At 67.6% G+C, this 113,920-nt stretch carries 96 protein-coding genes, 1 tRNA gene and 1 pseudogene (2 of these 98 only partly in view); 65 read left to right on the top strand and 33 right to left on the bottom strand.

Features of this window, described 5'->3' with window-relative positions:
* The 3 genes from ACEOAB_RS17040 to ACEOAB_RS17030 form a co-directional block, all read right to left on the bottom strand.
* Positions 1–777, bottom strand: the 5' portion of a protein-coding gene (locus ACEOAB_RS17040) for a DUF2272 domain-containing protein (RefSeq protein WP_413749531.1). It extends 243 nt beyond the left edge of the window; only the first 777 of its 1,020 coding nucleotides appear in the window; its start codon is at positions 775–777; its stop codon lies beyond the left edge, outside the window.
* Positions 778–833: 56 nt separating this feature from the next.
* Positions 834–3,854 (bottom strand): PAS domain-containing protein, encoded by a 3,021-nt coding sequence (locus ACEOAB_RS17035; protein ID WP_413749530.1) that lies wholly within the window; start codon positions 3,852–3,854, stop codon positions 834–836.
* Between the two features lie 61 nt (positions 3,855–3,915).
* Positions 3,916–4,812: a LysR family transcriptional regulator gene (locus ACEOAB_RS17030; protein WP_495652995.1), complete on the bottom strand. Its 897-nt coding sequence runs from the start codon at positions 4,810–4,812 to the stop codon at positions 3,916–3,918.
* Between the two features lie 69 nt (positions 4,813–4,881).
* On the opposite strand from ACEOAB_RS17030, the gene ACEOAB_RS17025 reads away from it, so the two are divergent.
* The 4 genes from ACEOAB_RS17025 (at position 4,882) to bla (ending at position 9,864) form a co-directional block, all read left to right on the top strand.
* Positions 4,882–6,333 carry an amidase gene (locus ACEOAB_RS17025; protein ID WP_495652994.1) on the top strand — a complete coding sequence of 484 codons (1,452 nt, stop codon included), beginning with the start codon at positions 4,882–4,884 and terminating at the stop codon, positions 6,331–6,333.
* A gap of 57 nt (positions 6,334–6,390) precedes the next feature.
* A complete protein-coding gene (locus ACEOAB_RS17020) occupies positions 6,391–7,362 on the top strand; it encodes a tripartite tricarboxylate transporter substrate-binding protein (protein ID WP_413749527.1) in 972 nt (323 codons plus the stop codon).
* 4 nt (positions 7,363–7,366) lie between these two features.
* Positions 7,367–8,848, top strand: coding sequence for an MFS transporter (locus ACEOAB_RS17015; RefSeq protein WP_413749526.1), 1,482 nt, complete (start codon positions 7,367–7,369; stop codon positions 8,846–8,848).
* A 128-nt stretch (positions 8,849–8,976) separates the two neighbouring features.
* A complete protein-coding gene (bla, locus tag ACEOAB_RS17010; RefSeq protein WP_413749525.1) occupies positions 8,977–9,864 on the top strand; it encodes a class A beta-lactamase in 888 nt (295 codons plus the stop codon).
* A gap of 7 nt (positions 9,865–9,871) precedes the next feature.
* Here bla and gntR read toward each other — a convergent pair whose 3' ends face one another.
* A complete protein-coding gene (gntR, locus tag ACEOAB_RS17005) occupies positions 9,872–10,903 on the bottom strand; it encodes an HTH-type transcriptional regulator GntR (protein ID WP_413749524.1) in 1,032 nt (343 codons plus the stop codon).
* 184 nt (positions 10,904–11,087) lie between these two features.
* Here gntR and ACEOAB_RS17000 point away from each other — a divergent pair, with 184 nt between their 5' ends.
* Genes ACEOAB_RS17000 through ACEOAB_RS16990 form a run of 3 tightly spaced genes read left to right on the top strand, consistent with a single transcriptional unit; the run spans position 11,088 to position 14,961 of the window.
* A complete protein-coding gene (locus ACEOAB_RS17000; RefSeq protein WP_413749523.1) occupies positions 11,088–12,440 on the top strand; it encodes a GntP family permease in 1,353 nt (450 codons plus the stop codon).
* A gap of 10 nt (positions 12,441–12,450) precedes the next feature.
* Positions 12,451–14,001 carry a gluconokinase gene (gene gntK / locus ACEOAB_RS16995; RefSeq protein ID WP_495652993.1) on the top strand — a complete coding sequence of 517 codons (1,551 nt, stop codon included), beginning with the start codon at positions 12,451–12,453 and terminating at the stop codon, positions 13,999–14,001.
* Between the two features lie 36 nt (positions 14,002–14,037).
* Positions 14,038–14,961, top strand: coding sequence for an AraC family transcriptional regulator (locus tag ACEOAB_RS16990; RefSeq protein ID WP_413749521.1), 924 nt, complete (start codon positions 14,038–14,040; stop codon positions 14,959–14,961).
* Between the two features lie 3 nt (positions 14,962–14,964).
* Here the strand turns inward: ACEOAB_RS16990 and trhA are convergent, their stop codons facing one another.
* Positions 14,965–15,588 carry a PAQR family membrane homeostasis protein TrhA gene (gene trhA / locus ACEOAB_RS16985; RefSeq protein ID WP_056591933.1) on the bottom strand — a complete coding sequence of 208 codons (624 nt, stop codon included), beginning with the start codon at positions 15,586–15,588 and terminating at the stop codon, positions 14,965–14,967.
* A 17-nt stretch (positions 15,589–15,605) separates the two neighbouring features.
* Positions 15,606–17,048 (bottom strand): glycerophosphodiester phosphodiesterase family protein, encoded by a 1,443-nt coding sequence (locus tag ACEOAB_RS16980; RefSeq protein WP_495652992.1) that lies wholly within the window; start codon positions 17,046–17,048, stop codon positions 15,606–15,608.
* Positions 17,049–17,255: 207 nt separating this feature from the next.
* On the opposite strand from ACEOAB_RS16980, the gene ACEOAB_RS16975 reads away from it, so the two are divergent.
* The 3 genes from ACEOAB_RS16975 to ACEOAB_RS16965 are packed head-to-tail and all read left to right on the top strand — an operon-like array spanning position 17,256 to position 18,962.
* Positions 17,256–17,981, top strand: coding sequence for an RNA polymerase sigma factor (locus ACEOAB_RS16975; RefSeq protein ID WP_413750891.1), 726 nt, complete (start codon positions 17,256–17,258; stop codon positions 17,979–17,981).
* A 25-nt stretch (positions 17,982–18,006) separates the two neighbouring features.
* On the top strand, positions 18,007–18,576 hold the full coding sequence (locus tag ACEOAB_RS16970; protein ID WP_413750892.1) for a ferritin-like domain-containing protein: 570 nt from the start codon (positions 18,007–18,009) through the stop codon (positions 18,574–18,576).
* A gap of 41 nt (positions 18,577–18,617) precedes the next feature.
* Positions 18,618–18,962: a c-type cytochrome gene (locus ACEOAB_RS16965; protein ID WP_007834613.1), complete on the top strand. Its 345-nt coding sequence runs from the start codon at positions 18,618–18,620 to the stop codon at positions 18,960–18,962.
* A 73-nt stretch (positions 18,963–19,035) separates the two neighbouring features.
* Here the strand turns inward: ACEOAB_RS16965 and ACEOAB_RS16960 are convergent, their stop codons facing one another.
* Positions 19,036–20,802, bottom strand: coding sequence for an IlvD/Edd family dehydratase (locus ACEOAB_RS16960; protein WP_413750893.1), 1,767 nt, complete (start codon positions 20,800–20,802; stop codon positions 19,036–19,038).
* A gap of 170 nt (positions 20,803–20,972) precedes the next feature.
* Between ACEOAB_RS16960 and ACEOAB_RS16955 the strand changes: the two genes are divergently transcribed.
* Entirely contained in the window at positions 20,973–21,962 is a 990-nt protein-coding gene (locus tag ACEOAB_RS16955) for a sialic acid TRAP transporter substrate-binding protein SiaP (protein WP_413750894.1), read from the top strand.
* A gap of 10 nt (positions 21,963–21,972) precedes the next feature.
* On the opposite strand, the gene ACEOAB_RS16950 is transcribed toward ACEOAB_RS16955, so the two are convergent.
* The 4 genes from ACEOAB_RS16950 to ACEOAB_RS16935 form a co-directional block, all read right to left on the bottom strand.
* Positions 21,973–23,388 (bottom strand): GTPase/DUF3482 domain-containing protein, encoded by a 1,416-nt coding sequence (locus ACEOAB_RS16950; RefSeq protein WP_495652991.1) that lies wholly within the window; start codon positions 23,386–23,388, stop codon positions 21,973–21,975.
* Positions 23,385–24,791: a DUF2868 domain-containing protein gene (locus ACEOAB_RS16945; RefSeq protein WP_495652990.1), complete on the bottom strand. Its 1,407-nt coding sequence runs from the start codon at positions 24,789–24,791 to the stop codon at positions 23,385–23,387. The genes ACEOAB_RS16950 and ACEOAB_RS16945 overlap by 4 nt, the downstream gene beginning before the upstream one ends.
* Positions 24,792–25,193: 402 nt before the next feature.
* Positions 25,194–27,050, bottom strand: a complete 1,857-nt coding sequence (locus ACEOAB_RS16940; RefSeq protein WP_413750285.1) for an ABC transporter ATP-binding protein — start codon at positions 27,048–27,050, stop codon at positions 25,194–25,196.
* Between the two features lie 21 nt (positions 27,051–27,071).
* Positions 27,072–28,016, bottom strand: a complete 945-nt coding sequence (locus ACEOAB_RS16935) for a LysR family transcriptional regulator (RefSeq protein WP_413750284.1) — start codon at positions 28,014–28,016, stop codon at positions 27,072–27,074.
* Positions 28,017–28,117: 101 nt separating this feature from the next.
* On the opposite strand from ACEOAB_RS16935, the gene ACEOAB_RS16930 reads away from it, so the two are divergent.
* The gene (locus ACEOAB_RS16930) at positions 28,118–28,945 is read left to right on the top strand and encodes a DODA-type extradiol aromatic ring-opening family dioxygenase (protein WP_413750283.1); all 828 of its coding nucleotides are present in this window, start codon (positions 28,118–28,120) and stop codon (positions 28,943–28,945) included.
* A gap of 7 nt (positions 28,946–28,952) precedes the next feature.
* Here ACEOAB_RS16930 and ACEOAB_RS16925 read toward each other — a convergent pair whose 3' ends face one another.
* Entirely contained in the window at positions 28,953–29,750 is a 798-nt protein-coding gene (locus tag ACEOAB_RS16925) for a GntR family transcriptional regulator (protein ID WP_413750282.1), read from the bottom strand.
* A 207-nt stretch (positions 29,751–29,957) separates the two neighbouring features.
* Between ACEOAB_RS16925 and ACEOAB_RS16920 the strand changes: the two genes are divergently transcribed.
* The 8 genes from ACEOAB_RS16920 to ACEOAB_RS16885 are packed head-to-tail and all read left to right on the top strand — an operon-like array spanning position 29,958 to position 38,308.
* Complete coding sequence (locus ACEOAB_RS16920; RefSeq protein WP_413750281.1) at positions 29,958–31,214, top strand: ABC transporter substrate-binding protein; 1,257 nt, start codon at positions 29,958–29,960, stop codon at positions 31,212–31,214.
* Positions 31,215–31,232: 18 nt separating this feature from the next.
* Positions 31,233–32,141 (top strand): carbohydrate ABC transporter permease, encoded by a 909-nt coding sequence (locus ACEOAB_RS16915; RefSeq protein ID WP_056591970.1) that lies wholly within the window; start codon positions 31,233–31,235, stop codon positions 32,139–32,141.
* Complete coding sequence (locus ACEOAB_RS16910; RefSeq protein ID WP_056591973.1) at positions 32,141–32,983, top strand: carbohydrate ABC transporter permease; 843 nt, start codon at positions 32,141–32,143, stop codon at positions 32,981–32,983. The genes ACEOAB_RS16915 and ACEOAB_RS16910 overlap by 1 nt, the downstream gene beginning before the upstream one ends.
* 20 nt (positions 32,984–33,003) lie before the next feature.
* On the top strand, positions 33,004–34,227 hold the full coding sequence (locus ACEOAB_RS16905) for an ABC transporter ATP-binding protein (RefSeq protein WP_495652989.1): 1,224 nt from the start codon (positions 33,004–33,006) through the stop codon (positions 34,225–34,227).
* 12 nt (positions 34,228–34,239) lie between these two features.
* The gene (locus ACEOAB_RS16900; RefSeq protein WP_413750651.1) at positions 34,240–35,487 is read left to right on the top strand and encodes an enolase C-terminal domain-like protein; all 1,248 of its coding nucleotides are present in this window, start codon (positions 34,240–34,242) and stop codon (positions 35,485–35,487) included.
* Between the two features lie 11 nt (positions 35,488–35,498).
* A complete protein-coding gene (locus ACEOAB_RS16895; RefSeq protein ID WP_413750652.1) occupies positions 35,499–36,266 on the top strand; it encodes an SDR family oxidoreductase in 768 nt (255 codons plus the stop codon).
* A 26-nt stretch (positions 36,267–36,292) separates the two neighbouring features.
* A complete protein-coding gene (locus tag ACEOAB_RS16890; protein ID WP_413750653.1) occupies positions 36,293–37,261 on the top strand; it encodes a tripartite tricarboxylate transporter substrate binding protein in 969 nt (322 codons plus the stop codon).
* A gap of 12 nt (positions 37,262–37,273) precedes the next feature.
* Positions 37,274–38,308: an L-idonate 5-dehydrogenase gene (locus tag ACEOAB_RS16885; RefSeq protein ID WP_413750654.1), complete on the top strand. Its 1,035-nt coding sequence runs from the start codon at positions 37,274–37,276 to the stop codon at positions 38,306–38,308.
* 4 nt (positions 38,309–38,312) lie between these two features.
* On the opposite strand, the gene ACEOAB_RS16880 is transcribed toward ACEOAB_RS16885, so the two are convergent.
* Positions 38,313–39,770 carry a glycosyltransferase family 2 protein gene (locus tag ACEOAB_RS16880; protein WP_413750655.1) on the bottom strand — a complete coding sequence of 486 codons (1,458 nt, stop codon included), beginning with the start codon at positions 39,768–39,770 and terminating at the stop codon, positions 38,313–38,315.
* A 137-nt stretch (positions 39,771–39,907) separates the two neighbouring features.
* On the opposite strand from ACEOAB_RS16880, the gene ACEOAB_RS16875 reads away from it, so the two are divergent.
* Positions 39,908–40,468: a cytochrome b gene (locus ACEOAB_RS16875; RefSeq protein WP_413750656.1), complete on the top strand. Its 561-nt coding sequence runs from the start codon at positions 39,908–39,910 to the stop codon at positions 40,466–40,468.
* Complete coding sequence (locus ACEOAB_RS16870) at positions 40,465–41,322, top strand: alpha/beta fold hydrolase (RefSeq protein ID WP_495652988.1); 858 nt, start codon at positions 40,465–40,467, stop codon at positions 41,320–41,322. The genes ACEOAB_RS16875 and ACEOAB_RS16870 overlap by 4 nt, the downstream gene beginning before the upstream one ends.
* A 58-nt stretch (positions 41,323–41,380) precedes the next feature.
* Here the strand turns inward: ACEOAB_RS16870 and ACEOAB_RS16865 are convergent, their stop codons facing one another.
* The 3 genes from ACEOAB_RS16865 to ACEOAB_RS16855 all read right to left on the bottom strand — a co-directional run bounded on the left by ACEOAB_RS16865 (position 41,381) and on the right by ACEOAB_RS16855 (position 44,189).
* Positions 41,381–42,070 (bottom strand): glutathione S-transferase family protein, encoded by a 690-nt coding sequence (locus ACEOAB_RS16865; protein WP_413751112.1) that lies wholly within the window; start codon positions 42,068–42,070, stop codon positions 41,381–41,383.
* A 125-nt stretch (positions 42,071–42,195) separates the two neighbouring features.
* Positions 42,196–43,197, bottom strand: coding sequence for a Bug family tripartite tricarboxylate transporter substrate binding protein (locus ACEOAB_RS16860; RefSeq protein WP_413751113.1), 1,002 nt, complete (start codon positions 43,195–43,197; stop codon positions 42,196–42,198).
* Positions 43,194–44,189, bottom strand: a complete 996-nt coding sequence (locus tag ACEOAB_RS16855) for a Bug family tripartite tricarboxylate transporter substrate binding protein (RefSeq protein WP_413751114.1) — start codon at positions 44,187–44,189, stop codon at positions 43,194–43,196. Before ACEOAB_RS16855 ends, ACEOAB_RS16860 begins: the two co-directional genes overlap by 4 nt.
* Positions 44,190–44,344: 155 nt before the next feature.
* Between ACEOAB_RS16855 and ACEOAB_RS16850 the strand changes: the two genes are divergently transcribed.
* The 7 genes from ACEOAB_RS16850 to ACEOAB_RS16820 all read left to right on the top strand — a co-directional run bounded on the left by ACEOAB_RS16850 (position 44,345) and on the right by ACEOAB_RS16820 (position 52,569).
* Positions 44,345–45,796, top strand: a complete 1,452-nt coding sequence (locus tag ACEOAB_RS16850; protein ID WP_495652987.1) for an FAD-dependent oxidoreductase — start codon at positions 44,345–44,347, stop codon at positions 45,794–45,796.
* A 78-nt stretch (positions 45,797–45,874) separates the two neighbouring features.
* Positions 45,875–46,717, top strand: coding sequence for an IclR family transcriptional regulator (locus tag ACEOAB_RS16845; RefSeq protein ID WP_495652986.1), 843 nt, complete (start codon positions 45,875–45,877; stop codon positions 46,715–46,717).
* Positions 46,718–46,770: 53 nt separating this feature from the next.
* On the top strand, positions 46,771–48,066 hold the full coding sequence (locus ACEOAB_RS16840; RefSeq protein ID WP_413750898.1) for an aconitase X: 1,296 nt from the start codon (positions 46,771–46,773) through the stop codon (positions 48,064–48,066).
* Positions 48,067–48,193: 127 nt separating this feature from the next.
* Positions 48,194–48,643, top strand: coding sequence for an aconitase X swivel domain-containing protein (locus tag ACEOAB_RS16835; protein ID WP_413750897.1), 450 nt, complete (start codon positions 48,194–48,196; stop codon positions 48,641–48,643).
* On the top strand, positions 48,640–50,340 hold the full coding sequence (gene ilvD, locus ACEOAB_RS16830; RefSeq protein WP_495652985.1) for a dihydroxy-acid dehydratase: 1,701 nt from the start codon (positions 48,640–48,642) through the stop codon (positions 50,338–50,340). The genes ACEOAB_RS16835 and ilvD overlap by 4 nt, the downstream gene beginning before the upstream one ends.
* Before the next feature lie 118 nt (positions 50,341–50,458).
* Positions 50,459–51,586 carry a porin gene (locus ACEOAB_RS16825; protein WP_413751237.1) on the top strand — a complete coding sequence of 376 codons (1,128 nt, stop codon included), beginning with the start codon at positions 50,459–50,461 and terminating at the stop codon, positions 51,584–51,586.
* 17 nt (positions 51,587–51,603) lie between these two features.
* The gene (locus ACEOAB_RS16820) at positions 51,604–52,569 is read left to right on the top strand and encodes a Bug family tripartite tricarboxylate transporter substrate binding protein (RefSeq protein WP_495652984.1); all 966 of its coding nucleotides are present in this window, start codon (positions 51,604–51,606) and stop codon (positions 52,567–52,569) included.
* Here the strand turns inward: ACEOAB_RS16820 and ACEOAB_RS16815 are convergent.
* A complete protein-coding gene (locus ACEOAB_RS16815; protein ID WP_495652983.1) occupies positions 52,556–53,383 on the bottom strand; it encodes an aldo/keto reductase in 828 nt (275 codons plus the stop codon). The two genes, ACEOAB_RS16820 and ACEOAB_RS16815, sit on opposite strands and share 14 nt — an antisense overlap.
* 194 nt (positions 53,384–53,577) lie before the next feature.
* Positions 53,578–54,708 (bottom strand): ABC transporter substrate-binding protein, encoded by a 1,131-nt coding sequence (locus ACEOAB_RS16810; RefSeq protein ID WP_413751346.1) that lies wholly within the window; start codon positions 54,706–54,708, stop codon positions 53,578–53,580.
* 116 nt (positions 54,709–54,824) lie between these two features.
* On the opposite strand from ACEOAB_RS16810, the gene imuA reads away from it, so the two are divergent.
* The 4 genes and pseudogenes from imuA (at position 54,825) to ACEOAB_RS16790 (ending at position 61,306) form a co-directional block, all read left to right on the top strand.
* Positions 54,825–55,637, top strand: coding sequence for a translesion DNA synthesis-associated protein ImuA (gene imuA / locus ACEOAB_RS16805; protein WP_495652982.1), 813 nt, complete (start codon positions 54,825–54,827; stop codon positions 55,635–55,637).
* On the top strand, positions 55,606–56,952 hold the full coding sequence (locus tag ACEOAB_RS16800; protein ID WP_495652981.1) for a Y-family DNA polymerase: 1,347 nt from the start codon (positions 55,606–55,608) through the stop codon (positions 56,950–56,952). Before imuA ends, ACEOAB_RS16800 begins: the two co-directional genes overlap by 32 nt.
* A pseudogene (locus ACEOAB_RS16795) lies at positions 56,945–60,312 on the top strand (error-prone DNA polymerase). Before ACEOAB_RS16800 ends, ACEOAB_RS16795 begins: the two are co-directional and overlap by 8 nt.
* Positions 60,313–60,385: 73 nt before the next feature.
* The gene (locus ACEOAB_RS16790; RefSeq protein WP_413750624.1) at positions 60,386–61,306 is read left to right on the top strand and encodes a hypothetical protein; all 921 of its coding nucleotides are present in this window, start codon (positions 60,386–60,388) and stop codon (positions 61,304–61,306) included.
* Positions 61,307–61,324: 18 nt separating this feature from the next.
* Here the strand turns inward: ACEOAB_RS16790 and thpR are convergent, their stop codons facing one another.
* The 3 genes from thpR to ACEOAB_RS16775 form a co-directional block, all read right to left on the bottom strand.
* The gene (gene thpR, locus ACEOAB_RS16785; RefSeq protein WP_413750625.1) at positions 61,325–61,840 is read right to left on the bottom strand and encodes an RNA 2',3'-cyclic phosphodiesterase; all 516 of its coding nucleotides are present in this window, start codon (positions 61,838–61,840) and stop codon (positions 61,325–61,327) included.
* A gap of 12 nt (positions 61,841–61,852) precedes the next feature.
* On the bottom strand, positions 61,853–62,056 hold the full coding sequence (locus tag ACEOAB_RS16780; protein WP_056592037.1) for a hypothetical protein: 204 nt from the start codon (positions 62,054–62,056) through the stop codon (positions 61,853–61,855).
* A 104-nt stretch (positions 62,057–62,160) separates the two neighbouring features.
* The gene (locus ACEOAB_RS16775; protein ID WP_495652980.1) at positions 62,161–63,438 is read right to left on the bottom strand and encodes an SGNH/GDSL hydrolase family protein; all 1,278 of its coding nucleotides are present in this window, start codon (positions 63,436–63,438) and stop codon (positions 62,161–62,163) included.
* Positions 63,439–63,545: 107 nt separating this feature from the next.
* Here ACEOAB_RS16775 and ACEOAB_RS16770 point away from each other — a divergent pair, with 107 nt between their 5' ends.
* Entirely contained in the window at positions 63,546–64,538 is a 993-nt protein-coding gene (locus ACEOAB_RS16770; RefSeq protein ID WP_495652979.1) for a LysR family transcriptional regulator, read from the top strand.
* Here ACEOAB_RS16770 and ACEOAB_RS16765 read toward each other — a convergent pair.
* Genes ACEOAB_RS16765 through ACEOAB_RS16755 form a run of 3 tightly spaced genes read right to left on the bottom strand, consistent with a single transcriptional unit; the run spans position 64,514 to position 67,361 of the window.
* Positions 64,514–64,798, bottom strand: a complete 285-nt coding sequence (locus ACEOAB_RS16765) for a hypothetical protein (RefSeq protein ID WP_007834682.1) — start codon at positions 64,796–64,798, stop codon at positions 64,514–64,516. The genes ACEOAB_RS16770 and ACEOAB_RS16765 overlap by 25 nt on opposite strands.
* Positions 64,799–64,842: 44 nt before the next feature.
* A complete protein-coding gene (locus tag ACEOAB_RS16760; RefSeq protein WP_413748652.1) occupies positions 64,843–66,369 on the bottom strand; it encodes an amidase in 1,527 nt (508 codons plus the stop codon).
* An 8-nt stretch (positions 66,370–66,377) separates the two neighbouring features.
* The gene (locus ACEOAB_RS16755; protein ID WP_413748650.1) at positions 66,378–67,361 is read right to left on the bottom strand and encodes a Bug family tripartite tricarboxylate transporter substrate binding protein; all 984 of its coding nucleotides are present in this window, start codon (positions 67,359–67,361) and stop codon (positions 66,378–66,380) included.
* 139 nt (positions 67,362–67,500) lie between these two features.
* Here ACEOAB_RS16755 and ACEOAB_RS16750 point away from each other — a divergent pair, with 139 nt between their 5' ends.
* Both ACEOAB_RS16750 and ACEOAB_RS16745 read left to right on the top strand, forming a co-directional pair.
* A complete protein-coding gene (locus ACEOAB_RS16750; protein ID WP_413748649.1) occupies positions 67,501–68,412 on the top strand; it encodes a LysR family transcriptional regulator in 912 nt (303 codons plus the stop codon).
* A gap of 158 nt (positions 68,413–68,570) precedes the next feature.
* Positions 68,571–68,834 (top strand): RNA-binding protein, encoded by a 264-nt coding sequence (locus ACEOAB_RS16745; RefSeq protein ID WP_413748648.1) that lies wholly within the window; start codon positions 68,571–68,573, stop codon positions 68,832–68,834.
* Here the strand turns inward: ACEOAB_RS16745 and ACEOAB_RS16740 are convergent.
* Positions 68,799–69,587 (bottom strand): response regulator, encoded by a 789-nt coding sequence (locus ACEOAB_RS16740; RefSeq protein ID WP_056592051.1) that lies wholly within the window; start codon positions 69,585–69,587, stop codon positions 68,799–68,801. The genes ACEOAB_RS16745 and ACEOAB_RS16740 overlap by 36 nt on opposite strands.
* 407 nt (positions 69,588–69,994) lie before the next feature.
* Here ACEOAB_RS16740 and ACEOAB_RS16735 point away from each other — a divergent pair, with 407 nt between their 5' ends.
* Together ACEOAB_RS16735 and ACEOAB_RS16730 are read left to right on the top strand one after the other, a co-directional pair.
* The gene (locus tag ACEOAB_RS16735) at positions 69,995–73,438 is read left to right on the top strand and encodes an autotransporter outer membrane beta-barrel domain-containing protein (RefSeq protein WP_413748647.1); all 3,444 of its coding nucleotides are present in this window, start codon (positions 69,995–69,997) and stop codon (positions 73,436–73,438) included.
* 107 nt (positions 73,439–73,545) lie between these two features.
* Entirely contained in the window at positions 73,546–73,857 is a 312-nt protein-coding gene (locus ACEOAB_RS16730) for a hypothetical protein (protein WP_413748646.1), read from the top strand.
* 26 nt (positions 73,858–73,883) lie between these two features.
* Here the strand turns inward: ACEOAB_RS16730 and ACEOAB_RS16725 are convergent, their stop codons facing one another.
* Entirely contained in the window at positions 73,884–75,008 is a 1,125-nt protein-coding gene (locus ACEOAB_RS16725) for a pyridoxal phosphate-dependent aminotransferase (protein WP_495652978.1), read from the bottom strand.
* 103 nt (positions 75,009–75,111) lie between these two features.
* Between ACEOAB_RS16725 and ACEOAB_RS16720 the strand changes: the two genes are divergently transcribed.
* On the top strand, positions 75,112–76,575 hold the full coding sequence (locus tag ACEOAB_RS16720; RefSeq protein ID WP_413748644.1) for an aminotransferase-like domain-containing protein: 1,464 nt from the start codon (positions 75,112–75,114) through the stop codon (positions 76,573–76,575).
* Between the two features lie 30 nt (positions 76,576–76,605).
* Here the strand turns inward: ACEOAB_RS16720 and ACEOAB_RS16715 are convergent, their stop codons facing one another.
* The 4 genes from ACEOAB_RS16715 to ACEOAB_RS16700 all read right to left on the bottom strand — a co-directional run bounded on the left by ACEOAB_RS16715 (position 76,606) and on the right by ACEOAB_RS16700 (position 83,259).
* Entirely contained in the window at positions 76,606–77,100 is a 495-nt protein-coding gene (locus tag ACEOAB_RS16715; protein ID WP_235507945.1) for a MarR family winged helix-turn-helix transcriptional regulator, read from the bottom strand.
* 86 nt (positions 77,101–77,186) lie between these two features.
* Positions 77,187–78,950, bottom strand: a complete 1,764-nt coding sequence (locus ACEOAB_RS16710) for a tannase/feruloyl esterase family alpha/beta hydrolase (RefSeq protein ID WP_495652977.1) — start codon at positions 78,948–78,950, stop codon at positions 77,187–77,189.
* 305 nt (positions 78,951–79,255) lie between these two features.
* The gene (locus ACEOAB_RS16705) at positions 79,256–82,777 is read right to left on the bottom strand and encodes an autotransporter family protein (protein WP_495653843.1); all 3,522 of its coding nucleotides are present in this window, start codon (positions 82,775–82,777) and stop codon (positions 79,256–79,258) included.
* Positions 82,777–83,259 (bottom strand): ESPR domain-containing protein, encoded by a 483-nt coding sequence (locus tag ACEOAB_RS16700; protein ID WP_495652976.1) that lies wholly within the window; start codon positions 83,257–83,259, stop codon positions 82,777–82,779. The genes ACEOAB_RS16705 and ACEOAB_RS16700 overlap by 1 nt, the downstream gene beginning before the upstream one ends.
* Positions 83,260–83,507: 248 nt before the next feature.
* Between ACEOAB_RS16700 and ACEOAB_RS16695 the strand changes: the two genes are divergently transcribed.
* The 4 genes from ACEOAB_RS16695 (at position 83,508) to ACEOAB_RS16680 (ending at position 85,824) form a co-directional block, all read left to right on the top strand.
* Positions 83,508–83,581: transfer RNA gene (locus ACEOAB_RS16695), tRNA-Gly, on the top strand.
* Positions 83,582–83,945: 364 nt separating this feature from the next.
* The gene (locus ACEOAB_RS16690; protein ID WP_413748641.1) at positions 83,946–84,830 is read left to right on the top strand and encodes a JmjC domain-containing protein; all 885 of its coding nucleotides are present in this window, start codon (positions 83,946–83,948) and stop codon (positions 84,828–84,830) included.
* A gap of 97 nt (positions 84,831–84,927) precedes the next feature.
* Positions 84,928–85,365, top strand: coding sequence for a hypothetical protein (locus ACEOAB_RS16685; protein ID WP_413748640.1), 438 nt, complete (start codon positions 84,928–84,930; stop codon positions 85,363–85,365).
* A gap of 168 nt (positions 85,366–85,533) precedes the next feature.
* Positions 85,534–85,824 (top strand): hypothetical protein, encoded by a 291-nt coding sequence (locus ACEOAB_RS16680; RefSeq protein WP_413748639.1) that lies wholly within the window; start codon positions 85,534–85,536, stop codon positions 85,822–85,824.
* 243 nt (positions 85,825–86,067) lie between these two features.
* On the opposite strand, the gene ACEOAB_RS16675 is transcribed toward ACEOAB_RS16680, so the two are convergent.
* Positions 86,068–86,892: a ferritin-like domain-containing protein gene (locus ACEOAB_RS16675; protein ID WP_413748638.1), complete on the bottom strand. Its 825-nt coding sequence runs from the start codon at positions 86,890–86,892 to the stop codon at positions 86,068–86,070.
* Between the two features lie 248 nt (positions 86,893–87,140).
* On the opposite strand from ACEOAB_RS16675, the gene alaS reads away from it, so the two are divergent.
* From alaS to ACEOAB_RS16565, 22 genes are all read left to right on the top strand, one after another.
* Positions 87,141–89,765: an alanine--tRNA ligase gene (alaS, locus tag ACEOAB_RS16670; RefSeq protein ID WP_413748637.1), complete on the top strand. Its 2,625-nt coding sequence runs from the start codon at positions 87,141–87,143 to the stop codon at positions 89,763–89,765.
* 33 nt (positions 89,766–89,798) lie between these two features.
* Complete coding sequence (locus tag ACEOAB_RS16665) at positions 89,799–90,815, top strand: 2-dehydropantoate 2-reductase (RefSeq protein ID WP_413748636.1); 1,017 nt, start codon at positions 89,799–89,801, stop codon at positions 90,813–90,815.
* Between the two features lie 53 nt (positions 90,816–90,868).
* Positions 90,869–92,128 (top strand): D-amino acid dehydrogenase, encoded by a 1,260-nt coding sequence (locus ACEOAB_RS16660; RefSeq protein WP_495652975.1) that lies wholly within the window; start codon positions 90,869–90,871, stop codon positions 92,126–92,128.
* Positions 92,129–92,308: 180 nt separating this feature from the next.
* Positions 92,309–93,292, top strand: a complete 984-nt coding sequence (locus ACEOAB_RS16655) for a Bug family tripartite tricarboxylate transporter substrate binding protein (RefSeq protein ID WP_056592094.1) — start codon at positions 92,309–92,311, stop codon at positions 93,290–93,292.
* A gap of 12 nt (positions 93,293–93,304) precedes the next feature.
* Positions 93,305–94,120, top strand: a complete 816-nt coding sequence (locus ACEOAB_RS16650) for an SDR family oxidoreductase (RefSeq protein WP_413748634.1) — start codon at positions 93,305–93,307, stop codon at positions 94,118–94,120.
* Between the two features lie 30 nt (positions 94,121–94,150).
* Positions 94,151–94,696: a cupin domain-containing protein gene (locus ACEOAB_RS16645; protein WP_413748633.1), complete on the top strand. Its 546-nt coding sequence runs from the start codon at positions 94,151–94,153 to the stop codon at positions 94,694–94,696.
* 11 nt (positions 94,697–94,707) lie between these two features.
* Positions 94,708–95,568: an alpha/beta fold hydrolase gene (locus tag ACEOAB_RS16640; RefSeq protein WP_413748632.1), complete on the top strand. Its 861-nt coding sequence runs from the start codon at positions 94,708–94,710 to the stop codon at positions 95,566–95,568.
* A gap of 41 nt (positions 95,569–95,609) precedes the next feature.
* Positions 95,610–96,446 carry an IclR family transcriptional regulator gene (locus ACEOAB_RS16635; protein ID WP_413748631.1) on the top strand — a complete coding sequence of 279 codons (837 nt, stop codon included), beginning with the start codon at positions 95,610–95,612 and terminating at the stop codon, positions 96,444–96,446.
* A gap of 5 nt (positions 96,447–96,451) precedes the next feature.
* On the top strand, positions 96,452–97,285 hold the full coding sequence (locus ACEOAB_RS16630) for an SDR family oxidoreductase (protein WP_413748630.1): 834 nt from the start codon (positions 96,452–96,454) through the stop codon (positions 97,283–97,285).
* Positions 97,278–98,975: a thiamine pyrophosphate-binding protein gene (locus tag ACEOAB_RS16625; RefSeq protein WP_495652974.1), complete on the top strand. Its 1,698-nt coding sequence runs from the start codon at positions 97,278–97,280 to the stop codon at positions 98,973–98,975. The genes ACEOAB_RS16630 and ACEOAB_RS16625 overlap by 8 nt, the downstream gene beginning before the upstream one ends.
* Positions 98,976–98,989: 14 nt before the next feature.
* Positions 98,990–99,787 carry an aspartate dehydrogenase gene (locus ACEOAB_RS16620; protein ID WP_495652973.1) on the top strand — a complete coding sequence of 266 codons (798 nt, stop codon included), beginning with the start codon at positions 98,990–98,992 and terminating at the stop codon, positions 99,785–99,787.
* A gap of 8 nt (positions 99,788–99,795) precedes the next feature.
* Positions 99,796–101,274, top strand: coding sequence for an aldehyde dehydrogenase (locus ACEOAB_RS16615; protein WP_056592114.1), 1,479 nt, complete (start codon positions 99,796–99,798; stop codon positions 101,272–101,274).
* Entirely contained in the window at positions 101,271–102,242 is a 972-nt protein-coding gene (locus tag ACEOAB_RS16610; RefSeq protein ID WP_413748910.1) for a VOC family protein, read from the top strand. Before ACEOAB_RS16615 ends, ACEOAB_RS16610 begins: the two co-directional genes overlap by 4 nt.
* On the top strand, positions 102,239–103,249 hold the full coding sequence (locus tag ACEOAB_RS16605; RefSeq protein WP_413748911.1) for a Bug family tripartite tricarboxylate transporter substrate binding protein: 1,011 nt from the start codon (positions 102,239–102,241) through the stop codon (positions 103,247–103,249). The genes ACEOAB_RS16610 and ACEOAB_RS16605 overlap by 4 nt, the downstream gene beginning before the upstream one ends.
* A 31-nt stretch (positions 103,250–103,280) precedes the next feature.
* The gene (locus ACEOAB_RS16600) at positions 103,281–104,444 is read left to right on the top strand and encodes an FAD-dependent monooxygenase (protein ID WP_056592119.1); all 1,164 of its coding nucleotides are present in this window, start codon (positions 103,281–103,283) and stop codon (positions 104,442–104,444) included.
* Positions 104,445–104,475: 31 nt separating this feature from the next.
* Positions 104,476–104,697: a recombinase-like helix-turn-helix domain-containing protein gene (locus tag ACEOAB_RS16595; RefSeq protein WP_007834985.1), complete on the top strand. Its 222-nt coding sequence runs from the start codon at positions 104,476–104,478 to the stop codon at positions 104,695–104,697.
* Positions 104,698–104,723: 26 nt separating this feature from the next.
* The gene (locus tag ACEOAB_RS16590; RefSeq protein ID WP_413748912.1) at positions 104,724–105,767 is read left to right on the top strand and encodes a Rieske 2Fe-2S domain-containing protein; all 1,044 of its coding nucleotides are present in this window, start codon (positions 104,724–104,726) and stop codon (positions 105,765–105,767) included.
* Positions 105,768–105,786: 19 nt separating this feature from the next.
* On the top strand, positions 105,787–106,755 hold the full coding sequence (locus ACEOAB_RS16585; protein ID WP_056521924.1) for a PDR/VanB family oxidoreductase: 969 nt from the start codon (positions 105,787–105,789) through the stop codon (positions 106,753–106,755).
* 49 nt (positions 106,756–106,804) lie between these two features.
* Complete coding sequence (locus ACEOAB_RS16580) at positions 106,805–107,911, top strand: porin (RefSeq protein ID WP_413748913.1); 1,107 nt, start codon at positions 106,805–106,807, stop codon at positions 107,909–107,911.
* Positions 107,912–107,953: 42 nt separating this feature from the next.
* Complete coding sequence (locus tag ACEOAB_RS16575; RefSeq protein ID WP_413748914.1) at positions 107,954–109,270, top strand: MFS transporter; 1,317 nt, start codon at positions 107,954–107,956, stop codon at positions 109,268–109,270.
* A gap of 639 nt (positions 109,271–109,909) precedes the next feature.
* Positions 109,910–112,132 carry a M1 family metallopeptidase gene (locus tag ACEOAB_RS16570; protein ID WP_413748915.1) on the top strand — a complete coding sequence of 741 codons (2,223 nt, stop codon included), beginning with the start codon at positions 109,910–109,912 and terminating at the stop codon, positions 112,130–112,132.
* A 76-nt stretch (positions 112,133–112,208) separates the two neighbouring features.
* Positions 112,209–112,619 (top strand): hypothetical protein, encoded by a 411-nt coding sequence (locus tag ACEOAB_RS16565; protein WP_056592136.1) that lies wholly within the window; start codon positions 112,209–112,211, stop codon positions 112,617–112,619.
* A gap of 269 nt (positions 112,620–112,888) precedes the next feature.
* Here the strand turns inward: ACEOAB_RS16565 and ACEOAB_RS16560 are convergent, their stop codons facing one another.
* Positions 112,889–113,623, bottom strand: coding sequence for a transporter substrate-binding domain-containing protein (locus ACEOAB_RS16560; RefSeq protein WP_413748916.1), 735 nt, complete (start codon positions 113,621–113,623; stop codon positions 112,889–112,891).
* Positions 113,620–113,920, bottom strand: partial view of a substrate-binding domain-containing protein gene (locus tag ACEOAB_RS16555; protein WP_495652972.1) — the 3' portion only. Its footprint extends 590 nt past the window's final position; the window shows 301 of its 891 coding nt (coding positions 591–891); the start codon falls outside the window, past its right edge — the gene reads right to left on this strand; it ends in the stop codon at positions 113,620–113,622. The genes ACEOAB_RS16560 and ACEOAB_RS16555 overlap by 4 nt, the downstream gene beginning before the upstream one ends.

The following is a 113,920-nucleotide window of genomic DNA, read 5'->3' as shown; positions in this document are numbered from 1 at the left end:
GCGCGTGGCCAGCACTCCACCGATCTTGTCGAAGGTGTCGAGTTCGGCGCCCGTGCCGCGCGCCTGGCAGACGATGTCGCCGATGCGCGGCGGCGTGTGCCTCAGGTCGCAGGCTCGAAGGGCGTAGCGCGTGGGCCGGCCCGCGGCCTCGACGATGCCGGCTTGCCAGGCGGCGCCCGCATAGTCGACATGCGCTTCGGAGAAAACGAACTCGTCATCCGCCAGCCCGGCCTGTCGCGCCAGCCAGCTGATGAAGGCCGCGGACCAGGGCGTGTCGATCACCGCGACGCGGGCGAGGGCGACCTGCACCGCGCGCAGCTCTCCAGAATCAAGCCCCTCGTCGGGGCCTACGCCCATGCCTTGAAGCCGCCCGGCCGTCGCCTCGTTCAACGCCTGCATCAGCAGGTGCCGGTCGGCGGGGCGCAGCGCGCCGAAGCGCACGAGCGACGGCAGCCGCGGGTCGACCGCCTGCCAATAGCCGAGCACCCGCTGCCATGGCGCCAGGCCCGGCAGGGTGGGGCGCGTGTCTTCGGCCTCGGAGCTACCGGCTTCGGTCATGCGGCCTTCGGCGTCCATGGCTTGGCCGCCGAAGGCTTCGTGCTCCTGCAGCGCGAAGGTGGCCATGGCGAGTGCACGCGACGGCGAGGGGGCTTGCGTGGCGGTGTCGAGGCAGCCTTGCGCGGCCGACGCGGGACTTGCGAAGGCCAGCCACAGGACGCAGGCGAGCACGGCCAACGAGCGGCGAGGCGTGCGATGAATCGTGACGGGTGGCGGCATGTGGAGCGAGCATAGCTGCGGGCACGATGCTCTGGATGCGCAGGTCTATCGCCGCGTCAAATCCGCTTTCCTTCGATGGGCCGTGGCGCCACCTGGAAGTTATTGCGGCCCGCCCCCTTGGCCTGGTAGAGCATCTCGTCGGCCTGCCTGACGAGCGCGGCAGCCGTTGCGGTGCCGCCTTGGTAGAACGCCACGCCGATGCTCGTGCTGATGGAGATCGTCCGCTGTTCGGTGGTGAACGGCACCTGCATGGCCTTGATCAACTTCGAGGCGGCGGAAACCGCTGCGTCCCCGTTGGGCAGGCCCTCCATGATCACCGTAAACTCGTCGCCGCCCAGGCGCGCGCGGACATCGCTGGAGCGCAGCGCCTGCGACAACCTGCCCGCGAAGCCCCGCAGCAGCTCGTCTCCCGTCTGATGCCCGAACCGATCGTTGATCTGCTTGAATCCATCGATGTCCAGGTACATCAGGGCCATCAATGCACCGGCGCCGCGCGCACGCTCCATCGCCTCCGCCAGGCGCACCTCGAACCCCGCGCGGTTGGCAAGACCGGTGAGAGGATCGATCTGCGCCAGGTTCACCAGGCGCTTCTCCTCGAGCTTTTGCCGCGTGATGTCGGTGATCACGGCATGGAAGCCGACGATGGCCTCGTCGTTCACCGCAGGCTGCGGGATGTACTGGGCCTCGTAGCAGTAGTAGGCGTCGCTCTTGTCGACCTCGCTCTGGAAAGTGACGACCTCGCCGGCCAGGGCCGCGCGTATGTGCGGTTGCACGGCCTCGTAGGCGGGCTCGCCCAGGAGCTCCTTCACGGTGTGCCCCTCGATCTGGTCGCGGGAGAGCCCGAACCCGCGCTCGTAGGCCAGGTTGTTGAATCGATAGCGCTCCTCCGCATCGATGTAGGCGACGCGCATCGGCAGTGCGTCGGCCACCGTGCGCAGGCGCGCCTCGCTTTCCTGGAGGGCTTCCTCCGCCTCGTGGTGCGCGGTGATGTCGCTGTCCAGCGTATAGAGGCCGATCACTTCGCCGCGTTCGTCGCGCTCGGGAACCAGCGTGGCCTGGATATCGCGGCGCCCGCCAGGCGTCGCCAGCCTGCGCTCGTAAGTGACCTGGCGCCCGGCCAGTGCCGCGCGCATGTGCGGCTCCATCTGTGCCCACGCTTCATTGCCGTAGAAGTCGCGAAGGCTCAGGCCGAGCAGTTGTTCGGGCTGGACGTCGAACCAGTCCTGATAGGCCTTGTTGACGAAGCGCAACCGCAGGTCGCGGTCCAGGTAGGAGACCAGCGCCGGCAGGTGGTCCGTCACCATGCGCAGGCGATGTTCGCTGTCGCGCAGCGCCCGCTCCGCGGCCTTGGCCGCCGAAATGTCGCGCATCAACCCCGAGAAATACTCCACCTTGCCGTGCTTGTCGCGATGCGCGATCACCATGTGGCTGGCCGGAAACTCGTTGTGCTCGGCGTCCCACACCATCGATTCGCCGACCCAGACGCCGGTCTTGACCGCGGTGGGCACCACCTCCGAGCGGAACCTTTCCATCGTCTCCGGCGGATTGAAGTCGGCCGCGCTGAACTGTTCGATGGGGGCGTCGAGGGCCAGCCCCGTGCGGCGGCGTGCGGCCGGATTCATGTAGATGAGCCGCCCCGCCGCGTCGAGCTGGACGATGTAGTCGGTCGTCATGTCGAAGATGGCCGTCAACGTGCGAAGTGCCCGTTCGGCGCGCGTGCGCTCGGTGATGTCGGTCACCGTTCCCACGTGGCCGAGCACGCGGCCTTCGGCGAGCACGGGCCGGCTTCTCAATGCCACCAGCACCTGGGTTCCATCCCTGCGATGGAGCCGGCGTGTGGCGCTCAACGGCGCGGCCGTGCTGACGACGCGAACCCAGTCCTGGCGAACCGTCTCTCGAATCTCCTCGCGCACGAGCGTGAGCCAGCCTTCTTCCGCGTCCTTCCGCTCGAGCCCGTGGATCGCCAGGTACTCGTCGTTCACGTAGGTCATGCGCCCGTCGCTGTCGCAACGGAACAATCCCACGGGTGATGCATCGGTGACCGCCGCCATCTCGAGCCGCTGCTCGCGCAGGTCGGCCATCAGTGCGTCGAACTCGCGTGCCAGGTCCCCGCGCTCGTCGTTGGCGACGACATCGAGCCTTACCTCGCTGTCCGGCGAACGGCGCAGGGTACGGATCGCGCCGCTCAGCGCCTCCAGGGGACGCATGACCCACGCAGTGCCCAGCCAGACCAGGAGCGCGCAGCCCAGGCCCAGCCCGATCAATTGCAGCAGCAGGTTGCGCCTTGCCTGCTCCAGCGGCGCGTAGGCGATGTGCGCAGGCACGATCAGGCGCAGTTCCCAGTCGGCACTGGGCACGGCGGCGCGCGTTGCCATGTCGCTCTCGGTACCGCCGTTGAAGGCGACGGCGATTGCGGCTGCAGGCTTGAGCAGCAGGTTCGCATCAGGGTGCATGACGACCTGCGGAGACTGGCCGCGCGTGACGATCATGTAGTGGCCGCCCCGGCCGATGGTGGCGCGGCTGAGATCACCAAGCACGTTGGCGCGCTGCAGGTTCAGCGCCGCGCCGAGCACACCGGCGAGGCGGCCGTCGGGGCTCTTGACGGGGACCGCCATGACGACCGCAGGCTGTTGGGTGCTCTTCGTGAGCAGGGGCGCCGAGATCGCGGGCTGGCCCATGTCGCGCACGCGCCTGAAGTAGTCGCGGTCGCCGACGTTCGAAGGCCGGCTGGTGGGCGGGTCGATGGCGACGATGGCGCCGTCCAGTGTCGCCAGCGCGGCGTTGTCGAACATCGTGCGCAGGTCCTGGTCGGCAAGGAAACGCTGTTGCGCCGCGGGGTCTGAAAAGCCGTGCAGGCTGAGTTCCCGGGCCGCACGCGCCAAGGCGGCCAGATGGATTTCGAGCTTGTAGTCGAGATCTGCCGCTGCGCTGTCGGTCAGTGCCTGCTGCTGCTCGCGCATCAGGTTGAGGTACTCGCTGGACAGGCTTCGGTATTGCCACCAGCCAGCCACACCGACCAGCGTGAGTACGAGCGATGTGACCAGCAGTGCTGTCTTCGTTCTTAGCTTGAGCCGCACTTGGTTTCCTCCGCCACCACGGTGCCGGTGGCCGCATTGTTCGATGATAGCAACGGCTTTTTCACGGCCGCCGCAACGCCGCGCGCGCACACGCCAGAAACGGCTTGATGAGCGGACTGTCCCAATCGCTGCGCCAACACGCGGCGATGTCCATCGTCGCGTCGACGCCGCGAAAGGGGCGGAACACCACGCCCGGGGGGCGGCCGATCTGGGCGCAGGCAGGCAGGATGGCCACGCCCTTGCCCGCCAGGACAAGCGCCAATGCGGACACCATGGTCTCGACCCGCAGCGCGATCGGCATGTTGACCTCGTGCCTGCGCAGCATCGACGTGACGACGGATTTGTCGACGTCGCCTTCCGGAACGGGAAGGCCGATCAGGGGCATGCCGGAGAGGCGCGCCAGCGGAATGCTGGACATCCGTGCCAACGGCGAATCCGATCGCACGGCAAGCAGCAGCGGCTGGCTGCCGATGCGTTCGACCGCAATGCCTGGCTTGGCAATCGGTGGGATGCAGATCGCGACCGAAACGTCCGAGTCGGTGATGGCCTTTACGTTGTTGACGGCATTCAGCTCCACGTACTGGATCTCTACGTCCGGAAGCCTGAGCCGAAGCTCGTTTTCCAGCCGTGGCAGCACCAGGTAGGACAGCACGACCATGGTTCCGACCGCGAGTCGCCCTCTGCTGCCCGAGCCCACGGCGCGCGCGGCGTCGAATCCTTCGTTGGCGAGCAGCAACGCCTCCTTGGCGCGCTGGAAGAGGGCGTTTCCCGCGTCGGTGATTTCCATGCCGCGCGCCGCCCTGCGGAACAAGGGCGCGCCGATGGCCGCTTCCAGGTTCTTGATGTGAACCGACAGCGGCGGCTGGGCCATGTTGAGCCGCCGCGCCGCCTTGCCGACGCTGCGCTCCTCTGCAACGGCAACGAAGTAGCGAAGTGATCTGAGGTCGGGTGTAGCCATACGCTGTGCATATGCCTTTTCTAGAAAACAGTATTGGACGCAATGTTGCCGCGTATCAATCATCTACGCATGAAGAATTTTCCGCGCCTTCCAAGGTCCGAGATCTGCGAGATGTCCGCGTCGGCGATGCGCACGCTGGTCGCGCAGCGCGAACTCTCCCCGGTTGAGATCGTCGACGAGGTGCTGCGCCGCGCCGATGCGCTCCAGCCGCACCTGAACTGCTTCATCACTCTTTGCCACGAAGAGGCGACCGAACAAGCCCGGCAGGCCGAGCAGGCGATCATGAGAGGCGACACCGTGGGGGCGCTGCACGGCTTGCCGTTCACCGTGAAGGACATCGTCGACACCGCGAACGTCAGGACCACCTACGGATCGTTGCTGCATCGCGATCACGTGCCCGCGCACGACGCCGTGGCCGTGGCGCGCCTGCGCGAGGCGGGCGGCATCCTCATCGGCAAGACGACCTCGTCGGAGTTCGGTGCCAAGTGCATGACCGACGCGCCGCTCTTCGGCAGCACGCGCAATGCATGGGATCCGACGCGCACCAGCGGCGGCTCCAGCGGCGGAGCCGCCGTTTCCATGGCAGCGGGCATCGCGCCGCTGGCCATCGCGACCGACGGGGGCGGCTCCACCCGTATTCCCGCGGCGTGCAACGGCGTGGTCGGGCTGAAGCAGAGCCTGGGCGTGGTTCCGCACAGCCAGGTGCAGGACGCGTTCGGCAACTACACCTACGTGACGCCCACCACGCGCAACGTCGGCGACACGGCGCTCATGCTGCAGGCGATGACCGACGCCCACGGTTCGGACCCCTGGTCGCTGGGCGTGCCGGCCCGGCGCTACTTCGACGACCTGCAGCCCGGCGGCGACCTGCGAGGCAAGCGCGTCCTTTTCAGTGCCACCCCGGCGGGGCGGCCGATTGCCGCCGACGTCGCCGCCGCTTTCGAGGCCGCCCTCGCAACCCTGCGGTCGATGGGCGCGGACCTGGAGGAGATGACGGGCGAGGGCTATGACGTCGAGCCGGTGTGGCGCGTGATCAACCACACGAGCTGGCGCGGCCGGTTCGCTCCGCTGGCCGAGGCGCACGCCGACCAGTTGAGTCCGTCGCTGCTGCAGCAGCTGGCGCTGGCGGAGCACGTCGACGGGGTCGCCTTCCAGCAGGCCATGTTCGCGAGGACCGCGCTCTTTCGCAAAGTCCAGGCGCAACTGGAGACGCACGACTTCATCTTCACGCCGACTCTTTCGCGCACGGCGCTGCCGATCGACCAGGACCTCTTCGGAAGCATCGAGATCGACGGCAGGGAATTTGCAGAGCTGCGGCCCAACTGGTTCCCCTGGACGATGCCGTTCAACCTTACCGGGCACCCCGCCATCAGCCTGCCGTGCGGCGCGGGCCGCGACGGCCTGCCCATCGGCATGCAGCTCGTCGGCGGCTTCCGCGAAGACCTGCAGTTGCTGCAGGCCGCTGCGGCTTTCGAGGCCAGCCACCGGCCGGCCAATCCGCTGCCGGTCCTGGCCTTCTGAGCACGCCATCCATTTCTCTTCCTGTTCTTCGCCAATCAACCTTGCGGGTATCTCACCATGACCTCGTTTCCAAAGACACTCGTGCTCAGTGCGTTGGTCGCCCTGGGCGGAAGCTTCGCGCATGCGGACAACAACGCGCCCATCAGGCTGATCGTGGGATTTCCACCGGGTGGCGCGCTCGACAACCTGGCACGCTCGGTGGCCGAGGACTTGCGCACCGCGCTCAAGGAACCGGTGCTGGTGGAGAACCGGCCTGGCGCGTCGACCCGCATTTCCATCGAAGCGGTCAAGACGTCGCGGCCTGACGGGCGCACGATCCTGATCGGCGCGACGCCGCCATTCGTGTTCTTTCCGATGACTTATGCGCGGCTGAACTACGACGTCGACAAGGACTTCATTCCCGTTGCCCACCTCGCCAACGTGCCCAGCGTCGTCTCCACCGGCGCGGGCCAGCCGTACAGGACGGTTCCCGAATACGTGGCGTGGATCAGGAAGAACCCCGGCCAGGCCAGCGTGGGCATGACCAACCTCGGGGGCGGGCTTCACTTCAGCGTGCTGCAGCTGTCCAAGGCCATCGGCGTGCCTCTGACGGCGGTCACCTACAGGGGCGGGGCGCCGCTGGCGACCGACATCATCGGCGACCACGTGCCGGTCGGCACCGACGCGCTGGCCAGCCAGCTCGAGCTGCACCGTTCCGGAAAGCTGCGCATCCTGGGCGTCGCAGGAACGAAGCGGCTGAGCTGGCTGCCCGAGGTTCCGACGATCAAGGAAGCGGGCTACGACGCGTTCGACCGGGCCAATGCCGCCTATGCCGCGTTCGTGCCGGCGGGCACGCCGAAGGACGTTGTGGCAAAGCTCGAAAGCGCGTTCCTGGCCGCGATTCGCAACCCGCGGGTGCGCGGGCAACTCGATCACATGGGCCTCGAGCCGACGGGGCTTCCCGGCGCGGAAGTGACCCGGGTGATGAACGAAGACCGCGAGTACTGGCGCCCCATCGTCAAGGCCTCGGGATTCAAGAGCGAAGACTGAACCGGTGGCGGCCGCATTCATCGCAGGCTCTTCGCGCGCAGAGGCGGCTGCCGACGACGAGGACAGGGCCGGATGGGCCGTGCTCGCCGCGGCATGCCTCGGCGCGCTGCTGTGCTTCCTGAACTTCAGCGCGCTCAACGTGGTGCTGCCCGCAGTGGGGCGCAGCCTGCAGGCCTCGCCCGCCCAGGCGAGCTGGATCCTGCTGTCCTACATGCTCGTGAGCACCGTGTGCATCCTCAGCTTCGGGAGGCTCGCCGACCTGTGGGGGCGGCGGCACCTGTTCCTGGCGGGGCTGGGCCTCTTCGTGATCGCCTGTGCAGCCTGTGCCGTCGCGACGAGCGCGGAAACGATGCTTGTCTTTCGCATCTGCCAGGCCGTGGGCGCCGCGGGTGTCATGGCCAACACCAGTGCGCTGGTGGGCGATGCGTTCGGCCGACGCAGGATGGGGCTCGCCCTGGGTGTGCTCGCGATGGTGGCCGCGCTGGCCCAGGTCGCCGGCCCGCTGGCGGGCGGCTTCATCGTGTCGTGGTGGGGATGGCGGGTTCTCTTCATGCTCAATGTCCCGGTCGGCCTGTGCGTCCTGGCATGGTCGTGGCGGATCCTCCCGAAGACGGCGGCGGTCCGTGCCGAGCGCTTCGACGTGGCCGGCGCCGCGTTGTCCCTGGCCGGGATCGGATGCGTCACCTATGCGCTCTCGCTGGCCGGGAGCCATGGCTGGGCCAGCATGCCGGTGTGGGGCTTCCTGCTCGCGGGCGGCGCGGGAATCCTGTCGTTCGCCCGGCTTCAGCGGCGCGTGGCCAGTCCGCTGGTCGACCCCGAACTCTTCGGCGACCTGCGACGCCGCACCGCCTACATCTGCATCCTGCTGCTGTCGATGACACAGGCGGCGCCTCTTTTGCTGATTGCGCTGTATCTGCAGGCATGCACGGCCCTGTCTGCCTCGGATGTCGGGCTGCGCGTGGCGCCTGTCGCCCTCGGGATGCTGCTGGCCGCGCCCGTTGCCGGCGGCCTGCTGCAGCGCTTCAGGCCCGAATCGATCTGCATGGCTGCGATGCTGCTCGCCGCAGGCGCGCTGGCGCTGCTGGCCGCGCTGCTGCAGCCGTCGATCGGTGCCGGGCAGCTTGCCGTGTGCCTGTTGATGCTCGGCTGCGGCATAGGGAGTTTCGTGACGCCCAACAACGCGTCGATCCTGCAGAGCGTGCGTCCCCAGCGGCGGGGCATCGCCAACGGCGTGCGCTCGACGCTCCAGAACGCGGGAATCATGGTGGGCACAGCGTTGACGCTGGGCGTGGCGATGGCGCAACTGCCCGAGGACTCGCAGCGAATGATCCTGGGACACGGCGGCACAGGCCTTTCGGCTTTCGATGCTGCGCTGCTCACCCGGGGCGCGAGGTACGCGCTGCTCATGCTCGCGTTGTGCTGCGTGTCGGGAGCAGTGCTGATCGCGAAGACATGCCTTCGGCCCGCGCCGCCGCCACCGGCCTGAAGCCGCTCGGCGCCGTTACAGCAGATACACCCGGGACGCGGAACGTCGCCGGGCGGCTGGATCGCCGGGAGGGGCGCTCCTAGGATTCGCTTCGTCCCATCCACTCGCCGAATGAAAGAGAAGACGAAATGAATCCTCCCGTCCAGCGCCGCAGCCTGTTGCTCGCCGCCTCCGTCCTGCCGCTCGCCGGCGCATGCACCGCGTGGTCCCGAACGGGATCGCCGTTTTCGGCCGAGGCACAGCTCGCCGAGCTCGAACGCGCTTCGGGCGGCCGCCTGGGCGTGGCCGGCTTCCACACCGGCAGCGGCGCGCGCATCCAGCACCGGGCGCACGAGCGCTTTCCGCTGTGCAGCACTTTCAAGCTGATGCTGGCGGCGGCCGTGCTCGAACGCAGCGCGAAAGACGTCAGCCTGCTCGCGCGGCACATCGGCTACGGCAAGGCCGACCTCGTCTCCTGGTCGCCCATCACCGAGAAGCACGTGGCCGACGGCATGACGGTCGCCGAACTCTGCGCCGCCACCGTGCAGTACAGCGACAACGGCGCCGCCAACCTGCTGCTGAAGATGCTGGGCGGCCCGGCCACGGTCACTGCCTTTGCGCGCGGCATCGGCGATCAGGCCTTCAGGCTCGACCGCACGGAGCCCGAGCTCAACACCGCAATTCCCGGCGACCTGCGCGACACCACCACGCCTGCGGCGATGTCCGACAGCGTGCAGCGGCTGGCGCTGGGCGATGCGCTGGGCACGGCGCAGCGCGACCAGTTGAAGGACTGGCTGCTCGGCAACACCACGAGCACCGAGCGTTTCCTGGCGGGCGTGCCGGCCGGCTGGAAGGTGGGCGACAAGACCGGCTCGGGCTCCTACGGCAGCACCAACGACGTCGGCGTGCTGTGGCCGCCGACCGGTGCCCCGGTGGTGCTGTCGGTGTACCTGACCTTTCCGCAGAAGGACGCGAAGGGACGCAGCGACGTCATTGCATCGGCAACGCGCATCGTGGTGGCTGCGCTGGCGGGCTGAGGCGCCGTCAGCTGCTTTGCCGCACCATCAGTTCGAACCCCATGTCCACCATCGGTTCGTTCACCGGCTCGCCGCGCATCAGTGCCAGCAGCATCGAGGCGGCGCGCATGCCGATTTCCTTGCGCGGCGTGCGCACGCTGGTCAGGGGCGGCAGCATCTGGTCGCTGCCGTCGAGGTCGTTGAAGCCTGCGATCGCCACGCGCTGCGGTACCGCGACGCCGGTGCGCAGCGCGGCGAGCAGGCCTCCCTGCGCAAGGTCGTCGTTGCAATAGAAGATCGCGTCGATGTCCGGGTGGCGGGCGAGCAGGTCTTCGAACTGCCGTCCGCCGAGCGCCATGGACGTCGGACCCGGCGTGAGCAGTTCGAGCTGCGGGTCGTGGCAGCCCGCCGCACGCAGCGACTGCCGATAACCTTCGAGCCGCTGCATCACGCGCGGATCGAGCTGGCCCGCCGCATAGGCGATGCGCCGGCGGCCGCGCTGCAGCAGGTGCTCGGTGAGCGCACGGGCCGCGTCCTGCTGGGAGAGCCCCACGCTGTAGGTGCCCGGCGCCGGCGAGGTTTCCATGAGGTGCACGCAGGGCACGTCGCTTTCTTCCAGCATGCGCGAGGCCGCCGCGCTGCGGTCGAGGCCGGTCAGCAGCAGCCCGGCGGGGCGCTGCGAGAGATAGCTGCGCAGCAGCGCTTCTTCCTGCGCGAGGTCGTAGTGCGTCACGCCGATCAGCGACTGGAAACCCGAAGGTGCCAGCGTGTCCTGCACCGCCTCGAGCAAATCGACGAACAGGGCGTTCGTCAGCGACGGGATCAGCACCGCGACATGGGAGCTGCGGGCCGAAGCCAGCGCACGCGCGGCAACGTTGGGCACGTAGCCGAGCTCGTCCACCGCGGCCTGCACGCGGGCCTGCAGGTCCGGCGCCACGTTGCGTGCTCCGCGCAGCGCGCGGGACACGGTGATCGGGCTGACGCCGGACACCCGGGCCACGTCGTCGAGCGTGACGCGGCTGGAAGAACGGGAGCGGGGGCGTTCGGAGGTGTCGGTCATTTTTATTGGGGTTAATACCAGTATTTAATTGGACAGCGCAGTCCTAGGATAGCGCTATCCCAGCCCTTGGCCATCGGCACAAACCCGGTTCGATCGCCCTGCGGCTGATTTTTTCGATCTTTGAGGATAGCGCTATCCCAAAAATGCCTGGCGGCCCTCGTGCAGCCAGGATCCTGGAGACAACATGTTCGGTTTAAGCAAAGAGGTGTTCCTGCTGGTCGATGCCCTGGCAGCGATCCTCGGGCTCATCCTTCTGATCACGCGCTGGCGCGTGCATCCCTTCATCGCGTTGACGCTGGCCGCGGGCTTCCTGGGCCTGACCTCGGGCATGCCCGTGGCGCTGGTGATGAAGTCCTTCCAGGACGGCTTCGGCGGCGTGCTGGGCTTCGTGGGCATCGTTCTGGGCCTGGGCACCATGCTCGGCAAGATGATGGCCGAGTCGGGCGGCGCCGACCGTATCGCGCGCACGCTGGTTGGCGCCTTCGGCCGCGAGCGGGTGCACTGGGCGATGATGTTCGCAGCCTTCCTGGTCGGCATTCCGCTGTTCTTCGAGATCGGCTTCGTGCTGCTGATCCCGCTGGTCTTCATCGTGGCGCGGCGCACCGGCGTATCGCTGATCCGCATCGGCATCCCGCTGCTGGCCGGGCTCTCGGTGGTGCACGGCCTCGTGCCGCCGCACCCGGGGCCGCTGCTGGCCATTGGCGTGTTCAACGCCGACATCGGCAAGACCATCTTCTACGGCCTGCTCGTCGGCCTGCCCACGGCGATGATCGCGGGCCCGATCTTCGGCAAGTTCATCTCGAAGTACGTGCCGGGCGAGGCTTCGCCCGAGCTGATGGCGCAACTGGCGCACGAGCCCGAGGCGCGCGAGCTGCCGGGCTTCGGCATCACGCTGCTCACCGTGCTGCTGCCGGTGGCGCTGATGCTGCTCAAGACCTTCGCCGACGTGGCGTTCGACGAGAAGAACGTCGTGCGGCAGTGGCTGGATTTCATCGGCCATCCGATCACGGCCCTGCTCGCCGCGCTGCTGCTGTCGCTCTACACCTTCGGCACCGCGCGCGGCTTCACGTCGAAGCAGATCATGAAGTTCGTCGACGACAGCCTGGCGCCCACGGCAGCCATCGTGCTCATCATCGGCGCGGGCGGCGGCTTCAAGCAGATGCTGGTGGCCAGCGGCGTGGGCAACGCGATCGGGCAGATGGCGCTGCATGCGCAGATATCGCCGATCCTGCTGGCATGGCTCGTGGCGGGCCTGATCCGCATCGCGACCGGCTCGGCCACGGTGGCGACCATCACGGGCGCGGGCATCGTTGCGCCGCTCGCCACCATGGTGCCGGGCGTGAACCGCGAGCTGCTGGTGCTTGCCACGGGCGCGGGCTCGCTGATTCTTTCGCACGTGAACGACGCGGGCTTCTGGCTGGTGAAGCAATACTTCAACATGAGCGTGGCCGAGACTTTCAAGACCTGGACCGTGATGGAGACGCTGATCTCGGTTGTCGCGATCATCTTCATCATGCTGCTCAGCATGGTTGTCTAGGAGAAGGCATATGAACCGCATCGCCATCGGGGTCGACATCGGAACCACCAGCACCAAGGCGGTCGCCTTTTCCACGGCGGGGCGCGTGCTGGCGAACGATGCGGTGGAGTACCCCCTGCTGCAGCCCGAACCCGCGGCCGCGGAGCAGGACCCGGAGCAGATCTACCGGGCCGTGCTGTCGACCATTGCCTCCTGCGTGCGGCAGTGCAAGGCGGCGCCGGGCGATGTGCTGTGCGTGTCGTTCAGCGCGGCCATGCACAGCTTGATCCTGGTGGACGAGCACGGCGCGCCGCTGACGCGCAGCATCACCTGGGCCGACCACCGCAGCGCGGCCTGGGCCGGGCGCATTCGCGCGGAGTGGGAGGGCGACGCGATCTACCACCGCACGGGCACGCCGATCCATCCCATGTCGCCGCTGGCCAAGCTGGTGTGGCTGCGCCACGAGCGCCCGGAGCTTTTCGCGCAGGCCCGGCGCTTCGTCGGCATCAAGGAGTACGTGTTCTTCCGGCTGTTCGGCCGCTGGCTGGTGGATCATTCGATCGCCTCGGCCACCGGGCTCTTCAACATCGGGCAGCTCGACTGGGATGCCGGGGCGCTCGCGCTCGCGGGTGTGCGCGCCGAGCAGCTTTCGGATCTCGTGCCCACGACCTGGCACGTGGAGGGATTGGCGGGCGAGACGGCGGCGCAGCTCGGCCTGTCGAGCGACACGCCCTTCGTCGTCGGGGCCAACGACGGCGTGCTTTCCAACCTGGGCGTGAACGCGGTGGCGCCGGGCGAAGTAGCCGTGACCATCGGGACCAGCGGCGCGATGCGCACGGTGATCGACCGCCCGATGACCGACGCCGAAGGCCGCACCTTCTGCTATGCGCTGGCCGACCGGCGCTGGGTGGTCGGCGGGCCGGTGAACAACGGCGGCATTATCCTGCGCTGGGTGCGCGACGAGTTCGCCTCTGCCGAGGCAGAGACCGCCAAGCGACTGGGCATCGACACCTATGAGGTGCTCACGCGCATTGCCGAACGCGTCTCGGCCGGCTCCGAAGGGCTGGTGTTCCATCCCTTCCTGACCGGCGAACGTGCGCCGTACTGGAATGCGGATCTGCGCGGCTCCTTCTTCGGCCTGGGCATCCATCACCGCAAGGAGCACATGATCCGCGCCGTGCTCGAGGGCGTCATCTTCAATCTCTACAGCATCCTGCCCGCGGTCGAATCGATTGCGGGCACGAGCACCAGCATCAAGGCCACGGGCGGTTTTGCACGCTCGGGGCTGTGGCGCCAGATGATGGCCGACGTGTTCGACCGCGAAGTGGTGGTGCCGGAGAGCTTCGAGAGCTCCTGCCTCGGCGCGGCCGTCCTCGGGCTCTATGCGCTGGGGCACGTCGATTCCCTGGACGTGGTGTCGGGCATGGTGGGCGCCACGCACCGCCACACGCCCAATGCGAAGAACGCGGCGCTCTATCGGCAATTGCTGCCTGTGTACCTCTCACTGCCGCGCAAGCTCGGCGACGAATACCGCACCCTTGCGAAGTTCCAGCAGCAGGCGGTGCAGCGCACCGGTGACTGAGGCGATTCCTTTCTCTTTCCAGTTGGAGATCCGGTCTTGTTGAACACGATCCCGCCAGCCATCGCCGTCCGACCGCACATGCCCGACACCCTGTGCCGCGCGATGCTCCAACGGCCCGGTGCCGACGTGTTCGACAAGAAAAACTCGATCCACTGCGCCGAGTACGCAGCCCGCGACCGGCAGGCCGGCCTGCACGACTACGAACTGCATCTCACGGGGGCCTTGCCAGGGCGCATCCGCGTGAGCGACGGCGCGGACAGGGAGGTGCCGCCGGAAGCGGTCGTTCTTCTGGGCCCCAGGCTGCCGCACAGGCTGGCCATCGAATACCGCGCAACCGGGGCAGCCGAACAGCCGCGTGGCCTGGTGCTGCGCTTCGGCGACGAACCGCTGCGCCGGGGCATGGAGCTGTTTCCCGAACTCAATGACGCAGGCCCGCTGCTGGCCCGCGCACGGCATGGCGTGCAATTTCTCGGCCTCGGCGAGGGCACGATTGGGCGCTTCAGGCGCATCCACGCGCTGCAGGGGCTCGCACGCTTCTCGGAATTCACCGCGCTGCTGAGCGAACTCGCGCAGTGGAACGACTACCGTCTTCTTTGCACGCCGTCGCTGCAGGAAGACGCGCATGACGAGAACGGCCGCGCGACGCGTATCCACACGGCGCTCGACCACATCCGGGAAAACTACGCGGAAGAACTCTCGCTCGCCGAAGTCAGCGCCATGGTCGGCATGCGCGAGCACACCTTCTCGCGCTGCTTTCGCCGTGCCACGGGGCAAACCTTCACCGACGTGGTGATCGGCCTGCGCGTGGACAAGGCCTGCCGACTGCTGCTGTCCACGCGCCAGCACGTCAGCAGCATCTGCTACGAGGTGGGGTTCAACAACATCTCGAATTTCAACCGGCACTTCCGCAGGCTCAAGGGCATGGCGCCGGGTGAATTCCGTGCCATTGCGCGGGAGTAGGGCTTACAGCACGAACCACCCCACCGCCACATAGTGGCTCGCCGTCCCCGCCAGCACGAACAGGTGCCAGGCCCCGTGCGCATGCCGGAAGCCCTGGCGGTTGCGGTAAAACACCGTTCCCGCCGTATAGAGCACGCAGCCGATCAGCAGCCATGCCAGCCCCGCGCCTTCGAGCCGCGCGGCCAGCGGCACGGCGGCCAGCACGCCGAGCCAGCCCATGCCGATGTACAGCGCCAGTGATGGCTTTTCCAACGCCTTGCCTCCGGCCGGCATCAGCTCGCGCCAGATGCCGAAAAGCGCCGCGCCCCAGACCGTCGCCAGCAGCAGCCAGCCCCATGGGCCTTGCAGCGTGACCAGCGCGAAGGGCGTGTAGGTGCCCGCGATCAGCAGGTAGATCGCGCAATGGTCGGCGCGCTCCCACATGCGCTTGAGCCGGCCGCGCGTGCTGTGGAAGAGGGTGGAGGCCGCATACAGGGCCACGGCCGAGAGCGAGAACACCAGCGCTCCCGCGATGCGCGCGGGGTCGCCGGTGGGCAGGGTCTTGGCGAGCAGCAGGGCTGTCGCGAGCAATGCGAGCAGCAGGCCCAGCAGGTGGCTGTATCCGTTGAACCGTTCGCCGGGGTACATGCAGCTCGCTGCCGGCCTCAGCGGCCCGTTTCCTTCAGGTAGCTCGCGCGCGCCGCGAACGCCGTGTTCGCGAAATCGGAGAACACGCCGTCGATGCCCGCGCGGAAGTACGCGAGGTATTCAGCCGTCGGGTCGCCCTTGTAGATGCCTGCCAGGTACTTGGCCTCGTTGCGGAAGGTGTAGCTGTGCACGAACAGGCCGGCCTTGTGCGCATCGGCGATCAGGCTGGTGGGCTTGATGGTGTTCACATCGGCCAGGCCCTTGCCTGCGACGAAGGGCACGATGGTGTGGGCCATGACCTGTGGCTTCCACGGGCCGATGCCGTCGGCATAGGTCTTCACGTCGGCCAGGCCCGCGGGCGTGAGCATCTCTCCGAACCACTTCGGGTTGCCGGCCAGCGTCCAGCTGTAGGGGCGGCCGTCGACGAAGGTGTAGACGTCCTTGGTGACGTAGATCATCTCGCCGGTCTGGTAGTTGACGTCGTTGCCGTCCACCAGTTGCACCGCGCGGGCCTTCATGCCGGCCGAGCGCAGGTACTTCAGGCTCTCGGGCTCGAAGCTCTGCACGAAGATCGGCGCGTCCTTGCGGTTCAGGTCGTTGAAATTCATGATCTTCAGCAGCGCGTCTTCCAGCGGATGGCTGCCGGCCGGCCCGCAGCCGTTGGCGATGGCCTGGGCGTTGTTCCAGATCGGGTTCTTGGTCTCCGGGTACACGGTGAGCGTGCGGCCGGTGGCTGCGCTCTTGGCCTTGGCGATGTCGATGATTTCCTGGAAGCTCAGGATCGGCAGCTTGCCGTTGAGGTCGGTCGGACGCTGGTCCCTGGCGTCGTAGGTGGTGCCGCGGATCCACTGGCGCAGCTCGTCCATCGTGAAGTCGGTGATGGACCAGTCGTTGGTGTGGTCCTCGCCATCGACGACGAGCGACTTGAGCACCGACTTCGGATCGCTCGGGTCGGTCAGGTCGCTCAGGTACTGGGCCGGGCCGTTGGCCTCGACGGGCGGGTACGTCACGTTCACCAGCACGCCCGGCACGGTGCGCTTGCGGCCCGCGACGGTGGTGTTGGTCTTGGCCACGTCTGCGATGTTGGTGTTGTCGCTGAGCCAGGGGTTGTGCCGCGCGACGAGCACGCAGTCCTTGGTGAGGTGCAGGTCGGTCTCGAGCGAATCGGCGCCGGCGTCGGCCGCGGCTTCGTAGGCGACCTTGGTTTCCTCGGGGTACAGGCCCGGCAGGCCGCGGTGGCCGATGACCAGCGGGACCGAGCCGTCGAGCGTGCCCAGGGGCGCGGGAGCCGGGGCAGGGGCCGGCGGTGCGGGGGCAGGTGCCGGCGCCGGCGGGAGAACCGGGAACGCGATGCCACCGCCGCTGCCGCCTCCGCAGGCTGCAATCAAGAGGCTGCCGCCGATGGCTGCGAGGGCGGCGCGAACCGGGCGTGGCGCGGGAGCGGGAACGTTCTTTTTCATGTGAAATTTTCGAGTGTTTGTCGAAAGAGAAACGAAAGCCGCCGGATGCTAGGTCGGGTGCATGACGCAGCAGTGACCGAGGCCGAAGGCCCAGGCCTCGGGACAGCGGGCGCGGGGCGAACGAATGGCAGACGATGTTCCGAGCGCATCAGAAATAACTGAAACGCAGCGCGAGCCCGCACCATCTAATGGGAAAAGCAGCACACCATGCCCCACACCGCCTCCACACCCGACGCCGCCCTCGCAACCGAGGGTGCATCCGACCGCGAGCTTGCGGCACGCTCCGCACAGGGCGACACGCGTGCTTTCGAGGCCATCATGCGGCGCCACAACCAGCTGCTGTTCCGCACGGCGCGCAGCGTGCTCAAGAGCGACTCCGAGACGGAGGACGCCGTGCAGGAGGCTTATTTGCGCGCGTGGCGGGCCATCGGCACCTTCCGGGACGACGCGCAGCTTTCGACCTGGCTGGTGCGCATCGTCATCAACGAGGCCCTGGGGCGCCTGCGGCGCCGAGGGGCGCAGGTGATTCAGCTCGACGGGGCGCACGTTGCCGACGTGGACCCGGACCCGGACCCGGCGTCGGCGGTGGCCGACGATCCCGACCTGCAACCCGAACGTCTGGCCATGCGTGAAGAACTCCGCCTTCTGATGGAGCGCCGCATCGACCGGCTGCCCGATGCCTATCGCACCGTGTTCATGCTGCGGGCGGTCGAGGAAATGAGCGTGGCGCAGACGGCGATTGCGCTCGCGCTGCCCGAAGCGACCGTGCGCACGCGCTTCTTTCGCGCACGCAGCCTGCTGCGCGAGGGCCTGTCTTGCGACATGGACGTCGCTTTGGGCGACGCCTTCTCATTCGATGGCGCACGTTGCGATCGCATCGTGGCGGGTGTGCTGTCGAGCCTTGTCGACGCGCGGGAATCGCCCCGCTCGTGACGTTCACCCCTGCGAGGAAAACAAAATGTCCTTCTTTCAGATGACTTCCCCCATTGCCGCCCGGCGCATGTTCCTGGGCCGTTCGGGCCTGGTGCTGTCCGGCGCCGCGGTTGCGCTGCTGGCCGGCAAGGACGTGCTGGCCGCGAAGGCCGGCGGCGCGACCGGGAACGATGTGCAGATCCTCAATACCGCGCTGGGCGCGGAGCTGGAAGCCATTGCGGCGTACCAGCTCGGTGCCGAAAGCAAGCTGCTCGAGAAGCCGGTGCTCGACCTGGCGGTGACCTTCCAGGGGCACCACAAGGCGCATGCGGAGGTGCTGGCCCAGACGATCGCCAAGCTTGGCGGCAAGGCCGTTGCGGCAAAGCCGAAGTACGACTTTCCGGCGGACCAGCTGAAGTCGCAGGCGGACGTGCTGCGGTTCGCGGCCAAGCTCGAACAGGGCGCGGTGAGTGCCTACCTGGGGGCCGTGCCGCTGTTTGCGAACCGCGACCTGTCGAAGGCGGCGGCGAGCATCCTCGGCGACGAAGCCATGCATTGGGCCGTGCTGCGCCACGCGCTTGGCGAGGCACCGGTTCCTTCGGCCTTCGTGTCGTGACGCCCCTGCAGCTTCTGGCGGTTGCCGCGCTGTTCTCAAGCATGGCCGCATGGGGCGCCGCGCCCGATGCGGTGCGCGGCGAGCAGATCTACGCGCGCTGCCTGGCGTGCCATGCGCTGGCGACCGACCGGGTCGGGCCCAGGCACTGCGGCCTGTTCGGACGGCTGGCTGGCAGCGTGCCCGGTTTCAGCTATTCGCAGGCCATGAAGAATTCGAAGATCGTGTGGAACGACAAGACGCTCGACCGCTTCCTGGCGAAGCCGCTGGCCATGGTGCCCGGAAGCGCCATGACCTATGACGGCGTGCCGGACCCCATGGAGCGGGCGGACCTGATTGCGTACCTGCGGCAGGCGAACGGCAAGCCTCCGTGCACGAACAGCCATTGAAGAAAAGCATCACGCGCGTGTACCCACAAGCACCGGCCGAAAGAACGCGCCGCCGATGCGCCCTAATCGGCGCTCATGCCCGCGGCACCTTCCCCACCGTGTTCGGCGCGCGGAGAAAGTCGAAGTCCACGCCCTTGTCTGCCTGCATCACGGTTTGCAGGAACAGCTTCTTGTAGCCGCGCTCGGCGGTGGGTTCGACCACCGTCGTTTCCTTCGCTCGGCGCGCCAATTCTTCGTCCGCAACCAGCAGCGAAATCTCGCGCTTCGCCACGCTGAGCCGAATGCGGTCGCCGCTGCGCACATAGGCCAGAGGCCCGCCGATGGCCGACTCGGGCGTCACGTGCAGCACGATGGTGCCGAAGGCGGTGCCGCTCATGCGGCCGTCGGAGATGCGCACGATGTCTTTCACGCCGGCGCGCGCGAGCTTGCGCGGGATGGGGATGTAGCCCGCCTCGGGCATGCCCGGCGCGCCCTTGGGGCCGATGTTCTTGAGCACCAGCACGTCTTGCGGCGTGACGTCTAGGTCGTCGCTGTCGATGCGGGTCACCAGGTCTTCGGCGTTCTCGAACACCACCGCGCGGCCTTCGTGCTCCATCAGCGCGGGGTCGGCGGCCGATTGCTTGATGATCGCGCCGCCCGGCGCCAGGTTGCCCCACAGCACCGCGATGCCGCCCTGCGGATAGATCGGCCGGGCAGCCGGCCGCACCACGTCCTGCCGAAAGCCGGGGCCCGCGCGCTCGAGCTCCTCGCCCAGCGTGCGGCCCGTGACCGTGAGCGCGTCGAGATGCAACAGCGGCCTGAGTTCGCGCAGCAGCGTGGCCATGCCGCCCGCGGCGTGGAAGTCTTCCATGTAGTGCTGGCCCGAGGGCTTCAGGTCGAGCAGCACCGGCGTCTCGCGGCCCATGCGGTCGAGCGCGTGCAGGTCGATGTCCAGGCCCATGCGCCCGGCAATGGCCGCGAGGTGCACGATGCCGTTGGTCGAGCCGCCGATGGTCAGCAGCACGCGCATCGCGTTCTCGAAGGCGGCGGGGGTCAGCACCTTGTCGATGGTGAGGCGATCGCGCGCCATCTGCACGGCCTGCGCGCCGGTCTGCTCGGCGATGCGGATGCGGTCGGCCGTCACAGCGGGCGGCGAGGCGCCGCCGGGCACCGTCATGCCCAGTGCCTCGGCGATGCAGGCCATGGTGCTGGCCGTGCCCATGACCGAGCAGGTACCCACGCTGGCGACCAGCTGGTTGTTGACGTCGGCGGTTTCCTCGGCGTCGATCTCGCCCGCGCGGTACTTGCCCCAGTAGCGCCGGCAGTCGGTGCAGGCGCCCACGCGCTCGCCGCGGTGGCTGCCGGTGAGCATCGAACCGGTGATGAGCTGGATCGACGGCAGGCCCGCCGAGGCCGCGCCCATGAGCTGCGCGGGCACGGTCTTGTCGCAGCCGCCGATCAGCACCACGGCGTCCATGGGCTGCGCGCGCACCATCTCCTCGGTGTCCATCGACATCAGGTTGCGCAGGTACATGCTGGTGGGCGCGGCGAAGCTCTCGTGCACCGAGATGGTCGGAAAGTCCATCGGCAGGCCGCCCGCGAGCATCACGCCGCGCTTGACGGCCTCGACGAGCTGCGGCGCATTGCCGTGGCAGGGGTTGTAGGCGCTGCCGGTGTTGGCGATGCCGACCACGGGGCGATCAAGTGCGGCATCGGTATAGCCCGCGCCCTTGATGAAGGCCTTGCGCAGGAACAGCGAGAAGCCGCGGTCGCCGTAGCTGGCCAGGCCCTTGCGCATGCCTGCACCGTCCGGGTCCGTGCTGTTGTTGTCGTCGTCGGGTTCGAGGGGCAGGGGGGACATGGAAGAGCCTCTGTGTTGCTTGCGTGATCGTATGCCCGTGCTCGGGCAAACCCGATTACCACTTTTGTTTCAAATCCTTACGATTGAGCCAGGGGGGTGTTTTCTTGGCATTCCCTTGCGCTGGCGCGCAATTTGCACTGGTTTTGCCTTTTCTCATCGAGGGAGAGTTCATGAAAAGCTTCTTGCCGTGGCACCGCGCGGGCGTCCTGCTGATGGCATTGGGTGGCGTCATCGCTGTCCACGCCCAGGCCCAGGTGCTGCAATTCAAGTGGGGCCATGTCTACGAGCCCACGAGCATCTTCCACCAGCAGGCGGAGCTGGCGGCGCGCAAGATCGCCGAGCAGTCAGACGGCAAGATCAAGATCGAAGTCATTCCTTCCTCCAAGCTGGGGCAGGAAGGCGACTTTCCGTTGATGCTGGCGAACGATTCGGTGCAGATCGCCTACGTCGGGCAGGCTACGCTGGCCGAGGGCTATCCGCCGCTGAGCCTGGGAACCTACCCCTTCGCCTTCAAGGACCTCGACCACATGCGCAAGTACCTGGCGAGCCCGCTGCTGGCCGAGCTGATGAAGGGCTACAACGAGAAGAGCGGCAACCGCATGGTGGCCTCGGTGTACTACGGCGCGCGGCAGGTCACGTCGGCAAGGCCGCTGTCCAGGCCCGAGGACTTCCGCGACCTGCGTCTGTACGTGCCCGCCGCCGCGGCCTACCAGCTGTTCGCCACCGCACTCGACGCCAAGCCGGTGACGCTGCCTTTCATGAGCCTCTACGGCTCGCTCAAGAAGAACGAGGTGGAGGCGCAGGAAAACCCGCTCGACATCGTCAAGTCGAAGAAGCTCTACGAAGTCCAGAAATACGTGCTGCTGACGGGGCACGTCTACGACACGCTGGGCATCGTCGTCGGCAAGGCCGCCTGGGCAAAGCTCGCGCCACCCCAGCAGGCGATGGTCGAGAAGGTGCTCACGGAAACTGCGAAGTGGACCAACGTGGGCGTGATCGCCGGCGAGCTCGAGGACGAGAAGTTCCTGCGCGACAAGGGCATGACGGTGTCCCCGGCCAACCGGCAACTGTTCCTGGAGCGGATCGCGAAGCGTTCGACGCCCGAGCAGATGGGCGCGCGGCCCGGCGACTACGCCCGCCTGCAGGCGCTGATGAACTGACGCGGCGGTTTCAGGCGGCTTCGAAGGCACGCAGCAGCGCGTGCGAGAGGTCGGCCACGAGTGCTTCGCGCTGGGGAGAAGGGCGCCAGAACGCGCGGGTGGCCACGCCCGTGGCTTCCCATTCGGGATGGTTGCGCGCCGGCTGCACGCCACGCACCGCGGCCGCGGCGGCACGCGTGGGGGCGTCGCCGTTTTCGGGCGCATCGCCACCGATGCGCTGCGTGGCTGCATGGCCGCGCTGTTCCAGGGCCTGCGTGAGCTTGAGCTGCCATGCGGCCAGCGTGAACAGCACGCCGTCTTCCACCGTGAGTTCGTGCACGTCGCGCAGCTTGTTGGCCAGCTTGCGGCCGAGCGGCCCCCAGCCCTGCGACACCGCACCGCCGATCGCGCCGCCCAGCGCCGCGCCCGCGCCGAGCGAGATGCCGGCCACCGCCAGGTCGGCCACCACGCCCACGGCCGCGCCGATGACCGCGCCCTTGCCGAGCCGCAGGCCCGCGTCCTTCATGGCTTCGGGGCTGAAGAAGTCGAGCGTCCAGCGGCCTTCGATCATCGGCAGCGGGGCCTCGTCGGCGTCGCCCTGGCGGAAGCCGTAGAGCGCGAGCAGGTCGTCGGTGCAGCGCTGGGCCTTGTCGAACACGGCCTTCTGCAGCGTCGTGACGAGCGCCTGGCGGCGTGCCGCGTCGGCGAACTCGGTGGACGACACCGTGCGGCGCACCGCGGCCGCATCGACGAGCAGGCCGGCGATGCGCGTGCAGGCGGACTGGCGGCGCCGGGCCGCCTCGGCGTCCAGTGCGTCGACTACGGCGCGCAGCAGGTCGCGGCGCTCGCGCAGCAGCGTGGCGAGGTCGTTGTACAGGTCTTGTTCGGCGCCGACGAAGGGGGCCGCCGCGTCGAAGCGCACCTGCACGTGCAGGCCATAGGCCGAGAGCAGCTCTTTCCACGCTGGTTCACGGCTGGCGGCGTCGCGCACGAAATTCAGCACCGGCAGCACGGGGCGCGCACAGGAGTTGAGCAGTTCGATCTCGTCGCGGAACTTGGGCAGCACCGGTTCGCGCACGTCGATGACCAGGAAGGCCGCGTCGATGTCTAGCATGGTGCGCAGCACCTTGGCCTCCTGCTCGAACACGCCATGGGCTTCGGGGCCCTGCAGGAACCGGCGGATGCGCTCGGGGGGCGTGGCCTGCTGGTCGAATCCGGCCAGGTGCTCGCGCAGCGCGACCGCGTCTTCCAGGCCCGGCGTGTCGAAGAAGCGCACGGCGGCTGCGCCGTCCACGTCGAGATCGACCGATTCGACGTGGCGCGTGGTGCCGGGGCGCTGCGACACCTCGCCGAAGCCGACTCGGCGCGTGAGCGTGCGCAGCAGCGAGGTCTTGCCCGCGTTGGTGTGGCCAACAACGGCGATGCGGATGGGTGGCTGCGGCGTCATGGTGCGGCGACCCTGTCCTGCAAGGAGGCGTCGAGGCGGTCGCTGGCGGTTACGCGCTCCAGCCCGGTGTCGCGCAGCCAGTCGAGCCAGCGCTGCGTGGCGCCGGCATGGGGCGCATCGGCCAGCCAGATGCGGCACTCGCCGCAATGCGCGAGCAACTCGCGCAGGAAGCGCTCGGTGCCGCGGTCGGGGCTCGATGCGGCGTGGCAGACCAGCAGCACGGTACGCGGATGGACGTGGGCCAACTGGTCGAGCAGGGCGCGGCGCGCAGGGGCGCTGCCGTCGATGCGCTGCACCTGCGTCGCGATGCCGGCGGGCAGGGCGGTTGGGGGCCAGGGCATGTCGGGCGGCAGTTCGAAGCCGACGACGAAGAGCGCGTCATGCAGTTCCGAGGCCGGCAGGCCCGTGGGCAGCGCACCGCGCGTGCGGCCCGGGTCGGCATCGACGATGGCCGCCGGGGCCATCGCGGCGAAGCGGGCCAGCAGCTTGCGGTAGTAGGGCTCGCTCCAGTCGGGCTGCAACGCCTTGCGGCGGCTGCGCCACACGGCCGCGCTCCACAGCACGAGCGCCACGCGCGGCAGCAGGCCGTAGACCACGATGCAGCCGGTAAGCCACAGCGCCCAGGCGCGCTGGCCGCCAGCGTTTGCGGCACCGGGTGCCGCGGCCAGCACGGCGGCGGCATCGGGCACGGGAAAGCCGAGCTGCGCCGGCGCCCAGCCCAGCGCCTGCACGGCCCGCACGAAGAAGGCCGGCTCGAGGATCGTCGTCTCCCAGCTCAGCGTGTAGCTGCGAAACGCAAGCGCGAACAGCATCGCGGCCAGCACCACGGCGAACGACAGCGACCAGATGCAGTGGCTCACGAGCCCGAAGGCCCACGGCAGCAGCTTGGCGCGGGACAGCAACCCGGTGGCGGCGCGCACCAGCAGCGGCGCCTGGCCGCGCCTGCCGCCGGCCACGCGGGCTGTGAGCGACAGCCAGATCCAGCCGAGCGATGCAGTATTGAAGGAAACGAAGGGCACCCACAGGCCCACGAGCCAGAGCAGCAGCGTGAGCGCATGCAGGCCCAGCAGGCTCGCGAGCGCGACGATCACGTTGATGTGGCGCTCGCCGCCGCCGACCACGTTGCCCGCCAGCCCGAGGCCGGCCATGACGATCAGCGCCACCAGCGCGAGCAGCACCCAGGGTGCCCAATGACGGGTGCGTGCGAGTTCAGCCTGAAGGCCGATGCGTTCGCCGAGCCGGAGTGCGCGTTCGACGATCTGCTCGTGGGCATCGGCTGTGTGCGAGGCTGCGGTGCGCAGGGCTTGCGCATCGTCGAGCGGACCGGTCTGCTCGGTCCATCGGATGGCCTCGGTGATCACCGCGTCCGGAAAAGCAGTTTCGCGCAGCGCGGTGTTGGTCAACAGGGTCCCTTCGCAGCCAATCGGTCATCGCCCCGCTGGGTGCGGGGGCGCGCGAATTATGCCCGGCGCATCAGGGACGGCCACGAAGGAAACGGGGCCGCAAGCGGCCCCGTTCTGCATCTCGCGGGAGGCAATGGCGCGTGCCCGGTCTCAGCGAAGGCCGAAGAACGAAAGCACGGCTACGACCACCACGATCAGACCAACGATGTAAATGATGGAATTCACGCGAGGACTCCTCTGTGTTGAGACGAGTCCAGCATTGCGCCGCCCGCGTGGCACCACTGTCGGCAGGGGGCGGCGTGTGCTGTAGGCGCGGGGGAAGCGCCGCCCGGAGATTTCCCCGGGGGCTCGTGGCGGCTCGCCTCATTTGTGACGATTGTTTGCAGGCGCAACCGGTGCCGGTCAGGCGCGCATCGCCTCGTCTTCCTCGAGGTTGTCGCCCAGGAAGCCACCGCTCTGGTGCGCCCACAGCCGTGCATACAGCCCGCCCTGCGCCATCAGCGTGCGGTGGTCGCCTTCTTCCACCACGCGGCCTTCGTCGAGCACGATCAGGCGGTCCATGGCCGCGATGGTCGACAGCCGGTGCGCGATCGCGATCACGGTCTTGCCTTCCATCAGCGCGTAGAGGCTTTGCTGGATGGCGGCCTCGACCTCGGAGTCGAGCGCGCTGGTGGCTTCGTCGAGCAGCAGGATCGGCGCGTCCTTCAGCATCACGCGCGCAATGGCCACGCGCTGGCGCTGGCCGCCCGAGAGCTTCACGCCGCGCTCGCCGACGTGCGCCTCGTAGCCGCGCCGTCCGGTTGCGTCGCCGAGCGTCTGGATGAATTCGTGCGCCTCGGCCCGCTTCGCCGCCGCCTCGATCTGTCTGTGCGTGGCGTCGGGCCGCCCGTAGGCGATGTTGTCGGCCACCGAGCGGTGCATCAGCGAGGTGTCCTGCGTGACCATGCCGATGTGGCTGCGCAGCGAGTCCTGCGTGACGTGCGCGACATCCTGCCCGTCGATCAGGATGCGGCCGCTCTCCAGGTCGTGGAAGCGCAGCAGCAGGTTCACCAGCGTCGACTTGCCGGCGCCCGAACGGCCCACCAGGCCGATCTTCTCGCCAGGCTTCACCACGAGGTTCAGGTCGTCGATCACGCGGCGGCCTGCATCGGCATAGCGGAAGCTCGCGTGCTCGAAGCGCACCTCGCCGCGCGGCACCTCCAGCGTGCCGGCGTCAGCTGCGTCGAGCACGGTGCGCGGTCGCGACAGCGTCTTCATGCCGTCCTGCACCGTGCCGATGTTCTCGAACAGGCTGGTCATCTCCCACATGATCCAGTGCGACATGCCCTGCAGCCGCAGCGCCATCGCCGTGGCCGCAGCCACCGCACCCACGCCGACCGCGCCGTGCGACCACAGCCACAGCGCCATGCCCGCCATGCCGGCCGTGAGACCCATGCTCAGCGTGTGGTTGACGATCTCGAAGGCGCTCACGAGGCGCATCTGGCCGTAGCCCGTGTGCATGAATTCGCGCATCGCGTCGCGCGCGAAGCCGGCCTCGCGCTGCGTGTGCGAGAACAGCTTGACGGTCGCGATGTTGGTGTAGGCGTCGGTCACGCGGCCTGTCATGAGCGCGCGGGCGTCGGCTTGCGCCTTGCCGATCTTGCCCAGGCGCGGCACGAAGTAGGCCAGCGAGGCGATGTACAGCGCCAGCCAGATCAGGAAGGGCCATGCCAGTTGCGCGTCGAGCACGCCCACCAGCAGGATCATGGTGGCCACGTACACGCCCATGGCCACCAGTACGTCGGCCAGTACGAAGATGGTGTCGCGCACAGCCAGTGCGGTCTGCATCACCTTGGCCGTGATGCGGCCGGCGAACTCGTCCTGGTAGAAGGCCATGCTCTGGCCCAGCATCAGGCGGTGGAAGTTCCAGCGCAGGCGCATCGGCAGGTTCACCGCGAGCGTCTGGTGCTTCACGATGGTCTGCAGCGCGACCACGCCGATGCTGATCACCAGGAACGCGGCAAGCCACATGAGCGTGGTGCCGCGTTCTACCCAGAGGCGCGAAGGCTCGAGCCCGCCGAGCCAGTCGACGATGCGCCCGAGGATTGCGAACAGCGCCGCCTCGAAGATCGACATGGCGGCAGTGAGCGCGGCCATCGCAGCGATCTTGCCGCGCACGCCGTGCGTGCAGGCCCAGAGAAAGGCCACGAAGCCCTGCGGCGGCAACGCAGGTTCGGCGGCGGGGTAGGGGTGAAGGAGTTTTTCGAAGAGGCGGAACAAGGAAACAGTCTCCCGGAGAACTCAGGACTTTAGCCGCGCATGCATGACCTTGCCCCGCAAAGGTGCGCTCCGCGGCGCGTCCCTGCCGAGCCGCTCGCCCAGGAAGTCGATGAAAGTACGCAGCTTGGGCGACATGTACTGCCGGCTCGTGTACACCGCGAACAGCGTGACGGGCTCGGCTTCGAACTCCGGCAGCAGCCGCACCAGCCGGCCCTGCGCGATGTCCTCGTCGATTAGCCACAGCGGCATGAAGGCGATGCCCATGTCCGCGCGCACCGCGTGCAGCGTGAGCGTGGTGTCGTCGGAGCGCAGGGCCGGCGTGAGCCGCAGCGCAAACATCCGCCCGCCCGGTCCCTTGAGCGCGAGGTTCTCCAGGTTGACGTAGCTCGGCACGATGGCGCCGAGCTTCGCCAGATCGGCCGGCAAGGCGGGAGCGCCGCCCATGCGCTCCAGACAGGCCGGCGTGCCCGCGAGGTAGAAAGGCACGCGGCACAGCGGCCGGGCGATCAGCGCGGGCGAGGGCTCCTGCGTGGCGCGCAAGGCCAGGTCGTAGCCGTCGGCGGCGAGATCGACCTTGCGGTTCTCCAGATGCATGTCGACCAGCACCTCGGGGTATTTCTCGCGATAGTCGGCCAGCACCCGTGCGAAGCGCGGCGTGGCGCACCACACGGGCGCGCTCACCTTGAGCTGGCCGCGCGGCGCGTCGTGGGCCTGGCCGATGGCGGCTTGGGCCGCATCGAGCAGGTCGAGGGCGCGTCGGCTCTGCTCGTACCAGGCGGTGCCGGCCTCGGTCAGGCTCAGGTGGCGGCTGGAGCGATGCAGCAGCCGCGCGCCGAGCGACTTCTCGAGCTGTGCCACGTGCTTGCTGGCCATCGGCGGCGACAGGCCCAGCCGCTCGGCCGCGGCCACGAAGCTGCCGGCCTCGACGACTTCGCGGAACACACGCAGGCTGGTCATCCGGTCCATGGCAATCTTTCCTGTGGAGAACTGATTCGATGCATCGCAGCCTGTCGATTTCCTCGCAGGAAATGTCTACAGTCGATGCAACGCCTTCAAGGAGCATCGACTTGACCCACGACAACGCCAGCGCTTCATCGCGCCTGCCCACCTACTTCATCTCGCACGGCGGCGGCCCCTGGCCCTGGATGAAGAAGGAAATGGGCCCGACCTACGACCAGCTCGCCGCCTCGCTGGCCGACATGCCGCGCCAGATCGGCCGCACGCCCAGCGCCATCCTCATGGTGTCGGCACACTGGGAAGCGCCCGTCTTCACGGTGCAGGGCAACCCGAAGCCGCCGATGATCTACGACTACGGCGGCTTTCCGGCGCACACCTACGAAGTGCACTACGACTCGCCCGGTTCGCCCGAACTCGCGCAGCGCGTGCAGTCGCTGATCGCCGCGGCGGGCCTGCCGGCGCAGATCGACCCCGAGCGCGGCTACGACCACGGCATGTTCTCGCCGATGGCCGCGATGTACCCGAAGGCCGACGTACCGGTGGTGCAGCTGTCGCTGCGCCGCGGGCTCGATCCGGCCGAGCACCTGGCGCTGGGCCGCGCGCTCGCACCGCTGCGCGACGAGAACGTGCTCATCGTCGGCAGCGGCCTGAGTTATCACAACCTGCGCAACTTCGGGCCGCAGGCGCACGGCGTGTCGAAGGCTTTCGACGACTGGCTCGACGAAGCGGTGGTGCAGGGCGCGCCGGCCGGGCGCAGCGCCCAACTGATCGACTGGGCTTCAGCTCCGGCGGCGCGCATGGCGCATCCGCGTGAAGAGCACCTGATTCCGCTGATGGTGGCCGTCGGTGCGGCAGAGGGCGAGGCCGGCGAGCGCGTGTACCACGAGGATGCCTTCATGGGCGGCCTGGTGGTGTCGAGCTTCCGTTTCGGCGCTTGATCGGGACTCAGCCGACCGGGCTGGAGGCGCCCAGCGCCAGATAGCTGTCGTCGCCATTGAGGCTGCAGTCGAGCGTGTTCGGCGCCACGTCGCGCTCGAGCACTTCGAACATGCTGTCGACGAAATCCATCAGGCCATCCGACGCGGCAATGGCGGCATCGACGTCGCCGTTGGCCACGGCCTCGATCACCGCAATGTGCCCATCGATGGTGCCCTGCAGATCGACCTTCTCCGGTGCATGCATGTGATAGATCCAGCCGATGCGGCGAAAGATCGTGTGCAGCGGCCGCAGCGTGCCTTCCACGAAAGGCTCCTGCGCAGCTGCCAGGAAGAGCTGGTCGATCAGGCGGTCGGCCACGTTGAACTGCTCGATCGTCATGTTCGCGCCGTGCTCGACGAGTTGCCGCTTGATGTGCTGCATGCGGTTGCGCTCCGACGCGCCTGAGCGCTCGGTGGCGAGCCGGATGACAAAGCGCTCCATGTCCCGGCGCAGCCGCAGCAGCAGGCGGTCGCGCGTGAGGTCGATGGGGGCGATGCGGATGCCGTGCCGCGGCGTGATCTGCACCAGCGTGTCGGCTGCCAGGCGATTGAGCGCCTGGTGCACCGGCGTGCGGCCGTAGCCGACCATGGCTTGCAACTCGTGCGTGGCCAGGAAGCGGCCGGGCGCCAGCTTGCAGCAGATCAGCAGTTCTTCGATGCGCTCGTAGGCCTGATCCGACTGGTTGGCGGGGCTCTTGTGCAAGGTGCCCGGCGCTGCGGTGTCGACGGAAACCAGCTTGGGCCTGGCAGGGGAACGGGTTGCCATGGAAATTCCTTGTTTCGAGGCCTCAGCATATCTGATATGCAAGCGAAATCACAGGGCTGAACGCCCAATCTCCAATGAAGACGGTGCATCCTCCTCCTCTGAGGGAAGGCAGGGTAATCACGAATAAATATCGTGAAATATCACGATATTCTTGCGCACCTTTCACCGAAGAACTCGCGGCCACTGAGCTGCCTCCTGGAGACCTGCATGAAGAAACTCTCGAGCCTTCCTCGCCTTTCCGCCAGCGCTGTCGCTCTGGCGGCCGCAGCCGTGTTCGCGTTCGCATTGCCCGGCGCCGCCCGCGCACAAGCCAAGGAAACACTGAGCTTCGCCGGGGCGACCTTTGCGGAATCGGGGCGTGGCGACAAGCTCAAGCAGTGGGTCGACAAGTTCAACAAGAGCCAGACCGCCATTGAAGTGCAGCCGCTCGCGCTGCCTTTTTCCACGCTCGCCAAGACCGTGTTCACACAGATGGGCGGCGGCGCCGGGCCCGATCTCATCCGCTTCGACCTGATCGACTACTACGCCGCCGCGCAGGCGCAGCGCATCGTGGCCATCGACGGCGACATCAAGCCGGGCGACTACCGGCTGACCGACCCCAACAAATACCTGGTGATCGGCGGCAAGCGCTACGGCGTGCCGTTCGAGATCAGCAACTACCAGCTGATCTATAACCCGCAACTGCTCAAGGGCGGCAAGCCGCCGGCCACGTTCGACGAGTTCCTGGGCGCCGCCAAGGCCGCCACCGGCGACAACGTGTTCGGCTTCGCCTACCGCGCCACCATGGCCGAGAGCAATGGCTTCTGGCAGGACCTGTGCAATTTCGTCTACGGCTTCGGCGGGCGCTGGAGCGACGACAAGGGCAACCTCACCATCAACAGCGCCAAGGTGGTGGAGGGTGTGGTCGCCTACAAGAAGATGTACGACCTGGGCGCCACGCCCAAGGGCGCTGACGCAGCCACCTATCGCCGCATGTTCTGGGAAAAGAAGCTGGCGATGGAGATCGACAACGGCGGCGTGGCCGGCATCTTCAACCAGCAGGCCCCCGACCTGCCGCTGGGTGCCGCGCCGTCGCCGTTCCCGACCCGCGCGCAGGGCCTGATCCTCGCGCCGCTGGCCATCAACGCCAACACGAAGCACAAGGCTGCTGCCGTCACCTTCATGAAGTGGATGATGCAGCCCGAGAACCAGAAGGAACTGCAGGCCATCCTCGGTGCGGCCAGCGTCGCCACGGTGGTCGAGCGTACGCCCGAAGAGCTCAAGGCCAAGCCATGGCTCAAGGTGTACGACGACCAGGCGCCGCACAGCGTGCCGCAGCTGGTGCAGGGCTTCGAGGCGCGCACGCCCGAGATCCAGCAGGTGATCCTGGAGCAGGTGCTGCGCGTGCTGCAGGGCGGTGCCGATCCGCAGAAGGCCATGGACGACGCCCAGCGCCTCGTCAGCGCCCGCGTGCTGCGCAAGTAAGCGGCCCGGAACTGCCGAATGGCCATCAACAAGCAAGCCGCCTCGGGCGGGGTGGGGTGGGCGCCCTACCTGTTCTGCGCGCCCGTCATGCTGTACTTGCTGGTCTTTCAGGCCTATCCACTGGTGCAGGAGCTGTACCTGAGCTTCACGCAGACTTCGCTGCTGTCGCCAAGCCAGCACGGCTGGGTGGGGTTGCGCAACTACACGGACCTGTTCGGCCAGCCCGAGTTCGCCCAGGTGCTGGTGATTACCGGGGTCTACACGGTGGCCTGCGTGGTGTTCGCGATCGGCATCGGCCTGGGGACGGCGCTGCTGCTCAACATGCCGTTTCGCGGGCGCGGCATCGCGCGTTCGCTCATCACCATTCCGTGGGCGGCGCCGCCGGTCGCGGTCGCGTTGATCTTCATCTGGATGTTCAACGGGCAGTACGGCGTGCTGCAGCACGTCTTCCAGTTCCTCGGCCTGTCGTCGGGCATGGAAGGCTGGCTCGACAACCCCTCGCGAGCATTGCCCGCGGTGCTGCTCACCACCGTGTGGCAGATCTTTCCCTTCACCTCGGTGGTGATCCTCTCGGCGCTGCAGGGCGTGTCGAGCGACCTGCGCGAGGCGGCGATCATCGACGGCGCCGACCGCCTGAGCGTGTTCGGCGCGGTCGTGTGGCCCGCCATCCGGCCTACCGTGATGCTGCTGACGCTGTTCATCACGATCTGGTCGCTGCGCCGCTTCGACCTGATCTGGCTCATGACGCAGGGCGGCCCCATCGGCTCCACCAACACGCTCGTCATCGAGCTGTACCGGCGGGCCTTCACCTACCGCGAACTGGGCGAGGCCGCCGCGGTCGGCATGGTCGGCCTGTCGCTGGCGCTCGTCGTCACGGTGGTCTATTTCCGGCTGACGGTGCGCGCCGAGCGCGCGGCGGGGCACTGATGAAAACAACGACCACAACCCTCGCCTGGCGCCAGGCGCTGCTGATGATCGTGATCCTCGGCATGCTGGGCGTCACGGCCTTTCCGATCTACTGGATGCTGGTCACCTCGACCACGTCGTCGGCCGATCTGTTCTCGACCTCGCCGCACCTGCTGCCGGGCCTGGCGCAGTGGCATGTGTTCCGCGACGTGTTCACAAGCACCGACGTCGGCACCTGGCTGCTCAACAGCGCCATCGTGGCGGTCGGCACCACGGTGCTGAGCCTGGCGCTCGCGGTGTTGCCGGCGTATGCGCTGTCGCGCTTCAAGTTCGCCGGCATTGCCATCGTGGGGCTCGCGCTCTTCGTCACGCAGATGCTGCCCGAGGCGATGCTGGTGGTGCCGCTGTACGCGATCTTCGGGCAGCTCTCGCTGCTGAACACGCTCACCGGCCTGATCCTGGTGAACACCGCCTTCACGGTGCCGGTGATCACCTGGATATTGAAAGGCGCCATCGACGGCGTGCCGATCGACATCGAGGAGGCCGCCAGCATCGACGGCTGCTCGCGGCTGGGCACGGTGTTCATCGTCGTGATTCCGCTCATTGCGCCGACGCTCGCGGCCACCGCGGTGATCGCCTTTTTCCACGGCTGGAACGAGTACGTGTTCGCGCAGACGCTGGTCAGCGCGCCCGAGCTGCACACCGCGTCGGTAGGGCTGGCCGGCTTCGTCGGCGAACTCAGCACGCCGCTGCATTCGGTGATGGCCATCGGGCTGATGTACACGCTGCCCGCCGTCTTCTTCTATCTCCTCGTGCAGCGCTATGTCGTTGCCGGCATGACCGCCGGCAGCGTCAAGGGCTGACGGAACGCAAGGATCGCATCGTGTCATCCATCTCCCTGAAAAACGTCACCAAGACCTTCGGCGCAAAGACGGTGCTGGGCAACATCCACGTCGATGTGCCCGCCGGCGAATTCCTGGTGCTGCTGGGCCCCTCGGGCTGCGGCAAGTCGACGCTGCTGCGCATGCTGGCGGGTCTTGAAACCGTCAGCGGCGGCGAGATCCATCTCGGCCAGCGGCGCGTCGACACGCTGCCGCCCAGCGCGCGCGACATGGCCTTCGTGTTCCAGTCGTATGCGCTCTATCCGCACATGACGGTGCGGCGCAACATCACCTTCCCGCTGATCATGCGCAAGTTCCGGTGGTGGTTTCACATACCGGTTCTGGGGCATTTGGCCAAGCGCCGGATCGAAAGCTCGCCCGAAGTCCGGGAACTGGTCGATCGCACCGCGAAGATCCTGTCGCTCACCGAGATGATGGACCGCCACCCGCGCACGCTCTCGGGCGGGCAGCGCCAGCGCGTGGCGCTGGGCCGCGCCATGGTGCGCCAGCCCGAGGTGTTCCTGATGGACGAGCCGCTGTCGAACCTCGACGCCAAGCTGCGCTCGTCGATGCGCGCCGAGATCATCAAACTGCACCGCGACCTGGGCGGCACCTTCGTCTACGTCACACACGACCAGATCGAAGCCATGACCATGGGCACGCGCATCGTGCTGATGCATGCCGGCGAGGCGCAGCAGATCGGCACTCCGCGCGAGATCTACACCAACCCCGCCAACACCTTCGTGGCGCGCTTCATCGGCACGCCGGCCATGAACCTGGTGCACGCGCGCATCGACGGCGGCCGGCTGGCCATCGGCGAGCTGCGGATGCCGCTGCCGGCGCACCTGGGCGTTCGCGGCGCCAGCAGCGGCGCGGAAGTGCTGGTGGGCGTGCGGCCCAACGCGCTCGCCATCGGCACCGATCCGGCGCAACCCGGCATGGCCGGCACCGTGGCGCTGGTCGAGCACGTGGGGGCCGAATCGATCGTGACCGTTCGCCTCGACACGGCCCGCACCGCGCACGACCGTGACGACGGCGTGGGTGACGAGATCATGGTCACGCAGGCGGGCTACAGCACGCTGCAGGCCGGCGACGAGGTGCGTGTCTCGCTCGACCTGACGCAGGCCGTGCTGTTCTCGGCCGAGTCGGGCCGGCGCATCTCGAACGACATCCCTCTGCCCACCGAGGCGCCGCATGCGGCCCCGGGCTTTTCCACCCAGCACTGACGAACCCGAAACATGGCAACACTCATCTCCGACGTGAAGGTCATCCTCACGGCGCCCGAGGGCATCAACCTCGTGGTCGTGAAGGTCGAGACCAACCAGCCCGGCCTGTACGGCCTCGGATGCGCGACCTTCGCCTACCGTCACCTCGTCGTTCAATGCCTGGTCGAGCAGTATCTCAAGCCGCTGCTGGTCGGGCGCGACGTGAGCGCGATCGAAGAACTCTGGCAGCTCATGCACCAGAACGCCTACTGGCGCAACGGGCCGGCCGAGAACAACGCGATCTCGGGCGTCGACATGGCGCTGTGGGACATCAAGGGAAAGATGGCCGGCATGCCGGTCTACCAGTTGTTCGGCGGCAAGGTGCGCGAAGGCGTGCCGATCTACCGGCATGCCGATGGCCGCGACCTGGCCGAACTCTGCGACAACATCCAGGGCTACATGGCGCAGGGCATCACCCACATCCGCTGCCAGAGCGGCGGCTACGGCGGTGGCGGCTTCGGCGCCGCGCCCGCAAGCGCGCCGCGCGGTGCGCCCGATGGCGTCTACCTCGACAGCCGAAGCTACATGCGCGACACGCTCAAGCTCTTCGAGGGCATCCGCGACAAGGTGGGTTTCGACGTGGCGCTCTGCCACGACGTGCACGAGCGCCTGAGCCCGATCGAGGCGATCAGGTTTGCCTGCGAGATGGAACGCTTCGAGCTGTTCTTCCTGGAAGACGCTATTCCGCTGGAAGAGGGCAAGTGGCTGCGCCAGTTGCGCGAGAAGACGCGGATTCCGCTGGCACAGGGCGAGCTCTTCAACAACCCTTATGAGTGGAAGACGCTCATCACCGAGCGGCTCATCGACTTCATCCGCGTCCACCTGAGCCAGATCGGCGGCATCACACCCGGGCGCAAGCTGCAGCTCTTTGCCGAGCAGTTCGGCGTGAAGACGGCCTGGCACGGGCCCGGCGACATGTCGCCGGTCGCGCATGCGGCCAACATCCACATCGACCTGGCCGCGCGCAATTTCGGTGTGCAGGAATGGTCGGGCGTGCAGCCGCCCAACTTCGTGATCCAGGACCTGAAGGGCCCGCCCGGCGCGCTGCTGGACGTGTTCCCCGGGTTGCCCGAATTCAAGGCGGGCTACGTCTACGCCAACGACAAGCCGGGCCTCGGCGTCGATATCGACGAGGCCGAGGCGCGCAAGTACCCCTGCGAGAACGTCGTGACCACCTGGACGCAGACGCGCCTGGTCGACGGCACATTGCAAACCCCCTGAGGAAATCCATCATGTCCACCCAACTCTTCAGCCTCGCGGGCAAGACCGCACTCGTCACCGGCTCCTCGCGCGGGCTCGGCCTTGCCATTGCGGATGGCCTTGCGGCCGCGGGCGCGCGCCTGGTGCTCAACGGCGTCGACGCCGCCCGGCTCGAGGCCTCGGCCGCCGCCTTGCGTGACAAGGGCTACACCGTCGATGCCCATGCATTCGACGTGTGCGATGAAGCCGCGGTCGTCGCGGCCTTCGCCAAGCTCGATGCGGCCGGCATTGCCGTCGACATCCTGGTCAACAACGCCGGCGTGCAGTACCGCAAGCCGATGGTCGAGCTGGCCACCGAAGACTGGCGCCGCGTGATCGAGACCAACCTCACCAGCGCCTTCGTCGTCGGGCGCGAGGCGGCCAGGCGGATGATTCCGCGCGGCCGGGGCAAGGTGATCAACATCGGCTCGCTCACCAGCGAACTGGCGCGCGCCACGGTGGCGCCCTACACGGTCGCCAAGGGCGGCATCAAGATGCTGACCCGCGCCATGACCGCCGAGTGGGCGGCCCACAACATCCAGGCCAACGCCATCGGACCGGGCTACATGCTGACCGACATGAACCAGGCGCTCATCGACAACCCGAGCTTCGACGCCTGGGTCAAGGGGCGCACCCCGGCCGGGCGCTGGGGCAAGCCCGAGGAACTAATCGGCACCGCCATCTTCCTCGCGTCAGACGCATCCAACTACGTGAGCGGGCAGATCATCTATGTCGATGGCGGCATGGTGTCCGTGCTCTGACGATTACCCAAAAAAAGGAGACATCCATGAAGCGCTTTCGTCTTGCCTGCGCAGCCGCCGCGACTTTCGCGGGCATGCTGCTGACCTTGCCTGTTGTGCATGCAGCGGACTACCCCACGCGGCCGATCGAGGTGATCGTGCCTTCCTCGGCCGGCGGCGGCACCGACGTGATGGCCCGGCTCTTCGCCGATGCGGTGAAGAAAAGCGTGCCGCAGCCTCTGATCGTCGTCAACAAGCCCGGCGCGGGCGGCGGCATCGGCATGACCGAGGCGCAGCGCGCGCCGGCCGACGGCTACAAGATTGGCGTGCTCATTTCGGAGCTGGCGATCATTCCCCACCTCAACATGACGAAGGTGACGACCGCCGACTTCATTCCGATCGCGCGGCTCAACGGCGACCCGGGCGTGATCGCCGTGCGTGCCGAGTCGCCGTACAAGTCCATCGACGACCTGCTGGCCGCCGCGCGCAAGCAGGAGGGCGCGGTGTCGATGGGCAATGCGGGTACCGGCACCATCTGGCACCTGGCGGCGGCTGCCGTCGAGCAGAAGACACGGGTGCGCTTCAACCACGTTCCGTTCCAGGGTGCGGCACCGAGCGTGGGTGCGCTGGTCGGAGGGCACGTGGATGCAATCATGGTGAGCCCGGCCGAGATCGGCTCGCACGTCGCAGCGGGCAAGGTGCGCGTACTGGCCGCGTTGGCAGAGCGCCAACTGCCGGCACCCTACGAAAAGGTTCCGACGTTCAAGGAGAAGGGCGTTGATCTTGTCATCGGCACCTGGCGCGGTCTGGGCGTGCCGTTGAAGACGCCACCCGATGTCGTGAAGTACCTGCGGGATGTCACCCGCAAGGCGGCTGAAGACTCGGCATTCCGCGATGCGCTGCTCAGGGCCAACCTGCAGCCGGCCTATATGGAGGGTGAGCAGTTCCAGGCCTTCATGAACAGCCAGTCCGTCTACTTCAAGTCGCTGCTCGACAGCGTAGATCTCAAGAAATAAAGGGCCATCACCATGGAAGCTCTCGTCATTCATGCCCCGGGCGATCTGCGCGTCGAGGAGTTCGAAACCGCCGAGTTGGGTGCCGGCCAACTGCAGGTGCGCGTGCGCTGCGGCGGCATCTGCGGGTCGGACCTGCACTACTACCAGCACGGCGGCTTCGGTGCCATCCGCATCAAGGAGCCGATGGTGCTCGGTCACGAGGTGGCGGGCGTGATCGAGGCGGTCGGCGCCGGGGTCACGGACTTCAAGCCGGGCGAACGCATCGCGATCAGCCCGAGCCGTCCGTGCGGCCTCTGCACGTACTGCCAGCAGGGCCTGCAGAACCACTGCCTGGACATGCGCTACTACGGCAGCGCGATGCGCACGCCGCATGTGCAGGGTGCCTTTCGCCAGCAGATCGTGGTCGACACGCACCAGGCGCACCGGCTGGCCGATTCGCTCAGCGATGCCGAGGGTTCGATGGCCGAGCCTTTCGCGGTGGCGCTGCACGCAGTGAGGCGCGCCGGGTCGCTGCTCGGCAAGCGCGTGCTGGTCACGGGCTGCGGGCCGATCGGTGCGCTGGCGATCATCGCGGCGCGACGTGCGGGGGCGGGCCACATCGTCGCGACCGACGTCGGCGCGCACACGCTGGGCAAGGCGCTCAAGGTCGGCGCGGATGAAGTCGTCAACGTGGCCGAGACTCCGGACGGTCTGGCGCGCTTCACAGCGAACAAGGGCAGTTTCGATGTGCTGTTCGAAGCGAGCGGCAATGCCCGCGCGCTGGTCGGCGCCTTCGACGCGCTGCGGCCGCGCGGCATCATCGTGCAACTGGGTTTGGGAGGCGACATGACACTGCCGATCAACACCATCGTGGCCAAGGAGTTCGACCTGCGCGGGGCGTTCCGTTTCCACGAAGAGTTCGCGGTGGCGGTCGAGCTGCTCAACAAGGGCCTGGTCGACGTGAAGCCGCTGATCTCCGCGACCTTGTCCTACCGCGATTCGGCGCGGGCCTTCGCGTTGGCGGCCGACCGGTCGCAGTCCATGAAGGTGATCCTGAACTTCGATTGAGGCTTCAGCCCCGCCGCACACCCTCGGCGTCCACCAGCCCGACGCGCGTCTGCCGGCCCCAGGTGCCGCGCCCGGTCAGGAACATCCACCAGCCCCAGGCCGCCCCCGTGTGGCGCAGGATCTGGAAGGTGAAGGGCTCGACCAGTGCGGCCAGGAAAGCCTGCACCATGTTGGCTTCGCTGCCGTGGCCGATCCAGCGCCGGTACAGGAACACCGACCACAGGTGGAAGACGAGGTCGAGCACGATCTTCGCGCCGATCACGCCGGCCACCGGCGCGAGCACGCCGAAGTTGCCGCGCACCAGGTACACCAGCAGCAGCCCGAAGGCCGCAAGGCCGTAGAGCGGCTGCAAGGTGTCGATGGCCTTCACCGGCAGCATCGCGACGCCGAGCCAGCCATAGCGCCGGTCGCCGACCATGGCGCGGTACCAGAACTGCGTCTGCAGGAAGCCGCCGAACCAGCGGCGGCGCTGGCGCAGGAAGGCGCCCGTGCTGCTGGGCGCATCGGTGTGGGCCTGCGCGTCGCCCAGCACGCGCACCGTCCACGGCAGGCCGTGGGCCTGGGCGTGGCGATGAAGGCGGTGGATGAGTTCGTAGTCTTCCACCAGGCAGTCGGTGTCGAAGCCGCCCACGGCGCGCACCGCGTCGGTGCGAAAGCCGGCGAAGGCGCCCGAGATCAGCAGCAGGCCGTTGACGCGCATCCACGCATAGCGCGAGAGGAAGTTGCGGATGTACTCGTAGGTCTGGAACCACTGGAAGCAGCGGCCGGCCAGTGTGCGGCTGCACACCGGGATGATGACGCCGGTGGCAGCCACGAGGTTGGGCTCTTCGGAGAACGCCCGGCGCACGGCGCCGATGGCCTGCGTGTCGAGCAGCGTGTCGCCATCGACCGTGAGCACGGTGTCGGTGTCGATACACAGGATGGCCGCGTTCAGCGCGACCGCCTTGCCGCCGTGCGGCAGGCGCAGCCAGTAGAGAGAAGGATGCGTGGCGCTGGGCGCGCTCAGTTCGCCCGGGGCCGGCGCGACGAGCCCGTAGTGCGTGGTCAGCAGCTCGGCCGTGCCGTCGGTCGAGCCGTCGTCGGCGATCACGATGCGGTCGGGCACGTCGGTCTGGCCGAGCAGGGCGGCCAGCGTCACAGGCAGCACGGCCGCCTCGTTGTGCGAGGCGACGATCACGCCCAGCGTGTTGCGCCGGGTCGCGGATGTGACAGCGGGCAGGGGACGCGGCCGCAGGATCGGCAGCGTCATCCACGCCACGAACAGCAGCAGCACCGTGTCGTACAGCACATAGGCCACGCCCACAGACCATGAGGCGACGTTGCCGAACTTGAAGGCCATGGCGAAGAGCAGCGCCCACAGCACGAGCACGCCGCCATGGATGAGCCAGCTTCGCAGCGGAGTATTGGGGGGCGACAGGCGCGGCGATGCGGCCGCGAAGGCGCGTTGGAGAGAATCGTTCAAGTGAAGGTGCCCCGGGGCGACAGTCGGTCGTTCGTCGATACGCAAAAACTCGGCCTGCGGTTTCGAAAATCCCGGGCAAAGCCGGGACAATCGCACGCGCCTTCGACTGAGTCGCCTCACGCCCGAAAATTCCCCGCATGCTCGCACAAACCCGCTACACCCGAACCGCCATCGTGCTGCACTGGCTGGTCGCGGTGCTCATGATCGCCAACATCGTCCTGATCCTGCTGGTCGACCACTACCCCGACGACTGGGTGCGCCCGGCCGTCGACACCCACAAGTCGATCGGCATCACCGTGCTGGGCCTTGTGATCCTGCGGCTCCTCTGGCGCGCCACGCACAAGCCGCCACCCATGCCGGGCTCGTACGGTGCGCTCGAACGGTTCGCGGCGCATGCGGCCCATGGCGCGCTGTACCTGCTGATGATTTTGCTGCCGCTGTCGGGCTGGATGCACGACTCGGCCTGGAAGGACGCGGCCACCCACCCGATGCAGCTCTTCGGCCTGTTCGAATGGCCGCGCATCGGCTGGATCATGGCCATCGAGCCTGCCGTGAAGGAAACCTGGCACACCGTGCTGGGCGGTGTGCACGCCTGGGCGGGCTATGTGCTGTACGTGCTCTTCGGGCTGCACGTGCTGGGTGCGCTCAAGCACCAGTTCCTCGATGGCGAGGCCGAACTCCAACGGATGCTGCCATGACGACACCACGGACCGGGGCACGCGACCTCATCGCGCGCGTCGACGCGCTCTCCACCCTCCACGACCCGGTGCACGAGGGCGTGCGCGTGCGCTGGCGCCGCTTCGGCACCGACACGACGAAGCCCCCGCTGGTGCTGCTGCACGGCGGCCACGGCAGCTGGATGCACTGGCTGCGCAACGCCGAGGCGCTCTCGGCCGGCCGCACGCTGTGGCTGCCCGACATGCCGGGCTTCAACGAATCCGACGCGCTGCCCCGCGTGGCGCCCGGCGAAGACCCGCTGCAGCCGCTGCTCGCTGCGCTTGGCGGCACGCTCGACCAGCTCGTCGGCGCGGGCAGCGTCATCGACCTCGGCGGCTTCTCCTTCGGCGGGCTGACGGCCGCGCGCTTCGGGGCCGGGCGCGGGGCAGTGCGCCGCTTCGCGCTGATCGGCAGCGGCGGCCACGGCACGCTGCGGCGCATGACGGCGCAGATGATCAACTGGCGCGCCGCCCCCGACCGCGAAGCCGAACGCGCCGCGCTGCTACACAACCTGGGCGCGCTGATGCTGCACGAGAAGTCCGCCATCGATGCGCTGGCCTTCGAGATCCACGACATCTCCTGCCACGGCACGCGCTTTCGTAGCAAGGAGGTGTCGCAGTCGGGCGGGCTGCAGCAGGCGCTGGGCACTTTGGGCGTGCCGACGCTGCTGCTGTGGGGCGAGTTCGACGTCACCGCCGATCCGCGCCCGCTGGTGGCGCAGCTTGCCGTCGAAGGACCGGCGCGCGAAGGCGTGGTGATCGACGGCGCCGGCCACTGGGCGCAGTACGAGCGCGCCGACGAGGTCAACGCACGGTTGCTGGCGTTCTTCGGCTGACCCAGAGGTTCTGGAAAAGCGACACGAAGTGCACGAAGCCTGGGGCGAGTTTCATCCCCTAGATGGTTTCCGGGTCAAAGAATCGACGAGACAAGCCGTTGCGCCCCGGGTAGAACTTGAAATAGGGCCGCGCTTCGTCAATGGTGCGCGCTACCGATGGATGTTCCATCAAGCGATCGAAGTAGGAGGCCAGGCGTCCCTGTTGCGGCGCTATGGGCACATAGGTCACGGCATAGAACAAGGCCGGTGCGGCGGCACAATCGGCCATGGTGAATGCATCGTCGGCCACCCAGGTTCGCCCTTCAAGGTGGTTGTCGATCAACGCATAGGCCGACGACAGGCCTTCTCGCGTCCGAGCCACGCCGAGCGCATCGCGCTCACCTTCCGGTCGCAGCAGGTTGGCGGTGAAAGCCTGCATGGGTGTCATCACGTACAGGTCGAAGAGGCGGTCCCACAGGCGCACCTGTAGCGCCGCGTCCGGATCATGCGGGATGAGCGCCCGGCCGGGGTTGGCGTGGTGGCGCTGCAAGTGCTCGATGATGATGCTCGTCTCGGGAATGGGCCGCCCCTGATCGATCAGCAGGGGCATCTTGCCCGTGGGCCACAAGGCCAGGAACGCCGAGCGCTCTGCCGGATCGCCCAGATTCAACAGGCGCTTTTCTGCCTCGATACCCAGCTCGTCGAGCGCGATGAGTACCTTGTGGCAGTAGGACGAAAGCGGATGGTAGTGAAGAGTAAGAGCAGTCATGTGGCACACACTGTTGTTTCCCGTGTCGGAAAATGTCGGTGTGGCAGCCCGACCGGTCAAGAGGCTGCCAGATCTTGGCGATCAGCCCGAAGATCTCTTTCATTTCGCTCGACTGACCGCGGGCGCTATTGCTTCGTGAGGCCCAGCTTGCGGATGGTCTCGGCCCATTGGTCGTAGGTTGTGCGCGTCAGGTCGGCCAGCTGCTGCGGGGTCGACGATTCCGCCTCGTAGGCGCCTTGTCGGAAGAAGTCGCGCGTGGCCGGCATGGCCAGCACCTGCGCCAGTGCGGCGTTGAGCTTCTCCACCACCGGCGCCGGCATGCGTGCCGGGCCGTAGAAGCCGAGCCAGCTCGCCATGTCGACGCCGCTTACGCCTTGCTCGGTCATCGTCGGCACGTCCGGCAGCATCGGGCTGCGGCGCGGCGCCGCCACGGCCAGCATGCGGACCTTGCCGGTGGCCGTGTTCTGGATCGCGTTGGGCGCCGCGTCGAAGTAGTACTGCACGCGGCCCGCGAGGAAGTCCTTGGCGGCGTCGGCGCCGCCCTTGTACGGCACGTGCACCACGTCCAGCCCGGCCTGCCGCGCGAAGGCCTCGCCGTAGATGTGCGAGGAGGTGCCGGTGCCGAAGGAGGCGTAGCTCATCTTCCCCGGGTTGGCCTTGATGTACGCCACCAGCTCCTGCACCGTGCGCGCCGGCACGCTCGCGTGCACGGTCAGCACCAGCGGGCCGCGCGCGCCGAGCGAGATGGGCGTCAGGTCCTTGAACGGGTCGTAGCGCACCTGCGCCAGCGTCTGCGGGTTCTGCGCCACCACGGAGGAGGGCGCGTACATGAAGGTGTAGCCGTCGGGCGCGGCGCGGATCACTTCCTCCGTCGCGAGGATGAAGCTCGCACCCGGCCGGTTTTCCACGATCACCGGCGTCTGCAGCACCTCGGCGAGCTTGTTGGCGACGAAGCGCGCCTGCGCGTCCGAGGCGCCGCCGGCCGCCAGGCCCAGCACGATGCGGATGGTACGGCCCTTCTCCGGAAAGGGCGCGGCGGCATGCGCAAGCAGCGGAGGCACGGCCGCGCCGAGCGCGAGCCAGGCGGCAACGCGGCGGCGGCGAAGAGAGGTGGGCCTGTCGTTCATTGCTTGACAAACCCCACCTGCTGCACCATCGCGCCCCAGCTGTCGTAGGTCGAGCGCGTGATGCTGGCGAACTCCGCCGGCGTGGTGGAGCCGGCCTCGTAGCCGCCGCTGCGGTAGAACTCGCGCACCTGCGGCATCGCCAGCACCTTCGCCAGCGCGGTGTTGAGCTTCTCGACCACCGGCGCCGGCATGCGCGCCGGCCCGTAGAAGCCCAGCCAGCTCGGCAGGTCGAGCCCGGCATAGCCCTGCTCGGCGAAGGTGGGCACGTCGGGCAGCGCGGCAATGCGCGCATTGGCCGCCACCGCGAGGATCTTCACCTTGCCGGAGGAGGCGGTGATGATGGCCGAGGAGGCCGAGTCGAACATGTACTGCACGCGCCCGCCGATCAGGTCCTTCGCCGCGTCGGAGCCGCCCTTGTACGGGATGTGCACCGCGTCGATGCCGGTCTTCTTCACGAAGGCCTCGCCGTAGATGTGCGAGGAGGTGCCCGCGCCGAAGGAGGCGTAGCTCACCTTGCCCGGGTGCGCCTTCACGTAGGCCACCAGTTCCTTCACGTTGTTCACCGGCACGGTGGTGCTCAGCGACAGCACCAGCGGCCCGCGCCCGCCCATCGAGATGGCGGTGAAGTCCTTGAACGGGTCGTAGGGCACCTGCGCGAAGGTGTGCGGGTTCTGCGCCATGGTGGACGAGGGCGCGTACAGCAGCGTGTAGCCGTCGGGCTGGGCGCGCGACACCTCGTTGGCCGCCAGCATGGTGCTGGCGCCGGGCTTGTTGTCCACGATCACGCTGGTGTCGAGCACCTCGCCGAGCTTCTGCGCAACGATGCGCGCCTGCGCGTCGGTGCCGCCGCCGGCCGTGAAGCCCACGACGATGCGGATGGGCTTGCCCCGCACCGGAAAGTCCTGCGCCAGCGCCAATGGCGCGAGGCCCAGCAGGGCCGCGGCGCTGAGGGCCGAGCCGAAGGCACGGCGGGTGCCGTGAAGTTTTCTCATCGTTGTCTCCGTTGGATTGCTTTTTCAATATTGATCTTGAAATCCATAAAAATCCATATTTGTTAGGGAATACCCCAAATATCGACTCTTTGAGTTTGACAAAATGGAAAGTGAAATCAAAATACGACGAAACAAGCCAAGCCGAGAACGCATTCATGAAAACTGTCGTCCGTACCGACGAGCGCATCCTGTCCTCCGACATCTTCGACCGCGACAGCCGCGTCAAGCGGCCTGACCACGGCAGCTGGGCCGAGCCCGGCAAGAGCATCCCGGTCTATCACCGCTGCGGCGTGCTGGTGGTGGGCGGCGGCCCCTCGGGCACCGCGGCGGCGGCCGCCGCCGCTCGTGCGGGCGCCGACGTGGCGCTGCTGGAGCGCTACAACCACCTGGGCGGCCTTTCCACCGGTGGCCTTGTCATCTGGATCGACCGCATGACCGACTGGGAAGGCAAGCTGGTGATCCGCGGCTTCGCCGAAGAGCTGTTCGACCGCCTGCCGGCCGACGCCATCGCCGGCCCCGTGCGCGAGGACTGGGGCTCGCAGGACGCCGCCAAGGCCGCGCACTGGTCGCAGCGCACCGCCGCCTACCACGGCGTCGTCACCTGGTCGCCCACCATCGACCCCGAGCGGCTGAAGCTGCTCTCGCAGGAAATCGTGCTGGAGCGCAAGGTCAAGCTCATCTACCACTCGTGGGCCGCCATTCCCATCGTGCAGGACGGCGCGGTGAAGGGCGTGGTGTTCGAGAGCAAGGAAGGCCGCATGGCCATCATGGCCGACGTGGTGGTCGACGCCACCGGCGACGGCGACCTGTTCGCCCGCGCCGGCGCCGAGTACGTGAACGACATCGAGGAGGCCGACGTGCATCACTGCATGAACACCTCCTGGCTCTTCGGCGGCGTGGACATGAACCGCTGGATCGAGTTCAAGGCCGGCAAGCCCGAGGCCTTCACCGCCTTCATGGCCGGCGGGCGCGAGCAGTGCGGCCTGTTCGAGCGGCCCTTCGTCTCCTGGCGCAACGACGTGGCGCTTTTCATGGGGCCGCGCCAGTCGGGCTATTCGGCGCTCGACGTGGACGACCTCACCGCCGTGGAAGTGCGCTCGCACCGCGCCATGGCCGCGCACCTCGACTACTTTCGCGCCCATGCGCCGGGCTTCGAGAACGCCTACCTGATGCTGAGCGCGCCGCAGATCGGCGTGCGCCATGCGCGGCGCCTGAGCGGCGTGGGCTCGGTGCTGCGCAGCCAGTGGCCTGACGGCGTGCCGCTGGCCGACGAGATCGGCGTGTCGCCCGCCGTATCGCCGAAGTTCCCGAACATCTCCATTCCCTACGGCGCGCTGGTGCCGAAGCAGCTCGACGGCCTGCTGGCCTGCGGGCGCCACATCTCGTGCGACCGCAACTCGCACGGCTTCATGCGCGAGATTCCGCAGTGCTGGATCACCGGCCAGGCCGCTGGCGTGGCGGCAGCGCTGGCCTCGCGCGGCGGCATCGCGCCGCGCTTCATCGACGTGGGCGCGCTGCAGTCCGGCCTGCTGGAGCAGGGCGTGTACCTGCGTGCCGAGGCGGGGCAGGACGCTGCGCCGCTGGCCACGGCCGAGGCCGGCGCCTGACGCACATGCAAGGCCATGAACCCGGCAGCTCTGCATTCGCGAGCCTCTACATTGGAGAGTCTTGCGAAGGATTCCTCCATGTCCACTGAAAAAAACGACAGTTCCCTGTCCGCCGCCGAGCCGGCCGACGCGCGCGGCGAGCGCTCCGACACCGTGAGCGCGCTGGAGCGCGGCATCTCCGTGCTGCGCTGCTTCAGCGAAGACCGCCCGGTGCTCGGCCATGCCGACCTGGCGCGCATGACCGGCATTCCTCGCGCCACCGTCAACCGGCTGGTCGCCACGCTGCTCTCGCTGGGCATGCTCAAGCCGGCGCAGGCGCCCGACCGCTTCATGCTCGGGCCGGGCGTGGTGTCGCTGTCGCGCGTGTTCCTCGGCAGCCTCGACGTGCGCGCCGCCGCGCGGCCCAGCATGCAGGCGATGGCGGAAGAAGTCGGCGCATCGGTCTACCTGGCCATTCGCGACGGCATGGAGATGGTGCTGATCGAAGCCTGCCGCCCGCGCTCGTCCATGCTCTCGGCGCGGCTCGACGTGGGCTCGCGCGCGCCGCTGGCCAACTCCGCGCTCGGCCGCTCCTACCTTTCGGCGCTGCCCGAGGCGCAGCGCAATCAGCTTATCGATTCGATGCGCCTTCTGCGCGGCCCCGAGTGGGACAGCATCGCGCCCGGCATGAACCGCGCCATCGGCGAATCGAAGCGGCTGGGCTACTGCCTCTCGCTCGGCGAGTTCCACCGCGAGATCAACTCGGTGTCGGTGCCGCTCATCGGGCCCGACGGCGAGGTGATGGCGCTCAACGGCGGCGGCGCCGGCTTCGTCTTCAGCGTGGTGCGGCTGCGGATCGAACTCGCGCCGCGCCTGCACGACATCGCGCTGAGCATCGCGCGCGACATCGGCGGCCACGTACCCACACCCTCGCCGGGCTAGCAGGCCCGGCCGGGGTTCATTCCCCACGACACAGAAGAACGGAGACACAGGTCATGCACCTGAGCGATGAAGAAAAAGCCATGTACGACGGGCGCGACGGCCAGGCCGTGCAGAAGGCGATGGACCTGCTGGTGCGCTACGGCGAAGCCCTCGGCGCCGAGCGACTGGTCGAGACGCGCAACGTCTGCGCCACCATCACCTCGACCACGCCCTTCCAGCGCGACTTCGCGCTCGCCAAGGGCGGCGGCATGGACGCGGTGTTCTCCGAATTCAGCCTCGACAGCCAGGAAACCGTCGAGATACCGAAGTTCAAGGTCTTCACCAGCCACCTTCAGCTGGGCTTCGACCCCGGCCAACCCGAACGCATGGGCGTGAGCGAGGAGATCGTGCGCTTCTACGAGAAGAGCGAACGCCACGCCGCCGGCCTCGGCGCGCAGATCATGAACACCTGCACGCCCTACCAGGTGGGCAACATTCCGACGCGCGGCGAGCACTGCGCGTGGATGGAATCGTCGGCGGTGGTCTATTGCAATTCGGTGCTGGGCGCGCGCACCAACACCGAAGGCCGTGAGAGCACCGGCGCGGCCATGCTGACCGGGCGCATTCCGTACTGGGGCTACCACCTCGACGAGAACCGCCATGCCACGCACGTGGTCGAGCTCGACATCGAGGTCGAGTCGGTGCAGGACTGGGGCCTGCTCGGCTACTACATCGGCGAACACGTGCAGGAGCGCGTGCCGGTGGTGCACAGCCGGCGCGGCATATCGCGGGTGCCGAACCTGCCGAGGCTCAAGCACTTCGGCGCGGCGGCATCGTCTTCGGGCGGCGTGGAGATGTATCACATCGCGGGTGTCACGCCCGAGGCGCTCACGCTTGAGCAGGCACTCGGCGGACGCGCGCCGGCGCAGGTGCTGCGCTACGGCGAGGCCGAGCGCCGCGCCACCTACGAGAAGATCAACATCACGGGCAAGGACGCCGAGGTGCAGTACGTGATGCTTGGTTGCCCGCACTACACCATCGAGCAGATCTGGGAGGCCGCGCAACTCATCGAGGGCCGCAAGGTTCACGCCGACTGCGAACTGTGGATCTTCACGCCGCGCGCCATCAAGTCGCTGGCCGACCGCAACGGCTACACGAAGATCATCGAGGACGCGGGCGGCATCATCATGGGCGACAGCTGCTCCGCCATGAGCCGCGCCGTGCCCAAGGGCACGAAGACCGTGGCGCTCGACTCGGCCAAGCAGGCCCATTACCTGCCCGCCATCCTCGGCGTGCAGGCCTGGTTCGGCAGCACCGCCGAATGCATCGACGCAGCCTGCACGGGGCGATGGAATGGAGGCATGCAATGAGGCTCGCTCTCCGGACCTTCTCCCTCCCCTCATGGGGGAGGGCTGGGGTGGGGGCATGCGGCGCACCCATCGAGCGCTCTGCCAGCCCCCATCCCAACCTTCCCCCAGAGGGGGAAGGAGCAAAACCATGAGCGCGATCGCACACAACATGGTTCCTCTGGTCATTCGCGGCCGCAAGGTGGTGGGCGGCATCGCGGAAGGCGAGGCGCTGGTCACGCGCGACCGCATCTCGGGCTGGGGCGGCATCGACCCGCGCACCGGCACCGTCATCGAGACGCGGCACGAGCTGCGCGGCCGGAGCTTCGCGGGCAAGGTGCTGGTGTTCCCCGGCGCCAAGGGCTCCTCGGGCTGGTCGGCCATGTTCCACATGACGCGGCTCATGAACTCGGCGCCCGCTGCGTTCCTCTTCAACGAGATGACGACCAAGATGGCGCTGGGCGCGGTGGTCACGCATGCGCCTTCGATGACCGACTTCGAGCGCGATCCGCTCGCATGCATCGAGACCGGAGACTGGGTGCGCGTGGACGCCGACCGCGGCGTGATCGAGATCACCAAGAAGAGGGGAGCCCAGCCATGACCCGCCCCCTGCGCAGCAACTTCCCGCGCGGCTCCTACCTCTGGTCGGTGCGCAACGCGCACTGGCGCGCGCTCGGCATTCCGGAGGAGGACTGCGAGAAGCCCAAGATCGCCATCGTCAACAGCTCCTCCGAGCTGGCCGCCTGCTTCAGCCACCTCGACCGCGTCGCGGCCGAGATCAAGGACGCCATCCGCGCGGCCGGCGCCGTGCCCTTCGAGATCCGCACGGCCGCACCCAGCGACTTCATCACCGGCGCGGGCGCGCGCGGCGCCTACATGCTGGCGGCGCGCGACCTCGTCACCAACGACATCGAAGTGGCCGTCGAAGGCGCGCAGCTCGACGGCATGGTGTGCCTCACCTCGTGCGACAAGACCGTGCCGGGCCAGCTCATGGCGGCCGCGCGGCTGAACATACCGACGCTGCTCGTGCCCTGCGGCTACCAGCCCAGCGGCGAGTACAAGGGTCACCACATGGACATCGAGGAGGTGTTCATCGGCGCGATGCATGCCGTCACTGGCAACCTGCCGGTGGAAGAACTCGTGGGCATGAGCCGCGAGGCCATTCGCGGCCCCGGCGTTTGCTCGGGCCTGGGCACGGCGAACTCGATGCACATCGTCTGCGAGGCGCTCGGCATGGCGCTGCCCGGCAGCGCCCCCGTGGCGGCGCTGAGCCCGAAGATGATGGCCGACGTGCGCGCGGCCGGCACGCGCATCGTGCAGATGGTGTGGGACGACCTGAAGCCGCGCGACATCCTCACGCGGGGTGCCTTCGCCAACGCGGTGCGCGCGGTGCTTTCCATCGGCGGCTCGCTCAACACCGCCAAGCACCTGCAGGCGGTGGCGACCGAGGGCGAGACCGGCGTCGACGTGTACGGCATGTTCGAGCGCCTGGGCCCCGCGACGCCGGTGCTGGCCGGCGTGCGGCCCATCGGTGCCGATTCCATCGAAGCCTTCGAGGCGGCGGGCGGCTGCCGCGCGCTGATGAAGCAGCTCGAGCCGCTGCTCGACACAGGCGCGCTCACCGTCACCGGCGGCACGGTCGCCGACAACCTGCGCGATGCCGAAGTGGCCGACGCCGAGGTGATCCGCCCCATCGGTCGCCCGGTGGCACCGCTGCCGGCCATCGTGCTGCTGCGCGGCAACCTCGCGCCCGAGTCGGGCCTCATCAAGACCGGCATCGCCGAGCGCAAGGTGCGGCGCTTCACCGGCCCGGCCGTGTGCTTCTGGACTTCGGACGCCGCCATCGCTGCGCTGAAGAAGGGCGAGATCGTGCCCGGGCAGGTCGTCGTGATGCGCGGCGCCGGTGCCTGCGGCGGCCCGGCCATGGGCGGCGGCGCGTCGCGCGTAGTCTTCGCCGTCGATGGCGCGGGGCTGGGCGACCAGGTGGCGCTGCTGACCGACGGCCATCTCTCGGGCCTGGTCTGCAAGGGGCTGGTGGTGGCCGAGGTGTCGCCCGAGGCCGCGCTCGGCGGACCGCTGGGGCTGGTGCGCGACGGCGACACCATCACCATCGATCTCGATGCACGCCGCCTCGACATCGAACTGACAGACGCCGAACTGCAGGCGCGCCGCGACGACTGGCAGGCACCGCCGCCGGCGCATGACACCGGCTGGCTGCAGCAGTACCGGCGCAACGTGGGGCCGCTCTCGAAGGGCGCCGTGCTCGTGCGCACCGAGCGGCCCGAGCCCTCGAGCTAGACCTTTTTCACCCCTGGCCTTCGCCAACCGGTGCGCACACCCGAGCGCACCCGGTGGCGCAGCCCTGCGCGTATTCCGAGTTTTTCAACCGAAGAGAAGAAGCAGGAGACAAGAAACCATGAAGAGAATCTTGATGTGGTCGGCGCTGGGACTGGCCGGCACCGGCGTGGCGCACGCGCAGTCGAGCGTCACGGTGTTCGGCGTGATGGACCTCGGCATCCAGTACACGAACGGCGTCGGTGGCGGCTCGGTGAAGGCGCTGTCGAACGGCGGGCTCTCCACCAGCCGGCTGGGCTTTCGCGGCACCGAAGACCTGGGCGGCGGCCTGCGCGCGGGCTTCTGGCTCGAAGGCAGCCTGAACCCCGACACCGGCACCGGCCGCCCGAGCAACAGCAACAACCGGACGAGCGGCGCGGGCACGGCGGGGCCGATCACCTTCGACCGCATGTCCTTCGTGAGCCTCTCGTCGGACACGCTGGGCGAAGTGCGGCTGGGCCACGACTTCATTCCCACGCACTACAACAGCATCTACTTCGACCCCTTCAACGCCAACGGCGTGGCGCGCGCGGGCAACCTCACCTTTGCCGGCGTGGGCACCGGGCCGCTGCCCACGGCCATCACCGGCAGCAACACCGTGAGCTACTGGCTGCCGCCCAACCTCGGCGGTTTCTACGGCATGGCGATGGCCGGCACCGGCGAGAACGATTCCACCGTGGCGAACCGCCACGATGGCAACTTCGCCGGCGCGCGCTTCGGCTTCGCCTCGGGCGCGTTCGACATCGCGGCGGCAGTCACGCGCTCCCATTTCGACGCCACCGCCGCCATCGGCAACTACACGCACGCCAACATCGGCGGCTCGTGGGATGCGGGCTTTGCCAAGTTCTTCGCTCTCTACAACAAGGTGACGGTGAAGCTGGCGGCCGGCACGGTGCGCAAGAACACGGCCGAGATCGGCGCGCACATTCCAGCCTTCGAGGTGGGGCGCATCCGCATCAGCTACGCCTACCTCGACGACCGCAGCGACGAGAGCCTGCGCAACGCCAACGGCATACCGCGCAACCGCGACGACGCGCGGCAGTTCGGCATCGGCTACGTGCACAACCTCTCCAAGCGCACCGCGCTCTACGGCACCTACGCGCGGCTCATGAACAGCGGGCAGGCGCGCTACGTGGTCAGCGGCGGCGTGGCGCCGGGGGCCGGGCAGCGCTCGACCGGATGGGAATTCGGCGTGCGCCATCTCTTTTGAAGCGGAGGGCCTTCAACATGCGACGCAGGACATTCACGCTGGCGGCCCTTGCCGCCGGCACGGCATTGCCGGGAACGGCGGCATGGAGCGCCGATGCGTTTCCCAACAAGCCGCTGAAACTGATCGTGGGCTTCGCGGCCGGCGGCGGCGCCGACGTGCTCACGCGCATCATTGCGGAGGGGCTGGCCAAGCAGCTCGGCCAGCAGGTGATCGTGGAGAACCGGCCCGGCGCCGACGGCGTGCTGGCCGCGCAGGCCCCCTCGTCGGCCACACCCGACGGCTACACGCTGCTGATGGGCACCAATACCGCGATGGTGGCCGCACCCACGCTACGGCCGACGCCGCCCTACGACCCCTTCAAGGCCTTCACGCCGATCAGCTCGGCCGGTCAGTTCTCGATGTTCCTGGTGGTGCCAACAAGCCTGCCGGTGAAGAGCGTGAACGAGCTGCTCGCGCTGGTGGCCTCGAAGCCCGGCGCGCTCAACTCGGCGTCGAGCAACAGCGCCTCGGAGCTCGCGATGCTGCAGCTGCTGGGCGACCGCAAGGTGGTCAACGCGCGCTACAAGGGCGACATGCAGGCCATGACCGACCTGCTGGGCGGGCAGATCCAGATGATGTTCACCACCGGCACGCTGGCGCCGGGCTTCGTGAAGGAAGGGCGCATCCGCGCGCTGGTGACGCTGCTGCCGCAGCGCAGCGCACTGTTGCCCGACGTGCCTACGGGCGGCGAGCTGGGGCTGGGCAAGCTCACCATCACGCCATGGGCCGGCTTCTTCGGGCCGCCCGGGCTGCCGCAGGCGATCACCGACAGGCTCTCGCAGGAGCTGCAGAACACGTTGAAGCGCCCCGAGGTGCATGCGCAGCTGGTGCAGCAGGGCTTCGAGGGCTACGGCATGAGCCCCGCGAAGTTCGCCGAGTTCTTCCGCGCACAGTACGACGCCTTCGGCGCCACCGTGCGCGAGCACAACGTCAAGTTCGAATAGAGGCGGCTTCTCGCTGCCAGAAGGCCGCGTCGGGAAAGCTGCCCGCGCCGGCCGCCGCGTTGTCCGCCATGTGCTCGCGGCGGCTGGTGCCCGGTATGGCGCAGGTCACGGCCGGATGGCTCAGCACGAACTTCAGCAGCACCTGCGCCCAGCTCGTGCAGCCGATCTCGCCGGCCCAGGCGGGCAGCGGCCTGTCGCGCAGCCGGCGCAGCAGCCCGCCGCCGCCGAAGGGCATGTTGACGATCACCGCCACGCCGCGCTCGGCCGCCAGCGGCAGCAGGCGCTGCTCGGCCTCGCGCGCGTCGAGCGAGTAGTTGATCTGCAGGAAGTCGAGCTTCTCGGCCTTCAGCACCGCTTCCACCTCACCGTAGGCCGAGGCCGTGTAGTGCGTGATGCCGATGTAGCGCACGCGGCCTTGCTCCTTCCAGCCGCGCAGCGTGGCGAGGTGCGTGCGCCAGTCGACGAGGTTGTGCACCTGCATCAGGTCCATGCGCTGCGTGCGCAGCCGCGCGAAGGACTGCTCCATCTGCGCGATGCCGGCCTCGCGGCCCGAGGTCCAGACCTTGGTGGCGAGAAAGGCCTTGCCCTGCTGCTTCGAGGCGGCCAGCAGTTCGCCGGTGCTTTCCTCGGAGCGGCCGTACATCGGCGAGCTGTCGATTACCGTTCCGCCGGCCGCGAACAGCGCGTCGAGCACGCCGGGCAGGCGCGCGTATTCCTCGCTGCCGGGGCGCTGGTCGAAGCCGATCCAGGTGCCGCAGCCGATCACGGGCAGGGCCTCCTGGGTGGAGGGGATGGGGCGGGTGTTCATCTTCATCGCAGGCCTGCCTTGTTGCTGGGCGAAGGAGGGGAGCGCGGCGCCGGCGCAAAGTGCGATGCTCGCACGCAGCAGCCGGGCGCGCGTGAGAGCGGGGATGTGGGGCTCGTTCGTGAAAGGCGTCGTCACGGACGAAATTCTGCGCCGACAGGTTTCGGCTTGGAACCTGTCGGGGCCAGCAGCAGGCAAGGTCCTCAGCGCAGGTAGCGCCCGTCGGCCTTCAGCATCGACAGTTCGGAGAAGGTGAGGCCGCGGTGCTCGCCGGGCCGGTACGACACCGCAATGCCGCCGATGTCGAGCGTCTTGAACGACTCCAAACCCTTCTGCAGCGATTCCGGCGTCGGGTTCGCCCCGGCGCGCTTCAGGCCTTCGACCATGACCTTCGCAGCGACGTAGCCCTCGAGGCTGGCATAGCCGAACTCGGTCGCGCCGATCTTCTTCATGGCCGCCTGGTACTCGGCGATCACCGGCATCGCGTTGTTCCAGGGATAGGGAACGACCTGCGAGATGACCACGCCGGCAGCGTCCTTCTTGATGTCCTGGAACAGCTTCTGCCCGTTCAGGAAGGAGAACGAATAGAAGGCCGTCTCGTTGCCCGTCGCGCGGTAGGCCGTGATGAACTTCGCCGCCACTTCGTTGGTGGCCGCCAGCACCACCGCCTTGGGCTTGAGCTTGGCCAGCTCCGCGGCGCGCTCGGCGGCGTCGGAGCCGTCGTTCTTGATCGCCACGCTGCCGGCCATCTTCTCGCCGCGCTCGGCAATGAACTTCTGCGTGCTTTCCAGCGCCGACCGTGCGCCCGGGTTGTCGTTGTGGGCGAAGGCGATGCGCGAGAGGCCGATCGTGAAGAGATGGTTCACGATGCGGCTGTACTCCTCGTCGAAGCTGATGCGCACCGGGAAGCCGTATTCGGTGGGCTTCACCACCGGGCCAGAACCCGTGTAGGGCCCGACGATGGGGACCTTGAGTTCGTTGGCCGCCTTGATCGCGCCGATCGACGACGAAGTGCCGATGGGCATCAGCACGCCGATGGCGCCGTCCTTCACGAAGGTCTTGACGTTCTCGGCGCCCTTGGCGGGGTCGTAGGCGTCGTCGAGCTGGCGCAGCTCGACCGGCCGGCCGTTGATGCCGCCGTTCGCGTTCACCGCGGCGAACATGGCACGGATGCCGAGCAGGGGCTCGGGCGACAGGGACGCCAGCGGCCCCGTCTGCACGTAGGTCTGGCCGATCAGGAGCGGCTTGGTCTGCGCCTGCACCGCAGACGGAAGCCCCAGGACAGTGGAGAGAGCGACGAAGGCCGAAGCCAGCAGATGAATCTTTTTGTGCATGTTGGTAACTTAGTGTTAGCGATGCCATCTTAAGGCGATGGCCCTGCCAGGTAAATCGGGTCTTTGGTTGCGGTCTGGAAAGTACTGTATAAAAATACAGTTAACAGTCTTCACCCATGGGCCTCCCTTTCCTCGACTCCTTTTCCGCTGCCGCGGGCCGCGGCGTCTGGCATGCCGACGAACTCGGCTTGGCCGACGCGCAGGTCGCCGCCACCGGCCACGCCGCGCTCGATGCGCAGCTGCCGGGCGGCGGCTGGCCGGTCGGTGCGATGACGGAACTGCTGCAAACCGCACCCGAGGCCCATGTCTGGCGGCTGCTGCTGCCCGCGCTGGCGCAGGCGGTGCAGGCGCGCGGCGGGCCGGTGGTGCTGGTCGGTGCGCCTTACGAGCCCTGCGGGCCGTCGCTCGCGGCGCAGGGGCTGCCGGTGGAAGCCCTGATGTGGGTCAGGAGCGAGGCTCCGGCTGCGCGGCTGTGGGCCTGCGAGCAGGCGCTGCGCTGCGCGGACATCGCCGCCGTCGTGGCGTGGCTGCCACAGGCGCGGGTGGGCGAATTGCGGCGGTTGCAACTGGCGGCCGCGCAGCACGAGGTGCTGCTGTTCGTGTGCCGGCCCGAATCGGCCGCGCTGTCGGCCTCGCCGGCGCGGCTGCGCATCCGCGCCGGACGCTGCGAATCGGATGCGTCGCAGATCGAGTTGCACATCCTCAAGCGCCGCGGCCCGCCGCTGGCTGCGCCGGTGATGCTGCCGGCGCGCAACGAACGCATGGCCGCGCTGCTGGCCGCCGCCCGGCTGCGGCGCAAGCTGCGGTTGCAACAGTCGGGCACGGTGCCGGCCGGCGAGACGGCAGCGCCTTCGGCGACCGTGGTGCGCATCGACGCGTGGAAAGGAGGAGGCCCGGATGCACTGGATCGCCTTGCAGTGGTCGCTTGACGCCGACATGCCCGACGCTCCCGCGCTGCCCACGCCCGAATCGCTGGGCTGGTGGGCGCTGCAGTACACCCCGCACGTCGCCTGGCAGGACGAAGCGCTGATGCTCGAAGTCTCCGCCTGCGAGCGCCTGTGGGGCGGGCGGCTGCAGCTGATGCGCCAGTTGCTGGCCGCCAACCCTGCGCCCGATGTGCGCATGCTGGGCGCGCAGGGCGCCACGAGCCTGATCGCGCTGGCGCGGCTGCGCCTGTTCGAGCGCGACGAGAACAGGCCCCAGGACATTCCGGCTGGCCTGCCGCTCGACACCCTGAGCGCCGCGCGCGACCACCTCGACCTGCTCGCGCGCCTGGGCTGCCGCACCTGGGGCGATGTGGCGGCACTGCCGCGCGGCGGCCTCACGCGGCGCTTCGGCACCGGCTTGCGCGAGGCGCTCGACGCCGCCTGGGGCCTGCGCCCCGAAAGCCATGCCTGGCTCACGCTGCCCGACGTGTTCGAGCAGAAGCTCGAACTGCCCGCGCTGGCCGAGACCGCGCCCGAACTCATGTGGTCGGCCAACCGGCTGCTGTCGGCCCTGCAGATCTGGCTGCGCGCCCGTCAGCGCGGTGCGTGCGCGCTCGAGCTGCAATGGACGCTCGACCTCAAGCGCTTCAACGGCGTGAACCTGCCGCCGCACCAGCAGGTCACCGTGCGCACGGCCGAGCCCACGCAGGACATGGCGCACCTGCGCCGCCTGCTGTCGGAAAAGCTCGCCCTCACCACGCTCGCGGCGCCCGCGAGCTGGCTCAGGCTGCGCACGCTCGAAACCGATGCGTGGGCCGGCGCCAGCACCAGCTTCCTGCCCGAGGACAACCGCAAGGGCGACAGGCTGCACGAGATGGTCGAGCGGCTCAGCGTGCGGCTCGGAGCGCAGCAGGTGGTGGTGCCGTCGGCGCAGGCCGACCACCGGCCCGAGCGCAAGCAGGCGTGGCGGCCCGCGCTGCAAAAGGAGAACGCGCCCGCCAAGGCCCGCAAGGACGAAAAAACCGCAGCCTCGCAGCCCGATGCCATCTATCCGCCGTGGCTGTTGCCCGAGCCGCTGCTGCTCGAGATGGACGGCGAGCGCCCGTGCTACCGCGGCCCGCTGAGCAGGCTGATCGGGCCGCAGCGTGTCGAGGCCGGCTGGTGGGGCGACAAGGAAGACGGCGGCCAGCCCGCCATGCGCGACTACTACGTCGCCGAAAGCCCCGAAGCCGGCCTGGTGTGGATCTTCCGCGAGCGGCCCTCCGCTCGTTTTTCGTCCGGCGAGGTGCGCTGGTACCTGCAGGGGTTCTATGCCTGACCTGAGCGGCAAGCAACTGCGTGGACGCAACTCGGTGAAGGTGCATGCGCTGCCTTTGCCGCTGCGCGGGAAGCCCACGTTCACGCTGCCCGACTACGCCGAGCTGCATTGCCTCACCCACTTCAGCTTCCAGCGTGGCGCCTCGACGCCGGAGGAAATGGTGGAGCGGGCCTACCAGCTCGGCTACACGGCGCTGGCGATCACCGACGAGTGCTCGGTGGCGGGCATCGTGCGCGCGCATGTGGCCCTGCGCGACCTGCCTGCGAAGCTGGACGAGTACGAGCGCGAACATCCCGATGAGCCGCCGATTCCGCGCAATCCCGGTTTCCGCCTGCTGTTCGGCAGCGAGTTCCAGTTCGAGCGCTTCAGGCTCGTGGTGATCGCGAACGGCACCGAAGGCTGGGGCAATCTCTGCGAGTTCATCACCGCCGCGCGCAACACCGAACTGCCCAAGGGCGAGTACCGCGTGAGCTGGGAAGACAGCGACGTGGCCTCGCTGCGGGACTGCCAGGTTCTTTTCGTGCCGCAGCGCAACCCCGGCGGCGCGATGGACATGGCGACGCTGCACGAAGACCTGATGGCTGCCAAGGCGCTGTACGACGACAACCTCTGGCTGGCCGTGGAGCTGTTCAACGAGCTCGACGACGACCTCTGGTTCGTCACGCTGATGCAGGCGGGCGAAGAGGCCGGCGTGCCGCTGGTGGCGGCCGGCGACGTACACATGCATGCGCGTTCGTGCAAGCCGCTGCACGACGTGCTGACGGCCGTGCGAGAGGGGAAGACCGTGGCCGAGTGCGGCTTCGCGTTGCAGTCGAATGCCGAGCGGCACTTGCGTCAGCGCGTGCGGCTGGCGGAGCTCTATCTGCCGCAGATGCTGACGAACACGCTGGTGGTGGCAGGGCGGTGCAGCTTCGATCCGAATGTGATCCGGGAGAACTACAAGTACCCGCTGGAAAACCTGGGCAGCGACGAGACGCCGGCGCAGGCGCTGGCGCGCAAGACGTGGGAAGGGGCGCGGAATCGCTATCCCGACGGCATTCCCGACAAGGTGCGGGCGCAGGTCCAGAAAGAGCTCGACATCATCATCGGCCTTGAGTACGAGATGTTCTTCCTCACCGTGGAGGACATCGTGCGCTTCGCCCGCTCGAAGGACATTCTTTGCCAGGGGCGCGGGTCGTCGGCCAATTCGGCGGTCTGCTTCTGCCTGGGCATCACCGCCATCGATCCGGAGAAAGGCACGCTGCTGTTCGAGCGCTTCCTGAGCCGCCACCGCCGCGAGCCGCCCGACATCGACGTCGACTTCGAGCACCAGCGGCGCGAAGAGGTCATCCAGTACATCTACGACAAATACGGCCGCGAGCGCGCCGCCATCGCGGCCGTCGTCATCTGCTACCGCTCGCGCAGCGCGTTGCGCGACGTGGGCAAGGCCATCGGCATCGACGAGCGGCTGATCGACGAGTTTGCGAAAGACCACTACTGGTTCGACGACACCGTGCTCGGAGAACAGTTGTTCAAGGCGGCCGCGCGCGTGGGCGTGGAGGAGGACGAACTCAAGCTGGTGCAATGGATCGAGATGACGCAGCGGCTCAAGGGCTTTCCGCGCCACCTGAGCCAGCATGTGGGCGGCTTCGTGCTCACGCATACGAAGCTCACGCGGCTGGTGCCGGTCGAGAAGGCCTCGATGAAAGACCGCTCCGTCATCCAGTGGGAGAAGGACGACCTCGAAGCCATGGGCATGCTCAAGGTCGACGTGCTCGCGCTCGGCATGCTCAGCGCGATCCGCCGGGGACTCGATCACATGAACCGCTGGCGCAACTCGGCGATCGAGATGCATCACATCCCCAACGACGACCAGAAGGTGTTCGACATGATCTGCGATGCCGACACCATCGGCGTGTTCCAGATCGAGAGCCGGGCGCAGATGTCGATGCTGCCGCGCCTGAAGCCCCGGACTTATGAGGACCTCGTGATCGAGGTTGCCATCGTGCGGCCGGGGCCGATACAGGGCGGCATGGTGCATCCGTATCTCAAGCAGCGCGAGCGGGTGCGCAACAATCTGCCGATCCATTACGAGAAAGAAGAATTGCGCGAGGCGCTGGGGCGCACGCTGGGCATCCCGATCTTCCAGGAGCAGGTGATGCAGATCGCGATGATCGCGGCCAAGTTCACTGCCGACGAGGCCGATCAATTGCGCCGCGCCATGGCCGCGTGGAAGCGCAAGGGCGGCCTGGGCAAGTTCCACGACAAGCTCGTGCGGGGCATGGTCGATAACGGCTACAAGGCCAGCTTCGCCGAAGCCATCTTCAAGCAGGTCATGGGCTTCGGCGACTACGGCTTTCCCGAGAGCCACGCCGCCAGCTTCGCCCTGCTGGTCACGATCAGCAGCTGGCTCAAGAACTACGAGCCGGCCTGCTTCCTCGCGGCATTGCTCGATTCGCAGCCGATGGGCTTCTACAGCCCCTCGCAGCTCGTGCAGGACGCGCGGCGCCATGGCGTGGAAGTGCGTCCGGTCGACGTCACGAAGAGCGAGATGGACACCACGCTCGAAGCCCGCGCGCTCGATGCGCCGCGCATGCCGCCGGGCACCGATGCGCGCTACGCCGATCGCCTGGGCAACGAGAACCAGCCCGCGGTGCGGCTCGGCCTGAAACGGATATCGAGCCTCAGCAAGCAGGGCGCCGAGCGCCTCCTCGAAGCGCGTGCGCAGGCGCCTTTCACCAGCACCGAAGACCTTGCCCTGCGCGCCGAACTCGACGGCAAGGACATGGCCGCGCTGGCCGCAGCCGATGCACTGATGTCGCTCTCGGGCCATCGGCGCCAGCAGGTGTGGGACGCCACTGCCACCCGCGGCATGGGGGCCGAGCACCGGCCCTGCTCAAGGGCGTACCGATCCACGAACAGGCGCTGCTGCTGCCGGCCGCGCCGGAGGGCGAGGAGATCGTCGGCGACTACGCCGCGCTCGGCCTCACGCTGCGCCGCCATCCGCTCGCGCTGCTGCGCCCGCGCCTCGCGCGCATGAAGCTCTTGAGCGCGGAGCAACTGCGTGCGCAGCCCAGCGGCCAGACCGTGCGCGCCTGCGGTATCGTCAAGGGCCGCCAGCGGCCCGGAACTGCCAACGGCACCATCTTCGTCACGCTGGAGGACGAGACCGGCAACGTCAACGTGATCGTCTGGAGCCATGTCATCGAGGCCTGGCGCGAGCCGCTGCTGAAGTCGCACCTGCTCGCGGTGCAGGGCACGTGGCAGCGCGACGACGACAGCGGCGGCAAGGTGCAGCACCTGATCGCCACCGGTTTCAAGGACCTGACGCCGCTCATGGGCCGGCTCGCGCAGAGCAACACCAGCCGCGATTTCCATTGACGGGCAAGGGCGAATGCAACCGATCGTTCCATGCCTCGCGCACCCTTCGACTTTTCGCTAACCTGTTTCTCCCATGTCCGCACTCGCTCTTGACTCCGCTGTCGACACGCCGATCGGCCCGCCGCCGCCCGCGCCCGACGTGCCCATACCTGTGCCGCCCCCACCGCCGCCCGGACTTCCGCCCGAGGGAGATCCGCCACCCGTGGAGCCGCCGTTCACCGATCCCGGTTTTCCGCCGCCCGTGGTGGAGCCTCCACCACCCATACAGAGAACCGGCGAGGTGCCGTTCGGAAAACTGCATGCGCGGCGGCTGCGCGAGATCTACCGATCCGCGGGGTGGCCCTGCTGCGACGCCATCGAGGTCGAACTGCTCGCCGGCGGCTACCTGGAGCGCGTGCGCGCCGTGCATGGCCACGAGACGCTGCGCGTGACCGACGCCGGCATTGCGCGCATCGCCACCACGCTCACCATCAACCGCGCGGCGCTGTCGCCGCACGAAGCATTGGTCGAGCGCGTGGCGCGCGAGATGACGCGCGGCGGCCGCATCGCATGGCGCGGCCTCGGCCTGCGGGCCCGCCTGCCGCCGCTGGAAGAGAACGGCAAGCCGCGCTGGTGCGTTGCGCGGCCCGATGTGTTCTCGATCCGCAATACCAGTGTCGAGGCCTATGCGCACCCCATCGTGCACGAGGTGAAGGTGAGCCGCGCCGACCTGCTGGGCGACCTGCGCAAGCCCGACAAGCGCGCGGCCTACCTCGACCTGGGCGGCGAGTGCTGGTACGTGCTGGGCAACGACGCAAAAGGCCGCTGCATCGCCACGCCCGAGGAGGTGCCGGCCGAGTGCGGCGTGATGGTGCTCGAGGGCGAGCGTCTCGTGGTGGCACGCGCGGCCGTGCATCGCGCGTTCGATCGCATTCCGTTTGCGGTGTGGCTTGCGCTGGCCAAGGCGCAGCCGGTCGAGGGCTTCGAGGACGACGCGCAGGACATGCTGATCTGAGCCGTTTCCTTGCGCAGTTCAGTGCAGGGGATAGGAGCCCAGCAGCTCGTGGCGGAACGGGGACGTGAAATGCGAGCGCACCAGGCGGAACTCGGTCGCCGTCCAGCGGATGGGGGTTCGCAATGTGGGCCCTGCGGCATGCTCCGAGTGCCGTGCGATCGTGATGTGCGGCGTCCACACGTGAACCAGAAGGGGAAAGCCGGCCCGCAGCAACACGTGGGTGATGTCGCGCTGAAGGCGTCGCAATCCTTCGTGCTCGGACAGCTGCATCACCGAGACATTGTTCGGCCAGGTGCATGAGCGATCGAGCGTGAGTTCCAGCGGCTGCGTCGACACCTCGGCGAGCGCGGCACGCAGCCGTTGCTCGGCGTCTTCCTGTTGGTCGTCAAGGTACTGAAGCGTCAGGTGCAGGCGCTCCGGGGGCGGAAAGGAGCAGCCGCGGGGCCACAACCAGTCCTTGCGGTGAGTCTCGATGTCGGCCTGGACTTCCCTGGTAGGAAAAAGCCCGATGAGAAGCTGTCTGCGAGCAGCCATTGCGCACCTCCATCAGGATTCGGATGGCCACCAATTCTCGGCCGTCGTGCGGATCACGCGCGCCGCCTGGACGCGAATGTCGTCCCTGTCGCGGGCTACCTTGAAGGGCCAGGTCGAAATCCGGCCCGTGCGAGAGCGGGAGCGGGCCTGCAACGGGTGCAGCCGGGAGAAAAAAAGAACCTGCGCAGAGGGCGCAGGCGGATTGGCGGTGGTCATGGGCGTCGCCTTGAAGTTGTTCTTGGAGACGACGAATTCTAGGCAAATACTGTGTTTGTGTACAGTATGTTTCCGGGCTCGAGAACCCTGAGGAAGGCGGCTCTCTAGGGCTGGACGGGTACGCCGAGCAGGGCGTCCAGGTCGATGGCCGCCGCCATCGCCTTGTAGCCGGCATCGCCCGGATGCAGGTGGTCGCCCGAGTCCATTGCCGCCTTCAACCGCGAGGGGCGGGCCGGGTCGCGCAGCAGCGCATCGAAGTCGACCACCGCGTCGAACGCCTTGCTCTCGCGAATCCAGCGGTTCACGGTCTGGCGCACCTTGTCCTTGTCGGACGAATAGTGGCCTTCGAGCGGCGTGCCCTCCAGCGCGCGCTCGGTCGGCGCGATGGTGCCGGCCATGATGCGCACGTTGTGGGCATGGGCCATCTCGGCCAGTTGCCGCAGGCCCTGGATGACGGCTTGCGCGCTCACCGCGGGCTCGTTCGGTGCGAAGGGGCCGCCGGGCCAGCCGATGTCGTTGGTGCCCAGCAGCACGACCATGGCGCGCACGCCGGGCTGGCTGAACACGTCGCGGCCCGCGCGCTCCAGGCCGGCGCGGCCCATGCCGTCCTTCAGCAGGCGGCCACCGGAGATGCCGGCGTTCAGCACCGCGACGTTGCGGCCCGCCAGCCGTTCGGCCAGCGCGTCGGGCCAGCGGGTGTTGGCGCCGGGCGTGGAGCCGTTGCCGTCGGTCAGCGAATCGCCGAGGGTGACGACGGTGATGGGTGGCCGCGGCGTCTCGACCATGAGGCCGCTCACGTAGACGCGGGTGCTCCACGCGGTGGCCGTGGCAGGCAAGTGCTGCGCCGCGCTCAGGTCGCCGTCGGCCACGTAGGCCGTCTGGCGTGCGTCGAAATGAAAGCCCGCGGGCTGGCTGGGCTGCGGCAGGTAGAGCGACACGGCCACCTCGGCGAGGGCAGGCAGGGCAATGTCCACCGGGTCGCTGACCAGCCGCGCGCCGGGCGGGATGGTGGCTTCGGCCTGCCCGCCGAAGCGCAGCGGCCGGTCGCTGCCTTCGACGACCGCCGAGCCCTCGGCATGCCGCGCCACGCGCGCCGCACCGATGTGCAGCGGCGTGGCGCCGCCTTCGTTGCTGATCGCCACGCGCAGCCGCGAGCCGCCGATGCTCAGCCGCGCGACCTGCCGCACGGTCTGCCGGTTGAACTGGAACGGCAGGCCGGTGGGCAGCACGAAGTCGCCGTTCCAGATCGGCTGCGTGCTGGACATCCAGCTGGGGCTCCAGTGCGCGGCGGCCGGTTCGGCCACCGAGCCGGCCGCCATGCCGGCCAGGGTGAGTGCGAGGGCGCCGTGGCGCAGGATCGATGCGAATTTCGGGGTTGTCATGGGAGTCCTTCGATGAGCGGTGAAGCCAGGACTCGACTTTCTTTCATGCGTATCCGGATGGGTAGACGGCAGAATGGCATGCAGACCATTCCATATTCGAATACATCATGGACACCCTGCGCGCCCTCGAAGCCTTCGTGCACAGCGTGGATATGGGCAGCCTGTCGGGCGCGGCCCGCGCGCTCGGCACCACGCAGCCGACCGTCAGCAAGCTGGTCGCGGGACTGGAACGCTCGCTCGGGGTGCGCCTGCTGCGGCGCACGGCGGCCGGCCTGAGCCTGACGGAGGAGGGGCAGCGCTTTCATGAGCGCGCACGGCGCATGCTGGAGGACTACGGCGACGCGGTGTCCGATGCACGCGAAGGCATCCAGCAGCCGCGCGGTCTGCTGCGCGTGAGCGCGCCGGTGACGATGGGCCAGCGGCATCTCAATGCGATGGCGCTGGAGTTTCTGGGCCTGTATCCGGACATCGAACTGGAGCTGGTGCTCGACGACCGCTTCGTCGATCCGCTGGAGGAGCGCATCGACGTGTCGCTGCGCGTCGGCGGCGCCTTGCCGCCCGACCTCGTTGCGCGCCACCTGGGCACGTGGCCGCGCGTGCTGGTCGCCTCGCCCGAGTACATCGCGGCGCGCGGCAAGCCGCGCAAGCCGCGGGACCTGCTGGCGCACGACTACCTGCGCTACGCGTCAGGCGACGACGGCGTGCTGCTGCAAGGCCCTGAAGGCTCCGTCACGGTGCCGGTGCGCAGCCGCTACCGCGTGAACAACGCGGTGGCTTTGCTCGACAGCGTGCTCGGCGGCGCAGGCATTTCGCTGCAGCCCACCTGGATGGTGGCCGATCTGCTCGCGCAAGGCCGGCTGGTGCGCGTGCTGGGCCGCCACACCGGCCCGCCGCAGGAGGCGCACCTGCTGTATGCCCCGCGCCGCCAACTGCCGCTTCGAGTGCGCGTGCTGGTGGACTTTCTGTCGGAGCGGGTGGCGAAGCTGCCGGGCGCCTCCCGCGCGGCTGTTTCATCTGCCGGGTCCATCGGCAGTCGCGGGCCGGCTCCCGAGTCGTTGCGAAAGAAGACGGCAGGTCAGTCGAGGCGGATCTCGAAGTAGGCCTCGTCGGCTTCGCCCAGTGCGCGGAAGCCCGCGGTCTTCGCGGCTTCGTAGGCCTTGGCCCAGGTGGCGGCCAGTGCGAGTTCGTCCTTGGTGAGTTCGTCGGCGCTGGACTCGCTGGCGTTCTCGAAAGCCTTCAGCGCGGGTTCGACGCCGTCGCCCAGCAGCTTGTCGAGTTCACGGCGGAAGCGCGACTCCGCGGTGGCGATGACGTCGGCCGGGGCGTCGGGAAAGTCGACCAGTTTCACTGTGTAGCTCATGGGCGGATGCTACGTGATGCAGGTGCCGGGAGCGGCACCTTCGCTCAGACGACCGACACAGCGGCGGACCCTGCGGCGCGGTTGTCGAAAATCGGCGGCGTCTTGACGATCGACGTGAGCGCGGGCTCGGCCGCGCGCAGCGAGGCCAGGTCGGGACGCGGACGGCGCAGCTGCGGGTCGGACGAGAACGCCGCCTCCATCGCATGCGCCGCACCGAGCACCTGGTGGTCGGCCCTGAACCCGCCCACGATCTGCAGCCCGAACGGCATGCCCGCGTGGTCGAGGCCGCAGGGCAGCGAAATCGCCGGGTGCGTCGTCAGCGTGACCACGTAGGTCAGCGCCAGCCAGCGGTAGTAGTTGGCCTGCGCCTCGCCATTGATGGTGTCGGCGTACAGCTTCGTCCACGGGAAGGGCGAGACCGGCGTGGTCGGCGACAGCACCAGGTCGTAGTCGGCGAAGGTCGCCTGGAAGCGCTTGAGCAGCCGGGTCTGCTCGGCCTGCGCCCAGGCGCTGTCGAGCAGGCTCATGCGCGCGCCCATCTCGTAGTTGGCGCGCGGGTTGGGGCCCAGGCTGTTCGGGTCGCGCTCGTAGGCTGCCTGCATGCCCGCCACGAAGGCCTCGGCGCGCAGCACGTCGAAGCAGCGATGCGCTTCGCCCATGTCGAACTCGACCTTGTCGCAGCGGCGAAACAGGTGCCGCATGGCCTCGATCTTCCGGCGGAAGGTGGCGCGGATGCCGTCGTCCACCGCGCAGGTGCCGAAGTCTTCGGTCCACGCCACGCGCAGGTTGGCCAGGTCGACGCGGGCCGGCACGAGAAAGGACATCGGGTCCAGCGGATAGCTCAGCGGGTCGCCGGCGTTCGCGCCCGCGGACGCCGCGAGTTGCAGGCAAGCATCTTCCACGCTGCGGCCCATGGGGCCGACTACCGAAATGGGCGTCCAGCCCAGCGGCTTGCGCACGCTCGGTACGATGCCCGGCGAGGGACGGAAGCCCACCACGCCGCATTTGGCCGCCGGAATGCGCAGCGAGCCGCCGGTGTCGGAGCCCGTGCACACGGGCAGCATGTCGCAGGCCAGCGCGGCCGCCGAGCCGCCGGAGGAACCGCCGGCATTCAGGTTCGGGTTGAAGGGGTTGCCGGTGGCGCCCCACACGTCGTTGCGCGAGTTGGCGCCCGCGCCCATCTCGGGCACGTTGGTCTTGCCCGCCACGATGGCGCCCGCGCGGCGCAGCCGGGCCACGAGCTCGATGTCTTCCGTCGGCACGTGGTCGCGGTAGATCGCCGAGCCCCAGGTCGTGAGCAGGCCCTCGGTGGGCTCCAGGTCTTTCACGCCCAGCGGCAGGCCATGCAGCAGGCCGAGCGTGTCGCCGCGCAGGACGGCGCTTTCCGCCGCCTTGGCCTCGGCGCGCGCGCGCTCGAAGCAGGTGGCGGTCACCGCGTTGACGAAGGGGTTCACGCGCTCGATCCGCGCGATGCACGCCTCCAGCAGTTCGACGGGCGAGACCGCCTTGCTGCCGATGAGGCGGCGGAGTTCGACGGCGGACTTCTCGACGAGCTCCGTGCCGGTGTTCATGTGGTTCATCAGTCGGCAGTGATGTTGGCGCGCGCCGCAACGGCGCGCATCAGGGGCAATTCACGGGTGATCAGTTCGCTCGCTGCGGCGGCGTTGCTGTAGGTCGGCTCCAGGCCTTGGCCCAGCAGCTTGGTGCGCATGTCGGGGTCGGCGATGGTCACCGCCAGCGCCTTCTCGAGCTTGGCCTTGACGTCGGCGGGCAGCCCTTTCGGCCCCGCCACCATCAGCCACGAGTCCATGTCGATGCCGGCGTAGCCGCTCTCGGCGAAGGTGGGCACGTCGGGAAGCAGCGCTGAACGCTTCGCGGTGGTCAGTGCAATGGCCTTGATCTTGCCGCTCTTGAGCTGGGGGATCGCCGCGCTCACGGTATCGATGCTGAACGGGATCTGGCCGCCCATCAGGTCGGTCATTGCGGGGGCGCTGCCCTTGTAGGGCACGTGCGTCATCTTCAGGCCGGTCGCATGCAGCATGGTCTCGCCGGCGAACTGGGCGGTCGTTCCGGTGCCGAAGGAGCCGTACGAGTATTTGCCCGGCGCGGCCTTCACGTAGTCGACGAACTGCTTCACCGTCTGCACCGGCACCTCGCTGTTGGCCAGCAGGATCAGCGCGACGCGCCCCGCGATGCCGATCGGCTCGAAGCTCTTCACCGGGTCGTAGGGCAGGTTGGAGCGGATCGCCGGGTTGACGGTGAATGTGGAGCCCGAGCTGATCAACAGCGTGTAGCCGTCGGGCGCTGCCTTCGACACATAGCTTGCGCCGACGACGGTGCCGGCGCCCGCGCGGTTCTCGACGACGACGGGCTGGCCCAGCTCCTTGCCGAGCCGCTGCGCAATCACGCGGCCGTTGACGTCCGTCGCGCCGCCGGGCGGGAAGGGAATCACCAGCGTGATGGGGCGCGACGGGAAACCCGTGTCCGCGGCGAGGGCGGCCAACGGTGCAAGACCAAGGCAGGACAGCAGCGCCATGCCGACCATGAGCGGGAGACGGTTCATCGGGATACTCCTGGAGCTAGGGGGATGAGTTCATCCTAGGAGTGGCGGGGCGCTGCTACAAGCGCAATGTTTAGAATTGTGGATTGCCGATTCGGCAATCGATGCAGGCCGCTTGCGGCCGCACCAACCGGGGAAATCCATGGCAATTCGCGCCTTGCAGGAAACCGCGGTCCGGTACTTTCTAGAGGTTGTGAAGACCGGTTCCGTGAAGGACGCCGCGCTCAAGCTCAACGTCGCGCCCTCTGCGGTCAGCCGGCAGGTGGCGCGGCTGGAGCGCGAGCTCGACACGCTCCTGTTCGAGCGCCACGCGCGCGGCATGGTGCCCAATGCGGCCGGCGAGATGCTGGCCGCGCACGCCAAGCGGGCGCAGCAGGACATCGAGCGGGTCACCAACGACATCGCCGGCCTGCGCGGCCTGCGCAGCGGGCATGTGCGCGTGGCGAGCACAGAGGGTTTTGCCTTCGACTTCATCCCGACGCTGATCGCGCAGTTCCGGCAAAAGCACGAGGGCATCCGCTTTCACCTCGAGGTCTGTTCGCTGGGCGACATTTCCAGGCGCGTGCGCGACGGCGAAGCCGACGTGGGCATCACCTTGAGCGCTGTGCCCGAGCCCGGCATCGAGATCGAACTGCGGCACCCCAGCCCCATCCTGGCCGTGATGGCGAGGGATCACCCCCTGGCGATGCAGCGGCAGTTGTCGCTGCGCCAGGTGGTGGCGTACCCGCTGGGGTTGCCGCAGGAAGACAGCTCGATCCGGCGCCTGCTCGACGCCAGCTGCATCCGGCAGGGTTTGCGCTATGAGCAGGCCATGTCCAGCAACCATGCGAGTGCGCTGCTGAGCTTTGCGGCGGCCGGCGGCAGCATTGCCTTCTATGGCGCGCTGTCGATGCGCACGCTGTTGCGCAGCAAGGCGCTGGTTGCCATTCCGCTCAAGGACCGCGAGATGAACGAGCGCCACCTCGAGGTCGAGACGATGGCGGGGCGCTCGCTGCCCGATGCCGGGAAAGCCTTTGTGCGGTTTCTGGTCGAGGCAGTGAAAGCCTCGGGCTGATCCGGCCGCTCGGCAAGGACCGCCCCCACGCGGATCGCGTGGGACCTCCTATAAATACGGGATGCCTGGGGAGGCTCCTTTCGGGTCAACTCGGATATTTGCAAGCATGCGAAAGCGAAGCAATGCCGAGACGGACCATCCACAGCGCGACCATCACCTTGAAACTGCCATTCGACCTGGATGCCAGCGAAGAGGTCACTGCCCTTCGGGCTGCCGGCATTCCCGTTGACGCGCAGGGCAATGCAGAACGGGGCTTTCTCTTCGTCAGGTTCGGCGAAGAAAGGGGAAAGCAAACCAACATCTTTCGATGGTTTGCCGGCGGGGTAGGGTCAGATCATCGCGATTTCCGCACTGCATCTCGATCCCGCGAACACAGTGCCGCGCGCTCAGGCGACGTGCTCAATGGCAGGATGCCCAACTAGCTTCGCGTCCAGGTCGGGTGGCCGGACAACCCCGCCTTCGCCGCTGGGGTCGAACATATACCCGACGCCCCAGACTGTCAGGATGTAAGAGAACGGCCCGTTCTGCAATAGCTTTCGAAGCCGGGAGACTTGCACATCCAGACTGCGCTCGAAAGCGCCGAGTTCGCGGCCACGCGCGACCTGAGCGAGTTTTTCCCGCGAAAGCGGCTGCCCCGCATGGCGGACCAGCACCTTGAGTATCGCGATCTGAACGGTTGTGATGCCCAGGATTTGCCCGTCCCTGCGAAGCGTGCGCGTGCCCAGGTTGAATTCGAATGGACCGAACCGGACCACCTCGTTTCTGCTCGAAGGACCGCCCGGCTCCTCCCTCGGAGGGCTGCGCCGCAGAATTGCCTGGATACGCGCTCGTATTTCCCTGGGATTGAATGGTTTGCGGACATAGTCGTCAGCGCCCATCATCAATCCCGCAATTCGATCGGTATCTTGCGCCTGCGCACTGAGAATGATGATAGGGATCCGGATGCCATTGGCTCGCAGCCGCTGACAGATCGAAAAGCCATCCTCGTCCGGCAGCAGCAAGTCGAGCACGATGAGGTCAATCGCGCGGCGACGCAGGATCGACGAGAGCGATGCACCGTTCTCGGCCTCGAATACTTCGAATCCCTCTTGCGAAAGGTAGCTGCCTAGCAATTGCCGCACGCGGAGGTCGTCATCAACTATCGCGATCGCGTCGGCTCGGTGGGCTATCGTCATGGAAGCAAACTTTGTTAAATGAGAATCTCGGCCGTGTCTCGGTGTTTTGCGGGGTTATAGGGCCGCACCAGTTGATTGATCAAATCCATCAAATTCGGCCAAAGGGCTATTTGCGGAGCGAAAAAGAAGCCTGTTCCGAACCCTGTTGTTTCCAATTGACACGATAAATGAAATTCAGTCGCTCATATTTCAATGTAATCCTTTGATCGATTCAGGATGCAATAAAAACAAATGTGAATAAATTGGCGTTTATACGGGTGAATGCATAATTCGGGCTGAGGCGAAAGCTCCATTTACGATTGTTTCTATTTAGAGTCCGCGGCTCGCACAGGGAGGCATTGAGCACCGGAAACACCGGCGCCCGCGCCCGCAGTTCTTGCGGAGCGCATTGCCAGGACAGACAGGTTATGAACCGGATTTTTCGCGTCATCTGGAACGACGCACTCGCCCTTTGGACCGTCGCTTCCGAATTGGGACGTGGCCACGCAAGATCTACCTCAGCCACGCAGGGCGTGGCCCTGCTAGCCGCCACTTTGCTGGCGGCTGCTTCCTTGCCCGCCTCCGCCGCATGTACGACGGGTACGAATGCCAATGCGATCAATTGCACGGGAAACCAGACCACGACCGTCGGGACGGGCCCAGCCACGGCTGACAACACCTCAGTAGACGTGCAGCCGGGTGCGCTGATCGACACGGGCAACAGTTCCGCGATCAGCCTTGGCAACCAAGCCACCATCACGGTCCGAAGCGGCGCCACGGTCCGGAACGTCTCCACCAACGGGAACAGTCCTTACCCGGGCGGCATCGGCGCCAACACGATCGAGTTCAACAGCAACAGCACCCTCACTATCGAGCAGAACGCCAACGTCTTCGCGGATGGAACTGCCGGCAATTCGGAGGCCGTGAATCCCGTGGGCAGCGGCAACACGATCATCAATCACGGAACCGTGCGATCGACCCACGCGGCGATCTGGTTCCAGGCGAACTCCGGCCACAACACCATCCTCAACACTGGCACGATGGAAGCGGGCTATGTAGCAGGCAGCACCAACCCAGGCATTGCCACGGTGTTCGGTGCCAACGGCACCTCTTCCGTCGATTTCACCAACAAGGGCAGCGTCATCGGCTCGCTCAACTTTGCCAACGGCAACGACTCGCTGCATGTCTACACGGGGTCTTCGATCACCGGCAACATCAGCGGCGGCGGCGGTGCCAACCTTCTCACGCTCGAAAGCGACAACGGTGGCGCCTCGACGTTTGCTCCGCTTTCCCTGGCTGGATTCCAGACGCTGCAGAGCAACGCCGGGGTCTGGACCTTCAACGTCGCGCTGCCATCCTCGGGCATCACCAGCACGACCGTCAATGGCGGCACCCTGATCCTCGGTGCCAGTGCGAGCGCCTACACAGGCAGCATGACGGTCGGTTCGGGTGGCGTGCTGCAAAGCAGCGCGCAATTCGCGCCGGCGGCGATCACCGACAACGGACTCGTGCGCTTCGCCCAGCCCGACAACGCCACCTACGCCGGCCTGGTGAGCGGCTCGGGCGGCATCGAGAAGACCGGCGCGGGCACGCTCACGCTGGCGCAGGACCAGACCTTCACAGGTACCACCACGGTCAGCGCTGGTGTGCTGCAGCTCGGCAATGGCGGCACCACCGGCGCAGTGAAGGGCGACATCGTCGACAACGCAACGCTGACCGTCCAGCGCTCGAACGCGCTGACGCTATCAGGCACCATCAGCGGCACCGGCGCACTTGTGCAGGCCGGCACGGGCACCACGATCCTCACCGCAGACAACAGCTACGCAGGCGGCACCACCATCAGTGCGGGAACGCTGCAGCTCGGCAACGGCGGCACCACGGGCAGCATCGTGGGCAACATCCTGAACAACGCGACGCTGGCCATCAATCGCTCGAACGCGCTCACACTGTCGAGCACGATCAGCGGCACCGGCTTGCTCGTGAAAGAGGGCGCCGGCACCACGACGCTGACCGCGGCCAACAGCTACAGCGGGGGCACTGCGCTCAAGCAGGGCCGATTGAACGTCGGCAACAGCCTGGCGCTGGGCACCGGCGCGCTGGCAATGGACAACGGCACCACGCTCGGCTTCGCCGCCGACGGCCTGAACCTCGCCAACGCCATCGTGCTGACCGGCAGCGAAGATCCGGTCATCGACACCGGCAGCTTCAGCGCAGCGCTCAGCGGCAACATCAGCGGCAGCGGCTTTATCACCAAGCTGGGCAGCGGCACCCTCACGCTCTCGGGCGCCAACAGCTACACCGGCGCGACCGACGTGGCCGAAGGCACCCTGAGGGCAGGCGCGACCGGCACCTTCAGTGCGGCCTCGGCACACACGGTGGAAAGCGGTGCCACGCTCGACCTCGCGGGCTTCAGCCAGACAGTGGCCTCGCTCGCCAACAGCGGCACCGTCTCGCTAGTGGGCACCGCACCGGGCACCACGCTCACCGTCACCGGCGCCTATGCCGGCAACAACGGCGTGCTGCGGCTGGGCACCTTCCTGGGCGACAGCAGCAGCGTGAGCGACCGGCTGGTGCTCGACGGCGCGAGCGCCTCGGCCAGCGGCCGCACCAGCGTGCAGATCACGCAGCTCGGTGGCCTGGGCGCACTGACCACGGGCAACGGCATCGAGGTGATCTCGGCGCGTAACGGTGCCACCACCACCGCGCAGACCACGAAGGACGCCTTCTCTCTCGCAGGCGGCCACGTCGATGCGGGCGCCTACGAGTACCGCTTGCATGCCGCCGACGCGAGCGGTGCCGGCGAGAACTGGTACCTGCGCTCGACCACCACGGCGACGGTATTGACGGCAACGCCAGCGACAGGCGGCACTGGCAGCACAGGCCCGATCACCGTGCAAGTGCCGACCTACCGCGCCGAAGTCCCGCTGCTGTCCGCATTGCCCAGCCAGGTGCGCCAGATGGACCTGGCCATGATCGGCAACCTGCACCAGCGCATCGGCGACGACGACGTCAAGGCCGGCGGCCCCGCATCGAACGGCACCGGGCGCCGTGCCTGGGGCCGTGTGATCGCCACCGACATCGACATCCGCCAGCAGGGCACCGTCAGCCCGCACAGCAAGGGCAACGTCAAGGGCTTCCAGGCTGGCACCGACCTCTTCGCCACCTCGAACTGGCGTGCCGGCGTGTACGTCGGCCAACTCGACGGCCGCGTCAGGGTCAACGGCTTCGCCAGCGGCATCGCCAACCTGGCCGTCGGTTCCAACGACCTGCGCAGCCAGTACCTGGGCGCCTACGGCACCTGGACCGCCGATTCGGGCTTCTATGCCGATGCCGTGCTGCAGGCCGGGCGGCATCGTTACACCATCGAGCCGTTTTCGACCTCGCGCAGCGCGGGCAAGGGCGACAGCCTGATGGCGTCCATCGAAGTGGGCCAGGCCTTCGCGCTAGGCGAGAGCGGCTGGAAGATCGAGCCGCAGCTCCAGCTGATCCACCAGCACATTGGCCTCGACAACATCGCGATCTCCGGTGCGAACGTGCGGCAGGACAGTGACGACGGCTGGATTGCGCGCGTCGGCGTGCGCCTGAAGGGCGAGATGGCCACGGCGCTCGGCACGCTGCAACCGTACGGCCGCTTCAACCTCTACAAGGCGAGCAGCGGTGCCGACGTGGCCCGCTTCATCGGACCCGCCGCCACGACCGACATCACGGGCCGCACCGGTTCCACCGTCAGCGAGCTGGCCGGTGGCCTCACCCTGGCGCTGAACCAGACGACCAGCATCTACGGCGAAGTCGGCAAGCTGTGGGCCTCGGGTGGCGCGACGGATGTGAAGACTTCCCTGCAAGGCTCGCTCGGGCTGCGCATGAAGTGGTGAGAGTGCGCCGCGTCATGAGTCAGTTCTTGGCGCGGTGCCGTCTTGTGCCGGCAGCCGGGAGGAAGCCCGGCCAGGACAAGAATTCAAAGGTATCTGCCAGCCCCCCTATGAAGCCGGACATCGATCTTCCCTGGACTCCTTTCAGCTTCGATGGTGTGGCAACCTGGTTGTGTCCGAATCTGTGGGATGAGACGAAGCACGTTCCCTTCAGGGGGGCGTTATTCGTTCTTTCCTACAGCGCATCAACCATTTTCTTTTTCTCGGTAGTGATGATTCCCGTCGGGTTGCTTGTTTCCGTTCCGTTGATGACGACGCTTGCGATCGCACTCATCCCCGGGACGTGGTTCGGTATCGCGATGGGTTTGCTTTCGGGGTGGCATTTCAGAAGAAAAGTGCATAGAAGATCCAGGCGGCCATAGCATGGCGGCCCTTGCCGGGCAAGACCTCAGGCCGAGGCCCACTCCAGCGCCTGGCCCACGCAGTGCAGCGCGGCGACGAGCTCGGCGTTGGTCGCCAGGCCGAAGCCGAGGCGGAACACACGGGGCTCGTCGCCGAACCAGGGGCCCGGCGCCAGCCGAACGCTGCGTTCATGCAGTGCCGCCTGAAAGCGCTGCAGCGCCGCATCGTCATACACCTGCGGCTTCAGCCGCACGCAGCACAGCGCGCCGGCGTCCGGACGCACCCATTCGATCCGTGCGGCGTGGCGGCCGACCCAGGCTTCGAGCGTTCCCAGGTTGTGCGCGAGATGCCGCCGCCGCGCGCCGACGATGTGCTCCCCTTGCTTCAGAACCGTGGCCGCCAGTGCCTCGTCCAGTGGCGAGCACGAGATCACGGTGTTGAACTTTGCCGTGACCAGCGTTTGCCGCAGCGCCGCGTCGCGCACGATCGCCCAGCCGACGCGCAGCCCCGCGGCGCCATGGCACTTGGAGAGCGACGCCACCGTGACCACCCGAGGCCCCAACGCACTGGCGCTGGGCAATGTCGAATCTTCGCCATAGGCCGCCTCGCGATAGGTCTCGTCGACGATCAGCCAGGCGTCGGGCGCATGCGTGCGCATCAGCTCGGCTACTTTGCGCAGCGTCGACGCCGGGATAGCGACACCCGAGGGGTTCTGCGGCGAAGCGAGGCTCACGATGCGGGTCTTTGGCGAGAGCAGCGCGCGCAGCGCCTCGGGGTCGAGCCGGTAGCCGGCGTCGAAGTTCAGCGGCAGCGAGCGCACGGTCGCGCCGACCGCACCGAGCGTATTGCGCGCGAGCGGAAAGGCCGGTTCGGCGATCACCGCTTCGTCGCCTGGCCCGCAGAGCGTGAAGGCAAGGAGAAACAGCGCATGCATGCCGCCGACCGTGACGACCACATCGTCGGCATCCACGCCATGACGTGCGGCGATCTGCGCGCGCAGCTGCGCACCGCCCGCCGCGGTGCCGTAGCCCAACTGAAGCGCCCCGATCTCCGCCTGGTTGGGGCCGAGCAGTTCGCCGAGCCAGAGGTTCGGTCCCACGCTCTCGGCCAGGTCGTGGCGCGGCGCGCTCGAGACCAGCGAGATGATGTCGTTGTCCGGAAATCGATCCATGGCTTCTCGTACCCGTCTTGTGTGGCTGCCTTCGATGGTGCAAGCTCCAGGTTCAAGATAACAGCCACAGTTTTCTGAAATTGCGACCAGCACAGTTGAATCCATGACGCTCGAAATACATTCCGCCGGCGGTGCCGATCCGCAGCCCGCCACGCGCTTTCGCTACGAAGAGCTGGCCGATTTCATCGCCGGCCTCGTCGAGAGCGGCACGCTGCCCGCGGGCAGCCGCGCGCCATCGCTGCGCGAGATCAGCGCGCAGCACCGCACCAGCCTGAGCACTGCGGTGCAGGCCTATCGGCTGCTCGAGGACCGCGGCGTGCTCGAGGTGCGGCCGCAGTCGGGCTACTACGTGGCCCGGGCACCGGCGGCGCTGCCGCTGCCGGCGCCCACGCGGCCGCCGCTGCGCCCGACCAAGGTGGCAGTGTCGAACCTCATGCTGCAACTGCTCGAGAACGCATCGAACGAGGCCTACGTGCCGCTGGGCTGCGCCATTCCTAGCGCACGGATCCTTGCCTCCTCCAAGCTCGATCGCATCCTCGCGCGCACCGCGCGCGTGAAGGGCGCGCAGCTCAACACCTACTCACCGCCGCGCGGCGAGCTGTCGCTGCGCATGGAAATCGCGCGCCGTGCCATGCGCTTCGGACAGGCGTTGTCACCTGACGCCATCGCCATCACCTGCGGCTGCACCGAAGCGTTGGCGCTCGCGCTCGACGCGGTCACCGAGCCTGGCGATGCGGTCGCCATCGAATCGCCGACTTACTTCGGCCTGCTGCAGGTGCTGCGCATGCGCGGCCTACGGGTGGTGGAGTTGCCCACCGACGCCGGTACCGGCGTGGTGATCGATTCGCTGCGCGACGTGCTCGCCGCGGGCCAGGTGCGCGCCTGTGTGCTGGCTTCGAGCTTCCAGAATCCGCTGGGTTTCACGATGCCGATCGAGAATCGCCGCGAGGTGCTGCGCCTGCTCGCGAAGCACCGCGTGCCGCTGATCGAGGATGACGTCTACGGCGACATCCATTTCGGCGAGGAACGCCCGATTCCCTTCAGCGCGCTCGACCGCCACGACAACACCATCTACTGCGGTTCGTTCTCGAAGACGCTGGCGCCGGGCTATCGCATCGGCTGGATCGTGCCGGGCCGCCACATGGCACGCGTGCTCGAGAGCAAGTTCGCCTCGACGCTGGCCACGCCGGTGCTGACGCAGGCCGCGCTTGCGGACTTTCTCTCGAACGGCGACTACGACCGCCACCTGCGCCGCTTGCGGCGCGAGTTCGCCGACACGCTGGAGCGCATGTCGCGCGTGATCGAGGAAGCCTTTCCGCCGGGGACCAGGATCACTCGGCCAGCGGGCAATTTCGTGCTGTGGCTCGAACTGCCCAAGGCGCTCGACACGCGGACGCTGTTCGCTCAGGCGTTGAAGAAGGGCGTGTGCTTCGCGCCCGGCGTGGTGTTCTCGGCGAGCGGGCGCTATGCCCACTGCATGCGTCTGAGCGGCGGCTACGGCTGGGATGCGCGCATCGAGAAGGGCCTGCGCACGCTGGGCGCGCTCGCGACGAAGGCGCTGCGCTGAGCGAAGAGGCTGCAGCGGGAGACCCGGGGCTCACACCCGCCGGTGCGCAGCCACCCGTTCGAGCAATTCGAACAGCATCCCTCGCTCGCCGGGCGTCAGGTGCGCCAGCAGATCGGCCTCCATCTTCGCCGCGACGGTCTCCGCCTTCTTGACCAGATCGCTGCCTTTGCGCGTGAGCCGTACGTGCGCCGAGCGGCGATCGGTTTCACTGCGGCTGCGATTCAGCAGGCCGCGTTCTTCGAGCCGATCGAGTGTGATCGTGAGGTAAGGCATCGACACGTACAGCGCACGCGCAAGCTGCTTGGGCGTTACATCGCTGTTCGAGTCGACCAGCACGAGCAGCGAGAACTCGACCCGCCGCAGGTTGAAGGGTTCGCCCACGTGCTTCTCGTAGAGGGTCGAGGTGGGGATCGTGGCCTGCGCGAGGCTGTAGCCCAGCAGCCGGCGCATGCGCTCGTCTTCCAGTCCGCTGCGGTCGGGATGGCGAGCGGGTTCATGGGAGGAAGGAGGGGGGCGGGCCGTCATGGAGGCGGCCAGTGTAGCGGTCCGGCCGGACCGATCGCATCCGCCTGGCAGGCGGGCGACCGCATCGCGGCCGGCAGCGCCCGCCGTCAGTTCGCGCAGACGAACTTGCCGGGATCGTTCTGTTCCAGCAGTGCCGCCGGCGCCGAGCCGGTGGTCCCGATGTACTGCGCGTATTGCGGGTAAGGGCACAGGGGCCGCACGCGCGAGGTCACTCCCGCGGGCAGCGTCCAGCCGGCGGTGTCGGGATTGCCAGGCTTCGAGCTCGCGATCAGGCGATCGGGCGCGTTGCCTTTCTCGACCCAGTCGACCACCGCGCTGAATACCGGGAAGGTATCGGTGGCGGGGCCGCCCGAGCAGTGGTTCATGCCGGGCACCGCGAACAGTCGCACGAAGTCCTTGACGGTGCCGTTCGCAGTGTTCCCGGCCAGCGAATCGACCCACTTGGCCGTGTAGTTGAAAGAGAAGACCGGGTCGCTGGTGCCGTGATAAAGAATCAGCTTGCCACCCTTGCCCTTGAGCTTGGACAAGTCGGTCGAGTGCGTGCCCATGAAGCTGTAGGCCGACTCGGTGTAGGTTCCGTCGGTGGCCTTGATCTTCGGCGCGTCGGCATCCCAGTCGAAGCGCAACTGGAACTGCACCAGTGAGTTGCCGGTCGCCAGGCCTTGTGTCGGCGGGGTGGTGAAGATCAGCGGACCCGCGCCGCCGCCGAGGGTGGCGTTGATCGCATCGTTCGCGCCGCTCGTGCGGTAGCCGAATCCGGTCTTCCAGATCTGCCAGCCGAAGGCGCCGATGCCTGCGTCCCAGGGCCAGTCCGAGTAGAGCGCGTCGCCGGCGCTGTTTTTCACGCCGCCCATCACCTTCTGCATGGCCGTGACCTGGGCCGGCACGAGGCAGCCCGGCGCGCCTGGTGCGCCAGGCGCGCCGCAGGCCAGCGTGCTGACATCGAAGGTGCAGGAGCGCTTGTTGATCATGCCGTCGACCAGTCCGTCGTCGGCATCGCACTTGGCCAGTACCGCTTGCTGCAGGGCCGCCCATTGCGCGGGCTGGAAGGCGGCATTCATCAGCGGGGTCGCGTTCGAGGCGCCGGGGCCCGTGGTTTCCAGGAAACCCTGCGCTTGCGCCGCAGCCGCGAACTGCTGCGTGTCCCAGGCCTCTGCGAGCCAGGCCTTCGGAAGATCCGACCCGGGGTCTCCGGCGACCACGCCGTCGAACTCGTCGCCGAAGCGCTGCGAAACCATCATCGCTTCGCGTCCGCCTTCGGAGCAGCCCATGAAATAGGCGTAGTCCTGCTTCTTGGCGTAGTAGCGCGCGACCAGCTGATTGGCGAGCTGCTTGGTCTGGCCAATCGCGTTGTAGCCGAAATCCACGCGCGCCACGGGGTCGAGTCCGAAGGAGGCCGTGCCCGCGTTGTTCGGATCGTTGTTGGTCGCGTTGCTGTGGCCGCTGTCGTTCGAGACGGTGGCATAGCCCGACAGCAGTGGCTGGATGGCTTCACCGTTGCTGATGGCGCCCGTGGTGTCTGGCACCGAGCCATCGGAGCCGCCGCCGCCACTCATGAACATGCGGCCGTTCCACCGCGTCGGCAGGTTGATCTGGAACGTGATCGCATAGGTCGACATCGCGTCGGTTTGGCCCGCGGCCTGAAGGCCCTTGCGGCCGCCGTTGATAGTGCCGGCCACCGCGCAGTAGCTTTGCGGATTGCCGCTCGCGTCGGTCGCGGTGGTCTTCGCGATCTTGGTCGAAGTGATGCTCACGGTGCGTCCCGCGGCCGAGAGCTCGGCCGCCAGTGCCGCGACCGCAGCACAGCCGCCGGCCTCGTCGGGCGTGTTGAGCAGCGCGGGCTGTGACACGGGTGCCGGCGCGGGAGGGGGCGGGGGTGAAGTGGGCGCGGGGGCCGGTGTCGGCAACAAGGTGAACGCGGAAGACGGCCCGTCGCTCCCTCCGCATCCGCTTGCGGCGGCTGCCGCGACGACACAGGCCAGCAGCGGCCTCCAGGTTGGGGAACTCATTCGATTGTCTCCGGTTGTTAACTAATTTCCGAGCCCGCATCACCCGATTCCCCTCGTGAAATTGGAGGAAACGAGTCGTTCGAACGGGAGAATAGTTAACTTGCTTAATCAAATGCTCGGGACTTACCCGAGGCCCCATGCGGCGGTCACCACTTCACGCGCACGCCAACCGAGCCATTGATCGAGCTCTTGACCTTGGCGTTGCCGCCGCTCGCCCAGAGCTTGCCGATTTCTCCGTAGAGGCTCGTCGACTCGCCCAGGGTCAGCGTGAAGCCGCCCGCGAGCTCGGTGCTCGTGCCGCCGGTAGGCGCCGAGATGTCGGTCGTGGTCGCTCCGTTCACGAAGCGCGCGATGTCCGCGCCGCTGGAGGTCTTGTAGACGTTGAAGCGGCCGTACGGCTGCAGCATGCCGATGCCGGTGTCGACCTGGCCCTTCACCCGCACACCCGCACGGGCGATCCAGCCGCTGTCGGCCTGCGGTTGAACGACGGCGCCGACAATGGCGGAGTTGTTCAGATCCATGTGCTGATGGATCAGCTGCAACTGGGGCTCGACGCTCCAGCCGCTGCCACCGAGCGCAAAGGTTTGCCCGACCTCGATCGAGCCCAGCAGGCTGTTGCCCTTGCCGCCGACGCCCTGGCCCAGCAGCGGCTCGACCGTGTAGCGGTGGCGGCCCGACTGCAGCACCGCATCGGCATAGAACCCGCCATCACCGGTGTAGGTGCCGTACACGCCCACATACTGGTTGCGAAGGTCGTTGCGGCCCACGGCCAGGTTCTGGATACCGCTGGCGAAGCCCCGCACGCGGGCGTCGCCATCGAGTTGGCCGACGTAGATGCCTGCGCGCCAGTTCGGCGCGGCCAGCAGGTCAGTGCCGGCCTGGAAGCCCGTGAGCCGGCCCTTGCCGGTGGGGGAGACGGCGCCACCTTGCTGCACGTCGATGTCGGTGGAGAGAACGCGGGCCCAGGCGCGGCGATCCGAGCCGCTCGGCATCGCCGCGCTGCCCTTGACGTCGTCGTCCCCCACGCGTTTGCGCAGGTCGCCCAGCATCGCGAGATTGCCCTGGCGCAGCTGGCTCGGCAGCGCCGCGTAGAGCGAGGCTTCCTGACGGTAAGTGATCACGGGCGCAGCGGGCGCCGCCGCAGGGGGCGCCGCCGGTGGGACCGCATTGATGCTTGATCGCAGGAACCAGTTCTCCCCCGCGCCATTGGCATCGGCTGCGTACAGGCGGTACTCGTACGCACCTGCATCGACATGGCCGCCGGCCAGCGAGAACGCGTCCTTGGAGGTCTGGGCCGTCGTGGTGCCGCCGTTCAGCGCTGAAATCACTTCGATGCCATTGCCGCTGGTCAGTGCGCCCAGCCCACCGAGATTGGTGATCTGCACACTGGTCTTTCCACTGGCCACCGCTGCGGCGCCGTCGAAGATCAGGCGGTCCGACGAGCCTGAGTTGCCAAGGGCAGTCCCTAGCCTCAGCACGCCGTTGTTGCCTACGTAGGCGCCGTTGACGGTCAGCGTCGTGCCCGCGGCCGCCCCCACCAGCGAGACGGTGCCGCTGTTGCTCAGCGACGCCACGGTCTGGTAGAAGCCTGCAAGATCCAGCGTCGCGCCCGAAGCCACGCTGTGCGCGGAGCTTGCACTGAAGGTGTTGGCGGCGCCGGCCTTCAGCGTGCCCTGCGCCACATTGGTGGCACCGGTATAGGTGTTGGCGCCTGAGAGTGTCAGCGTGCCCGTGCCTTGCTTCGTGATGAAGCCGCCGCCACTGACCGCGCCGCTCAGCGTTTCGTTGAAGCTGCCGGTGTCGATGACCGGATCGTTGTTGCCTGTCAGTTGGATCGTGTTGGCAATCGTCAACCCATCGGCGCTGAAGCCCAGCGTGGTGTCGTCGTCCATCGCCAGCGCGCCGGTACCCAGCGCCTGGTTGTGGCCGAGGTTCAGGCGCCCTTGACGCAGCGCGGTGCCGCCTGTGTAGGTATTGGCGCCCGAAAGCGTCAGTGCGCCGGTGCCGATCTTGACCAGCGAACCGCCGGTGCCCGAGATCGCGCCCGAGACTTCGGTGTTGGCGTTCAGCCCGCCGGTGGTCAGCGCCTTGGCGCCGAGGATCACATCGCCCGCGCCGGACAGCGCGCCGATGGAGATTCCCGCCGTGGTAAGCGAGCGGATGCGCAGGCGCCCGCCGGCGTTGTTGATCACCGTCGCCTGGTTGGCACTCGCGCGGTCGAAGATGTCGACCAGGCCGCCGCTTTCGTTGACGAAGGTCGCCTGGCCCGCGCTGGCGTCGTCCAGCAGGTTGATCTGGCCGCCTGCGAAGTTGGTGATGCGCGCGTTGCCGGCTGTCGCGTTGAGCCAGATGTTGGTCAGCCCGCCGTGGTTCTCGATGACGGCATTGCCCGCGGAGGCGTTGTCGCGAAACTCGGCCGCCGCGCCGTTGTTCATGACGAGACGGGCATTGCCTGCCGATGTGGTGTCGCCGAAGCGGACGAAGCCGGCATTGCCGATGGCGCCGCGCTCGGCTGCGGTGATGGTCAGTCCGCTCGCGTCTGCATTGCCGCTGAAGAGCAGCGAGGCATTGGCCGCCACCGAGACAGGGCCGCTGCCCAGCGCGCCGGTGGCGGCTGCATTGAGGCTGCCCGCCTCCACGGCCGTCCCGCCGACGTAGTTGTTGGCCGCACCGAGCACCAGCGTGCCGGCGCCGGTCTTGTGCAGGCTGCCCGTACCGGAAAGCGTGCCGTTGAGGGTCAGCGTGCGCACCAGGTCGACTTCGAAGGTTGCACCGCCCGCTCCGAGGGTGATGTTGCGCGTGGCGGTGGTCGTGCCGGTGGAGCGCAGCGTGCCGGCGTCGAGCGTGAGCCTGCCGGAGGAATCGCCGAGCGCGCCATCGTCGGCAATGGCGAGCGTGCCTCCGAGCACCGTCCAGGGCGTGAGCTCGGTGGTGGTGCCGGTCAGCGTCCAGGTGTTGGCGCCGATCTTCTCGTAGCGCTCGAAGCCGCGATAGGTCGCTGCGCCGAGCGAGGTGGTGCCGTCGGTCGCCGCGCCCGCCAGGCGCAGCACGTTGCCGGTGCCGATGGCCGACAGGGTCCCGTTGATCACCGAACCGTTCTGCAGCTCGACCGAGTTGTCGCTGCCGGTGACGCGCACCGCGTCGCCGCGCGTGACGCCGTCACCGCCCATGCCGCCTATCAGGGTGCCGCTGTTGACGATGCTGTTGGCATTGCCGCGGATGCGCAGGCCTGCGCCCCCGATGCCGTTGGCGGCACTGTTTCCGCCGGCACCGCCCGCGCCGCCCACCAGTGCCCCGGTATTGAGCAGCGAGTTGCCGCTGGATTCCAGCGCCAGGCCGGCGCCCCCTTCGCCGCCGCCGCCCACCATGCCGCCGATGGTCGCCACGCCACCATTCCCGCCGTTCCCGCCAGTGGCCGTGCCGATGTTGGTGACGGTGGCGCTCCCGCCCTGCAGCACGATGCCGTCTCCGCCGCCACCGCCACCGCCGGCCCATTGGCCTATACCGCCGTTGCCGCCATTACCGCCGATGACGGCCAGGCTCGCGTTGCTGATTACCGCATTGGCGGCGACACCCTGAAGGCCCGCACCACCGCCACCGCCACCGCCGGCCAGCCGCCCGCTGCCACCTTCGCCGCCATTGCCTCCCAGCAGCGTGGTCGCGCCCATCACGGCAATGGAGGTGTTGGAGGTGTACACGGCGGCACCACCGCCGCCGCCGCCGCCCGCGCCATAGGTCGGATCGGGGTCGGGAATGCCGCCGCTTCCCGGCAATCCTCCGACGGAGGCAGTAACGTCGGCCGCGCCCACCGCCCCCCGACTCCGCCGGCACCAGCCGCTCCGTTACCGCCGGCTCCGCCATTGCCTCCCGATGGAGACGATCCGTTGCTGGTGGGGTACATGCCGATGTTGCCGCCGCCGCCGCCACTGCCATTTCCAGGGCCGCCCCGGCCGCCAGTACCCCCGCCCGCGACGAATGCAGTCCCGCCACTGGCCTGCGCCCAGGCGCCTGCCGGCAGGCCAGCGAGGGCCAGGAGGCACACGGCGGCGGTGACCGAAGAAGCGCGCCGCCCGCACCGGTGCGAAACCTCTGAAACGGCGACCCAGGCGCCGAGCGCGGCGTTCCAGATGCTGCGGTACACAGTGTTCATGCCCCAACCTCCCCCAATGATGGATATGCAACCAAAACAGGTTGAATGTAACTAAACGTGCAAGATGGGGAGGGTACTGTTTTCGTCGGCGCTCAAACATCACCGGAACGGGTGATAGCCAAATCACTGACACAAGACAACTGAGTTGCCGATTGCGGTGTTCGTTCGTACTCATTTGCTCCAGAAGATCGGAGTGGACAACCACCCTCGGGCTGCACCCAGGAGTGCCAGTAGAATCCGTGCCTGCTGCGGGTGTAGTTCAATGGCAGAACGGCAGCTTCCCAAGCTTCATACGAGGGTTCGATTCCCTTCACCCGCTCCATGCCTGCTACGCAGGCCGTGCCATCACCGTAGCGCACGCACATACTCGCCGGGTACAGGCGGTATGTCTTTCCCCGCCTGCTCAAGGCTCGCTCCCCCAACCACCTCTTCGCTGCCATAGGGGCTTTCACCAATAAGCGTTCCATTGTCAGGTGGAGGTCAGGAATACGATTCAGCATTGAATTCGAAAGTACTACTTTTGCTCGCGGACTCCACCGGACCTCGTTTCAGGGGGCAGGGGCCCAAAAAGCGATCTGGAGGGTGCGATGCGCGTGACCAATTTGAATTGGGCCGGGACTTCGGAACCGACGTTTCGCGTGTGGCCGGACGACCCTGCCGGCTTTTCCACCCAGAGGATCACGCCGATGCACCACAACTTTCACGAGCATCCCCTGTTTCAGGTGCCCGAACTCGTGAAGCTCGGGATGGAACTCTCGAAGCTGGACCAATGCAGGTTCATGAGCCCCGACAGGACGGTCGCGTCCGCGCTCGCGCACGACAGCCGGCATCCTGACGGGCGCAGCATCGAGGAATTCTTCCAGCGCATGGAGGAGCCGGGTTCGTCGGTTTCCTTCTACAACATCGAAGTCATTCCCCGCTATCAGGCCCTGCTGATGTCGGTGGTGAATTCGATGCGCGCTCTCGTCGAGCGCGAGCAGCCGGACATCTTCAGGGTGAACGGATTCGTCTTCTTCTCCGCGCCGCCATCCGTCACGCCCTTTCACATCGACCGCGAGAACAACTTCTGGCTGCAGTTGCATGGGCGCAAGACCCTCAACGTCTGGGATCACCGCGATCGCACCCTCGTGCCGGCCGATGCCGTGGAGGACTTCATCGTCACGCAGTCGCTCAAGAAAGTGCGTTTCGACGAGGCGTTCCTGCCGCGCGGGCTGGAGTTCAATGCGCAGCCGGGGGATGCCATCTACTTCCCGAGCACCTCGCCCCACATGACGAGATCCAAGGTCGACGGGACTGGGCCAGGCGATCGCCTGTCGATCTCGATCGGCGTGACCTTCTACACCGCTGCCACGCGCGAGGTTGCCCGCATCCATCAGGTGAACCGGCTGATGCGCAAGTGCGGCCTGTCCCCCTCGTATCCGGGGGAATCGCCCACCGCGGACGCAGTCAAATCGGCCCTCGGCGGCATGGTCGGCGCAGGGCGCGCCAGGCTCGGCGCCGCGCGCGCCCAGTTCATCAGCATGACGACGGCGCGACGTTTCAAGCACACGCCGCCGCCCGGCTCCTACTGAAGAAGCCGGCCTGTGTGGGGCCGCTTCCTCCCGCTCGAACTGTGGTGGCATGTCCTTCGATGTTCACCCCACCGCGGGGGCTGGCACCATATCGAGCATGAAATTCAAACCCACCAGGCTGGCTGTCCATCTGCTCCTCGCCGCGGCAGCCGGATCGTGCGCCGCTGGAACGATCGTGTGCGCGCCGGCTTCGAGCAGCGCAGGGCCCGCTCCCTGGATCCGCAGGATCTCGATCGACGAGCACTCTCGCACCGTCAACATGGACGTCGTTCGCCAGAGGACGAAAGACACGGACACCATGGGCAAGATGAGGGCCGAGCTGCTGAGCATGGACGAGGCCCAGGGAGGCGAGCCTGTCTACGTGTTCAACGCCATTCCCGCCACGGGTGACGAAGTCACGCACCTCTTCAAGCTGTTCAAGGCGGGGGAGTGGCGCCTGATACGTGCCGGAGTGACGTTCGTCGGCAAGGTGCCCGCGCTGCGAACGATCGAGACGAGCACGGTCCTGGATTGCAAGCGGTCGGACTTGGGGTAGCTCCACCGCGATCGGATCAAAGAACGGACAACGTGCCACGGGCATGGGCTACGGCGGAAGTGCCGCAACAAAAGCAGGTAACCCGAAGGTAGGCGTGTTCCGACAGACTTGAAGGCTGGCGCGGAGGAATATGGCTTCCCACCGCACCCTCGCGGAAAGGAGCGTGAAATGACGTTCGACTTCTTGTTTCGCCCGAGTCACACCGCGTATCTCCGGCGCGCGGCGGCTCTTCTGGAAGAGGCGCAAATGGCGCGCATCGAGCATCAGGCTGCGGCAGAGCATCACAGCGCCCTCGCCAGGATGTACGCCGAACGTGTCAGGCGTCTCGAGAACGAGCTCTATCGCCAGCCGCAGAATGTAGCGCAGGGAATGCCCGCCGAGGGTGCCGCCACCGACGAGCGGCCGCAGTTGTATTCGCTGGACGGAACCCGCAAGCCCGGGCTGACCTCGGCGACCTGAGTCAGGGGCCGCCTCCGGGCCATGCGTGGGGCGAGTCCAAAAAATACCCGCCGAAGCGGGTACGAATAGCCCATGGAGGGGCGCTCCAGGCACTGACCGAGAGCTCTTCTTTTATGGGGCCCTGTTGCGTGACAGCATCGGTATGGTCGATGCTTCCCTGGGGCCCGGATGTCAGTCAGAAATAGGCAGTTGCCGTAGGACACTCATAAAAACGTGAACTATTTGGCAGTATTTTTCCCGCCATCAGCGCAGGAACACGTGCCGCATGAACTGCATGATCGGGTACTGGATGACCGTCTGCACCTTTGCCGGTAGTTCCAGCGGCCGCATCAGCATCTTGAGCGTGTGGCCGGGGCTCAGGTTGGTGCGGATGGTGCTGTTCATGTCCGCGCTCAGTTGCTGCACGTAGGCCGTGTCGGTGGCGCGGCCGGGCGAGCGCGTCTTCACCACGTGGCGGATCGCGCAGTCGGCGTCTTCGCTCTTGAGTTCGAGCGTGCGCCGGCCGATGGTGCCCATCACGCGCATTCGGCCCAGCTTTTCCTGCTCGCGGTAGCGGCGGAAGAAGCGATAGAAGTGCTTGTAGTGGTTGACTTCGTCGGTCGCGATGCGGGTCGCCAGGTCCTGCAGCACGGGCTCGTCGGTGCAGCGCGCCATGGCGCGGTAGTAGGTGGCGGTGCCGGTCTCGACCACGCAGCGGGCGGTCATTTCGAGGGCGCGGGTCGGGGCCAGCAACTCGACCTTGCAGTAGGTCGCGTATTCCTCCAGGAAGCCCTGGTAGGCGACATCCCATTCGAACTCCGGCCATACGTGGCGGACATATGCGCGCAGGGCCCTGCCGTGCTGCAGTTCCTCGAGTTCCCAGTGGTTCGACAACCAGTCGGTGACCTCGTCGTCGCCCCGGAAAAAATCGACCAGGTTTTGTGTGTAGAGGTCCGAGCCGCTCTCGACGAAGGAGGCGGAGGTCACCAGGTAGAAGAGATTTTCGTCCGGGCGTACCTTGTCGAGCGCGATGCGCGAGAAATCCAGGTCTTCGATCTTCCAGTGCTGATCCGCCTCTTGACTTGCCATTCGAGCTCCTTGATCTTGTGTCCGTACAAGTACGGATGGCGCCGGCCGCATTTGGTTCTCTTCTTTTGCGCCAAGTCACATATTAGCCGTGGCCTCCGGATCGTGCAGCTTGCGAGGCGGCGCGGGCGCATGGCCAAACCTATAATCGTTTGTTCAAGCAAATCAAGCAGTTAGGCCGGTTCGCCGCAGTGGGTTCGACATGAGGGTCGCCATCGCCGCGCCGCCCTCGACAGAAGACGAATCCAAAGATGAGCCAGCCCACATTCACGGTCGCGGACATCCGCAAGACCTTTCTCGATTTCTTCGCCTCCAAGGGCCACACGGTGGTGGCCTCGAGTTCGCTGGTGCCGGGCAACGACCCGACGCTCATGTTCACCAACTCGGGCATGGTCCAGTTCAAGGACGTGTTCCTGGGCGAAGACAAGCGCAACTACGTGCGCGCCGCCTCGGTCCAGGCCTGCTTGCGCGCCGGCGGCAAACACAACGACCTCGAGAACGTGGGCTACACCGCGCGCCACCACACCTTCTTCGAGATGCTGGGCAACTGGAGCTTCGGCGACTACTTCAAGCGCGAATCGCTGAAGTGGGCCTTCGAGCTGCTGACCGAGGTCTACAAGCTGCCGGCTGAGAAGCTTTGGGCCACCGTCTACATCGAGGATGACGAGGCCTACGACATCTGGACCAAGGAAATCGGCCTGCCGCCTGAGCGCGTCGTGCGCATCGGCGACAACAAGGGCGGCCGCTACATGTCCGACAACTTCTGGATGATGGCCGACACCGGCCCCTGCGGCCCGTGCTCCGAAATCTTCTTCGACCACGGCCCCGAGATCCCCGGCGGCCCGCCCGGCAGCCCGGACGAAGACGGCGACCGCTACATCGAGATCTGGAACAACGTGTTCATGCAGTTCGACATGCAGCCCGACGGCTCGGTCAAGAAACTGCCCGCACCCTGCGTTGACACCGGCATGGGCCTGGAGCGCCTGGCCGCGATCCTGCAGCACGTGCACAGCAACTACGAGATCGACATCTTCGACGCGCTCATCAAGGCGGCTGGCCGCGAGACCGGCACGCAGGACCTCGCGAACAACTCGCTCAAGGTGATTGCCGACCACATCCGCGCCACCTCGTTCCTGGTGGCCGACGGCGTGATCCCGTCGAACGAAGGCCGCGGTTACGTGCAGCGCCGCATCATCCGCCGCGCCATTCGCCACGGCTACAAGCTGGGGCAGAAGAAGCCCTTCTTCCACAAGCTGGTGCCCGACCTCGTGAAGCTCATGGGCGATGCGTACCCCAAGCTGGTGGCCGATGAAAAGCGCATCACCGATACGCTGAAGGCCGAAGAAGAGCGCTTCTTCGAGACGCTGGCCAACGGCATGGAAATCCTCGACGCGGCGCTGGCCGGCGATGCCAAGGTGCTGCCGGGCGAGGTCGCCTTCAAGCTGCACGACACCTACGGCTTCCCGCTCGACCTGTCGGCTGACGTGTGCCGCGAGCGCGGCGTGAGCGTCGACGAGGCCGGCTTCAACGCCGCCATGGAAAAGCAGAAGGCCGCGGGCCGCGCGGCCGGCAAGTTCAAGATGGACCGCAACGTCGAATACGCCGGGGCGGGCAACACCTTCACCGGCTACGACCACCTCGAGGAAAACGCCAAAGTCGTGGCGCTGTACTTCGAAGGCGCTGCCGTTCAGGAACTGAAGGAAGGCCAGCCCGGCATCGTGGTGCTCGACACCACGCCTTTCTATTCGGAGAGCGGCGGCCAGGTCGGCGACCAGGGCGTCCTCGTTGCCGAAGGCGTGCAGTTCGGCGTCGAAGACACGCAGAAGATCAAGGCCGACGTGTTCGGCCACCACGGCACGCAGGCCCAGGGCACGCTCAAGGTCGGCGATACGGTCAAGGCCGCGGTCGACACCGCCCGCCGCGCCGCCACCATGCGCAACCACTCGGTCACCCACCTGATGCACAAGGCCCTGCGCGAAGTGCTGGGCGACCACGTGCAGCAGAAGGGCTCGTTGGTCGACGCCGACAAGACGCGCTTCGACTTCGCGCACAACGCGCCGGTCTCGCACGACCAGATCGTCGAGATCGAGAAGCGCGTCAACGCCGAGATCCTCGCCAACGCGCCGACCCAGGCCCGCGTGATGGACATGGAGTCGGCCCAGAAGACGGGCGCGATGATGCTGTTCGGCGAGAAGTACGGCGAGACCGTGCGCGTGCTCGACATCGGCACGAGCCGCGAACTCTGCGGCGGCACCCACGTGGGCCGCACGGGCGACATCGGCCTCTTCAAGATCGTCAGCGAAGGCGGCGTGGCCGCCGGCGTGCGACGCATCGAAGCGGTCACGGGTGCCAACGCGCTCACCTACCTGCAGGACCTCGAATCGACCGTGCACAGCGTGGCTGCCACGCTCAAGTCGCCGGCGGCCGAGCTGCAGGGCCGGCTCACGCAGGTGCTGGAGCAGGTGAGGGCGCTCGAACGCGAAGTGGGCGCGCTCAAGGGCAAGCTCGCGTCGTCGAAGGGCGACGAGCTCGTGTCGCAGGCCGTGGACGTCAACGGCATCAAGGTGCTCGCGGCCAAGCTCGACGGCGCCGACGCCAAGACGCTGCGCGACACCATGGACAAGCTCAAGGACAAGCTCAAGACGGCCGCCATCGTGCTGGCCGCCGTCGACGGCGACAAGGTGCAGATCGCGGCCGGCGTCACGGCCGACAGCGTGGGCAAGGTCAAGGCCGGCGAGCTGGTCAACTTCGTGGCCCAGCAGGTCGGCGGCAAGGGCGGCGGCAAGGCCGACATGGCCATGGCCGGCGGCACCAACGCGGCGGGCCTTGCGGTCGCGCTGCAGTCGGTGCAGGCCTGGGTTGCGGAACGCGCCTGACCATCCATCCGCCTAGACCCGCACAAGCACTTCATGCCAGACGCAACCCCCGGTGAAGTGCTCGTGATGGGGGCGGGCACCATCGGGTGCTTCATCGGCGGCAGCCTTGCGGCGGCCGGCGTGCCCGTCACTTTCGTCGGCCGTCCGCGCATGCTGGACAAGCTCGCGGCGCATGGCCTGACGCTCACCGACATCGACGGGGCGACGCGCCGGCTGCCTGCCGAAAAATTGCGGCTGTGCGACCAGGTCCCGGTGGGTGCGGGGCCTTCGCTGGTGCTGCTGTGCGTGAAGAGCGGCGCCACTGCCGCGGCGGCCGGCGAGCTGGCTTTTGCATTGCCCGCGGGCACCACGGTGGTCTCGCTGCAGAACGGCATCTCCAATTCGGCGGCTGCATCGCAGACTGGCCCCTCGCTGAATGTGCGGGCCGGCATGGTGCCGTACAACGTGGCCGAGATCGGCCCCGGCGCCTTCCATCGCGGCACCGGTGGCCGGCTGGCCGCGGAAGACGATGCGGCGCTGCGACCCTGGCTGCCCGTGTTCGAGCGCGCCGGCGTGCCGCTCGACCTGCATGCCGACCTGCTGCCCGTGCAGTGGGGCAAGCTGATGCTCAACCTCAACAACTCGGTCAACGCGCTCTCGGGTCTGCCGCTGCGCGAAGAGCTGATGCTGCGCGGCTACCGCCGCTGCTTCGCGTCGCTGATCGAGGAGGCGTTGGACATCCTCAAGGTCGCGGGCATTGCACCGGCGCAGGTCGCTGCCGTTCCGGCGCACCGGCTGGTCAGCCTGCTGCGCCTGCCCGACTGGCTGTTTCGCATCGTTGCGGCGCGCATGCTGCGCATCGACGCCAAGGCCCGCTCCAGCATGGCCGACGACCTTGCGCTGGGCCGCCGCACCGAGATCGACTCGCTCAGCGGCGAGGTCGTGCGCCTCGCGCAGGAGCACGGCCTGAGCGCGCCGCGCAATGCGCGCATGGTCTCGCTGCTCGAGGCCTGGCCGCAACAGCCGAAGCGCTGGACGGCACGGCAATTGCAGGATGCGCTCGGCCTGTAGCGCTTAGCCTGTACCCTCGGCTGCGTTGCAGCAGCTTTCAAAGGGTTGTTCTCATGCAGGTTCTGATTCTCGGCAGCGGTGTCATCGGCACCTCGATGGCTTACTACCTGGCGCGTGCCGGGCACGAGGTGACGGTGCTGGAGCGCCAGCCGGCGCCCGCGCTCGAAACCAGCTTCGGCAACGCGGGCGAAGTCTCGCCCGGCTACTCGGCGCCGTGGGCCGGGCCAGGCGTGCCGGTCAAGGCCATCAAGTGGATGCTCATGCAGCACAGCCCGCTGGTCATCAAGCCGATGCTCGATCCGGCCATGTGGCGCTGGGGCCTGGCGATGCTGCGCAACTGCACGCAGGCGCGCTACGAGATCAACAAGGGCCGCATGGTGCGGCTCGCCGAGTACAGCCGCGATTGCCTGAAGGCCCTGCGCGCCGACACCGGCATCGCCTACGACGAGCGCATGCAGGGCACGCTGCAGTTGTTCCGCACACAGCAGCAACTCGACGGCACCTCGAAAGACGTCGAAGTGCTCAAGGCCTCCGGCGTGCCCTACCAGGTGCTCGACCGTGAAGGCTGCGTGCAGTACGAGCCCGCGCTTGCATCGGTGAAAAACAAGTTCGTGGGCGGCCTGCGCCTGCCGGGCGACGAGACCGGCGACTGCTTCAAGTTCACGCAGGCACTCGCCAAGCTGGCGGAGGCCGAGGGCGTGAAGTTCAGGTTCGGCGTGAATATCCAGGCGCTCGAGCACGATGCCGTCAAGGGCGTGACGGCTGTGCGCACCGACGCCGGCAGCTTCACCGCCGAGCGCTACGTCGTCGCGCTCGGCAGCTACTCACCCCCGCAGGTCAGGCCGCTGGGCATCCCGCTGCCGGTGTATCCGGTCAAGGGCTTCTCGATCACCGTGCCCATCACCGACGCGGGCGGCGCGCCCGAATCGACGGTGATGGACGAGACCTTCAAGGTCGCGGTCACGCGGCTGGGCGATCGCATCCGCGTGGGCGGCACCGCGCAGCTCTCGGGCTTCGACCTGCGGCTCAACGAGCGCCGGCGCGACACGCTCGAACACGTCGTGACGGACCTGTTCCCCCGCGGCGGCAACGTGCGCGACGCCTCCTTCTGGACCGGCCTGCGTCCCATGACGCCCGACGGCACACCCGTGATCGGCGCCACCCGCATTCCCAACCTGATGCTGAGCACCGGCCACGGCACGCTGGGCTGGACCATGGCGGCCGGTACGGGCCGCGTGATGGCCGACCTGATCGCGGGCAAGGCGCCCGAGATCGACATGGAAGGCCTCACGGTGGCGCGCTACGGCGGCTGAGCGGCAACCGCACTTTCCAATCCCGCAGGGCGGCCCGCAAAGGCCGCCCTGTTTTCGTTGTGTCACAAGGATCAGGGTTTGTACTTAGTCGTGAAGTTGTCTTCCTCGGTATTCTTCGTGGCGTTCCATTAATAAATCGTTGTTTCTTTAGTGAAACAAAACCGCGATCCAAAGAACCCGATGAAGCACACACGCCGCCATGCCTTTGCCGCTGCCATTTCCCTGGCGGCCGCTTGCGCCACCGGACTCGCCTGGGCAGACAGCTACCCGAGCAAGCCAATCACCCTGGTCGTTGCCTATCCGGCCGGTGGCGACACCGACGCATTGGCGCGGCTTTTCGCCGAAAAGCTGTCGACGCGCGTCGGCCAGCCCGTGGTGGTCGACAACCGCCCCGGTGCCAGCGGCATCATCGGCAGCGCCTACGTGTCGAAGGCAGCGCCCGACGGCTACACGCTGCTGCTCGCGCCCAGCACCTTCTCGATCGCGCAACTGGTGCTGAAGACAAACGGCGCCGCGGGCTACGACGTGCTGAACGGCTTCACGCCGATCGTGCAGACGGGCAGCCAGCCGCTGTTTCTCGTGGCCGCCGGCAGCAGCGGCTTCGCGAGCGTGAAGGATGCGGTGGCCGCCGCGAAGGACGGCAAGTCGCTGAGCTATGCGAGCCCGGGCAGCGGCTCGCCGATGCACATCCTCGGCGAGATGTTCGCCCGCACCTCGGGCGCGAGCCTCTCGCACGTGCCGTACAAGGGCGTGGCACCCGCCATCAACGATGTGCTCGGCGGCCACGTGCCCGTCACCTTCATCACGCTGGGCCCGGTGGCGCCGTACATCGCCAACGGCAAGCTGCGCCCGCTGGCGGTGGCCTCGGCCCAGCGCTCGCCGCTCGCGCCCAACGTGCCGACGTTGGCGGAGATGGGCTACAAGGACGTCGAAGTCACGGCCTGGAACGGCCTGTGGGGCCCGCGCAACCTGCCGCCCGAGATCGTGAAGATGCTCAACGGCCACTTCAACGAAATCCTCAAGATGCCCGAGATCGCCCCGCGCATGGCGGTGCTCGGCACCACGCCCGTGGGCGGCGAGGCCGGCGTGCTCGGCAAGACCAACGCCGCCGACTACACGCGCTTCGGCAAGGTCATCAAGGAGCTCGGCATCCAGGCCGACTGAACCACGCATCCCATGTCCGAACTCAAAACCATTCCCGATCCTTCGAGCCTGCAGGCACTGCTGGCCGAACTGCCCGCCAACCTGCTGGCGGGCCGCCGCATCCTCGTGACCGGCGGCGCGCGCGGCCTGGGGCTTGCCTTCGCGCAGTGCATCGCCGCGGCGGGCGCGAGCGTGGTGCTGGCCGACATCCTGGGCGAACTGGCCGACACCGAAGCGCAGGCGCTGCGCAAAGCAGGCCGCATCGCCCACGCGCTGCCGGTCGACCTGTCGGACCCGGGCTCCATCGTGGCCTGCGCCGACGAGGCCATCCGACTGCTCGGTGGCCTCGACGGACTCGTGAACAACGCCGCCATCACCAACTCGGGCGGGCGCGACGCGCACCAGCTCGAGATCGACATGTGGGACCGCGTGATGGACGTCAACGTGCGCGGCAGCTGGCTCATGGGCCGCGCCTGCCGGGCCGCGCTGGCCGAAAGCGGCCGCGGCGCCATCGTCAACCTCGCTTCCGACACCGCACTGTGGGGCGCGCCCAACCTGCTGGCCTATGCGTCGAGCAAGGGCGCCGTCATTGCCATGACGCGCTCGCTGGCACGCGAATGGGGCGGCGACAACATCACCGTCAACGCCGTGGCACCCGGCCTCACGCTGGTCGAGGCCACCGAGTACGTGCCGATGGCGCGCCACCAGAAATACCTCGAAGGCCGCGCCATCCCGCGCGAGCAGCAGGCCGCCGACGTGTGCGGCGCGACCCTGTTCCTGCTTTCCGGCCTCTCGCGCTTCGTGACCGGCCAACTGCTTGCCGTCAACGGCGGCTTCGCGATGCACTGAACGAATTTTTCCGACCAAGGAGTACACCTGATGAGCGATCTGTCCGAACAGCAAAAGATCACCGATGGCAACAACAGCCTGGCGCAGCCCGAAGGCGCGAGCCTCGCGGAGTGGATGAACACCCGCATCGCACGCTACGAAACCCGCAAGTACGACTGGGATGCGCTGAAGTTCCAGGCCGACTTCGACCCCAAGTTCCGCCGCGCGCAGATGCGCTACGTGGGCACGGGCGGCACCGGCGTTGCGAAGGACGTCAACACCGTGCCCGCCGAGCACTTCACCTTCTCGACCATGGTGATCCCCGCCGGCCACGAAGGCCCGCCGCACCTGCACACCGACGTGGAAGAAGTGTTCTTCCTGATCCGCGGCAAGCTCAAGGTGGTGATCGAGAAAGACGGCGAGCGCTTCGAGACCATCATGACCGACCGCGACCTGATCTCGGTGCCGCCCGGCGTGTACCGCGAAGAGATCAACATCGGCGACGAAGACGCGCTGATGTGCGTGATGCTCGGCGCGAAGAAGCCCGTGACGCCGACGTACCCTGCCGATCACCCGCTGACCAAGATCAAGCGCTGAGCGAGCCGGCCATGAACGACGCCATCGCTTCCGACCTGACGACCTTGCCGGCCTCTGAGCTGGCGCGGCTCGATGCACGCTTTCCGGCCCGCAATGTCGCGGTCGGTGGCGGCGCCGTCGTGTCGGTGCGCGAATGCGGTCGGGGCCCGGTGGTCGTGTGCCTGCACGGCATCGGCTCGGGTGCGGCGTCGTGGCTCGACACCGCCGCGCTGCTGGCGTCGCAGGCCCGCCTGATCGCGTGGGACGCACCGGGTTATGGCGAATCGACGCCACTCGAAGCCGCCGCACCGACTGCCGCTGACTACGCGGCGCGGCTGAGCGCCTTGCTGGACGCACTCGCCATCGATTCGTGTGTGCTCGTCGGCCACTCGCTCGGCGCGATCACCGCCGCGTCGGCCGCACGCACCGATTCGCGCATCCGCCGCCTCGTGCTCGTCAGCCCCGCCATCGGCTACGGCGCGCCGTCCCGCGCGGAAGCCCGCGCCAAGGTCCGCACCGAACGCCTCGCCACGCTCGACGAACTCGGCATCGCCGGCATGGCCACGAAGCGTGCGGGCCGGCTCGTGTCCGACAAGGCGAGCGACCACGCCCGCCGGTGGGTGCGCTGGAACATGGCCCGCCTCAACGACCATGGCTACCGCCAGGCCGTCGAGCTGCTGTGCAACGCCGACCTGCTGGCCGACCTGCCGCCGCCGATGCCGGTGCGTGTGGCCTGCGGCGCGCTCGACGTGGTCACGCCGCCGGCGTCGTGCGCCGAGGTCGCGCGCCAGTGCGGCGTGACGCTCGAATTGTTGGACGATGCGGGGCACGCCGGCTATGTGGAGCAACCGCAGGCCGTCGCCACGCTGCTGCGCGAATCGCTCGCCGGTTGACCGCAATACACACAGACAAGAAATTCAAGGAAAGAACAGGCATGGCCACCAACGACAACGAAGCGATGGAAGAGGGCGCCGACCGCTACAACGTGCCGGCGCTGGAGCGCGGCCTGCGCGTGCTGTGCGAGTTCAGCCGCGAGAGCCGCACACTCTCCGCCCCCGAACTGGCCCGCCGCTTCGACCTGCCGCGCTCGACCGTCTTCCGCCTGCTCACCACGCTGGAGAACATGGGCTTTCTGGAACGCGCCGAGGGCGGGCGCGACTACCGCCTGGGCCTTGCCGTGCTGCGCCTGGGCTTCGAATACCTTGCCTCGCTGGAACTCACGCAACTCGGCACGCCGCTGCTCAACCGCCTGTGCGACGAGCTGCGCACGCCCTGCAACCTGGTGGTGCGCGACGGCCGCTCCATCGTCTACGTGGCCAAGGTCGCGCCGCCTACGCCTTTCGCGAGCTCGGTGACGGTGGGCACGCGCTTGCCGGCCCACGCCACGGTGCTCGGCCGCATCCTGCTCGAAGACCTCACGCTGCCGCAGCTGCGCGCGCTCTACCCCGAGGACAAGCTCGAGACCTTCTCGCCGAGCACACCCAAGACCGTGAACGAACTCTTCGACATGGTGCAGGCCGACCGCCAGCGCGGCTATGTGCTGGGCGAGGGCTTCTTCGAATCGAACATCTCCAGCATCGCCGCGCCGGTGCGCGACCACAGCGGCCACATCGTGGCGGCGCTGGGAGCCACCGTCACCTCGGACCACATCGACGAGAGCCGCATGGACGAGATGGTGCTGCGCGTGCGCAGCACGGCCGACGAGATCTCGGGCCTGCTGAACTATTCGCCCGCGCGCGCCGCAAAAGTGGTGCCGCTTCGCAGCGCATGACGATCATGACGACGCATTCTTCTTCCCTCCTTGCCGCCGACGCATTGGCCGGGCGCGTGGCCGTGGTCACGGGCGGCTCGTCGGGCATCGGCCTCGCGACCGTCGAGCTGCTGCTCGGCTGCGGTGCGGCCGTCGCGCTGTGTGGCCGCAATGCCGAACGGCTCGACGCGGCCGTGGCCGGCCTGCGCAAGCAGCACCCGGATGCGAAGCTCTTCGCGCAGGCCTGCGACGTGCTCGACGCCAAATCGGTCAAGGCATTTGCCGCCGCCAGCGAGGCCGCGCTCGGGCCGGCCTCGATGCTCGTCAACAACGCAGGGCAGGGCCGCGTCTCCACCTTTGCCGACACCGACGATGCGGCCTGGACCGAAGAGCTCAACCTGAAGTTCTTCTCCGTCATCAATCCCACGCGTGCCTTCCTGCCGCAGCTCGCGGCGCAGCACGCGGTGCTGGGCGATGCGGCCATCGTCTGTGCCAACTCGCTGCTCGCGCGCCAGCCCGAGCCGCACATGGTCGCCACCTCGGCCGCGCGCGCCGGCCTGCTGAACCTCGTGCGCTCGATGGCCACCGAGTTCGCGCCGCAGGGCGTGCGCGTCAACGGCATCCTGATCGGCCTCGTCGAGTCCGGCCAGTGGCGCCGCCGCTTCGAGGCGCGCGAAGACAAGTCGCAGGACTGGGCCGCCTGGAGCGGTCAACTCGCGAAGAACAAACACATCCCGCTGGGTCGCCTGGGGCTTCCGACCGAAGCCGCGCGCGCGATCCTTTTTCTTGCTTCCCCGCTCGCGTCGTACACGACGGGCAGCCACATCGACATTTCCGGAGGCCTTTCGCGCCATGCATAACCCCAACAAAACCGTCACGGTCGGCGCAGTCGTTGCCGCCTTCCTCGAGCAGTGCGGCGTCAAGGCAGCCTTTGGCGTGATCTCGATCCACAACATGCCGATCCTCGATGCCTTCGCGCAGCGCGGCACGATCCGCTTCATCTCGGCGCGGGGCGAAGCGGGTGCGGGCAACATGGCCGATGCCTATGCGCGCTCCACCGCCAGCCTGGGCGTGTGCATCACCAGCACCGGCCCGGCCGCGGGCAACATCGCGGGCAGCATGGTCGAGGCGCTGACGGCCGGCGCACCGCTCTTGCACATCACCGGGCAGATCGAGACGCCGTACCTGGACAAGGGCATGTCGTACATCCACGAGGCGCCCGACCAGCTCACCATGCTCAAGGCCGTGTCGAAGGCCGCGCTGCGCGTGCGCAGCGTCGAGACGGTGCTCGGCACGCTCAAGCGCGCGGTGCAGCTCGCGCTGACCGCACCCACCGGCCCGGTCAGCGTGGAGATTCCGATCGACATCCAGTCGGCGCTGACGACCATGCCGGCCGACCTGTCGCCGCTGCCCATCGAGCGGCCCGTGCCCTCGGCCGCCGCGCTCGACGCGCTGGCCGCGCGCCTCGCCACTGCCAAGCGCCCGATGCTGTGGGTCGGCGGCGGTGCCCGCCACGCACGCGCCGCCATCCAGCGCCTGCAGAAGCTGGGCTTCGGCGTTGTCACCACGACGCAGGGCCGCGGCACGGTGCCCGAGGACGACGCCGGATCGCTCGGCGCCTACAACATCCAGAAGCCGGTCGAGGCCCTCTACCAGACCTGCGATGCGATGCTCGTGGTCGGTTCGCGCCTGCGCGGCAACGAGACGCTGAAGTACGAACTGAAGCTGCCACACCCGCTCTACCGCATCGATGCCGATGCCGCCGCCGAAGGCCGTTGCTACGCGTCCGAGGCTTTCGTCTGCGGCGATTCCGCGCTGGCCCTCGACGGCCTGGCCGACCGCCTCGAAGCCGCCAAGTACAAGGCCGACCCGCAGCTGCTGGTCGACCTGCGCACCGCGCACGACCAGGCGGTTGCCACGCTGCGCGACGGCCTCGGCCCGTACGCCGAACTCGTGCGACAGATCCAGTCGGTGGCCGGCCGCAAGTTCAACTGGGTGCGCGACGTCACCGTTTCCAACAGCACCTGGGGCAATCGCGAACTGCGCGTCTTCGAACCCAGCGCCGCCGAGCACACCACGGGCGGCGGCATCGGTCAGGCCATGCCCATCGCCATTGGCGCGGCCATCGGCGCGGCGGTGACGGGCTCGGGCCGCAAGACCTTCTGCCTGGCCGGCGATGGCGGCTTCATCCTGAACCTGGGCGAGCTGGCCTGCATGGTGCAGGAGAAGGCGCCGATGGTGATCGTGCTGATGAACGACAAGAGCTATGGCGTCATCAAGAACATCCAGGACGCCCAGTACGGCGGCCGCCAGTGCTATGCCGAGCTGCACACGCCCGACTACGACCTGCTGTGCAAGTCGATCGCGCTGCCGCACGCCCGCGTGCAGGACCTGGCCGATCTGCCGGCCCGACTGGACGAGGCGCTGACCGCCAACGGCCCGTTCCTGCTGGAGATCGACATGCTGTCGATCGGCGGCTTCAAGACCACCTTCGCCGGCCCGCCGACCAACACGGTCACGCAGATTCCTGCGCTCGGCGCGGCCAAGTGAGCGGAGCCTTTCCCATGCCCGCCATCACGCGCATTGCACTCATCGGCTGTGGAGCCATCGGCACTTCGGTGCTCGAACTGCTCCGGGGCGATCCGGCCCTCGAGGTTGTGGCCATCGTCGTGCCCGCGGAAGGCATCGCCGCCGCGCAGAAGGCCGCCCCCGACGCACAGGTGGGCAGCGCCGTGCCCGCCGCCGGCATCGACCTCGTGGTCGAGACGGCCGGCCATGCCGCCATCGAAGAGCACGTGCTGCCCGCGCTGGCACGCGGCACGCCCTGCGTGGTGGCGTCTGTCGGCGCGCTGTCGGCCACAGGCTTCGCCGAGAAGCTCGAGGCCGACGCCATTGCCGGCAACACGGAGGTACAGCTGATTCCCGGTGCCATCGGCGCCATCGACGCGCTTGCCGCGGCCCGCATCGGCGGCCTCGACAGCGTGCGCTACACCGGCCGCAAGCCGCCGCAGGCCTGGAAGGGCACGCCGGCCGAGCAGGGCCGCAACCTCGACACGCTGGCCCACGAAACCGTGATCTTCGAAGGCAGCGCGCGCGAAGCGGCCTTGCTGTATCCGAAGAACGCCAACGTCGCGGCCACCGTTTCGCTCGCGGGGCTGGGGCTGGACAAGACGCTGGTGCGCCTCATTGCGGACCCTGCCACCACCGAGAACGTGCACACCGTCGAAGCCGAAGGCGCCTTCGGCAGCTTCGAGCTGACCATGCGCAACAAGCCGCTCGCGGCCAATCCCAAGACCTCGGCGCTGACCGTGTACAGCGCCGTGCGCGCGCTGCGCAACCGCGTCGCCGCGCTCGCCATCTGAGTCACCCCATGATTTCTTCCGAACTTCTCCCGATCTGCATCGCCGGCGAATGGCGCCTGGGCGGCGGCGACGTGTACGAGAGCCTTTATCCGGCCACCGGCGAACCCATCGCGCGCCTGAAGGCCGCGAGCCTCGCCGATGTCGAGGAGGCCATCACCCGTGCCGACCATGCGTTCCGCACCAGCGGCTGGGCCCAGCGCCTGCCGCACGAGCGCGCCGCCGTGCTGCACCGCGTGGCGCAGCTGATCCGCGAAGAGGGCGAGTCGCTCGCGCAGAAGCAGCGCCTGGACAACGGCAAGCCGATCAGCGAAACCCGCAACCTCGTGGCCAGCGCCGCGGGCACCTTCCAGTTCTTCGCGGCAGCGCTCGAAACGCTGGAGGAAACCATCACCCCTTCGCGCGGCGCCTTCGTCACGATGAGCGTGCACGAGCCGATGGGTGTGGTCGCGGCCATCACGCCGTGGAACTCGCCCATTGCGAGCGAAGCCCAGAAGCTCGCGCCCGCGCTCGCCGCCGGCAACGCGGTGGTCGTGAAGCCCGCCGAAGTCACGCCGCTGATGGCGCTGGAGCTGGCGCGCATCTGCGAGCAGGCCGGCGTGCCGAAGGGCATCGTGAGCGTGCTGCCGGGCAAGGGTTCGGTCATCGGCGATGCGATCACCAAGCATCCGCTGGTCAAGCGCGTGTCGTTCACGGGCGGCACCACCACCGGCAAGCACATCGCGCACATCGCGGCCGACAAGATGATGCCGGTGTCGCTGGAGCTGGGCGGCAAGTCGCCCACCATGGTGCTCGACGACGCAGACCTCGACCATGCGGTGAGCGGCGTGCTGTACGGCATCTTCAGTTCGTCGGGCGAGTCGTGCATTGCGGGTTCGCGCCTGTTCGTGGCGCGCGGCATCTACGACGAGTTCCTCACGCGGCTGGCCGAAGGTGCCAATGCATTGCGCGTGGGCGATCCGGCCTCGGAGCGCACGCAGATGGGGCCACTCATCACGGCGAAGCACCGCGAGGGCATCGAGCGCTATGTGGACCTGGGCGTGTCCGAAGGCGGCCGCATCCGCACCGGCGGTGTCCGGCCCCATGGCGACGTCTACGACAACGGCTACTTCTACAAGCCGACCATCATCGAGGGCCTCGACAACAGCGCGCGCATCAGCCAGGAAGAGATCTTCGGCCCGGTGCTCGTCGCGATGCCGTTCGACGATGAAGAGTCGCTGATCGCGCAGGCCAACGACAGCGTCTACGCGCTGGCCGCCGGCATCTGGAGCCGCGACTTCAAGCGCGCCTGGAAGCTCGGCCGCGCGGTGCAGGCCGGCACGGTCTGGGTCAACACCTACAAGCAGTTCTCCGTGTCCACGCCGTTCGGCGGCTGGCGCGACAGCGGCCTGGGCCGCGAGAAGGGCCGCGAAGGCATCTTCCAGTACATGGAGCAGAAGAGCATGTACTGGGGCACGAACGAACAACCCTTGCCGTGGGCACTGACATGAGCGTACTTGGCATCGACCAGATCACCTACGGGGCGGACGACCTGCCCGCCTGCCGCCAGTTCTTCCAGGACTGGGGCCTTGCATTGAAGTCGGAGGCCGCCGACGAACTCGTCTTCGAGTGCCTCAACGGCTGCAAGGTTGTCGTTGCGGCGTTGGACAAGCCGGGCCTGCCGAGCGCGATGGAAGAGGGCCCGACGCTGCGCGAAGTGGTGTGGGGCGTGGAGAGCGACGCCGACCTGGACCGCTACGCCGCCGCCATCGCGCAGGACCCGGCCTTCACCGACAGCAGGGTCGACGGCGCACGCCGCATCGGCTGCACCGACCCCAACGGCCTGGCCGTGCGCCTGCAGGTCAGCCGCAAGCACGCCGTCGACGTCGAATGCGGCGCCATGAACACCTGGAACGCCAAGCCGCGCATCAACCAGGCCGCACCCATCTACGAACGCGCGACGCCCATCGAGGTCGGCCACGTCGTGTTCTTCGTGAGCGACGTGAAGGCCACCAGCGCGTTCTACGCGCAGCGCTTCGGCTTCGTCTCGTCCGACAGCTATCCGAACCGCGGCGCCTTCATGCGCTGCGCGACGGAGGGTGGCCACCACGACCTGTTCCTGCTGCAGATTCCTTCGGGCAAGCGCGGGCTCAACCACGTGGCCTTCACCGTGCGCGACATCCACGAGGTGTTCGGCGGCGGCCTGCATTTCTCGCGCCGTGGCTGGGAAACCCAGCTCGGCCCGGGCCGTCACCCGGTGTCTTCGGCGTACTTCTGGTACTTCAAGAACCCGGCCGGCGGATTGATCGAGTACTACGCCGACGAAGACCAGCTCACCGCCGAATGGCAGCCGCGCGAATTCGAGCCCGGCCCCACGGTGTTCGCCGAATGGGCGGTCGATGGGGGCCTCGACGGCAACACGCGGCGTCAGAAGAACGCGGAAGGCCCCAAAGGTGCCTTTCTCACCGAGAAGAAATGAATCCCTTGACCACCATGCAACGACGTTTTTCCTTCTCCCTTTTGTTCGCAGCGCTGGCGGCCTTCGCCATCGCCTCGCCCGTGCACGCGCAGAGCGATGCGCAGAAGCAACTCGCCAGCGAGCGCTTCACCATCGTCTCGCCGTTCCCGCCCGGCGGTCCGGTCGACACGCTGGCGCGCGTTCTCTCCGACGGTCTCGCCAAGCGCTACGGCCAGGCGGCAGTGGTCGAGAACATGGTCGGCGCGGCCGGCAACATCGGCATCGACAAGGTCAAGCGTGCAAAGGGCGACGGCCACACGCTGCTCGTGGTGCCCGCAGGCAATCTCACGATCAACCCGACGCTGATGCCGAACTTCCCGTTCGACATCGAGAAGGACTTCGTGCCCGTCACCATGCTCGCCAAGGCGCCCAACGTGCTGGTGGCCTCGCCGTCGTCGGGCATCAAGAGCGCGAAGGAACTGGTGGCGCTGGCCAAGGCCAAGCCGAACACGCTGTCGTACGCCTCGCCGGGCGTGGGCAGCGGCCTGCACCTGGCGGGCGAGCTGTTCAAGCAGCAGGCCGGCATCGATCTGCTGCACGTGCCTTACAAGGGCACGGCGCCCGCGCTGAACGACGTGCTCGGCGGCTCGGTGCCGCTGATGTTCAGCAACCTGCCCGCGACCATGCCCTTCATCAAGAACGGCAAGCTCGTCGCATTGGGCGTGACCGAGGCCAAGCGCAGCCCCGCCGCACCGGACATCCCGACGCTCGCCGAACAGGGTATCCAGGGCGTGACCGTGACCTCGTGGTATGGCCTGCTGGCGCCCAAGGGCACGCCGCCGGCCGTGGTCGAGCAGCTCGCGAAGGACGCGGCGCAGATGCTGGCCCAGCCCGATGTGCGCGAGCGCCTGAAGGCGCAGGGCATGACCGACGCGGCGATGAAGCCTTCCGAGTTCTCTGCGCTCATCCGCGACGAGACAGCCGTGTGGGCCAAGATCATCAAGGCCCGCAACATCGTGGCCGAGTGAGCCGCACGCAAGAACCAAAGCGGAAACACCCATGAAGACAACAAGCGAATCCACCATCGGCATCGTCGGTGCCGGCATCGGTGGCCTGGTGGCTGCCATTGCGCTGCGGCGCGCCGGGCATGACGTGGTGGTGTTCGAGCAGGCGAAGCAGTTCGCCCGCGTCGGCGCCGACATCAACCTCACACCCAATGCCGTGCGCGCGCTCGACGGCCTGGGCGTGGGCGAGGCGGCCCGCGTGACGGCGGCGCGCCCGTCGCACCGCATCAGCCGCACCTACGACACCGGCGAGGAAACTTCGCGACTGGAAATGGCCGATTCGGCGGAGCAACGCTACGGCGCGCCGCAGCTCACCATCCACCGCGCCGACCTGCTGGCCGCATTGGCCGACATGTTTCCGGCCGAGTGCGTGGCCCTCGGCAAGCGCGCGGAGAAGATCGCCGCGGATGACAAGGGCGTGAGCCTCTCGTTCGCCGACGGCACCAGCGCCCGTGTCGGCGTGCTGCTCGGCGCCGACGGCATCCACTCGTGCGTGCGCACCGCCATGTTCGGCGCCGAGAGCCCGCGCTTCACCGGCATCGTCGCCTACCGCGCCGTGGTGCCGGCCGAGCGCGTGGCGGGCGTGCCGAACCTCGGCGCCTTCACCAAGTGGTGGGGCCCGACCCCGCAGAGCCAGATCGTCACGTTCCCGCTGAACCGGGGCAGGGACATCTTCATCTTCGCGACCACGCCGCAAGACACCTGGCACCTCGAATCGTGGACCGCGCCCGGCAGCGTGGACGAGCTGCGGGAGCAATACGTGGCCTACCACCCCGAGGCGCGCGCCTTGCTCGACGCCTGCGACACGGTGCTGAAGACCGCGCTGTACGAACGCGACCCGATGCCCGCCTGGGCGCAAGGCCGCATGGCGCTGCTGGGCGATGCCGCGCACCCGATGCTGCCCTTCATGGCGCAAGGCGCGGGCATGGCGATCGAAGACGCGGTCGTGCTGTCGCGTCATCTCGAAGGCGTGGCCATGGCCGATGTTCCGGCCGCGCTGAAGAGCTTCGAGACCGCCCGTATCGAGCGAGCCAGCCAGGTGCAGCTCGGTTCGCGCGGCAACAACTGGCTGCGCGAAGGCGGCAACGCCGACTGGGTCTACGGCTACGACGCCTGGACTGCGCCGCTCGGCACGCCCGCGATGGCCGCCACCGCCTGATTCATTCCACCTCACTCCACGGAGGCACACGATGCAACAAGACCGCTATCTCCAACCGCACCAGGCGCGCCAGCGCCCCGCGACCACCTACGAAGACCTGCTGGGCGACGTGATCGAGCGCGCCTTTGCCGATGGCATCCACGACCTTGGCGGGCTGGTGCAGCGCCTGAACGACAGCGGCCTCGCCACCCCCGGCGGCCAGCCGTGGACTGAAGCGCTGTACCGCAAGGAAATGGCTGCGCTCGGCGCCTGAGCAGAGAGACAGAGAGAGACATCACCATGACCATCGCCATCACCCCCGTCCCCGCCGACCCGGTGGACCATCTGCTCGAGATCGGCCTGAAGGATCTCTGGTATCCGATCTGCCCCTCGCACTTCATCAAGGAGAACCCCATCTCGCTGCGTCGCCTCGGCCGCAAGCTCGCGCTGTGGCGCGACAACGAAGGCGTGCTGCATGCGCTGGAAGACCGCTGCCCGCACCGCGGCGCGCCGCTGTCGCAGGGCGTGGTGCTCGGCGACCGCCTTTCGTGCCCGTACCACGGCGTCGAGGTGCGCCACGACGGCGTCGTCACGCGCGTGCCCGGTAGCCCCGGCTGCAAGCTGGAAGGCTCGCAGGCCACGCGGCACTTTCATGTGCAGGAGCGTGCGGGCGCCGTGTTCCTCTACAACTCGAAGGAATCGGTCGACGCGCCGCCGCCGCTGGTGCTGCCCGAGCAGCTGACAGACGACGCCGAATACGCGAGCTTCCTCTGCTACACCGAGTGGAAGGGCGACTACCGCTACGTGCTCGACAACGTGATGGACCCGATGCACGGCACGTACCTGCACAAGCAGTCGCACTCGATGGCCGAGGGCGACTCGAGCGCCAAGTTCGGCATTCGCGCGACCGACATCGGCTTCGTGTTCGAGAAGGAAGGCCAGCGCAACGTCAACTTCGACTGGACCGAATGGGCCGACACCGGTATCCACTGGATGCGCCTCGAAATCCCGTACCCGAAGACCGGCGGCCCCGGCGGCAACTTCATCATCATCGGTGCCTTCTCGCCGATCGCGAAGGGCATGACGGCCACCTTCTTCTGGCGCGTGCGCAAGCTGCCAGCAGGCTGGGAGCGCGACACCTGGCGCTTCCTCTACAAGAACCGCCTGGAGGCGCGCCACTGGCACGTGCTGGAGCAGGACCGCGTGATGCTCGAAGAGATGGAGCCCGACGCCAACCAGCACGAGAACCTGTACCAGCACGACCTGGGCATCGTCCGCCTGCGCCGCCACATGCGCAACCTCGCGGTCGCCCAATTGGCCGAGGCCGACGCCACCACGGCCTGAACAGCAAGCGAGCATCGCCATGTCTTCTCCCACGCTGAACGCCCTCGTGCACACCATGCGCTACGAGGCCGACGGCATCGTCAGCGTCGAGTTCCGGCCGGCCACGCCGGCGGTGGACTTTCCCGCCTTCGAGGCCGGCTCCCACATCGACCTGCACCTGCCCAACGGGCTGGTGCGCAGCTACTCGCTGTGCAACCCTTCGAGCGACCGCCAGCGCTACGTGGTCGGCGTGCTCAACGACCGCAAGAGCCGAGGCGGCTCCCGCTACGTGCACCAGCAGCTGCGCGTGGGCATGACGCTGCCCATCTCGGCGCCGCGCAACAACTTCAAGCTGGAAGAGGGCGCCGAGCGCTCGGTGCTGGTGGCCGGCGGCATCGGCGTGACGCCCATCTGGTGCATGCTGCAGCGGCTGGTGGCCATCGGCAAGCCTGTCGAGATCCTGTACTGCGCACGCACCCGCAAGGAGGCGGCCTTCTGCGATGCCATCGAGGCGCTGGCGAAGGAAAAGTCGGTACAGCTCACCTGGCATTTCGACGACGAGAAGGGCGTGCCGCCCGACCTCGCATCGCTGCTGGCCGGCAAGGGCGCCACCAGCCACTACTACTGCTGCGGCCCGACGCCGATGCTCGACGCTTTTGAAAAGAGCTGCGAGCAACTCGGCTACGCCAACGCGCACATCGAACGCTTTGCCGCCGTGCACGTGGAGGCGCCCAGCGCCACGCAGAGCTGCGTGGTGATGTGTGCAAAGAGCGGCAAGAGTGTCGAGGTGCCTCCGGGCAAATCGATTCTCGACAGCCTGATCGACGCCGGCCTCAACCCCGACCACAGCTGCAAGGAAGGCGTCTGCGGCGCTTGCGAGACCGCTGTGATCGAGGGCGAAATCGATCACCACGACGGCATCCTCACGAAGATCGAACGTGCGTCCAACAAGACCATGATGATCTGCGTCTCTCGCTGCAAGGGCGAGCGGCTGGTGCTGGACATCTGAACAAGGCCACAACCCAAAGACGGCCGAGAAAAACCAACCGAGACATTCAATGAAAAAGTACTTGATCGCGATGGCTGCGGCCACCGCGGCTGGCGCAGCGCTGGCCCAATCTTCCGTCACGCTCTTCGGCGTGGTCGATGCCGCCGTCACCTACACCACGGGCAGCGGCGACGGTTCGGCCCACAAGACGCAGCTGACCAACAGCGGCAACATGTTCAGCCGCCTGGGCTTTCGCGGCACCGAAGACCTGGGTGGCGGCTACTCGGCCAACTTCTGGATGGAGATGGGCCTGCAGAACGACAGCGGGCAGGGCTTTCCGTCGAACTCGAACAACCAGGCCAGCGGCAACGGCACCGCGGGCATCCTGAGCTTCAACCGCCGCTCGACGGTGAGCCTTGCAGGCCCCTTCGGCGAAGTGCGGCTGGGGCGCGACTACGTGCCGGCATTCTGGAACACGGCCATCTTCGATCCCTTCGGCACAGGCGGCGGCATCGGCGCCAACCAGATCTATTTCTCGGGCCTCGGCGGCCTGGTGGCACCCACCGGCACGCGCGCCTCGAACAGCGTTGGCTACTTCCTGCCGGCCAATCTCGGCGGCTTCTACGGGCAGGTGATGTACGCCATGGGCGAGAACGCTTCCAACTCGGTGCTGCCGAACACGCTGGTGTCGAACAAGCACGACGGCGAGCATACCGGCGCGCGCTTCGGCTACCAGAGCGGCGGACTCAACGTGGCCCTGGCCACCGGCCGCACGCGCTATGCGAGCGGCGACCTGCGCGTGACCAACCTCGGCGCGGCCTATACCTTCGATGCCTCGCTCATGAACCTCAAGCTCACGAGCGAGCTGTACAAGGAATCGAAGGGCAGCACCGACGCCAAGGGCGCACTCATCGGCTTCCATCTGCCCATCGGGCCGGGAGAGATCAAGGCCTCGTACGCACGCTACAAGCTCGAGCCCGCCAACGCGGCGCTCAAGCCCACGTCGTCGAAGCTGGCCATCGGCTACGTGCACAACCTGTCGAAGCGCACGGCGCTGTACGCCACCATCGCGCGCATCACCAACAAGAACGGTGCATCGCAGGCCCTGGCGGGCGCGATCACCATGCCGAACCGCGCTTCCAGCGGCACCGAGTTCGGCATGCGCCACATGTTCTAGGCGCGCAGGCGCGTCATTACCCTCACACCGGCAGGACAGATCATGCAGAGCAAGAACTTTCGTTGGTACGGCGTCCTCACGCTGTTCGTGATCGTTGCGATCTCCTACGTGGACCGCATCAACATCGCAGTACTGATCACCGATGCCGCGTTCCTGAACCACGTGGGCATCGCGGCCACCGACCGCGTGAGCCAGGGCTTCCTGGCGACGGCCTTCATGCTGGGCTATGGCGTGTCGGCCTTCGTGCTCACGCCGTTTTGCTCGGCCTTGTTCGGCGTGCGGCGCAGCCTGGTCTACGGGCTGGTCCTCTGGGGCGTGGTGACGTGGGCCTCGCCGATGCTCCACAGCTACGGCCTGCTGCTGGCCTCGCGCGTGCTGCTGGGCGTTTCGGAGGGGCCGCTGTTCTCGCTGGCCTCGTCGTACATCAAGGCACATTTCCGCAGCGACGAGAACGGCAAGCCCAATGCCTTCGTCAACATGGGCACGGGGCTGGGGCTGGCCATCGGCTATCCGCTGGTGGGCGGGCTGCTCACCCGGTTCGCGTGGGACACCTCGTTCCACGTGCTCGGCGTGCTGAACATCGTGCTCGGCATTCCGCTGGTGCTGGCCTTCGTGCGCATGCCGCCCACTCATGCCGATGGCGTCAAGCCTTCGTCGTTCGGCGAGGCGATGGCGCGTGTGGGCGGCATCGTGAAGGGTGCGCTGCACACGCGGCACCTGTTCCTCATCACGCTGCTGACCTCGGCCGCGCTCGCCTACCTGTGGGGCAGCAGCAACTGGCTGCCGACCTACCTGCGCGAGGCGCGCGGCTTCTCGATGCGCGAGATGGGCTGGCTGGCCTCGCTGCCGCAGTACGCCACCGTGCTCGCGGTGTTCGTGGGCGGTGTGCTGATCGACAAGGTCGGGCGCGAGCGCGTGCCCTTCATCTTCATGGGCGCGAGCGCGGGCGTGGCGCTGTCGGTGCTGATGGCCATCAACGCGAGTGACCCGTATGCGGCGGCGTGCTGCCTCGTGGCGGCCAACTTCTTCTGGGGCCTGCAGAGCCCGGCCATTCCGAGCACGGTGCAGTACTGCTCGCGGCCCGAGCACACGGCCAGTGCGTTCGGCGTGACCAATGGTGCCGGCAGCCTGGTGGCGGGCTTCATGCCGGCGCTGATGGGCGGCGTGATCAGCGCGGTGTCGCACGGTTCGGGCGCATCGGGCGCGGCCGCGGCTTCGGCAGCCTCCGCCTCGGGCTTCTTCGCGGGCTTTGCGCTGCTGATCGGCACGCAGGTGGTGGTGTTCGGCTGCGGCTTCATGCTGTGGCTGCGGGACCGTACGCCACCGGCGGTAGGCGTGTCTCAGTCGCAGGCTTCATAACTGTTCCGCCGCAGAAATCCGATGCTGTGGCGGCAAGGTCACAGCGAATGCGCGCAGCATTCGCTGCAGGCGACGTATGCGATGAACCATCTTCGTACCGCATGGCACACGCGATGTGCGGTGACTCCATTCGGCCTATCGCGCGCGAACATTTTGAGAGGGAAAAGTTCCGCGATCCGTTGAGCGGACGTGTGCGATCAGATAAAACTGAGCGCACACCAATGGACGAGGGAATGCGCGTGAAATCAACGACAAGAGCCGCAGACAGTCTTGCCATCGCCGAGATGGCCCGTGCCGTTTGCACTTCGCGCAAACGCACCGCTCCGATATCCGAGCACTGAACGCAAGCCTTCGCGCTACAAGCCCGCGTTCGCATCCCATCACCCCGCGTTTCGACGGGAATGGAACCTCTTACGCCCCGCATCCTGGGACCACCGCTTTTTGCGCGGTGTGCCTTTGCATGACTGTGTGGTCCTGACGAACGCAAGCGTTCGCCGGGAGGGCATCGTGTTGCCCTTTTCTTTCAGATAACCCCGTTGTTCATCTCATCACCGCGCGCGTCACGCGCATCGCCGGCTATCCGCCGGTGCATGCAGGACGGCGCATGTTTCTTCTTACCAAGAGTACCTAGAGGCGATCATGAAAAAATTCAGTACACCCGTCTTCAATCATCTTGCCATCACGGCAGTGACCCTTGCCGTGCTGACGGCATGCGGCGGCGGTGGAGACAGTGGTGGCGGTTCGCTCGGTGGCGCAGGCGTCGGTCTCGGTGCGCCGTCGGAGCCGGTCGCTTCCGCTCCGGCGTCCGATCCCACGGCGAAGGCACCCGACGATGGCGCGCCCACCGCGGCGGCGATCGACCGCACGGCCAAGCCCATGGAGTTGCCCGACACCGTCTGGCCGAGCAACTACAAGCTGTGGTTCCGCCCCGATGCGGCGCTCAAGACCTTCGTGGGCCGCGGCGACGTGGAGATCGAGGTGCTCAAGCCTGTCGATGCCATCGTCGTTGCAGCGCACAACCTGAACTTCGCCAAGGGCCGCACCACGCTGCGCAAGGTGTCGAAACCCGGCGAGGCGATCCCGCTGATCCCCACGCCGCAGACGCTCGGCGACTTCGTGCAGCTGCGCCTGAACGACGGCCAGATCGCCAAGGGCAAGTACCTGCTTCACATGGAGTGGGACGGCAAGATCCAGTTCTCAGATGCCGAGTACTGCCCGCCCGCCGAAGTGGCGCGCAACCCGTTCTGCTCGGCCGCCACCGGCGTCTTCAAGGTGGGCCTTTCCACACCTGAAGGCGTGAGCAGCGACGCCATCGTGACGCAGGGCGAAACCAACTATGCGCGCCAGTGGTTCCCGGGCTGGGACGAGCCGGCCTTCCGCCACACCTTCGAGATCTCGGCCGAGGTGCCGGGCGACTGGAAGACCGTGTCGAACGGCGCGCAGATCGAGGCGACGAAGCTGCCCGACGGCTACCAGCGCGTGGCCTTCGAGAAGACGCCCTCGATGCCGATGTACCTGGCTTTCTTCGGCGGCGGCAAGTTCGACGTCCTGGCCGACACCTTCAAGAATCCGCTCGACGGCAGCGACATGCCGCTGCGCTGGTTCACGCCACCGGGCCGCTCCGACTGGGCGAAGTTCGCGATGGAGTGGACCAAGGTGTCGATGGACTACTACTACAAGTACACCGGCATCCCGCTGCCCTTCAAGAAGTTCGATACCGTCGCAGCCAACGACAGCTACGACAACAAGCCCAACACCGGCTTCGGCGGCATGGAGAACTGGGGCTCGATCTTCGAGTTTGCCGACCGCGTGTTGACCAAGCCGGGCGACACGCCGACGCTGTACTCGGTGACGGTGGTGACCCATGAGGTCGCGCACCAATGGTTCGGCGACTTGGTCACGCTCGACTGGTGGGACAACGTGTGGCTCAACGAGTCGTTCGCGCGCTGGTTCGAACGCCGCACCACGATCAAGTTCCACCCCGAGTACTACAGCTTCTCCGACTACGTGCTGGACAAGCACAACGTGATCGTGGCCGACCTGAAGAGCACCGCGGTGCCCGTGCAGCGCAACCTCAACGATGCGGGTTCGTTCGGCTTCATCAGCCCGTCGATCTTCGTCTACAACAAGGGCAGCCACGTGCTGGAGACCATCCAGAACTACATCGGCGAAGAAGCGATGCAGAAGGGCCTGCAGATCTACCTGAAGGACTACGCGTTCGGCAACGTCACGCCTTCGCGCCTGTGGAGCTCTCTGGAAAAGGCGACCGACAAGAAGGTCAGCGAGATCGGCGACAGCCTGATCCGGCAGACCGGCATACCGCTGCTCACGGTGGACGCGCAGTGCGCGGGCAACAGCACCTACGTGAACATCACGCAGGAGTCGTTCCCCAACCAGAACGTGTACCCGGCCTCGACGTGGACCATCCCCGTCACGCTGGCGTACGGCGACGCGATGGACCAGCGCAAGACCTTCGTGATGTCGAACAACAGCACGCAGGTGGAACTGCCTGGCTGCACGGCGGTGCTGGCCGGGCCGACCGGGCAGGACTACTACGTGAGCAACTACAGCGGGCAGTCGTGGAGTGCGCTGCTGGCCAAGGCGCAGAGCTTTGCCGGCAACAAGCCGCTGCTGCTGAACATCGAGCGCGACGCGTTCCGGCTGCTGAGCGTGGGGCGCATCACGCAGGCGCAGTACGACCAGATCAAGGGAGTGCTGAACCTGCCGGCGACGCTGCTGGCCAAGACGCAGGTCAGCGAGCAGAAGATGGCGGCGGTGGCCACCGGTGCGGAGAAGGAGGAGTACCCGCATGCGCTGCGCTTCCAGGGCGGCCTGAAGCTGCGCGAGAACCTCAAGCGCTGAACGTTGTTTGAAACCCCGGCGCGCACCGACCGGCATGCCTGCAGGGCGGTGCGCGCCTCATCACACCGGGATCATCATGAACACAGCATTGAAATGGCTGGCCATGGGCGCTTGCGCCATGTTGCTGGGCGCTTGCGGCGCAAGCAATGGCGGGCCGGAGGCCGAACTGGTCGGCGTCTACGCCGTGAAGCAGAACGGCGCGCTCAAGGAACTGGTCAAGATCGAGCGGCAGGGCGACCGCTACGTGATGCGCGACAAGGTGCGCACGCCCGAATGGAGCGAGCCGAAGATGCAGATGCAGCCTGTGACGCGCGAGCGCTGGAGCCGCATCACGACCGACACGGAGAACACGTCCTTCGTCGGCATCTCGAGCGAACAGCTCGGCATCTTCAAGGTGCCTCCTGGGTGGCAGAAGAACGGCTTCAAGACGCAGACGGGGTACTTCCTGTTTTACTCACAGGGGCCTGTGGAGGCGTACAAGCTTTGATTGTTCAGGGCGCCGCTCACGCCGACGAGGTACCTTGCTCCGCGAATGTCCCCCGGCCTGCGGCCTCCTCCTTTATTTCGCTGCGCAAGGCACCTCATCGGCGCGAGCGGTTCAGAGCGGTGAGTGATCGGACAGCACCACGACTGCGCCCATCGTGCGCAGGACACCGGGTGCTTCCCGCAGCGAAATAAAGGAGGAGCCGAAGGCGGGGGATTCGCGGAGGGAAGTACCCGGTGGCCTGTGCACGCGCCCCGAACAGGAGCGCTCAACTACGGCGCAACGATCGCACCCTCGATGCGATGGCGTTTCAACGCGTCGGCGACAAAGCCCGAAGCCTTCATCTCCTCGACAAAGGCGGCGAGCAGCGCCTGCGCCTCGGCGCCCCGGCTGGCCGGCGTACCCATCGCCTGCTGGATCACCATGAAGCGCCCAGGCAGCACACGCACGCCCGGCGCGCGGGCAGCTTCGCCTTCGAGCAGCTGCCGGATGCCCGCCGCCACCTCGACCTGGCCCGCCCGCAATGCAGCGAGCGCGGGCCCCGCGCCCTGGAGGCGCACGATCTCGGCGGCCTTGATCTCGCGCGTGAGGAACAGGTCGTAGGCGCTGCCCGAGCCGACCGAGATGCGATGGCCTTCGGCATCGACCTGCGCGTTGTCGGTCAGTGCCGACGATTCGGGCACGAGGTAGCTGCCTTCGATCAGCACATAAGGCGCGGTGAAGCGCAGCCCTTCGCTGCGCGCGGGGTCGACTGCGAAGAAGCCGATGTCGGCTTTCTCGTTCTTCACCGCGTCCACCGAGGCCGCGGCCTTCTCGAAGACCACCAGCTCGATGCCCACGCCAAGGCGCCGCGCGAACTCGCGGGCAAGGTCGATCGACACGCCGACAGGCTCGCCCGTGGCGGCGTCCTTGTTGGCGAGGATCGGGTTGCCGAGGTTGATCGAGGCGCGCAGCGTGCCGCTGGGCGCAAAGGCGGTCACGAGGGCGGAAGAGGGCCGAGTGGTCATGGCGTCCGTTCTTCGGGAAGGAATGAAGGCCGCCAGTTTACGGGCCGTGGTTTCGCGGTTAAGCGCGCCGACAGCGGCTCCAGCCCCGTCTTAGCGATGGGCGGCGCCGCGGCCGGGGAGTTGAGATAGCGGATCAGCTGCCGCGCCGCATCGGGCTGCTTCGATGCGGTGGCGACGCCGGCCGAGAACACCGTCACGAGCTGCACCTCGGCGGGCAGCGGACCGATGTAGTCGATGCCCTCGATGGGCAGCAGCTCGCTCACCTGCTGCAGGCCGAGCGCCGCGTCGCCACGCGCC

The organism is Variovorax sp. Varisp53, assembly GCF_059491555.1.
Note: the sequence above shows the minus strand (reverse complement) of the source record. Positions and strands in the feature narration are given on the sequence as shown.

Excerpts from the sequence above, each read along its gene's own strand:
- ACEOAB_RS17030 (WP_495652995.1), bottom strand. The coding sequence starts at position 4,812 with ATGGCTACACCCGACCTCAGATCACTTCGCTACTTCGTTGCCGTTGCA.
- ACEOAB_RS17025 (WP_495652994.1), top strand. The coding sequence starts at position 4,882 with ATGAAGAATTTTCCGCGCCTTCCAAGGTCCGAGATCTGCGAGATGTCC.
- ACEOAB_RS17020 (WP_413749527.1), top strand. The coding sequence starts at position 6,391 with ATGACCTCGTTTCCAAAGACACTCGTGCTCAGTGCGTTGGTCGCCCTG.
- bla (WP_413749525.1), top strand. The coding sequence starts at position 8,977 with ATGAATCCTCCCGTCCAGCGCCGCAGCCTGTTGCTCGCCGCCTCCGTC.
- gntR (WP_413749524.1), bottom strand. The coding sequence starts at position 10,903 with ATGACCGACACCTCCGAACGCCCCCGCTCCCGTTCTTCCAGCCGCGTC.
- ACEOAB_RS17000 (WP_413749523.1), top strand. The coding sequence starts at position 11,088 with ATGTTCGGTTTAAGCAAAGAGGTGTTCCTGCTGGTCGATGCCCTGGCA.
- gntK (WP_495652993.1), top strand. The coding sequence starts at position 12,451 with ATGAACCGCATCGCCATCGGGGTCGACATCGGAACCACCAGCACCAAG.
- trhA (WP_056591933.1), bottom strand. The coding sequence starts at position 15,588 with ATGTACCCCGGCGAACGGTTCAACGGATACAGCCACCTGCTGGGCCTG.
- ACEOAB_RS16980 (WP_495652992.1), bottom strand. The coding sequence starts at position 17,048 with ATGAAAAAGAACGTTCCCGCTCCCGCGCCACGCCCGGTTCGCGCCGCC.
- ACEOAB_RS16975 (WP_413750891.1), top strand. The coding sequence starts at position 17,256 with ATGCCCCACACCGCCTCCACACCCGACGCCGCCCTCGCAACCGAGGGT.
- ACEOAB_RS16970 (WP_413750892.1), top strand. The coding sequence starts at position 18,007 with ATGTCCTTCTTTCAGATGACTTCCCCCATTGCCGCCCGGCGCATGTTC.
- ACEOAB_RS16965 (WP_007834613.1), top strand. The coding sequence starts at position 18,618 with ATGGCCGCATGGGGCGCCGCGCCCGATGCGGTGCGCGGCGAGCAGATC.
- ACEOAB_RS16960 (WP_413750893.1), bottom strand. The coding sequence starts at position 20,802 with ATGTCCCCCCTGCCCCTCGAACCCGACGACGACAACAACAGCACGGAC.
- ACEOAB_RS16955 (WP_413750894.1), top strand. The coding sequence starts at position 20,973 with ATGAAAAGCTTCTTGCCGTGGCACCGCGCGGGCGTCCTGCTGATGGCA.
- ACEOAB_RS16950 (WP_495652991.1), bottom strand. The coding sequence starts at position 23,388 with ATGACGCCGCAGCCACCCATCCGCATCGCCGTTGTTGGCCACACCAAC.
- ACEOAB_RS16935 (WP_413750284.1), bottom strand. The coding sequence starts at position 28,016 with ATGGACCGGATGACCAGCCTGCGTGTGTTCCGCGAAGTCGTCGAGGCC.
- ACEOAB_RS16925 (WP_413750282.1), bottom strand. The coding sequence starts at position 29,750 with ATGGCAACCCGTTCCCCTGCCAGGCCCAAGCTGGTTTCCGTCGACACC.
- ACEOAB_RS16920 (WP_413750281.1), top strand. The coding sequence starts at position 29,958 with ATGAAGAAACTCTCGAGCCTTCCTCGCCTTTCCGCCAGCGCTGTCGCT.
- ACEOAB_RS16915 (WP_056591970.1), top strand. The coding sequence starts at position 31,233 with ATGGCCATCAACAAGCAAGCCGCCTCGGGCGGGGTGGGGTGGGCGCCC.
- ACEOAB_RS16910 (WP_056591973.1), top strand. The coding sequence starts at position 32,141 with ATGAAAACAACGACCACAACCCTCGCCTGGCGCCAGGCGCTGCTGATG.
- ACEOAB_RS16900 (WP_413750651.1), top strand. The coding sequence starts at position 34,240 with ATGGCAACACTCATCTCCGACGTGAAGGTCATCCTCACGGCGCCCGAG.
- ACEOAB_RS16895 (WP_413750652.1), top strand. The coding sequence starts at position 35,499 with ATGTCCACCCAACTCTTCAGCCTCGCGGGCAAGACCGCACTCGTCACC.
- ACEOAB_RS16890 (WP_413750653.1), top strand. The coding sequence starts at position 36,293 with ATGAAGCGCTTTCGTCTTGCCTGCGCAGCCGCCGCGACTTTCGCGGGC.
- ACEOAB_RS16885 (WP_413750654.1), top strand. The coding sequence starts at position 37,274 with ATGGAAGCTCTCGTCATTCATGCCCCGGGCGATCTGCGCGTCGAGGAG.
- ACEOAB_RS16875 (WP_413750656.1), top strand. The coding sequence starts at position 39,908 with ATGCTCGCACAAACCCGCTACACCCGAACCGCCATCGTGCTGCACTGG.
- ACEOAB_RS16870 (WP_495652988.1), top strand. The coding sequence starts at position 40,465 with ATGACGACACCACGGACCGGGGCACGCGACCTCATCGCGCGCGTCGAC.
- ACEOAB_RS16865 (WP_413751112.1), bottom strand. The coding sequence starts at position 42,070 with ATGACTGCTCTTACTCTTCACTACCATCCGCTTTCGTCCTACTGCCAC.
- ACEOAB_RS16860 (WP_413751113.1), bottom strand. The coding sequence starts at position 43,197 with ATGAACGACAGGCCCACCTCTCTTCGCCGCCGCCGCGTTGCCGCCTGG.
- ACEOAB_RS16855 (WP_413751114.1), bottom strand. The coding sequence starts at position 44,189 with ATGAGAAAACTTCACGGCACCCGCCGTGCCTTCGGCTCGGCCCTCAGC.
- ACEOAB_RS16850 (WP_495652987.1), top strand. The coding sequence starts at position 44,345 with ATGAAAACTGTCGTCCGTACCGACGAGCGCATCCTGTCCTCCGACATC.
- ACEOAB_RS16845 (WP_495652986.1), top strand. The coding sequence starts at position 45,875 with ATGTCCACTGAAAAAAACGACAGTTCCCTGTCCGCCGCCGAGCCGGCC.
- ACEOAB_RS16840 (WP_413750898.1), top strand. The coding sequence starts at position 46,771 with ATGCACCTGAGCGATGAAGAAAAAGCCATGTACGACGGGCGCGACGGC.
- ACEOAB_RS16835 (WP_413750897.1), top strand. The coding sequence starts at position 48,194 with ATGAGCGCGATCGCACACAACATGGTTCCTCTGGTCATTCGCGGCCGC.
- ilvD (WP_495652985.1), top strand. The coding sequence starts at position 48,640 with ATGACCCGCCCCCTGCGCAGCAACTTCCCGCGCGGCTCCTACCTCTGG.
- ACEOAB_RS16825 (WP_413751237.1), top strand. The coding sequence starts at position 50,459 with ATGAAGAGAATCTTGATGTGGTCGGCGCTGGGACTGGCCGGCACCGGC.
- ACEOAB_RS16820 (WP_495652984.1), top strand. The coding sequence starts at position 51,604 with ATGCGACGCAGGACATTCACGCTGGCGGCCCTTGCCGCCGGCACGGCA.
- ACEOAB_RS16815 (WP_495652983.1), bottom strand. The coding sequence starts at position 53,383 with ATGAAGATGAACACCCGCCCCATCCCCTCCACCCAGGAGGCCCTGCCC.
- ACEOAB_RS16810 (WP_413751346.1), bottom strand. The coding sequence starts at position 54,708 with ATGCACAAAAAGATTCATCTGCTGGCTTCGGCCTTCGTCGCTCTCTCC.
- imuA (WP_495652982.1), top strand. The coding sequence starts at position 54,825 with ATGGGCCTCCCTTTCCTCGACTCCTTTTCCGCTGCCGCGGGCCGCGGC.
- ACEOAB_RS16800 (WP_495652981.1), top strand. The coding sequence starts at position 55,606 with ATGCACTGGATCGCCTTGCAGTGGTCGCTTGACGCCGACATGCCCGAC.
- ACEOAB_RS16790 (WP_413750624.1), top strand. The coding sequence starts at position 60,386 with ATGTCCGCACTCGCTCTTGACTCCGCTGTCGACACGCCGATCGGCCCG.
- thpR (WP_413750625.1), bottom strand. The coding sequence starts at position 61,840 with ATGGCTGCTCGCAGACAGCTTCTCATCGGGCTTTTTCCTACCAGGGAA.
- ACEOAB_RS16780 (WP_056592037.1), bottom strand. The coding sequence starts at position 62,056 with ATGACCACCGCCAATCCGCCTGCGCCCTCTGCGCAGGTTCTTTTTTTC.
- ACEOAB_RS16775 (WP_495652980.1), bottom strand. The coding sequence starts at position 63,438 with ATGACAACCCCGAAATTCGCATCGATCCTGCGCCACGGCGCCCTCGCA.
- ACEOAB_RS16770 (WP_495652979.1), top strand. The coding sequence starts at position 63,546 with ATGGACACCCTGCGCGCCCTCGAAGCCTTCGTGCACAGCGTGGATATG.
- ACEOAB_RS16765 (WP_007834682.1), bottom strand. The coding sequence starts at position 64,798 with ATGAGCTACACAGTGAAACTGGTCGACTTTCCCGACGCCCCGGCCGAC.
- ACEOAB_RS16760 (WP_413748652.1), bottom strand. The coding sequence starts at position 66,369 with ATGAACACCGGCACGGAGCTCGTCGAGAAGTCCGCCGTCGAACTCCGC.
- ACEOAB_RS16755 (WP_413748650.1), bottom strand. The coding sequence starts at position 67,361 with ATGAACCGTCTCCCGCTCATGGTCGGCATGGCGCTGCTGTCCTGCCTT.
- ACEOAB_RS16750 (WP_413748649.1), top strand. The coding sequence starts at position 67,501 with ATGGCAATTCGCGCCTTGCAGGAAACCGCGGTCCGGTACTTTCTAGAG.
- ACEOAB_RS16740 (WP_056592051.1), bottom strand. The coding sequence starts at position 69,587 with ATGACGATAGCCCACCGAGCCGACGCGATCGCGATAGTTGATGACGAC.
- ACEOAB_RS16735 (WP_413748647.1), top strand. The coding sequence starts at position 69,995 with ATGAACCGGATTTTTCGCGTCATCTGGAACGACGCACTCGCCCTTTGG.
- ACEOAB_RS16730 (WP_413748646.1), top strand. The coding sequence starts at position 73,546 with ATGAAGCCGGACATCGATCTTCCCTGGACTCCTTTCAGCTTCGATGGT.
- ACEOAB_RS16725 (WP_495652978.1), bottom strand. The coding sequence starts at position 75,008 with ATGGATCGATTTCCGGACAACGACATCATCTCGCTGGTCTCGAGCGCG.
- ACEOAB_RS16720 (WP_413748644.1), top strand. The coding sequence starts at position 75,112 with ATGACGCTCGAAATACATTCCGCCGGCGGTGCCGATCCGCAGCCCGCC.
- ACEOAB_RS16715 (WP_235507945.1), bottom strand. The coding sequence starts at position 77,100 with ATGACGGCCCGCCCCCCTCCTTCCTCCCATGAACCCGCTCGCCATCCC.
- ACEOAB_RS16705 (WP_495653843.1), bottom strand. The coding sequence starts at position 82,777 with ATGGGCGCGACCACGCTGCTGGGAGGCAATGGCGGCGAAGGTGGCAGC.
- ACEOAB_RS16700 (WP_495652976.1), bottom strand. The coding sequence starts at position 83,259 with ATGAACACTGTGTACCGCAGCATCTGGAACGCCGCGCTCGGCGCCTGG.
- ACEOAB_RS16690 (WP_413748641.1), top strand. The coding sequence starts at position 83,946 with ATGCACCACAACTTTCACGAGCATCCCCTGTTTCAGGTGCCCGAACTC.
- ACEOAB_RS16685 (WP_413748640.1), top strand. The coding sequence starts at position 84,928 with ATGAAATTCAAACCCACCAGGCTGGCTGTCCATCTGCTCCTCGCCGCG.
- ACEOAB_RS16680 (WP_413748639.1), top strand. The coding sequence starts at position 85,534 with ATGACGTTCGACTTCTTGTTTCGCCCGAGTCACACCGCGTATCTCCGG.
- ACEOAB_RS16675 (WP_413748638.1), bottom strand. The coding sequence starts at position 86,892 with ATGGCAAGTCAAGAGGCGGATCAGCACTGGAAGATCGAAGACCTGGAT.
- alaS (WP_413748637.1), top strand. The coding sequence starts at position 87,141 with ATGAGCCAGCCCACATTCACGGTCGCGGACATCCGCAAGACCTTTCTC.
- ACEOAB_RS16665 (WP_413748636.1), top strand. The coding sequence starts at position 89,799 with ATGCCAGACGCAACCCCCGGTGAAGTGCTCGTGATGGGGGCGGGCACC.
- ACEOAB_RS16660 (WP_495652975.1), top strand. The coding sequence starts at position 90,869 with ATGCAGGTTCTGATTCTCGGCAGCGGTGTCATCGGCACCTCGATGGCT.
- ACEOAB_RS16655 (WP_056592094.1), top strand. The coding sequence starts at position 92,309 with ATGAAGCACACACGCCGCCATGCCTTTGCCGCTGCCATTTCCCTGGCG.
- ACEOAB_RS16650 (WP_413748634.1), top strand. The coding sequence starts at position 93,305 with ATGTCCGAACTCAAAACCATTCCCGATCCTTCGAGCCTGCAGGCACTG.
- ACEOAB_RS16645 (WP_413748633.1), top strand. The coding sequence starts at position 94,151 with ATGAGCGATCTGTCCGAACAGCAAAAGATCACCGATGGCAACAACAGC.
- ACEOAB_RS16640 (WP_413748632.1), top strand. The coding sequence starts at position 94,708 with ATGAACGACGCCATCGCTTCCGACCTGACGACCTTGCCGGCCTCTGAG.
- ACEOAB_RS16635 (WP_413748631.1), top strand. The coding sequence starts at position 95,610 with ATGGCCACCAACGACAACGAAGCGATGGAAGAGGGCGCCGACCGCTAC.
- ACEOAB_RS16630 (WP_413748630.1), top strand. The coding sequence starts at position 96,452 with ATGACGACGCATTCTTCTTCCCTCCTTGCCGCCGACGCATTGGCCGGG.
- ACEOAB_RS16625 (WP_495652974.1), top strand. The coding sequence starts at position 97,278 with ATGCATAACCCCAACAAAACCGTCACGGTCGGCGCAGTCGTTGCCGCC.
- ACEOAB_RS16620 (WP_495652973.1), top strand. The coding sequence starts at position 98,990 with ATGCCCGCCATCACGCGCATTGCACTCATCGGCTGTGGAGCCATCGGC.
- ACEOAB_RS16615 (WP_056592114.1), top strand. The coding sequence starts at position 99,796 with ATGATTTCTTCCGAACTTCTCCCGATCTGCATCGCCGGCGAATGGCGC.
- ACEOAB_RS16610 (WP_413748910.1), top strand. The coding sequence starts at position 101,271 with ATGAGCGTACTTGGCATCGACCAGATCACCTACGGGGCGGACGACCTG.
- ACEOAB_RS16605 (WP_413748911.1), top strand. The coding sequence starts at position 102,239 with ATGAATCCCTTGACCACCATGCAACGACGTTTTTCCTTCTCCCTTTTG.
- ACEOAB_RS16600 (WP_056592119.1), top strand. The coding sequence starts at position 103,281 with ATGAAGACAACAAGCGAATCCACCATCGGCATCGTCGGTGCCGGCATC.
- ACEOAB_RS16595 (WP_007834985.1), top strand. The coding sequence starts at position 104,476 with ATGCAACAAGACCGCTATCTCCAACCGCACCAGGCGCGCCAGCGCCCC.
- ACEOAB_RS16590 (WP_413748912.1), top strand. The coding sequence starts at position 104,724 with ATGACCATCGCCATCACCCCCGTCCCCGCCGACCCGGTGGACCATCTG.
- ACEOAB_RS16585 (WP_056521924.1), top strand. The coding sequence starts at position 105,787 with ATGTCTTCTCCCACGCTGAACGCCCTCGTGCACACCATGCGCTACGAG.
- ACEOAB_RS16580 (WP_413748913.1), top strand. The coding sequence starts at position 106,805 with ATGAAAAAGTACTTGATCGCGATGGCTGCGGCCACCGCGGCTGGCGCA.
- ACEOAB_RS16575 (WP_413748914.1), top strand. The coding sequence starts at position 107,954 with ATGCAGAGCAAGAACTTTCGTTGGTACGGCGTCCTCACGCTGTTCGTG.
- ACEOAB_RS16570 (WP_413748915.1), top strand. The coding sequence starts at position 109,910 with ATGAAAAAATTCAGTACACCCGTCTTCAATCATCTTGCCATCACGGCA.
- ACEOAB_RS16565 (WP_056592136.1), top strand. The coding sequence starts at position 112,209 with ATGAACACAGCATTGAAATGGCTGGCCATGGGCGCTTGCGCCATGTTG.
- ACEOAB_RS16560 (WP_413748916.1), bottom strand. The coding sequence starts at position 113,623 with ATGACCACTCGGCCCTCTTCCGCCCTCGTGACCGCCTTTGCGCCCAGC.